At 37.0% G+C, this 115,343-nt stretch carries 112 protein-coding genes (2 of these 112 only partly in view); 75 read left to right on the top strand and 37 right to left on the bottom strand.

Going from position 1 to position 115,343, the window contains the following annotated elements; all coding sequences use genetic code 11:
* From rpoB to EsVE80_RS12820, 3 genes are all read left to right on the top strand, one after another.
* A protein-coding gene (gene rpoB / locus EsVE80_RS12830) for a DNA-directed RNA polymerase subunit beta (protein ID WP_173104029.1) crosses the window boundary here: on the top strand, window positions 1-2,221 show its 3' portion. 1,394 nt of this gene lie to the left of the window's left edge; only the last 2,221 of its 3,615 coding nucleotides appear in the window; its start codon lies beyond the left edge, outside the window; it ends in the stop codon at window positions 2,219-2,221.
* 124 nt (window positions 2,222-2,345) lie between these two features.
* Window positions 2,346-5,996, top strand: coding sequence for a DNA-directed RNA polymerase subunit beta' (gene rpoC / locus EsVE80_RS12825; protein ID WP_332107354.1), 3,651 nt, complete (start codon window positions 2,346-2,348; stop codon window positions 5,994-5,996).
* 153 nt (window positions 5,997-6,149) lie between these two features.
* The gene (locus EsVE80_RS12820) at window positions 6,150-7,064 is read left to right on the top strand and encodes a PTS sugar transporter subunit IIB (protein WP_173104027.1); all 915 of its coding nucleotides are present in this window, start codon (window positions 6,150-6,152) and stop codon (window positions 7,062-7,064) included.
* Here the strand turns inward: EsVE80_RS12820 and EsVE80_RS12815 are convergent.
* Complete coding sequence (locus EsVE80_RS12815) at window positions 7,035-7,448, bottom strand: helix-turn-helix domain-containing protein (protein ID WP_173104026.1); 414 nt, start codon at window positions 7,446-7,448, stop codon at window positions 7,035-7,037. The two genes, EsVE80_RS12820 and EsVE80_RS12815, sit on opposite strands and share 30 nt — an antisense overlap.
* 404 nt (window positions 7,449-7,852) lie before the next feature.
* Window positions 7,853-8,254 carry a prepilin peptidase gene (locus EsVE80_RS13935; protein ID WP_232061218.1) on the bottom strand — a complete coding sequence of 134 codons (402 nt, stop codon included), beginning with the start codon at window positions 8,252-8,254 and terminating at the stop codon, window positions 7,853-7,855.
* An 86-nt stretch (window positions 8,255-8,340) separates the two neighbouring features.
* On the opposite strand from EsVE80_RS13935, the gene EsVE80_RS12805 reads away from it, so the two are divergent.
* The 14 genes from EsVE80_RS12805 (at window position 8,341) to EsVE80_RS12740 (ending at window position 22,385) form a co-directional block, all read left to right on the top strand.
* A complete protein-coding gene (locus tag EsVE80_RS12805) occupies window positions 8,341-9,048 on the top strand; it encodes a DUF5105 domain-containing protein (protein ID WP_173104025.1) in 708 nt (235 codons plus the stop codon).
* Between the two features lie 191 nt (window positions 9,049-9,239).
* Window positions 9,240-9,707, top strand: a complete 468-nt coding sequence (locus EsVE80_RS12800; protein ID WP_173104024.1) for a Dps family protein — start codon at window positions 9,240-9,242, stop codon at window positions 9,705-9,707.
* Window positions 9,708-10,153: 446 nt separating this feature from the next.
* Complete coding sequence (locus EsVE80_RS12795; RefSeq protein WP_173104023.1) at window positions 10,154-12,808, top strand: pectate lyase-like adhesive domain-containing protein; 2,655 nt, start codon at window positions 10,154-10,156, stop codon at window positions 12,806-12,808.
* An 8-nt stretch (window positions 12,809-12,816) separates the two neighbouring features.
* A complete protein-coding gene (locus EsVE80_RS12790) occupies window positions 12,817-13,170 on the top strand; it encodes a hypothetical protein (RefSeq protein ID WP_173104022.1) in 354 nt (117 codons plus the stop codon).
* 25 nt (window positions 13,171-13,195) lie between these two features.
* Window positions 13,196-13,870 carry a WxL domain-containing protein gene (locus tag EsVE80_RS12785; protein WP_173104021.1) on the top strand — a complete coding sequence of 225 codons (675 nt, stop codon included), beginning with the start codon at window positions 13,196-13,198 and terminating at the stop codon, window positions 13,868-13,870.
* A 46-nt stretch (window positions 13,871-13,916) separates the two neighbouring features.
* On the top strand, window positions 13,917-14,699 hold the full coding sequence (locus EsVE80_RS12780; protein ID WP_095006379.1) for a WxL domain-containing protein: 783 nt from the start codon (window positions 13,917-13,919) through the stop codon (window positions 14,697-14,699).
* A gap of 19 nt (window positions 14,700-14,718) precedes the next feature.
* On the top strand, window positions 14,719-15,456 hold the full coding sequence (locus tag EsVE80_RS12775; RefSeq protein WP_173104214.1) for a WxL domain-containing protein: 738 nt from the start codon (window positions 14,719-14,721) through the stop codon (window positions 15,454-15,456).
* Window positions 15,457-15,621: 165 nt separating this feature from the next.
* Window positions 15,622-16,716 carry a DUF916 and DUF3324 domain-containing protein gene (locus EsVE80_RS12770; RefSeq protein ID WP_173104020.1) on the top strand — a complete coding sequence of 365 codons (1,095 nt, stop codon included), beginning with the start codon at window positions 15,622-15,624 and terminating at the stop codon, window positions 16,714-16,716.
* Window positions 16,691-17,455: a class A sortase gene (locus EsVE80_RS12765; RefSeq protein WP_173104019.1), complete on the top strand. Its 765-nt coding sequence runs from the start codon at window positions 16,691-16,693 to the stop codon at window positions 17,453-17,455. Before EsVE80_RS12770 ends, EsVE80_RS12765 begins: the two co-directional genes overlap by 26 nt.
* Window positions 17,456-17,466: 11 nt before the next feature.
* On the top strand, window positions 17,467-18,057 hold the full coding sequence (locus EsVE80_RS12760) for a hypothetical protein (protein ID WP_173104018.1): 591 nt from the start codon (window positions 17,467-17,469) through the stop codon (window positions 18,055-18,057).
* Window positions 18,047-19,510, top strand: coding sequence for a helix-turn-helix domain-containing protein (locus tag EsVE80_RS12755; protein ID WP_232061217.1), 1,464 nt, complete (start codon window positions 18,047-18,049; stop codon window positions 19,508-19,510). Before EsVE80_RS12760 ends, EsVE80_RS12755 begins: the two co-directional genes overlap by 11 nt.
* A 139-nt stretch (window positions 19,511-19,649) precedes the next feature.
* A complete protein-coding gene (locus tag EsVE80_RS12750) occupies window positions 19,650-20,177 on the top strand; it encodes a GNAT family N-acetyltransferase (RefSeq protein WP_173104017.1) in 528 nt (175 codons plus the stop codon).
* A gap of 94 nt (window positions 20,178-20,271) precedes the next feature.
* The gene (locus tag EsVE80_RS12745; RefSeq protein WP_173104016.1) at window positions 20,272-21,591 is read left to right on the top strand and encodes a putative DNA modification/repair radical SAM protein; all 1,320 of its coding nucleotides are present in this window, start codon (window positions 20,272-20,274) and stop codon (window positions 21,589-21,591) included.
* Window positions 21,592-21,632: 41 nt separating this feature from the next.
* On the top strand, window positions 21,633-22,385 hold the full coding sequence (locus EsVE80_RS12740; RefSeq protein WP_173104015.1) for a TIGR03915 family putative DNA repair protein: 753 nt from the start codon (window positions 21,633-21,635) through the stop codon (window positions 22,383-22,385).
* 138 nt (window positions 22,386-22,523) lie between these two features.
* Here the strand turns inward: EsVE80_RS12740 and EsVE80_RS12735 are convergent, their stop codons facing one another.
* From EsVE80_RS12735 to EsVE80_RS12720, 4 genes are all read right to left on the bottom strand, one after another.
* Entirely contained in the window at window positions 22,524-23,891 is a 1,368-nt protein-coding gene (locus tag EsVE80_RS12735) for a hypothetical protein (RefSeq protein WP_173104014.1), read from the bottom strand.
* Window positions 23,888-24,457, bottom strand: coding sequence for an RNA polymerase sigma factor (locus EsVE80_RS12730; protein WP_173104013.1), 570 nt, complete (start codon window positions 24,455-24,457; stop codon window positions 23,888-23,890). The genes EsVE80_RS12735 and EsVE80_RS12730 overlap by 4 nt, the downstream gene beginning before the upstream one ends.
* A 443-nt stretch (window positions 24,458-24,900) precedes the next feature.
* Window positions 24,901-26,292, bottom strand: coding sequence for an argininosuccinate lyase (argH, locus tag EsVE80_RS12725; RefSeq protein WP_173104012.1), 1,392 nt, complete (start codon window positions 26,290-26,292; stop codon window positions 24,901-24,903).
* Between the two features lie 222 nt (window positions 26,293-26,514).
* On the bottom strand, window positions 26,515-27,729 hold the full coding sequence (locus EsVE80_RS12720) for an argininosuccinate synthase (RefSeq protein ID WP_173104011.1): 1,215 nt from the start codon (window positions 27,727-27,729) through the stop codon (window positions 26,515-26,517).
* 456 nt (window positions 27,730-28,185) lie between these two features.
* Here EsVE80_RS12720 and rplM point away from each other — a divergent pair, with 456 nt between their 5' ends.
* Both rplM and rpsI read left to right on the top strand, forming a co-directional pair.
* Window positions 28,186-28,632 (top strand): 50S ribosomal protein L13, encoded by a 447-nt coding sequence (gene rplM / locus EsVE80_RS12715; protein ID WP_332107361.1) that lies wholly within the window; start codon window positions 28,186-28,188, stop codon window positions 28,630-28,632.
* Window positions 28,633-28,647: 15 nt separating this feature from the next.
* Window positions 28,648-29,040 (top strand): 30S ribosomal protein S9, encoded by a 393-nt coding sequence (gene rpsI / locus EsVE80_RS12710; protein ID WP_173104009.1) that lies wholly within the window; start codon window positions 28,648-28,650, stop codon window positions 29,038-29,040.
* A 174-nt stretch (window positions 29,041-29,214) separates the two neighbouring features.
* Here the strand turns inward: rpsI and EsVE80_RS12705 are convergent, their stop codons facing one another.
* The 5 genes from EsVE80_RS12705 to EsVE80_RS12685 form a co-directional block, all read right to left on the bottom strand.
* Window positions 29,215-30,450 carry a tyrosine-type recombinase/integrase gene (locus tag EsVE80_RS12705; RefSeq protein WP_137598940.1) on the bottom strand — a complete coding sequence of 412 codons (1,236 nt, stop codon included), beginning with the start codon at window positions 30,448-30,450 and terminating at the stop codon, window positions 29,215-29,217.
* Window positions 30,451-30,518: 68 nt separating this feature from the next.
* A complete protein-coding gene (locus EsVE80_RS12700) occupies window positions 30,519-30,794 on the bottom strand; it encodes a helix-turn-helix domain-containing protein (RefSeq protein ID WP_048603186.1) in 276 nt (91 codons plus the stop codon).
* Between the two features lie 16 nt (window positions 30,795-30,810).
* Window positions 30,811-31,842: a replication initiation factor domain-containing protein gene (locus tag EsVE80_RS12695; protein ID WP_173104008.1), complete on the bottom strand. Its 1,032-nt coding sequence runs from the start codon at window positions 31,840-31,842 to the stop codon at window positions 30,811-30,813.
* A complete protein-coding gene (locus EsVE80_RS12690; RefSeq protein ID WP_137598938.1) occupies window positions 31,817-32,329 on the bottom strand; it encodes a hypothetical protein in 513 nt (170 codons plus the stop codon). Before EsVE80_RS12690 ends, EsVE80_RS12695 begins: the two co-directional genes overlap by 26 nt.
* A gap of 539 nt (window positions 32,330-32,868) precedes the next feature.
* Window positions 32,869-33,147 (bottom strand): hypothetical protein, encoded by a 279-nt coding sequence (locus EsVE80_RS12685; RefSeq protein ID WP_137614634.1) that lies wholly within the window; start codon window positions 33,145-33,147, stop codon window positions 32,869-32,871.
* 164 nt (window positions 33,148-33,311) lie between these two features.
* On the opposite strand from EsVE80_RS12685, the gene EsVE80_RS12680 reads away from it, so the two are divergent.
* The 8 genes from EsVE80_RS12680 (at window position 33,312) to EsVE80_RS12645 (ending at window position 39,260) form a co-directional block, all read left to right on the top strand.
* On the top strand, window positions 33,312-33,602 hold the full coding sequence (locus EsVE80_RS12680; RefSeq protein ID WP_173104007.1) for a hypothetical protein: 291 nt from the start codon (window positions 33,312-33,314) through the stop codon (window positions 33,600-33,602).
* The gene (locus tag EsVE80_RS12675; protein ID WP_137614760.1) at window positions 33,599-34,057 is read left to right on the top strand and encodes a hypothetical protein; all 459 of its coding nucleotides are present in this window, start codon (window positions 33,599-33,601) and stop codon (window positions 34,055-34,057) included. The genes EsVE80_RS12680 and EsVE80_RS12675 overlap by 4 nt, the downstream gene beginning before the upstream one ends.
* A 202-nt stretch (window positions 34,058-34,259) precedes the next feature.
* A complete protein-coding gene (locus tag EsVE80_RS12670; protein WP_173104006.1) occupies window positions 34,260-34,667 on the top strand; it encodes a hypothetical protein in 408 nt (135 codons plus the stop codon).
* 263 nt (window positions 34,668-34,930) lie between these two features.
* Window positions 34,931-36,337 carry a cryptochrome/photolyase family protein gene (locus EsVE80_RS12665; protein ID WP_137614762.1) on the top strand — a complete coding sequence of 469 codons (1,407 nt, stop codon included), beginning with the start codon at window positions 34,931-34,933 and terminating at the stop codon, window positions 36,335-36,337.
* A gap of 125 nt (window positions 36,338-36,462) precedes the next feature.
* Complete coding sequence (locus tag EsVE80_RS12660) at window positions 36,463-37,059, top strand: TetR/AcrR family transcriptional regulator (protein ID WP_173104005.1); 597 nt, start codon at window positions 36,463-36,465, stop codon at window positions 37,057-37,059.
* 17 nt (window positions 37,060-37,076) lie between these two features.
* Window positions 37,077-38,141, top strand: a complete 1,065-nt coding sequence (locus EsVE80_RS12655; RefSeq protein ID WP_173104212.1) for an ABC transporter permease — start codon at window positions 37,077-37,079, stop codon at window positions 38,139-38,141.
* Between the two features lie 12 nt (window positions 38,142-38,153).
* Complete coding sequence (locus EsVE80_RS12650; RefSeq protein WP_173104004.1) at window positions 38,154-38,843, top strand: ABC transporter ATP-binding protein; 690 nt, start codon at window positions 38,154-38,156, stop codon at window positions 38,841-38,843.
* A 9-nt stretch (window positions 38,844-38,852) separates the two neighbouring features.
* Window positions 38,853-39,260, top strand: a complete 408-nt coding sequence (locus EsVE80_RS12645; protein WP_137614766.1) for a DUF2871 domain-containing protein — start codon at window positions 38,853-38,855, stop codon at window positions 39,258-39,260.
* A 99-nt stretch (window positions 39,261-39,359) separates the two neighbouring features.
* On the opposite strand, the gene EsVE80_RS12640 is transcribed toward EsVE80_RS12645, so the two are convergent.
* A complete protein-coding gene (locus EsVE80_RS12640) occupies window positions 39,360-40,676 on the bottom strand; it encodes an ISL3 family transposase (RefSeq protein WP_173104003.1) in 1,317 nt (438 codons plus the stop codon).
* 242 nt (window positions 40,677-40,918) lie between these two features.
* On the opposite strand from EsVE80_RS12640, the gene EsVE80_RS12635 reads away from it, so the two are divergent.
* Genes EsVE80_RS12635 through EsVE80_RS12615 form a run of 5 tightly spaced genes read left to right on the top strand, consistent with a single transcriptional unit; the run spans window position 40,919 to window position 45,657 of the window.
* On the top strand, window positions 40,919-41,326 hold the full coding sequence (locus EsVE80_RS12635; RefSeq protein ID WP_137614767.1) for a DUF2177 family protein: 408 nt from the start codon (window positions 40,919-40,921) through the stop codon (window positions 41,324-41,326).
* 5 nt (window positions 41,327-41,331) lie between these two features.
* Complete coding sequence (locus EsVE80_RS12630) at window positions 41,332-43,113, top strand: DAK2 domain-containing protein (RefSeq protein ID WP_137614768.1); 1,782 nt, start codon at window positions 41,332-41,334, stop codon at window positions 43,111-43,113.
* A complete protein-coding gene (locus EsVE80_RS12625; protein ID WP_197745903.1) occupies window positions 43,110-43,883 on the top strand; it encodes a DUF1295 domain-containing protein in 774 nt (257 codons plus the stop codon). Before EsVE80_RS12630 ends, EsVE80_RS12625 begins: the two co-directional genes overlap by 4 nt.
* Before the next feature lie 38 nt (window positions 43,884-43,921).
* Window positions 43,922-44,989, top strand: a complete 1,068-nt coding sequence (locus EsVE80_RS12620) for an ABC transporter permease (RefSeq protein WP_173104002.1) — start codon at window positions 43,922-43,924, stop codon at window positions 44,987-44,989.
* Window positions 44,990-45,000: 11 nt separating this feature from the next.
* Window positions 45,001-45,657, top strand: a complete 657-nt coding sequence (locus tag EsVE80_RS12615; protein WP_173104001.1) for an ABC transporter ATP-binding protein — start codon at window positions 45,001-45,003, stop codon at window positions 45,655-45,657.
* Here the strand turns inward: EsVE80_RS12615 and EsVE80_RS12610 are convergent.
* From EsVE80_RS12610 to EsVE80_RS12595, 4 genes are all read right to left on the bottom strand, one after another.
* Entirely contained in the window at window positions 45,654-45,947 is a 294-nt protein-coding gene (locus EsVE80_RS12610) for a hypothetical protein (RefSeq protein ID WP_137614771.1), read from the bottom strand. The genes EsVE80_RS12615 and EsVE80_RS12610 overlap by 4 nt on opposite strands.
* Before the next feature lie 305 nt (window positions 45,948-46,252).
* Window positions 46,253-46,429 carry a hypothetical protein gene (locus EsVE80_RS12605; RefSeq protein WP_170178040.1) on the bottom strand — a complete coding sequence of 59 codons (177 nt, stop codon included), beginning with the start codon at window positions 46,427-46,429 and terminating at the stop codon, window positions 46,253-46,255.
* Between the two features lie 115 nt (window positions 46,430-46,544).
* Entirely contained in the window at window positions 46,545-46,979 is a 435-nt protein-coding gene (locus tag EsVE80_RS12600) for a hypothetical protein (protein WP_173104000.1), read from the bottom strand.
* Window positions 46,980-47,130: 151 nt separating this feature from the next.
* Window positions 47,131-47,790, bottom strand: coding sequence for a helix-turn-helix domain-containing protein (locus tag EsVE80_RS12595; protein ID WP_137614773.1), 660 nt, complete (start codon window positions 47,788-47,790; stop codon window positions 47,131-47,133).
* 329 nt (window positions 47,791-48,119) lie between these two features.
* On the opposite strand from EsVE80_RS12595, the gene EsVE80_RS12590 reads away from it, so the two are divergent.
* The 3 genes from EsVE80_RS12590 to EsVE80_RS12580 all read left to right on the top strand — a co-directional run bounded on the left by EsVE80_RS12590 (window position 48,120) and on the right by EsVE80_RS12580 (window position 50,235).
* Window positions 48,120-49,115 (top strand): sigma-70 RNA polymerase sigma factor region 4 domain-containing protein, encoded by a 996-nt coding sequence (locus tag EsVE80_RS12590; protein ID WP_137613986.1) that lies wholly within the window; start codon window positions 48,120-48,122, stop codon window positions 49,113-49,115.
* A gap of 5 nt (window positions 49,116-49,120) precedes the next feature.
* On the top strand, window positions 49,121-49,870 hold the full coding sequence (locus EsVE80_RS12585; RefSeq protein WP_173103999.1) for a hypothetical protein: 750 nt from the start codon (window positions 49,121-49,123) through the stop codon (window positions 49,868-49,870).
* 149 nt (window positions 49,871-50,019) lie between these two features.
* Window positions 50,020-50,235: a hypothetical protein gene (locus EsVE80_RS12580; protein ID WP_173103998.1), complete on the top strand. Its 216-nt coding sequence runs from the start codon at window positions 50,020-50,022 to the stop codon at window positions 50,233-50,235.
* Window positions 50,236-50,595: 360 nt separating this feature from the next.
* Here the strand turns inward: EsVE80_RS12580 and EsVE80_RS12575 are convergent, their stop codons facing one another.
* From EsVE80_RS12575 to EsVE80_RS12565, 3 genes are all read right to left on the bottom strand, one after another.
* Window positions 50,596-51,645, bottom strand: a complete 1,050-nt coding sequence (locus tag EsVE80_RS12575) for a tyrosine-type recombinase/integrase (RefSeq protein ID WP_002406008.1) — start codon at window positions 51,643-51,645, stop codon at window positions 50,596-50,598.
* A gap of 105 nt (window positions 51,646-51,750) precedes the next feature.
* Entirely contained in the window at window positions 51,751-51,948 is a 198-nt protein-coding gene (locus EsVE80_RS12570; RefSeq protein WP_002372025.1) for a hypothetical protein, read from the bottom strand.
* An 89-nt stretch (window positions 51,949-52,037) separates the two neighbouring features.
* On the bottom strand, window positions 52,038-53,294 hold the full coding sequence (locus EsVE80_RS12565; protein ID WP_173103997.1) for a replication initiation factor domain-containing protein: 1,257 nt from the start codon (window positions 53,292-53,294) through the stop codon (window positions 52,038-52,040).
* A 161-nt stretch (window positions 53,295-53,455) separates the two neighbouring features.
* Here EsVE80_RS12565 and EsVE80_RS12560 point away from each other — a divergent pair, with 161 nt between their 5' ends.
* Window positions 53,456-54,268, top strand: a complete 813-nt coding sequence (locus tag EsVE80_RS12560) for a helix-turn-helix domain-containing protein (protein ID WP_173103996.1) — start codon at window positions 53,456-53,458, stop codon at window positions 54,266-54,268.
* A 221-nt stretch (window positions 54,269-54,489) separates the two neighbouring features.
* Here the strand turns inward: EsVE80_RS12560 and cadA are convergent, their stop codons facing one another.
* Entirely contained in the window at window positions 54,490-56,607 is a 2,118-nt protein-coding gene (cadA, locus tag EsVE80_RS12555) for a cadmium-translocating P-type ATPase CadA (protein ID WP_173103995.1), read from the bottom strand.
* Window positions 56,604-56,963, bottom strand: a complete 360-nt coding sequence (gene cadC / locus EsVE80_RS12550) for a Cd(II)-sensing metalloregulatory transcriptional repressor CadC (protein ID WP_002372035.1) — start codon at window positions 56,961-56,963, stop codon at window positions 56,604-56,606. Before cadC ends, cadA begins: the two co-directional genes overlap by 4 nt.
* Window positions 56,964-57,320: 357 nt before the next feature.
* Here cadC and arsC point away from each other — a divergent pair, with 357 nt between their 5' ends.
* Entirely contained in the window at window positions 57,321-57,728 is a 408-nt protein-coding gene (arsC, locus tag EsVE80_RS12545; RefSeq protein ID WP_002372037.1) for an arsenate reductase (thioredoxin), read from the top strand.
* 845 nt (window positions 57,729-58,573) lie between these two features.
* Here arsC and EsVE80_RS12540 read toward each other — a convergent pair.
* From EsVE80_RS12540 to EsVE80_RS12530, 3 genes are all read right to left on the bottom strand, one after another.
* On the bottom strand, window positions 58,574-59,005 hold the full coding sequence (locus tag EsVE80_RS12540; RefSeq protein WP_173103994.1) for a cyclophilin-like fold protein: 432 nt from the start codon (window positions 59,003-59,005) through the stop codon (window positions 58,574-58,576).
* Window positions 59,006-59,075: 70 nt separating this feature from the next.
* Entirely contained in the window at window positions 59,076-59,816 is a 741-nt protein-coding gene (locus EsVE80_RS12535; protein WP_173103993.1) for an SDR family oxidoreductase, read from the bottom strand.
* Window positions 59,809-60,384, bottom strand: coding sequence for a DapH/DapD/GlmU-related protein (locus EsVE80_RS12530; protein ID WP_173103992.1), 576 nt, complete (start codon window positions 60,382-60,384; stop codon window positions 59,809-59,811). The genes EsVE80_RS12535 and EsVE80_RS12530 overlap by 8 nt, the downstream gene beginning before the upstream one ends.
* 107 nt (window positions 60,385-60,491) lie before the next feature.
* On the opposite strand from EsVE80_RS12530, the gene EsVE80_RS12525 reads away from it, so the two are divergent.
* Window positions 60,492-61,370, top strand: a complete 879-nt coding sequence (locus EsVE80_RS12525; protein ID WP_173103991.1) for a LysR family transcriptional regulator — start codon at window positions 60,492-60,494, stop codon at window positions 61,368-61,370.
* Window positions 61,371-61,749: 379 nt separating this feature from the next.
* Here the strand turns inward: EsVE80_RS12525 and EsVE80_RS12520 are convergent, their stop codons facing one another.
* On the bottom strand, window positions 61,750-62,658 hold the full coding sequence (locus EsVE80_RS12520; RefSeq protein ID WP_173103990.1) for a LysR family transcriptional regulator: 909 nt from the start codon (window positions 62,656-62,658) through the stop codon (window positions 61,750-61,752).
* Between the two features lie 182 nt (window positions 62,659-62,840).
* On the opposite strand from EsVE80_RS12520, the gene EsVE80_RS12515 reads away from it, so the two are divergent.
* From EsVE80_RS12515 to EsVE80_RS13785, 11 genes are all read left to right on the top strand, one after another.
* A complete protein-coding gene (locus EsVE80_RS12515; protein ID WP_173103989.1) occupies window positions 62,841-64,193 on the top strand; it encodes an acyclic terpene utilization AtuA family protein in 1,353 nt (450 codons plus the stop codon).
* A 21-nt stretch (window positions 64,194-64,214) separates the two neighbouring features.
* Window positions 64,215-64,523, top strand: coding sequence for a DUF4387 family protein (locus tag EsVE80_RS12510; protein ID WP_173103988.1), 309 nt, complete (start codon window positions 64,215-64,217; stop codon window positions 64,521-64,523).
* A gap of 283 nt (window positions 64,524-64,806) precedes the next feature.
* Entirely contained in the window at window positions 64,807-65,559 is a 753-nt protein-coding gene (locus EsVE80_RS12505) for a class I SAM-dependent methyltransferase (RefSeq protein WP_173103987.1), read from the top strand.
* 242 nt (window positions 65,560-65,801) lie between these two features.
* Window positions 65,802-66,146 carry a PadR family transcriptional regulator gene (locus EsVE80_RS12500; RefSeq protein WP_173103986.1) on the top strand — a complete coding sequence of 115 codons (345 nt, stop codon included), beginning with the start codon at window positions 65,802-65,804 and terminating at the stop codon, window positions 66,144-66,146.
* Entirely contained in the window at window positions 66,136-66,960 is an 825-nt protein-coding gene (locus tag EsVE80_RS12495) for a DUF1129 domain-containing protein (RefSeq protein ID WP_173103985.1), read from the top strand. Before EsVE80_RS12500 ends, EsVE80_RS12495 begins: the two co-directional genes overlap by 11 nt.
* A gap of 521 nt (window positions 66,961-67,481) precedes the next feature.
* Window positions 67,482-71,339, top strand: coding sequence for a collagen binding domain-containing protein (locus tag EsVE80_RS13930; protein WP_232061216.1), 3,858 nt, complete (start codon window positions 67,482-67,484; stop codon window positions 71,337-71,339).
* A 39-nt stretch (window positions 71,340-71,378) separates the two neighbouring features.
* The gene (locus EsVE80_RS13925; protein WP_232061211.1) at window positions 71,379-73,568 is read left to right on the top strand and encodes a SpaA isopeptide-forming pilin-related protein; all 2,190 of its coding nucleotides are present in this window, start codon (window positions 71,379-71,381) and stop codon (window positions 73,566-73,568) included.
* Window positions 73,569-73,764: 196 nt separating this feature from the next.
* Window positions 73,765-74,733: a tRNA dihydrouridine synthase gene (locus tag EsVE80_RS12485; RefSeq protein ID WP_173103984.1), complete on the top strand. Its 969-nt coding sequence runs from the start codon at window positions 73,765-73,767 to the stop codon at window positions 74,731-74,733.
* 254 nt (window positions 74,734-74,987) lie between these two features.
* On the top strand, window positions 74,988-75,542 hold the full coding sequence (locus EsVE80_RS12480) for a TetR/AcrR family transcriptional regulator (RefSeq protein ID WP_173103983.1): 555 nt from the start codon (window positions 74,988-74,990) through the stop codon (window positions 75,540-75,542).
* Between the two features lie 152 nt (window positions 75,543-75,694).
* Window positions 75,695-76,102, top strand: coding sequence for a hypothetical protein (locus tag EsVE80_RS13790; RefSeq protein WP_197745902.1), 408 nt, complete (start codon window positions 75,695-75,697; stop codon window positions 76,100-76,102).
* Between the two features lie 22 nt (window positions 76,103-76,124).
* Window positions 76,125-76,541 (top strand): DUF2871 domain-containing protein, encoded by a 417-nt coding sequence (locus EsVE80_RS13785; protein ID WP_197745901.1) that lies wholly within the window; start codon window positions 76,125-76,127, stop codon window positions 76,539-76,541.
* Between the two features lie 220 nt (window positions 76,542-76,761).
* On the opposite strand, the gene EsVE80_RS12470 is transcribed toward EsVE80_RS13785, so the two are convergent.
* From EsVE80_RS12470 to EsVE80_RS12445, 6 genes are read right to left on the bottom strand one after another with little or no spacing between them, the layout of a single operon-like run.
* The gene (locus EsVE80_RS12470; RefSeq protein ID WP_173103982.1) at window positions 76,762-77,592 is read right to left on the bottom strand and encodes a substrate-binding domain-containing protein; all 831 of its coding nucleotides are present in this window, start codon (window positions 77,590-77,592) and stop codon (window positions 76,762-76,764) included.
* Window positions 77,592-78,542: a prenyltransferase gene (locus tag EsVE80_RS12465; RefSeq protein ID WP_173103981.1), complete on the bottom strand. Its 951-nt coding sequence runs from the start codon at window positions 78,540-78,542 to the stop codon at window positions 77,592-77,594. The genes EsVE80_RS12470 and EsVE80_RS12465 overlap by 1 nt, the downstream gene beginning before the upstream one ends.
* The gene (locus EsVE80_RS12460) at window positions 78,539-79,357 is read right to left on the bottom strand and encodes a carbohydrate ABC transporter permease (RefSeq protein ID WP_173103980.1); all 819 of its coding nucleotides are present in this window, start codon (window positions 79,355-79,357) and stop codon (window positions 78,539-78,541) included. Before EsVE80_RS12460 ends, EsVE80_RS12465 begins: the two co-directional genes overlap by 4 nt.
* Window positions 79,358-80,230, bottom strand: a complete 873-nt coding sequence (locus EsVE80_RS12455; protein WP_173103979.1) for a carbohydrate ABC transporter permease — start codon at window positions 80,228-80,230, stop codon at window positions 79,358-79,360.
* Entirely contained in the window at window positions 80,223-81,500 is a 1,278-nt protein-coding gene (locus EsVE80_RS12450) for an ABC transporter substrate-binding protein (protein ID WP_173103978.1), read from the bottom strand. Before EsVE80_RS12450 ends, EsVE80_RS12455 begins: the two co-directional genes overlap by 8 nt.
* A 50-nt stretch (window positions 81,501-81,550) precedes the next feature.
* Window positions 81,551-82,585 carry an ABC transporter ATP-binding protein gene (locus EsVE80_RS12445; RefSeq protein WP_173103977.1) on the bottom strand — a complete coding sequence of 345 codons (1,035 nt, stop codon included), beginning with the start codon at window positions 82,583-82,585 and terminating at the stop codon, window positions 81,551-81,553.
* 226 nt (window positions 82,586-82,811) lie between these two features.
* Between EsVE80_RS12445 and recQ the strand changes: the two genes are divergently transcribed.
* Window positions 82,812-84,557, top strand: a complete 1,746-nt coding sequence (gene recQ / locus EsVE80_RS12440) for a DNA helicase RecQ (protein ID WP_173103976.1) — start codon at window positions 82,812-82,814, stop codon at window positions 84,555-84,557.
* Between the two features lie 364 nt (window positions 84,558-84,921).
* Complete coding sequence (locus EsVE80_RS12435) at window positions 84,922-87,075, top strand: HelD family protein (RefSeq protein WP_173103975.1); 2,154 nt, start codon at window positions 84,922-84,924, stop codon at window positions 87,073-87,075.
* A gap of 140 nt (window positions 87,076-87,215) precedes the next feature.
* On the opposite strand, the gene EsVE80_RS12430 is transcribed toward EsVE80_RS12435, so the two are convergent.
* On the bottom strand, window positions 87,216-87,626 hold the full coding sequence (locus EsVE80_RS12430; protein ID WP_173103974.1) for an Ohr family peroxiredoxin: 411 nt from the start codon (window positions 87,624-87,626) through the stop codon (window positions 87,216-87,218).
* 184 nt (window positions 87,627-87,810) lie between these two features.
* On the opposite strand from EsVE80_RS12430, the gene EsVE80_RS12425 reads away from it, so the two are divergent.
* The 17 genes from EsVE80_RS12425 (at window position 87,811) to EsVE80_RS12345 (ending at window position 104,839) form a co-directional block, all read left to right on the top strand.
* On the top strand, window positions 87,811-88,290 hold the full coding sequence (locus EsVE80_RS12425; protein WP_173103973.1) for a MarR family winged helix-turn-helix transcriptional regulator: 480 nt from the start codon (window positions 87,811-87,813) through the stop codon (window positions 88,288-88,290).
* Window positions 88,259-88,468 carry a hypothetical protein gene (locus EsVE80_RS12420; protein WP_179957298.1) on the top strand — a complete coding sequence of 70 codons (210 nt, stop codon included), beginning with the start codon at window positions 88,259-88,261 and terminating at the stop codon, window positions 88,466-88,468. Before EsVE80_RS12425 ends, EsVE80_RS12420 begins: the two co-directional genes overlap by 32 nt.
* On the top strand, window positions 88,465-89,175 hold the full coding sequence (locus EsVE80_RS12415; protein WP_173103972.1) for a B3/B4 domain-containing protein: 711 nt from the start codon (window positions 88,465-88,467) through the stop codon (window positions 89,173-89,175). The genes EsVE80_RS12420 and EsVE80_RS12415 overlap by 4 nt, the downstream gene beginning before the upstream one ends.
* Before the next feature lie 434 nt (window positions 89,176-89,609).
* Complete coding sequence (locus tag EsVE80_RS12410) at window positions 89,610-90,683, top strand: ABC transporter ATP-binding protein (protein ID WP_173103971.1); 1,074 nt, start codon at window positions 89,610-89,612, stop codon at window positions 90,681-90,683.
* Entirely contained in the window at window positions 90,683-91,567 is an 885-nt protein-coding gene (locus tag EsVE80_RS12405; RefSeq protein WP_173103970.1) for a carbohydrate ABC transporter permease, read from the top strand. Before EsVE80_RS12410 ends, EsVE80_RS12405 begins: the two co-directional genes overlap by 1 nt.
* Before the next feature lies 1 nt (window position 91,568).
* Window positions 91,569-92,387 (top strand): carbohydrate ABC transporter permease, encoded by an 819-nt coding sequence (locus EsVE80_RS12400; protein ID WP_173103969.1) that lies wholly within the window; start codon window positions 91,569-91,571, stop codon window positions 92,385-92,387.
* Window positions 92,371-93,672, top strand: coding sequence for an MBL fold metallo-hydrolase (locus tag EsVE80_RS12395; protein WP_173103968.1), 1,302 nt, complete (start codon window positions 92,371-92,373; stop codon window positions 93,670-93,672). Before EsVE80_RS12400 ends, EsVE80_RS12395 begins: the two co-directional genes overlap by 17 nt.
* 3 nt (window positions 93,673-93,675) lie before the next feature.
* Complete coding sequence (locus EsVE80_RS12390) at window positions 93,676-94,962, top strand: ABC transporter substrate-binding protein (RefSeq protein WP_173103967.1); 1,287 nt, start codon at window positions 93,676-93,678, stop codon at window positions 94,960-94,962.
* 212 nt (window positions 94,963-95,174) lie between these two features.
* Window positions 95,175-96,722 carry a bifunctional metallophosphatase/5'-nucleotidase gene (locus EsVE80_RS12385; protein ID WP_173103966.1) on the top strand — a complete coding sequence of 516 codons (1,548 nt, stop codon included), beginning with the start codon at window positions 95,175-95,177 and terminating at the stop codon, window positions 96,720-96,722.
* A 228-nt stretch (window positions 96,723-96,950) separates the two neighbouring features.
* The gene (locus EsVE80_RS12380) at window positions 96,951-98,048 is read left to right on the top strand and encodes a lactate oxidase (RefSeq protein ID WP_173103965.1); all 1,098 of its coding nucleotides are present in this window, start codon (window positions 96,951-96,953) and stop codon (window positions 98,046-98,048) included.
* Between the two features lie 425 nt (window positions 98,049-98,473).
* A complete protein-coding gene (locus EsVE80_RS12375; RefSeq protein ID WP_173103964.1) occupies window positions 98,474-100,324 on the top strand; it encodes a C40 family peptidase in 1,851 nt (616 codons plus the stop codon).
* Window positions 100,325-100,673: 349 nt separating this feature from the next.
* Window positions 100,674-101,294, top strand: a complete 621-nt coding sequence (locus EsVE80_RS12370; RefSeq protein ID WP_173103963.1) for a PepSY domain-containing protein — start codon at window positions 100,674-100,676, stop codon at window positions 101,292-101,294.
* A gap of 287 nt (window positions 101,295-101,581) precedes the next feature.
* A complete protein-coding gene (locus EsVE80_RS12365) occupies window positions 101,582-101,806 on the top strand; it encodes a hypothetical protein (RefSeq protein ID WP_232061341.1) in 225 nt (74 codons plus the stop codon).
* On the top strand, window positions 101,793-102,308 hold the full coding sequence (locus EsVE80_RS12360) for a GNAT family N-acetyltransferase (protein ID WP_232061209.1): 516 nt from the start codon (window positions 101,793-101,795) through the stop codon (window positions 102,306-102,308). The genes EsVE80_RS12365 and EsVE80_RS12360 overlap by 14 nt, the downstream gene beginning before the upstream one ends.
* 6 nt (window positions 102,309-102,314) lie before the next feature.
* Entirely contained in the window at window positions 102,315-102,908 is a 594-nt protein-coding gene (locus EsVE80_RS12355) for a TMEM175 family protein (RefSeq protein ID WP_173103961.1), read from the top strand.
* A 1-nt stretch (window position 102,909) separates the two neighbouring features.
* Window positions 102,910-103,200, top strand: coding sequence for a hypothetical protein (locus EsVE80_RS12350; protein WP_173103960.1), 291 nt, complete (start codon window positions 102,910-102,912; stop codon window positions 103,198-103,200).
* Between the two features lie 280 nt (window positions 103,201-103,480).
* Window positions 103,481-104,839: an MFS transporter gene (locus EsVE80_RS12345; protein ID WP_173103959.1), complete on the top strand. Its 1,359-nt coding sequence runs from the start codon at window positions 103,481-103,483 to the stop codon at window positions 104,837-104,839.
* Window positions 104,840-104,871: 32 nt separating this feature from the next.
* Here the strand turns inward: EsVE80_RS12345 and EsVE80_RS12340 are convergent, their stop codons facing one another.
* Window positions 104,872-105,885: an acyltransferase family protein gene (locus tag EsVE80_RS12340; RefSeq protein ID WP_173103958.1), complete on the bottom strand. Its 1,014-nt coding sequence runs from the start codon at window positions 105,883-105,885 to the stop codon at window positions 104,872-104,874.
* A 63-nt stretch (window positions 105,886-105,948) separates the two neighbouring features.
* Here EsVE80_RS12340 and EsVE80_RS12335 point away from each other — a divergent pair, with 63 nt between their 5' ends.
* On the top strand, window positions 105,949-106,827 hold the full coding sequence (locus EsVE80_RS12335; RefSeq protein WP_173103957.1) for an alpha/beta hydrolase fold domain-containing protein: 879 nt from the start codon (window positions 105,949-105,951) through the stop codon (window positions 106,825-106,827).
* A gap of 165 nt (window positions 106,828-106,992) precedes the next feature.
* Here the strand turns inward: EsVE80_RS12335 and EsVE80_RS12330 are convergent, their stop codons facing one another.
* Window positions 106,993-107,613, bottom strand: a complete 621-nt coding sequence (locus tag EsVE80_RS12330; protein ID WP_173103956.1) for a TetR/AcrR family transcriptional regulator — start codon at window positions 107,611-107,613, stop codon at window positions 106,993-106,995.
* Window positions 107,614-107,710: 97 nt separating this feature from the next.
* Here EsVE80_RS12330 and EsVE80_RS12325 point away from each other — a divergent pair, with 97 nt between their 5' ends.
* Window positions 107,711-108,310, top strand: a complete 600-nt coding sequence (locus EsVE80_RS12325; protein WP_173103955.1) for an ECF transporter S component — start codon at window positions 107,711-107,713, stop codon at window positions 108,308-108,310.
* Window positions 108,311-108,442: 132 nt separating this feature from the next.
* Here the strand turns inward: EsVE80_RS12325 and EsVE80_RS12320 are convergent, their stop codons facing one another.
* The 3 genes from EsVE80_RS12320 to EsVE80_RS12310 form a co-directional block, all read right to left on the bottom strand.
* A complete protein-coding gene (locus EsVE80_RS12320) occupies window positions 108,443-110,059 on the bottom strand; it encodes an FAD-dependent oxidoreductase (protein ID WP_173103954.1) in 1,617 nt (538 codons plus the stop codon).
* Between the two features lie 200 nt (window positions 110,060-110,259).
* Entirely contained in the window at window positions 110,260-110,754 is a 495-nt protein-coding gene (locus EsVE80_RS12315) for a GNAT family N-acetyltransferase (RefSeq protein WP_173103953.1), read from the bottom strand.
* 182 nt (window positions 110,755-110,936) lie between these two features.
* Window positions 110,937-111,398: a YhcH/YjgK/YiaL family protein gene (locus EsVE80_RS12310; protein WP_173103952.1), complete on the bottom strand. Its 462-nt coding sequence runs from the start codon at window positions 111,396-111,398 to the stop codon at window positions 110,937-110,939.
* Window positions 111,399-111,649: 251 nt separating this feature from the next.
* Here EsVE80_RS12310 and EsVE80_RS12305 point away from each other — a divergent pair, with 251 nt between their 5' ends.
* The 5 genes from EsVE80_RS12305 to EsVE80_RS12285 all read left to right on the top strand — a co-directional run.
* Window positions 111,650-112,519, top strand: a complete 870-nt coding sequence (locus EsVE80_RS12305) for an N-acetylneuraminate lyase (RefSeq protein ID WP_173103951.1) — start codon at window positions 111,650-111,652, stop codon at window positions 112,517-112,519.
* Between the two features lie 21 nt (window positions 112,520-112,540).
* Window positions 112,541-113,233, top strand: a complete 693-nt coding sequence (locus EsVE80_RS12300; RefSeq protein ID WP_173103950.1) for an N-acetylmannosamine-6-phosphate 2-epimerase — start codon at window positions 112,541-112,543, stop codon at window positions 113,231-113,233.
* Window positions 113,234-113,348: 115 nt separating this feature from the next.
* A complete protein-coding gene (locus EsVE80_RS12295) occupies window positions 113,349-114,206 on the top strand; it encodes a carbohydrate ABC transporter permease (RefSeq protein ID WP_173104210.1) in 858 nt (285 codons plus the stop codon).
* Between the two features lie 33 nt (window positions 114,207-114,239).
* Entirely contained in the window at window positions 114,240-115,055 is an 816-nt protein-coding gene (locus EsVE80_RS12290) for a carbohydrate ABC transporter permease (protein ID WP_408639881.1), read from the top strand.
* Between the two features lie 29 nt (window positions 115,056-115,084).
* A protein-coding gene (locus EsVE80_RS12285; RefSeq protein ID WP_173103948.1) for an ABC transporter substrate-binding protein crosses the window boundary here: on the top strand, window positions 115,085-115,343 show its beginning. Its footprint extends 1,079 nt past the window's final position; only the first 259 of its 1,338 coding nucleotides appear in the window; the start codon lies at window positions 115,085-115,087; the stop codon falls past the right edge of the window.

Raw genomic sequence — 115,343 nt, 5'->3', positions numbered from 1 at the left:
CTTTGGTTCTTCTCAGTTGTCACAGTTCATGGACCAAACAAACCCATTAGGTGAGTTAACTCATAAACGTCGTCTATCAGCCTTAGGGCCTGGTGGTTTGACTCGAGATCGTGCGGGTTATGAAGTGCGAGATGTTCACTATTCTCACTATGGTCGTATGTGTCCAATTGAAACCCCTGAAGGTCCAAACATTGGGTTGATCAATAGCTTGGCATCTTACGCTAAAGTAAATAAATACGGCTTTATCGAAACTCCTTACCGTCGCGTGGACCGTGCGACAGGCCGCGTAACTGATCAAATCGACTATTTGACAGCCGATATTGAAGACCATTACGTTGTTGCCCAAGCAAACAGCCCATTAAATGAAGATGGTACGTTTAAAGAAGAATTGGTTATGGCCCGTGCAACTTCTGAAAACTTAGAAGTAACCATTGACAAAGTTGATTACATGGATGTATCACCAAAACAAGTAGTTGCCGTTGCGACTGCATGTATTCCTTTCTTAGAAAACGATGACTCCAACCGTGCTTTGATGGGTGCCAACATGCAGCGTCAAGCTGTGCCATTGATTAATCCTAAATCACCATGGGTTGGGACTGGGATGGAATATAAATCAGCCCATGACTCAGGTGCTGCTTTATTATGTAAAAACCCAGGTGTCGTTGAATTTTGTGATGCAGCCGAAATTCGCGTTCGTCGTGAAGATGGCGCATTAGATGTTTACTCGGTTACAAAATTCCGTCGTTCTAACTCAGGTACTAGCTACAACCAACGCCCATTAGTAAAACTAGGGGAGGAAGTTGAAAAAGGCGATATCTTAGCTGACGGACCTTCTATGGAAAACGGTGAAATGGCCTTAGGTCAAAACGTCTTGGTTGCCTTCATGACTTGGGAAGGTTACAACTATGAAGATGCCATCATCATGAGCCGCCGTTTGGTGAAAGATGATGTTTATACTTCAATTCACATTGAAGAATACGAATCCGAAGCGCGTGATACAAAATTAGGACCTGAAGAAATTACCCGCGAAATTCCAAACGTTGGGGAAGACGCATTGAAGAACTTGGACGAAATGGGGATTATCCGCATTGGTGCTGAAGTAAAAGACGGTGACTTATTAGTTGGTAAAGTTACGCCAAAAGGTGTGACGGAATTATCAGCTGAAGAACGTTTATTACATGCTATCTTTGGTGAAAAAGCCCGCGAAGTTCGCGACACGTCTCTTCGAGTGCCTCACGGCGGTGGCGGTATCGTCCACGACGTGAAAATCTTTACCCGTGAAGCCGGAGATGAATTATCACCAGGGGTTAATATGTTAGTGCGCGTTTATATTGTGCAAAAACGTAAAATCCATGAAGGAGATAAAATGGCCGGTCGTCACGGTAACAAAGGGGTTGTATCCCGCATTATGCCAGAAGAAGATATGCCATATCTTCCAGACGGCACACCGGTTGACATCATGTTGAATCCTTTAGGGGTGCCATCACGGATGAATATCGGACAAGTATTGGAATTACACTTAGGAATGGCTGCCCGTCAATTAGGTATTCACGTTGCAACACCAGTATTCGATGGTGCTAACGATGAAGATGTTTGGGCAACTGTTAAAGAAGCAGGTATGGCAAGTGATGCTAAAACTGTTCTTTACGATGGCCGTACTGGTGAACCATTTGATGGACGAATCTCCGTTGGGGTTATGTATATGATTAAACTAGCCCACATGGTTGATGATAAATTGCATGCCCGTTCAATTGGACCTTACTCACTTGTCACGCAACAACCATTGGGTGGTAAAGCACAGTTTGGTGGACAACGTTTCGGGGAAATGGAAGTTTGGGCGCTTGAAGCTTATGGTGCAGCTTATACCTTGCAAGAAATCTTGACTTACAAATCAGATGACGTTGTGGGTCGTGTGAAAACATACGAAGCAATCGTTAAAGGTGAACCAATTCCAAAACCTGGTGTACCAGAATCCTTCCGCGTATTAGTGAAAGAATTACAATCATTAGGTTTAGATATGCGCGTTCTTGATATCGAAGATGAAGAAATTGAACTTCGTGATATGGATGACGATGATGATGATTTAATTACAGTAGATGCTTTGACGAAATTCGCCGAACAACAATCTGCTAAAGAAGTTGAACAGGCAGCTGCTGCTGAAGAAAAAACTGCAGAAGAAGATTTAAATCAAGAAATTGAAACGGCAGAAGACGTAGAATAAGCTTTCATTTAACGGAGCATTTGACACTTTTCAGTCACAGACTGTTAAAGTGTCAATACTCCCTTAAAAGCTTACGTTTATATTCAGTTGCAACCCGCTAGAAATGAAATGGAGGGAACCCCTTTTGATCGATGTAAATAAATTCGAAAGCATGCAAATAGGTCTGGCATCTCCTGAGAAAATCAGAAGCTGGTCATACGGGGAAGTAAAAAAACCTGAGACCATCAACTACCGCACGCTAAAACCGGAACGGGAAGGTTTGTTTGACGAACGCATTTTCGGTCCTACTAAAGACTGGGAATGTGCTTGTGGTAAGTACAAACGCATCCGTTACAAAGGCATCGTCTGTGACCGTTGTGGCGTGGAAGTAACACGCTCAAAAGTACGTCGTGAACGTATGGGTCACATCGAATTAGCTGCTCCGGTTTCACATATTTGGTATTTCAAAGGTATCCCATCACGGATGGGCTTAGTTTTAGATATGAGCCCACGGGCATTAGAAGAAGTGATTTACTTCGCTTCTTATGTCGTAATCGATCCAGGCGATACTTCATTAGAGAAAAAACAATTATTGACTGAAAGAGAATACCGTGAAAAACGGGATCAATACGGTCAAACATTCACTGCTGCGATGGGTGCTGAAGCAATCAAACAATTGTTAGACAGCGTTGACTTAGATGGCGAAGCAGCTGAATTAAAAGAAGAATTAAAAACAGCTTCCGGCCAAAAACGGACACGGGCAATCCGTCGTTTGGATATTTTGGAAGCATTCCGCAAATCTGGCAACAAACCAAGCTGGATGGTGATGGATGTTATTCCTGTAATTCCGCCAGACTTACGTCCAATGGTTCAACTAGAAGGTGGCCGTTTTGCAACGAGTGACTTAAATGACTTGTACCGTCGTGTGATTAACCGGAACAACCGGTTAAAACGCTTGTTGGACTTAAATGCACCTTCAATTATTGTGCAAAATGAAAAACGGATGTTACAAGAAGCCGTTGATGCCTTGATTGATAATGGTCGTCGTGGTCGTCCTGTTACAGGACCTGGTAACCGTCCATTGAAATCACTTTCTCATATGTTGAAAGGGAAACAAGGTCGTTTCCGTCAAAACTTGCTAGGGAAACGTGTTGACTACTCTGGTCGTTCCGTTATTGTTGTTGGACCTTTCTTAAAAATGTATCAATGTGGGTTGCCAAAAGAAATGGCAATCGAATTGTTCAAACCATTTGTTATGAAAGAATTGGTTCAAAGAGAAATTGCCTCAAACATCAAAAATGCAAAACGTAAAATCGAACGTATGGAAGATGAAGTTTGGGACGTTTTAGAAGATGTCATCAAAGAACATCCTGTCCTATTGAACCGGGCACCTACTTTACACAGATTAGGTATCCAAGCTTTTGAACCAGTTTTAGTTGAAGGTCGCGCAATCCGCTTGCACCCATTAGTGTGTGAAGCTTACAATGCCGATTTCGATGGTGACCAAATGGCGGTTCACGTACCATTAAATGACGAAGCACAAGCAGAAGCGCGGATGTTAATGTTAGCGGCACAAAATATCTTAAATCCAAAAGATGGTAAACCAGTTGTAACCCCTTCTCAAGATATGGTCTTAGGGAACTACTACTTGACGATGGAAGAAGATGGTCGTGAAGGCGAAGGTATGATCTTCCGTGATATGGATGAAGCTGTCACGGCATGGCGCAATGGCTATGTGCATTTACACTCTCGGATTGCGGTTAATCCAAGAACTCTAGGCGACAAACCATTCACTGAAGAACAAAAAAATCGTTTAATGGTAACAACGGTTGGTAAAGTTATTTTTAACTCAATTATGCCACCAGAATTTCCTTACTTAAACGAACCAACTGATTTTAACTTGACAATCCAAACACCTGATAAATACTTTGTGGATGCAGGAACAGATATTCCAACTTTCATCAAAGAACAAGAACTAGTTGGACCATTCAAGAAGAAAAACCTAGGAAATATCATTGCGGAAGTCTTCAAACGTTTCAAAGTTACAGAAACTTCTAAAATGTTGGACCGCATGAAAGATTTAGGGTATAAACACTCTACTCATGCTGGTATCACAGTAGGGATAGCCGATATCATGGTTTTATCTGAAAAACATGACATTATCGAAGCAGCCCACAAACAAGTAGAAACTATTACCAAACAATTCCGTCGCGGTTTAATTACAGATGATGAACGTTATGAACGCGTTATTGGTGTTTGGAATGCAGCCAAAGATGAAATTCAACAAAAATTGATGGAATCTTTAGATGCGAAAAACCCAATCTTCATGATGAGTGACTCTGGTGCCCGTGGTAACATCTCAAACTTTACCCAGCTTGCTGGTATGCGTGGTTTGATGGCCGCTCCAAATGGTCGGATTATGGAATTGCCGATCATCTCTAACTTCCGTGAAGGGCTATCGGTCTTAGAAATGTTTATCTCTACTCACGGTGCCCGTAAAGGGATGACGGATACCGCCTTGAAAACTGCCGATTCCGGTTATCTTACTCGTCGTTTGGTTGACGTAGCCCAAGATGTTATCATTCGTGAAGAAGATTGTGGAACTGATCGTGGTTTAGATATCAGTGCAATTCGTGAAGGTAATGAAATTATTGAATCACTAGAAGAACGTCTAGTAGGACGTTACACACGCAAATCTGTTGTTCATCCTGAAACTGGTGAAATGATTATCGGTTCTGATGATCTCATCACTGAAGATATTGCCCGTCAAATCGTCGATGCAGGAATTGAAACTGTTTCAATTCGTTCTGTCTTCACATGTAATACAAAACATGGTGTATGTAAACATTGTTATGGCCGTAATTTGGCAACTGGTGCTGAAGTTGAAGTTGGTGAAGCAGTTGGTACAATCGCTGCTCAATCAATCGGTGAACCAGGTACTCAGTTAACTATGCGTACATTCCATACCGGTGGGGTTGCCGGGGACGATATTACCCAAGGTTTACCTCGTGTCCAAGAAATTTTTGAAGCCCGTAATCCAAAAGGGCAAGCTGTTATCACCGAAGTTACAGGTGAAGTCATTGAAATTACAGAAGATGCTGCAACGCGTAGCAAAGAAGTGACAATCAAGGGTACGACTGATACACGGACATATACCGTTCCTTATACAGCCCGTATGAAAGTAGCAGAAGGAGATTACATCCATCGTGGTGCACCTCTAACTGAAGGGTCAATCGATCCAAAACAATTACTACAAGTTCGTGATGTTTTATCTGTTGAAAACTACCTATTGCGAGAAGTACAACGTGTTTATCGTATGCAAGGGGTAGAAATTGGCGACAAACATATTGAAGTTATGGTCCGTCAAATGTTACGTAAAGTTCGTGTTATGGATCCAGGTGATACAGAGATTCTACCAGGTACATTACTAGATATTGCCGACTTTAAAGACCAAAACTACAACACATTGGTTGCCGGTGGCGTGCCTGCGACATCTCGTCCAGTGTTACTAGGGATTACAAAAGCATCACTAGAAACAAATAGTTTCTTATCTGCGGCGTCATTCCAAGAAACCACACGAGTATTAACAGATGCAGCTATCCGTGGCAAACGTGATCCATTACTAGGCTTGAAAGAAAATGTTATTATCGGGAAAATCATTCCTGCTGGTACTGGTATGGCTCGTTACCGCAATATGGAACCAAAAGAAGTTACAGTTGCTTCTGAAAATGTTTATAGTATTTCAGACATCGAAGCCCAAATGGCGGCAGAAGATGCATTAAACAATCAAGACTAATAGATTATTAAAAAACCTTCCGCAAATAGCGGAAGGTTTTTTGTAGTTTCCAAAAATTTTGTGGGTTTATAGGGATAAAAGCTTTTAGAGAATAAATATAAAAAATATGCTATACTCGTTGTAACGATTTCGTGACAAAGAGGAGGCGCTTCAATGTTTATTTATGTAGGGTGTTCAGGCGGTGGAACGTCTAGTATTTTTTGTCAGAAAATGGCAAATGAAATCAGTCAGCAACAGAATTTAACGGCAGTCTTTACCGATGTAGAGACAGTTTTTCAGCAACAACGAGAATATGGAAATGCGTATGATTTAATCTTTGTCTATGGGGGAATTGGCGCGATTGCTCATCACAATGCTTTTGACTTTGGCCAATTATTTGATGTGGTATTTGTTGCGCCGCAAGTTCGATTTTTGACTGCTAAAATTAAAACTTTACTTGCGGGCTTTCCTACAATTGTCAAAGATATTCCAATGAAAATTTTTGGGCGCATGAACACAAAAGAGGCTTGCGCTTTACTGTTAGACGAATTGATTGTCCTAGATGAAAAACGCGCTTATCATTCCGATATAGTAGCGACAACGAAAGCCCAGGATAAAGATATTGAGATTATGATAATTGGAGGGAGTAGCCAGGACAGTTATTTCCAGTACTTTTTTAAACAATGGGAAGCCCAAGAAATCTTTTATCATGTACAATCTTATAGTTTGGAGAGCCTCTATCATTTTGACATTCAAAAAGAAGTCGGATTGCGGGTTCTTTTTGCCAGTAGTGGCCAATTGAAAGAAGCCGACTTTGCCAAAGTAGCTCGCCGAATAGATGGTTTGTGGCTCATGCCTGCTGCTAAATTGGGCTTTGAAAAGAAATTGAAATGGTTTAATGATTATCAAATTCCAGTTTTTCAGCCTACTTTCAATGAAGTTAGTTTGAAAGATCAAGCAGGAGTAACTGAATTTTTATTGTCAGTTTCGTACTATACTGAAGCAACAAAAGAAAATAGCATTCCCTTGTATGAAGCACCCCAGATGAAGAAAAGGAAATCATTTTTGAACATCTTCGTGTGGGAATGAAGGTTCTGTTAGTTTTAACCACTGCAAAAAATCTTTTTCGTGTTGAAACAAATACAAAATCCTTTCTTTACCTAAAATATGTTCGGTAATTTGCAGTTGCTGTTTGTTTTTAAAAGATTCATGGATTTGTCTTAATTGTAAATTACGATCTTGTTGTAAGCCTTTGGTTAAATTAGGAATTGATAGTTGAAAACTTGGTTGTGATGGTACACCAAAAACACGTACCATAGCATCATAAGTTGTAAGCCATACGGTACCGCTTTTTCGCACTTCACTTTCATGAAATTTGCCCCGCAAAGCAGCTTGACGAATACTATTTCCACTGGCTAATCCCCATTTTTGAGCTGCCTCGGTGAAAGTTAGTACTTGATTTAAATCAATCATTGTCTCACGTCCTTTCCTGTCTATTTTAACGTAAAACAAAGCAAGAAAGAAGAATTACAAAGCACATAACTGTAGTGTAAAAACTGCAGTAAATACTGTATCATGTTAAAATAAAGGTACAACTGGTGGGGTGCAATGGGTAATAACAAGCAAACCACAACTCAAATAGGGAATAAAAGGAAGTGTGGTTAACTTTTTTTGTAGTAGTTTTGCTATCAAAAAGGAAACTAATCCCAAACTGCTACTAATCAGTAAGAGTAGACAAAACTGGGTTAAGCTTAACCAGGGACTCCAAGCAAGTAATAAATACAAATCGCCAGTTCCAAACTTATTTTTGTAGTAGTGATAAAAAAAGCAAATAAATACTAAGCAATATAACAGCGTTTCCCAATGAAAGGTAGTTTTTAAATGAAGTTGAAAACCCCATAAGAGTAGTGTTGTACTAAAAAAATACCGAGATCTAATAATTGGGAGTAAATATCGACAATACTCAAAATCCAGGCAGTATAAAGCCAAAATAAGGTGAGTAAACTTGTTGGTAAAATCGTATCTTTCAAACAAAGGACAAATAATAGACCACAAGTTAACTCTGCTACTAAGTAACCAAATGGTAATTTAACCTGGCAATGGCGACAGCGGCCTGCCTGTAGAGTAAAGCTGATAACAGGAATTAGTTCATACCAATGTAAATGGCTTTTGCAAGTTGTACAATGAGAAGCTGGAAATATTAAGGAAAGCCCGCTTAGTTGTCTCGTGGCAACTAAATAGCCAAAAGAGCCAAAACAGCAACCAATAATAAAAATCATAAGAATTCTCCTTTCAAAAGAAAGTACGCCAAAAATGAAGATCTTATTTTTTATATTTTATTTTAAGAAAGATGAGGTGCGCTAAAATGAGAAAATTGGGAATACCGCTTTTGTTGGTGCTGCTATTTTTTTTAGCTGGCTGTAGCAAGGCTATTCCAGCAGAAGATGCCGCAAAACTTTTTGTTGACCAAGTTGTTTATGATAAGGATGCAAAAAAATTTACAGCAAACTTTGCGAATGGAGACGAGTTGAACAAAGGTTTTAAAGAAAATGAAAAAAACTTTAAGGATAATTTCACTGCTGGCTTAATCAGTGTGGGAGATGCTGTTTCAGAAGATGAAGCTAATGAATTAACAGAATTACTAAATCACCAAATTAAAGAGGTAACCTCCTATAAAGTAGCGATAAAAGAAGCAGGTAAAATCTCTAATATCACCTATGAAGTGAAAGGGCTAGATTTTGCAGCAATTATGAAGGAAACATCAAAAGGCATTACGCAAAAAATAATGGCAGACAACAAACTAGCCAGTGATCAAAATAAAATTATTGAAGAGACGTTACAGTTATTACGAGAGAATATTAAAGTTGCCAAAGCAAAAGAAGAGGCAGTCCCGATTATGATTGAGATGAAGCCAGAAAAGGGCAAATGGACAATTGTCAGAGGACAAAGAGAACAGATTAATAATTTATATTTTGCTTTTGTAGCGGGTGTCAAAGATCAAGAAACATTAACCAATGACTGGAACAAAGCGATGGAAGAAGTCGCAAAAGAAGTTCAAGCGGAATTAAAATAAGAAAATGACCTCTTGTTAAAAAACAAGAGGTCATTTTCTTAAACGAGGGATTTTCAATAAAGAGTGTATAAATCTACTTATTTTTTTATTAGTTACAAAGAAATTGAAATAACGAAAAAGTGTATTTTATTGTACTTTTTATTGATTTCATACTATCATTTTAATGTAAACAATTTGAAGGAGGATGAAAAATGAAATTTGCAAAAACAAAAGAAGTATTAAACCAATTAGTGGCAGATTTAAGTCAAATGTCAATGGTTATTCACCAAACACACTGGTATATGCGAGGACCTGGATTCTTGACATTACACCCAATGATGGATGAATTCATGGACGATGTGAATGCGCAATTAGATGAAATTTCTGAACGTTTGATCACATTAGATGGTTCTCCTTTTTCTACATTGAAGGAAATGGCTGAAAATACTAAAATTCCAGATGAAATTGGCCGTTGGGATCGTTCTATGGAAGAACGTTTAACTACTTTGGTTGAAGGTTACCGCTACTTAGCTGACTTATATCAAAAAGGGATTGAAGTATCTGGCGAAGAAGGCGATGATCCAACCCAAGATATCTTCATCGAATTTAAAACGGCGACAGAAAAACGCATTTGGATGATTCAAGCACACTTAGGTAAAGCACCTGAAATTGATGCGTAAAATTGGATAAAAAAGGATTCAGCATTAATGCTGAATCCTTTTTTTGTTTGTAAAGAAATTTCATTTTTACATAAAACGCTGCTGTTTTTCAGTATAAATTGCATTTCTTTCATCTTTTTTACAAAAATTTAATCTTATTTTGGTATAGCTAGAATTTTCTGAATTTTAGTCTGAAATTTAGTTTTATCTATTGTTATTTTATTTTTATTACTCTTAAAATAATAGGAAAATATATAAGATATATTACCTATTTAGGTTTGAAACAGCAGTAATATAACTTTTGTAATCAAAATGATTTTATCAAAAGAAAACAAACTTTGGTTTTTATGTAGTTAAGTTGTTTCAACATTCGTTATAAGAAAAATGTCATTTTAAATAAAAAAAAATATAAATATAGAAGAATTGCTGTGATATTATTTAGAAAGTGAAGGAGGTGAATGAAAAAGATGCGGAAGAAAATGAAAATTTTATTATTGTTTTCTATTTTGATTTCTAATGTCTGCATTACTCCGCTTAGCTGGGCAGCAACGACCACCCAAAATTCAAAAACAAATACTACAGCTTCTACTAGTGAAAAAGAGGTATCGACATCTAGTAATCTTACCGATGAGACAACGACAAGTTCCAATGCGTTGGATGTGACAAACACCTCAGAAGGCAATTCCGCGTTAGATACTACGAGTCCAACTACTGAAAAAACGACTTCTTCTACTCAAAGTGAAACCAGTGAAAGTAAGGTAGTAAAACCTAAAACAGTAGCACGCTTAGCGGCAAATGAAGCAGAAGTGAATAATTGGGCAGATTTTGTCAGCGGGATTCGGAATGAGAACATTACAAAAATCATTTTAACAGCGAGTTTTGATAATCCTAGTTCATCGGATAGTTCTTTATCTGGCTATTCCCGTAAAAACGATTTAGAAATTGATGGTCAAGGTTATCGCGTCGATTTTAAAAATTCATCGATTCAATTAGGTGCACCACAAAATACGATTGGAAATTTTCATATGCACGATATTATCTTAAATCAACGATACGTAGGGGCATCTTCAGAAGATATTGTTGGAACTCGGTTGAATTATACCAATGGTGCTAAATGGAAATATCGCTTTGGTAATATCACGACTGAGCCCGGTGTGCAACGTTTAGCCCGAGCCTCTCATGCAGAAGTTCGTGTTTACGGCAAGATGGATATTGATACACGAGCGGAAAATTTTTATTTAGGTAGCTTCATTATGGAAGATGGAACGGAATATAAGGGAAACGTAAATTATTATAACTTTTCTGTTTTTTGGTACAACGTGACCGCTAGCAGCACATCAACAGGTGCCTCACGAGAATTTACGATTGGCAAAAATTGTCATGTTGAAGCAGGCCAAACGCAGACGTCAGGACGAACTTATCCCGCTGTTTATAGCCATTACTTAGCGCTAACGGTAGGAGAGAATAGTGTCTTTAACGTTGATATGCCAGGAAATGCGGTGCGCTTTGACGATAATGGCGCAGGGATGACCATTAAAAAAGGAGCGATAGTGAATTTAACGAGTAAACAAGCTTCTGGTTCTGTGGTGGCCTTTAGTAATGATAATACGTATTTAATGGCTGAACCGGGAAGTTATTTTTATGTTATTGGTACGAGTAGCCAGCCTTTAATTAATTTATCAGCAAATGGTTTAGGTACCGGTAATATAACACGTTCGGGGAATAGTTTTACTTTGAATAGTCCGGCGCAATACGATTTGCGTAATTTGAATAATAGTCAAAGTGCGGTAAACGTAGCCAATGGTAATCGCAGTGAAAATAGCTTTAATATTTTGGATTCTGATATTGATCTGTGGAAAGTTGGGGTACCGGTTTTAGGGCCTTCAAGTGAAACGTATGCCAAAGTCCAAAATCTAAATGTTGTGGGGAGTGGAACAAGGGAAGTTATCACCACCTCAGATACAGGGTTACAACAGTTCAAACAAGCCAACTATCGCCGCATTTCAGGGATGAATCAAAATCCTAAAATTGAGTGGACACCAGTCACAGATGCCGATCGTACGATTAAAGGACGGGTGGTCATAGGGGAAGTACCAGATAATAACGGTTTAGTAAATGGGGAGATTCATTATATACCAGTTTATGCTTCAGAAAATCAAGCGAATGTAACGTTAACTGATACTTACGGTAATGTACATGGAAATTTAATGACAGATTCCGAAGGGTATATTACGTATACAGACGTGAGCAATCCCGCCCAATTTCAAAAAGCTGGTGAAAAAATAACGGGCATTGCGAAAAGAGGTCCGTGGGTAACACCTGCGGCCATCGCGACGACAGTCTTAGATGTTACACCACCAGAACCCGCTAACGTCGATAATTCGGACGCCATCCAAAGTATTACGACAAAATTAACGGGTACTGGAGAGCCTAATAGTATTATAACACTAACAGTAAATGGTCAGCCACAAACAATTCCCGCTCAGGTAGTAAATGAAACGGGAAAATGGGAAATTGACATTTCCAGTCTCAACCTTACACGGGGAGATGTGATTCAAATTTTTTTACAAGATCAAAGTGGTCCCGTGACACAGCTTAGTGAATCCGAAAGACCAAGTACCAATAATGCGATTGGAAATATTAATCCTGTTGCAGATATGAATTATCGGGATGCAACTTTTAAAGCAGCTACAAAAGTTACCGTCGTTGGTTATCTATCTCTTGCGGAAGTACCTGATAAGTTGGAATTTGGTACCAACCAAGTTTCCAATCAAAATCAGCTTTATCAGCCGACTGTTGTAGGCAAACTGATTGTTTCAGATACAAGAGGCGGGGCCAAAAAACCTTGGCGCCTAACTTTACATCAAGCAGAAACGTTAAAAAACGGGACGGTATCATTAGAAGACGCATTATCTTACACTTCTTCACTGGGAAAAAAACAAATTACAACAGCTACCCAAGTAGTAGAATCCGGTGAATTCACAAGCGATGGCAGTAAAGAAATTTCTGCAACTTGGACCGGTGATAGAGGGTTTGAACTAACCGTTCCAGTTGAAAAACAACGCATTGGGGAATATAGCGGAAAATTATCGTGGCAGCTAGAAGATGTTCCAGGAAATTAGGTGAGTAGATGAAAAAAATACTAATTAGCAGCGTAATCGTAATTTGGTGGTTCTGTGCTGCCTTACCTGTTTTTGCCAGTGAGGTTAACTACGATAGTAATAGTGTCACTTCGTTTTATGGGCAATATGAATATCAAAATGAGGAGCCAAAAAAGCCAGACCAAGAGGAAAATCTGACACCTAGTAAGCCTGCTCCCAATTATGCCAGTGCTTTGCCAACTTATAAAGGACAAGATGTGATTATTCCGTTGACGGGGGATACTTCCTCTCACGTTACCTCAGGAATAGGAGTAGGGTTGTTGGTATTAATTTTTTTCAAATTAAAAGGAGGCGGGAACACTGAAAAATTTTCAAATCATTAGTTTTCTTTGTCTCATCACTTTTATTTTGATTAGTGGCAGTAAGGCTGAAGCGTCAGATACAGCTACCCACTTGAATTATGAAAGTAGTGGCGGCACGCTGATAAAACCACTAGATCCACTGTTACCCGATCCAACAAAACCAGTGGCACCCATTGATCCTACTGATCCAAGTGGTCCAGCACCAGGAACTGGTGGCAGTCTTTCGTTAGATTTTGCTTCAAGTTTTCAATTTGGTCAGCAGGCCATTTCCACAACAGATGAAATATATTACGCCAAGACCCAAGAATATATTACTTCTGATGGCACAAAGGCAGTTGGTCCCAATTACGTTCAAGTGAGTGATATCCGTGGTACTGGTAGTGGCTGGCGTTTAGCAGTTAAACAAACGACCCAGTTTCAGACGACAAATGGGCAATTACTAAAAGGTGCAGAACTTTCTTTTCAACAAGGGAAATTGGTTTCAAATTTGTCAGCTGATTTAGCACCAACTGCGCTTTTAAGTTTTACTTTACCGATTAACAGCGAGATAGATGTTATCACCGCTCAATCAGAAAAGGGAATGGGAACATGGCTTTATCGTTTTGGTAGCGATGCTACAACTGGCGCAAAAGCTATTTCATTACACGTTCCGGGTAAAACAGTTAAATACGCTAAACAATATCAAACGCAATTGACGTGGACGTTGAAAAATGTTCCATAACGAAGGGTTAAATTTGGCATTAAGGAATTAAAAAGGAGTAATGATGATGAAAAATATTCGTTTTATGACTGTTACAGCAATTACAGCAGTTTCACTTTCTTTAGTGGGAGGCATCGCTTCTCAGGCAGCAACGACAGCTGAATATAACTCAAATGGGGTTGTCGAATTTATCCCCAATCCAGATCCAACCAAACCCGTAGATCCAACTAATCCAGATCCAACTAATCCAGTTGAGCCCGTGGATCCCACCGATCCGAATGGCCCTAATCCCGGTACAGATGGTCCATTGTCGATTGACTATGCTTCAAGTTTAGATTTTGGTGTTAATAAAATCACTAACAGTGATCAAGTGTACTATGCTCGGGCACAACAATATAAAGACGGCCGTAGTGCAACGCCTAACTATGTTCAAATTTCAGATAATCGCGGGAATAATGCCGGCTGGACTTTAAAAGTAAAACAAAACGGTCAGTTCAAAGCTAGTAGTACATTAAATGACACTTTAACTGGTTCAGTTGTAAAATTTGTTGCACCAACTGTCGCTAGTAATTCAACAGCAATTCATCCAACGGCTGCTAATGAAATTACTTTAAATCCAGATGGAAGTGAAAGTTTAGTCATGGCAGCAAAAACAGGTGAAGGTGCTGGAACTTATGTTGATCGTTGGGGAACAGTTGAAACAGTGAAAGAAAAAGATAAAGATGGTAATGAAGTAGATAGTGAAGTGACAAAAGCTATTACGTTATCAGTTCCTGGTAGCACGCCAAAAGATGCTGTGAAATATAGTACGACATTGACGTGGAGTTTATCAGACGTACCTGCAAATTAATTAAAAGGAGTATACAATGATGAAAAAAATGGGTTATTTATTTTTAACAACAATTATTTTAGCTGGAATGGCAGTTAGCGGTGTCACTGCTTTTGCTGCAGATGGAGCAAATTATGATTCAAACGGTGTTATTACCTTTACACCTAATAATGATATTACCGATCCGGTTGATCCAATCGATCCAACTAATCCAGTTAAACCCGTCGATCCAACTGATCCAAACGGTCCTAATCCCGGCACAGCGGGACCTTTATCGATTGACTATGCTTCAAGTTTAGATTTTGGTTCTCAAAAAATTACTTCAAAAAATGAAGTCTATAAAGCAAAAGCTCAAAAATATTTGGATAAAGACGGTGTAGAAAAAACTGGCCCTAACTTCGTTCAAGTGACCGATAATCGCGGAACAGAAGCTGGCTGGACGCTACAAATGAAACAAAATCACCAATTTAAAACCGCCGATGATGAAGTGTTAACAGGAGCGGAAATTACGTTTAAAAACGGGAATGTCGTTACGGCTTCTGATTCGGCTAAACCCACAGGAAAAGCGACAATTGTTGCAGATCCGGATGGAGCATTACAAGATGTTATGGCTGCTAAAGCAGGTCAAGGGGCTGGAACGTATCTATTAGATTGGGGTACAGATGCCGCAACTGCCGCTGACAGTATTGAACTAAGCGTACCTGGTTCTACTACCAAATACGCTAAAGAATATACGACAACATTTACTTGGGTTTTAACGGATGCACCGGGTAATTAAAAGCATTAAAAAGTAATATCTAACACAATGGAATAATTATTCCCGAATAAGGGAGAATGAAATGAAGCCTACAAGAAGTTTACTTGTTTAAAGGGGTGTCTTTCTTCTACCTTGTTCGGGTCTTCTGTGTTAACTATCACTTTTTTACTGAAAGGATTAAAAGAAATGAAGTTTAAAAAGTTAATTTTACTGATTACCGTCGTTTTTTGTTGTGGCATCTTTCCTCAGACAAGTTTTGCTTCGGAATTTAATTTTGCCGTTACACCACAGGCTTCGGCTAATCAAATTGATAAAAATAAAACATACTTTGATTTGTTGTTAGCACCAAACCAAACAGACGAATTAACCGTGACCTTACGCAATGATACGGCTCAAAAAGTTGTCGTTGAAGCACAAATTAATAGTGCCACAACTAACAGTAATGGCGTAGTGGAATATAGTCAAAATGCCATTAAAGACGATCAAACGCTTCAATATAATATAAAAGACTTTACAAAAGCACCAAACGAAATAACACTAGCGCCTCATTCTGCTGCGGAATATAAAGTGAAAGTCCAAATGCCCAATGAAAAGTTTTCCGGTGTCATCGCTGGTGGGATTACTTTTAAAGAAAAAGTAGCAGATGAAAATAAGGATGAAACCAAAAAAGCAGATAAAGGTTTAGCCATAAAAAATGAGTACTCGTATGTTGTAGCACTTTTGATGCGCCAAACAACGAAAAATGGCGCCCCGGATTTAAAATTAACGCAAGTAGCAGCTAATCAGCGTAACGCTCGAAATGTGATTGAAGGAAATTTACAAAATCCAAAGCCTACTTATTTAAATCAATTGGCAACCAAAACGACCATTACAAAAAAGGGTAGTGACAAAGTACTTTTCGCCTCAGAACAAGTTGGAATGCAAATGGCCCCTAATTCTAATTTTGATTTAGGCGTCGCTTTAAATGGTGAGCCATTAAAAGCAGGTCAATATACGATGAAAATAGAAGCCTTCGGACAAGAAAATCCAAATGGCCAATACCAGTTGAAAGGTGACGAAGCCAAAACCAAATATGAATATCACTGGGTGCTAGCAAAAGACTTTGAAATTAAAGCAGAAGTAGCCAAAAAATTAAATGACACCGACGTTACGATTAAAAAGGACTACACTTGGTTGTATATTCTCATTGGTTTACTGCTATTACTACTGATCATTTTAATCGTTTTGATTTGGCGCAGAAAGAAAAATAAAGAAGATGATGAAGCCAAAGATCCGGATTAGTCTAATCTTATTGTATTGTGTGGCGGTTTTGTTGCTTTTTTTACCCTTTTTAAAGCAAGCGTTACTGATTTATCAAACAGAAAATACTACAGTTACCACAACTTCTGTTACGAAAGTGGCAAGTCCTGTTTCCATTGAAGCAGTGCAGCCACCGGATTTGGCTGATGTTTTGACTTTCAAAAAAGATACTGTTTTTTTGGCAACAGGAAATATCCTCATTCCGGCTTTAGAAATGAGTGTCCCCGTTTTTAATGGCATTACAAACCAAAATTTACTAATTGGTGCTGGTAGTCTATTTCCGGAACGCCAACCGCAAAACCATAATATGGTGTTGATTGGTCATCATTTAGGTCGCGATAATTTATTATTTGGTAAATTATTGCAAATTCAAGTGGGCGATATGATTTATTTACGTTATGAAGGGGAAATTTATCAATACGTGGTAAAAGAAACCCAATTGGTGCATCAAACCGAACTACAAGTTTTAGAAGATCACCAGCAAACAGAAATTACGCTAATCACTTGTGATAAACCTACACAAACGCAATGGCGTTTTGTCGTACGAGGACAACAAGTACAAAAAAGCACGTCAAATCTTGCGCAAATAAAGCAACAGGAAAAAGCGATTGTCCAAAAAAATCAGTGTTACAATCAAGGTTATGTACTTTTTGTAGTTCTGTCACTTTTGCTTTGTCTTTTACTGGGGATTATCACGATTAAAAGAATTAGTTCCAAATGAGGGGGGATAGAATGAAAAAAAGGACATACTCTGTATTTTTAGCATTGGGTGCGTCGGTTTTCTTGTTTTCTGAACACGCTTTGGCGCAAACAGTGATTTATGATCCCTTAGATCCTAAAAATGCGATTACGCCGATTGCAAATGAAGAAGCGCGACAAGAAGATAATCAAGATCAGCAAAATGACCAAAAAACTAGTGGACAACTGGAATTGGAGCATAAAAAAGACCAAACAGTTAAACCCCCGCCCAAAAAAATAGTGTCACAATCAGGAAAGAATAAAGAAGTATTAGCAGAAAATAGTAGGTATGCTACGTTAAAAAATCCGACACTAAAAAGTAAAAGAACCCCCAAATGGGCAGAAAACCCTGCGTATATACCACCTTATCATGCTCAAGGGAAAAATAATGTTTTAATTTTAGATGATGAGTTTTTTGCGCCCAAGGCAATTGCAACATTGCCACCAGAAGGCAATCCTCAAGCTGGGAGTGCCATAAATGAGTGGACTGAAATTGCGCAAAGCGCCTATTTATTATCGGGATTAGTATTATACGGCGATCAAAGCCTGCAATTGGTAACAAGGGGGAATGAATTTGCTGGCTGAATTTTTAGCAAAAGAAGAATGGCGTAAATATCAGCTCTTAAAAAAATTGGAACGTAGCCCTTATTTTGCCATCCCTAAAAAAGAGTTGATGGAGGACTTAGGAATATCAAATTATGTGTTAAAAAGTTTGATTGATCAACTTATCTTAGACTTGGAGCACTACCAATTAGCTGAAGAAATTCATATTTTTATTGAGGAACCCTTTTTACAGATGGAAATTACCGGTGCTGCTAGTTCAGAGAGCTTGTTGGAAAAGTATGTCGCGGCTTCTATCAGTTTTCAAATACTGGCTGGTTCTGCTTTAGGACAATTCAAATCCTTGAATGAACTTTCTGAAAAAAAGATGATTAGTTATCCGATTGCCCATAGTAATTATAAAAAATTAAATGGTTATTTAAGTAAATTTGGAATGACGATTGATAAGAAATTTCGGTTAAGTGGTAACAGTGAAAAGAATGTGCGGTTATTTTTAACTGAAATTTTTGCCCGTATTTTTAAAAATTTGCAAGATTGTTACACTTCAGCCGATAAAAGCATCATTGAAACCAAGTTAGCCACGTTAGAAAAAGCCAACATGACAATTCATCAAAAAATTAAGTTGATGCATTATCTTTATGTGACGAATCTGCGTATCCAACAAGAACGTTATGTAGAAGAACAGCAAATAGAACTACTACCGACTGAATTTATAAAAAAAGAAGAAGCGACACCCTTTTTTTACCGTTTACCACCAGCCGTGCGGACCGCGGAAGCTGCGGCTTATATTTGTTATTACGGCACATTTTTAAAAGAAGTAGGGATGTCATTTCATTTGGAAAAGAGTGCTAAAATTACGCAGTGGAGTCAAAATTTAAGGCAGCAATTGTTAGCCTCTTTTCCCAAGTTACAAGCAGAAAAAGCCAGTCAAGCTGAATTTATCGCCCGTTGTAATTTTTTGCATTTTCAATTATTGGAAACAAGCGCCGCTTATGAAAGTATTCAACCAGAGATTAATATTATTTACTTTCAGCAAAACTATCCTGGTGTATTGGCATTTTGTCGGGATTATCTGACGAGTATTCAAAACGTATTTCCTGAGTTATATCAAAAGAAGAAAAATTTGCTGCTTCAGTATTTGTTTTTGATTTTAGCTGTATTTCCCAAGCATTTGTTGTTAAAAGCTGTCAACGTATACGTTGATTTTTCTTATGGACATTTGTATAACCAATTTATTACCCAAAACCTCGATTTTTTTCAACAAGTCGGAGCGGAAATTACTACAGATATTGACACCGCGGATATTTTATTGACGGATTCCCGAGAATTAGGGGCAATTTGTCAGAAGGATTGTGTGGTCTGGCTTGCGCCCCCACGACCGTTAGATTGGGCGAACTTGGCTCAAAAAGTTATTCAAAAAAGAGAAGCAAAATACAATGGGGATTATTTTGCCGCCAATCAAGTTAAAAACAAATAATAGTAGCAAATTTCAGTGGGGAAAATTTGTTACTATTATTTATTTTCAGCTTTTTGAATAAAGCGCTATGTTATTAAAAGAAATGACATGGTATAGTTGATTTAAACTAGTGAGAAAATTTAAAAAAGAAGGTGAGTAGATGGAAGTCAAAACTCATTTGGCAACAGCAAAGGAAAAAGCAGCAATAGTAGCTTTTTTTAACAAAGTGATGCCTCAAATTGATTATCCTGTAGTTAGTTGGGTGCCGGCGGTTTATCCTGTGGTTGAGGATATAACGAAAGCTTTAGCAAACGAAGAACTTTATGTCGCCACAATTGCCGATGAAATTGTTGGTAGTGTAATTTTGAATCATACGCACGAAGAGGAGTATAGGGAAGTTGCTTGGAAGAATACAAACCTTCAAGATGAAGATTTTTTAGTCATTCACACTTTATTGGCTGATGCGGACTTTAAAGGCCAAGGAATTGGCAAAAGATTATTGGCTTGCGCCAAAGAAGTTGCGCTAAAAAAAGGCTGTCAGGCTATTCGTCTGGATGTTTTTGCAGATAATTTGCCGGCAAAAAGTCTATATGAAAAGTGCGGCTATCAGTGTAAAGAACGTAAGGAATTACGTTCTTTTGATGATGTGGACACGGATACGTGTGATTTGTATGAATTGGTACTCTAAATAATTTACAAACGGCGTCTTTTGACAGACGTCTTTTTTCTTGTTAAAATACAAACATACGTTCGGTATTTCATTTGGGAAAGAAGGGGACAAAATGGATTTGACGAAAAAAATCGGTATTTTAGCCGATGCAGCCAAATACGATGTATCTTGTTCTAGTAGTGGCATCAGCGATACCAATCGTAGCGGCACCCTTGGGAGTACGGAAGCATCTGGAATTTGTCATTCTTTTACTGCCGATGGTCGCTGTGTTTCATTGCTAAAGGTTCTCTTTAGTAATGCTTGTATTTTTGATTGTCATTATTGCGTCAATCGTCGGTCTAATTTACGCCCGCGAGCTACTTTTACGCCCGCAGAACTTGCCAATTTGGTTATTGATTTTTATTTGCGGAATTACATCGAAGGCTTATTTTTAAGTTCGGCGATTGTAAAATCCCCTGATTATACCTGTGAGTTGATGATTAAAACATTGGAAATTTTGCGCTTTGAAAAGGGGTTTCGGGGCTACATTCACGTTAAAGCCATCCCAGGTGCAGATAGTTTGTTGATTGAACGCCTGGGGTATTTGGCCGATCGTATGAGTGTCAATGTTGAATTGCCTTCTAAAGATAGTTTACAACTTTTGGCGCCAGATAAAGATCCCTACGAACTTTATAAGCCAATGAAACAAATTGCCGTAAAAAAAGAGCAAGAAAGCTTATTACCAGCGATTAGACAAAAAACGACACCTTTTGTTCCGGCTGGACAATCTACCCAGATGATTATTGGTGCTAGTCCAGAGACAGATCGTACAATTGTCAAAATTTCCGGCAACTTATATCAAAAATATCAGCTTAAACGCGTTTACTACTCTGCTTATATTCCCATGAACCAGGATTCTTTACTACCTGCCATCACGCAAAAACCGCCATTACTGCGGGAACATCGGTTGTATCAAGCTGATTGGCTAATGCGATTTTATAACTTTACGCCAGATGAAATTTTAAAAAAAGAACAGCCTAACTTTAATTTATACTTAGACCCCAAAGCTAATTGGGCTATTCAAAACTTGGATTATTTCCCTGTTGATGTACAAACAGCTAATTTGGATACGCTCTTACGCATTCCTGGTGTTGGTCCAAAAAGTGCTCGTAATATTTTACGGGCTCGTAAATATTATCAACTGCATTTAAGTGATTTAAAAAAATTAGGCGTTGTCGTGAAACGGGCACAATATTTTGTGACGTGTAATCAAGAAAAGTTTCCCGGCTTAGTCCAAGATCCCCAGTGGATTATTGAAGCCTTAATTTCAAAACGCCAATATAAACAACTACAAGCCCTTAATACCCAAAGTTTTGGTGAACAGATGAGCTTATTTGATGTGGAACGATTTGAAAGGCAAAAAGGGGAGCAGAGACAATTTGCCCTGCAATAGCTGTCCATTACTAAGAAAGAATAAGAAAGAAGGGAACTGCGATGGTGTGGATGAAAGAAACCATCGACATTTTGGAATACGACGGGACACTGGCGGGCTTTTATACCATCATTGACCTGTCATTTCGCCGCCATCAATTTCCGGCCGTCGTATTAAATCCTGTTACAACAGAAAATAATTTATTTCCACCAGAATGGATTAAAACCGATAAGAAAAAAGCGGAAAAGATTGACCAGCGTTTGCGAGAAGTTTTGACACCGAATAATTACGTTTTTTTTCATGATGGCTTTAATACATGCCTAGAAAATAAAGAGACTTATTTACTTCATGCGTTACATATTGCTCTTGATACCAAAGACAATTTGCAGAATTTTATTGGAAAACCAGAAATTTTAGCGTTGGATACGGCGATTCGCGCTTTATATGGCGAGGCACATCAGTACAAAGGCTTTGTCCGATTTGAATATGTAGAAGATGTGTTGTTTGCCAAAATTGTCCCCAAACATTATTCACTGCCGTATATTTGTCCGCATTTTGCTAAACGTTATCCTAGAGAAAAAGTTATGATTTATGATGAAACTCATCAACTGTTAGCCTGGATAGAAAATGGGAGTTATCAACTATTGGAGAATATTACCTTGCCAAAAGATAAATTCTTACCAGGCAATGATATAGTAGGTACACAGTGGCGGGCTTTTTTAGAAGGGGTAACGATCAAAGAACGAATGAATCCAGTCGCCCAACAAAATCATTTACCGTTGCGTTTTCGCTCAGAGATGACAGAATTTCAGTAAAATTCTTATCGTTAACTTTCACAAAAAAAGGCTGTGGCATAAACCTTGCCACAGCCTTGGGCATACTTTTTAAGAGACAGTTAAAAGAAATATTGTTGCTTTAATTTTAAATTATAAAAGGAGAAAGCATCCATTTATTTAGTGTGTCAATTTTAATTCTTGCTGGTTAAAGGTGATACTTTTAATTTCTTTGTTATCTTTTAGACCGAATTCATAGCGATAATTTTCAGATTTATGGTTATCTCGTTGGTCGGCATATTCAATAGTTGTCGTAAATTTGGTGCCATCTTGATAATTTAACGTAATTTTAGTGCCATTTAACTTCCCGCTGTAACTAAAATCAAGTGCAATAGGAGAAAGTTTGATATTATCCAATTTCACCTTCTCTTGTTGATTTTTGATAATTTGAGGCGGTAATTTTGTTAAAGGCAGTTCTTTGGTTTTTTTCAATTGGATAGTCCAATCTCCTTCTTGGTAAGTTTTCCATTGCCAGCCGTCTAAAACCAGTTTTGCCTGCATTAAATCAGCTTTTTTGACAGGAAAAATGTACTCTTGATAATCTGGGCGCCCCGTTTTATTGTTATGGGTACCGTAATCGACACTAAAATCTGCGAAGGAAGCAATTTTTTTATTGTTTATTACAAGATAAGGAAAAATTGCTGCCATTTTTGGTGTATTTGGTATTTTTAGTTGCAAGTGTAATAAATCGTCGCGATAGGCAATATTTGAAATTGTAAAAGAATGATCTAATTTGGCATTTGCTTGTAACGGCTTAAGGCCGGTTTTTATTAGTTCATTCCAATTTATACCGTAATTTTTAGCTACTTCTTCGTTTAGTCCGCCCCCTTGTGCTTTTTGGTTGGTTAAATCAATCCAGTTTTTTTTAGATTGAAGTAACTTTTGCCAATCTGGATGATAAGTTGTCGTAAAGTCTTTTTTACCACTGACAAAGGCTGTCAATTGAAAACCTGAACGAGGGGTATCAGTAGCGCCAATTGCACTAGTTAACAAAGTCGCCGTTTTTGTGCTGGCATCATAATGGGTCATTTGGGTGTTCCCGCCACCGAACATTTCCCACCGATCAATTATAGTATCTTTATCCAAACGTTCACCGGTTAAATCCGTTAATTGGCTGACAAGGTATTGATTACTCCCATCTTTAAAAGATGCAACTGCCTTTAATTCTAATCCTTGATCGGTAACTGTTTGACTTAATTTATCTGAATTTAGTAAGAGTAATTCGGTCTCGTTGCCAAAGCGTTTTTTATACGCTAAAGATAGGTCGTCACGAAAAGTAAAGCCGACTAATAATAAAGCAAAAGAAGCAGTAGCAACGCTGACTAACCAGCGTTTGCGGCGCTTGTTTCTTTTTTGTACGCCTATTTTTTTTGCAGCAAATTTTTGGTGAATATTATTTTTATTTTCGTTATCAAAAGGTTGTGCATTGTAGTTTAACAATTCGTCTAGCTGCGTTTCATTTAAGTATTCTAAAGGATGTTTTTTCATGTGTTTTCCACCTCTCTAAAAAAGGAATTGCGTTCTACCAAACTACGTAATTTCTTTCGCCCTCGATACAGCCGATTGTCAATTTCTTTTGTCGGCAATCCAGAGCGTTTGGCAATTTCTTGTGGTGTCAGTTCGTAAAAAATCCGCCAAAGTAAAATTTGACGCGTTGGCTCATCAAAAGTCATAATTAAGGTATAAATTTCTTGCCAAGCAGCTTTTTCTTCCAGTTCATTGCTAACTAAATTTGCTGAGCTTTCTTCCGTATCTACTAGCGTTTCATGTTGACGTCGCCGAACTTGCTGCATTTTATTTTTTGCCATGCTTTCTGTCATGATACACAAATACGTTTTTAGACTCCCTTTTTTTTCATCAAATTTTTCCGGCTGTTCCCACAGACGTAAGAAGACATCGCTAATCACTTCTTCTAAATCCATACTATTTGTGGCGCCACTGCGGCTCGCCACGGCCCACAATAATTTACTATAAGCGTCAATCAACCTATTAAAAGCTGCTTCATCCCGTTTTTTTATTCTGCGATAAAAGAGGGGATTTTCAATTTCTTCCATTTCTTCACCACCTTGTTAAGATAAGTTGCGGATTAAAACGAGTTTGTTCGTTTTTTGTATTTCGTAATTTCACTTATACTACAAATGCAAGACAGGAAATTCCTCACTTAAAAAATATGTATTTGCTTATTTCAATGAAATTCTAAAAATTACGACTTACCACAGCGAAAAAAATTGATTTGTTGCGCCAATGTGGCGTTAGGTTCAGGTACTTTCCTTACTTTGACCTCTTTAAGGAAGTGATATAAATTTAGATATTTTCCCATAAAAAAATACCTGTATTAAGAAGTTCAGCCGTAAATCTTGCAATTCTAAGAATGCGACGGCGACTTTTAGTCATAAAGGAAAAGACGAAAAGTTTTCTTCTATAATAATACAGGTATTTTTGATTATCTTTTTAAAACTCAAATTTTGAGGCTATGTTATACAGTTTGTACTGTCATCTAATTGGCAGCTTTTTCTTTTTGTAATTGACTTTGGGCAGCTTTGATTTGAAATTCCACTTGATCAAAACCAGTTCCGCCATAGGAATGCCGATTTTTAACAGCATTGTAAGAAGACAGTTTTTCATAAATGTCTGATCCAATAACGGATTTAATTTTTTGATACTCTGCTAGTGGCACATCTTGCAGGTAAATGCCCCGTTGAATACAAGACAAGACTAACTTGCCGACAATTTCATGAGCTTCACGGAAGGTTACACCATGGCTGGCTAAGTAGTCAGCCAGCTCCGTTGCATTGGAAAAATCAGATTCAGTGGATTGAGCCATAGTTTCTTTGTTGACTTTCATCGTATCAATCATGCCCGCCATAATATCCAGGCTTGTCAGAATTGTTTCTGCGGTATCAAACATACCTTCTTTATCCTCTTGAAAATCCTTATTGTAAGCAAGGGGCAAGCCTTTCATCACAGTCAAAAGGCCAAATAAATTTCCATAAACGCGACCTGTTTTACCACGAATCAACTCCGCCATATCAGGATTTTTCTTTTGCGGCATAATCGAGCTGCCGGTAGAAAAGCTGTCGGTTAATTCTACAAAAGAAAATTCATGAGAACACCACAAAATTAGCTCTTCGCAAAAGCGGGAGAGATGCATCATCATAATGGCGCTGTTGCTTAAAAATTCCAAAATAAAATCACGATCACTAACGGCATCCAAACTATTGGCATAAATAGTGCCAAAATCCAGTTCATTAGCAACAAAGAAGCGATCAATTGGAAATGTCGTACCCGCAAGCGCTGCACTTCCTAAAGGCAGGACATCAATTCGCTGCAAATTTTCAGTAAAACGTGTTTGATCCCGGGTCAGCATCTCATAATAAGCTAGCAGGTGATGGGCAAAAGAAATGGGTTGTGCATGTTGCAAATGCGTATAGCCGGGCATTATCGTATGCACATTTTCAGCAGCTTTTTCTACTAAAACATTACGAAAATGTTGGATTTTTAAAATTAATTGGTTGACAACCTCTTTTAAATACAAATGCATATCTGTTGCCACTTGGTCGTTACGACTGCGAGCAGTGTGAAGCTTACCGGCAACTGTTCCGATTTCGGCGGTTAAATAAGATTCTATGTTCATGTGGACATCTTCGTTTTCAACGGTGAATTCTAATTCACCTGCGGTTAATTTAGTCTGCAATTTTTCTAAGCCCGCACTAATTTGCTCTGCTTCTTCACGGGGAATAATCCCAGTGTGAGCTAACATTTTAACGTGGGCCAAACTTCCCTTAATATCTTGTGCTGCCATTTTTTGATCAAATAAAATTGATGCGCCAAACGCGTCAATCCATGCTTCATTTTGACCGTCAAAACGGCCGCCCCATAATTTTGCCATTTTTCTTCCCCTCATTTGTTAGTTAAATAAGCTGTGACATAAGTTGTGAGTGAACTCTGTGATAAAACCAGTCACGTTTCAAAATGAAACTAACTGGTTTTAAATCAATCTGCTCTTCTTTTTTAAGAAGAGCAGATTTTAGAGTTTGTCGCATGACTTAACTTATGGCACAGCCAATTGTTTTAAAGTTGATTATCAGTAAAATAAATATCCTGTTTGTCTTTATTTTACCAAATTTTCTACTTGTATTTGTGTTTGAACTTCAGCGTGTACTTTGCTCGGTAAGCCCCATAATTTAATGAAGCCAACTGCTGCATCTTGATCAAAGGTGTCAGCAGAGGTGTACGTTGCCAAATCTTCTGAGTATAAACTATTTTCAGATTTACGTCCTTCCACAATAACATTGCCTTTGAATAGCTTCACACGAACAACGCCAGTAACGTATTTTTGCGTTTCTTTTAGAAAAGCAATTAAAGCGTCAGTTAGTGGATTGAACCACAATGCATTATAAATAATATTGCTTAACTGTTGCTCAATCAAAGGTTTAAAATGAGCTACTTCACGAACAAAGGTTAAGTCTTCTAATTCCTTATGGGCCTTCATTAACGTCACGGCGCCAGGACATTCGTATACTTCACGAGATTTAATTCCAACCAGACGATTTTCCACATGATCAATACGCCCTACACCGTGTTTGCCGGCAATTAAATTTAATACCATAATAATGTCGGCAAAATTATACGTTTCGCCATTTAAAGCAACAGGCACGCCTTGCTCAAAGGTAATTTCTAAAATATCTGGTGTATCCGGGGTGTCTTCAATGGCAGCGGTGATTTCGTAAGCTCCTTCTGGCGGAGTCGCCCAAGGATCTTCGAGAATGCCACACTCACAGGCACGACCCCAAATGTTTTGATCAATCGAATATGGATTATCTAAATTTGCTGGAATCGGTACGCCATTTTGGGCAGCATAAGCAATTTCTTCTTCACGAGACCATTTCCACTCACGGACAGGTGCAATCACTTTTAATTCTGGCGCTAAAGAATTGATCGCAACTTCAAAACGCACTTGGTCATTTCCTTTACCAGTACAACCATGTGCAACCGTTGTAGCGCCAGTTGATCGGGCGAGTTCAACTAATTTTTTCGCAATTAACGGTCGGGATAGTGCTGATACTAAAGGATAAGACTGTTCGTAAAACGTGTGACCTTGTAATGCAATCAAGGCATACTCTTGGGCGAACTCGTCTTTGGCGTCGATAGCATAAGAGGCAATAGCACCTACTTGTAATGCTTTTTCTTTAATAAACGCCGTATCTTTTCCTTCTCCAATATCTAAACAACACGCAATAACATCATATCCTTCATCGGTTAGCCACTTAATGGATACCGAGGTATCAAGTCCTCCTGAATATGCCAATACAACCTTTTCTTTCATAGTAAATACGCCCTTTCTGTTGTGCTTTTTTAATGTGAGTAAAAATGTGTTGACGCTATCGTATCAAATTGAAAATTAAAAAGCAAGCAGAAATATAAATATTTATACACAAAAACATATATTAAGTATAATATATGCATTTTAAAGTGATTTATAAGTTTTTTTTGTATAAATGGTTTGTGTTCAAAATAAAAATGAAATTCGTTTTCTGAAAAAATGATGAATGGAAGAAAATAGAATCTATTGTTAAAAAAGGGTGGAATCGGAAAAAAATTATTAATAGTAGAAAAAAGCTGTAGAAGAAAAATAAAGTTTAAAAATACTTTGAAAAGCCGCGACTTTTGATTGACTTTGCGCGATTTTACCGTTATTATGTTAAATGGTATTGTTTACCCCACAAAGAGCCCCGGAAACTCAAGTGATTGTAAACATTCGAAATTGAAATTGGAGGAAAAAATCTTGCGTACAACATATATGGCCAAACCAGGCGAAGTAGAACGTAAATGGTATGTAGTGGATGCTACTGATGTTCCTATGGGACGCCTTTCAGCAGTCGTTGCTTCAATCTTACGCGGTAAAAACAAACCAACTTTCACCCCCCACGTGGATACAGGTGATTTTGTAATCGTCATTAACGCTGACAAAGTGAAATTAACAGGTAATAAAGCATCTGATAAAATTTACTACCGTCATTCAAATCATCCTGGCGGCTTGAAACAAATTTCAGCAGGTGAATTGCGTGCTAAAAATTCTCGTCGTTTGATCGAAACTTCTGTAAAAGGTATGCTTCCTAAAAACACTTTAGGTCGCGCACAAGGCATGAAGCTACACGTTTACGGTGGCGCTGAACATCCACATGCAGCTCAAAAACCAGAAGTATTAGACATCACAAACTTAATTTAATAGGAGGGAATTTCATTGGCACAAGCTCAATATAGCGGCACAGGCCGTCGTAAAAATGCAGTAGCTCGCGTACGTTTGGTACCAGGTACTGGTAAAATTACTATCAATAAAAAAGACGTTGAAGAATATATCCCACATGCTGACCTACGTTTAGTTATCAACCAACCATTTGGCGTAACTGAAACAACTGGCGCTTACGATGTAATCGTAAACGTAAACGGTGGGGGCTATGCTGGACAAGCTGGCGCAATCCGCCACGGTATTTCTCGTGCATTATTAGAAGTTGACCCTGACTTCCGTCTTGCATTAAAACGTGCTGGTTTATTAACACGTGACGCTCGTATGGTTGAACGTAAAAAACCAGGTCTTAAGAAAGCACGTAAAGCTTCACAGTTCTCTAAGCGTTAATATCCTTTATATATCAACGTTTCTGGCACTTTCCGATTTTGGGGAAGTGTCTTTTTTTGTACGCTTAGGTACGAAAAAATGTACGAGATTTTGAATTGGCTGTTTTTAAGACCTAGGTCGGACACTATATAATCGTTCTTTTTAGTTTGTTTGATTGTTATTTTAAATAGTTATTTATTTTGCTTTTCGAGCTTCATCTAGGCGTTTCTCGAATTTTTCATAAGTGGAAAGATCGACAACATTTGGGGTATTAACGTATATTTCTGTCGTTTTGATATCCGAATGGGTTAAGGCTTGAGAAATTTGCGCCATTGTTGCACCGCCTTCACGAGCTAACGTACTAAAGGTATGGCGTAGTTTGTGAGGGTTTGTCTGAACCAGTTCCTCATGTCTTCGGCGAATGGATTTTAGCCGATAATTTAAGTAATCCACATGAACCGGAATATTTACTTCGCCACTTCGATTGGCATAAGTGAAAAGAAATTGTTCTTTCGTCTGTTTAATGCCCAACTGTAGCAGTTCTTCCTTTTGTTTTTGCTTCCATTCTTTCAATAGTTTAATAAGGAATGTCGGAATCTTGAACTTCGTGGCTTTGCGCCCTTTTGTGGATTTTAAATTGCCAAACTTATCCTTACTTTGAATCAAACTGACATAACCATTTTCAAAATCAATATGCTTCCACTGAAGGGCATAGGATTCGCTCTTGCGGTCCCCTAGGTTCAACGTTAGCATCAAGAGAACATAGTCTTGCATGATTAGAGAACCATTGCTGTAATCCTCATTCGCTGCGTCTAGCCAATCAATCAATTCTTCGGCTGTCAGTGCTTCACCGTTTAGCTGACGTTCCGCCTTTAGTTGCTGTTTCTTAGGATCACCCACATACCGAATCACTTTTTCAATCCGATTGTATTCGATATACTCTAATAGCTCCGCAATATCAAAAATCTGGTTGACGTAACTTTTGATGATTTTGATATTGGCATAAATTTGGGACTTTTTCATCAAAGCACGAAGCACAAAGTCTTTATTGTCGTTTAAGAACTTGATGGAATATTCACCAAACATCGGTAGAATATGAAGACGGAAGACATCTTTCGTATTGCTAATGGTTGTGGCAGTTGGTATTTGCCTAGATCGTCCAGTAGAACCAGCGATATACATATCCAACCAAACTGTTTCATAAAACTCTTTGAATTTGATATGCCCGTTTAATTCAAATGAACGAGCACTCTTTTCATTAAGCACACGTTGAATTTTTTGAGACAGGTCTTTTTCAGCTTGTTCCGCTTCTTTTTTCGTCCTAAATGTTTTGCGGTAGCGTTCGGTAGTGACACCTAGAATTTGTCGCACCTCCTTGGGGTAAAACACCTCCAATTTGTAGTGGTTGTTTTTCAGTTTAGTAATTGCCATGTTCCTTCCTACTTTCTTATACGCAAACCAGAACGTAGGAATGACTACGTTCTGATTATAAACCGCTTCTAGCGAGTATAGCAATGGAGCCATTCGTCTATAGCTTGCCGATCAAAACGCACAACACCTTGAATCGTGATTTTTGGCAGTCCTTGTTCGACCCATTTATCCAAAGTGTTGTTCGCAATATGGAGATATTGGCAGGTTTCTTTCTTGGTTAAATAGCGTTTGTCGATCGCAGTATCTTGTCGTACTTGATTCACATTGTTTAGAAGAAGTGTGTAAACACTATTTCCTAGCTGTTTCATCTGCTCATCGTTCAGTAAAAATTGAACTTCGTGCATAGGTAACCTCCTTTCTCTAGTAAGAATCTTCATTTTCCAATTCCAGTATTTTTTGTTCGATAAAGGTCTGATCTGTTTCCGTGAATTTTTCTTTTCCTTTGGCTAGTAATTCTCTCAAATAAACTTCTGCTTGTTCTGGGCCATAGGCTTGTAGAAAAGCTTCATAAATCATGGCGAGCGATTTCGAAGTGGCATTTTCTAACCATGCTTTCTTCTTGGAAAAGGTTGGCTTTTCACGAACTACACGTAAGGGGATTTTGGGAATACCCCCCACAAATTTATCCCACCATTTCATGTTCGGCCAACGAGCTTTGTTGTGATAGTTGACGGGGCCTTTGGGTTTGGTCTTGAAGCTGTAGTGGGAAGCTAAAATGCCACGAATTACCGTATTGAGTGGTATTCCTTTCGCAAGCTTTTCTACGGCTTGCCGAGCTTTTTGATCGGTTAACTCCAATTCCCAGCGAACCCACTCGTTGACTTGGGCAATTTCTCCCGTTTTATCGCGTATTTCTTGCTTTTTGTCATAAATCCGCAGTAGTTGTGGCTGAGCGCCAATGTAAAGCGTATGACCAGTCAGAATGCCTTCCTGTAGTTGCCCACTGTTTACTTCCCGAAAGTGGCGGCTTTGAGAGCTGAGTTGGCCGTTCCTCACGTATTTTTGCAAAGTAGATACAGGAGGAGAGGAGCCGTCAAATAAATCCATTGCCAAGTCGGCACGAGTAATGGTTCCTTTGGCTTTTAAAATGGTGGCTAAGAATTTCTGCCAATGCCAACCCTCCACACTAGACATATATTCTTCGTATTGGCGACACCCTTGACCCGATAAGTTTACTAAGAGATTGTTGTGGTGGTCACTTTGGTGAATGATAATATCTGCAAAGGAATAGTGAGAATCGTAAGTGGGAAAAGGACTCCCTTTCTTTTCTGAAGTAAAGTCAGAAAGGGCAATTCCCAGTAAGTCCGCAACTTTTTCCATCGAAGCATCCGGTAATGAAAAACGCAGAAAATCGATCAGACATTCGTTACTTTGCCGGTGTGTTTGGTTCATTCACTTCTCCTAGTTGATAGGAGGTGGCACTGATTTTCAATGCTGCAAATTGCCAGGTGTCAATCATTGGTTGACCTTCTCCCACAAATGACTTTTTCTGAATTTTTCGGGGATAGACATTTAAACCATTAAAACGAATGGGAATCAACTCGCCGTCTTCATAGTTATCTAAAATGGGTAATTCTTCTTGATGCTCGACCACAATGGTAATCGGGGAGCCGAGTTCTGTTCCGCCGTTATTCAGAACCAGTTCGACAAAAGCCCGATCATAGACTTTGAAGGTGAGGGTCATTAGCCCGGTTTCTACACGTTCGCCCACATGGTTCTGTTCACGTTCCATCCGCATTTGAATATCACTTTTGGCTACAACAAAACGTTGCGGGAGTTTGAATTGTTTGAGATCGAAACGTAGACTGGCTAGATTGACAGTTTCTGAATCGTTGAGTGAGATACTGGTTCCTTTTTGGATCATTAATTTTTTTGACATGTGTATTTCTCCTTTGATTTTGAATTTAGTCTTTGTTTTAATTGGTTGAAACAAAGTAGAGTGGGTGCACGAATCAGTTGCATAAAATTTCCTCCCTTCACTAACAAGAACAATTTGGAACCCCCTATTTTCCAAAAAATGTGGAATTTCTCATAATTTTCTTTATGGATGATTTCTCTTCCATTACTACTACAATCTGAGTAGGGCAATTTTTCGAAACAACAGGCAATTGAATTAACTTGTAAGAGATTCTTAAACTATTTGCTCCTTAATCGCCTCATTTCGAAAAAGTTTCTTTTTTGATAAAACACAAAAAAGACGTGTAAACGAACTCGGCTCTGCCGCTGGCAGCCGGTCCGTTCACACGTCTTTTGGTTTTTTATTTAGCTAATTTTGACAAAAATCGAATCTTTGAAGAATGCTCGTGAAGCCTTTTGTAGCAACCATCAGAGGGATTTCCAATGAGTTTGGTACCCCCGTGTTACTAGCGGGGGGAGAAACGTTGCGAGATTGATTGGATTTAGTTAGAAAAAATCTTTTTACTTCTTACTATATTTTTTGTCTTTTTGAATTATTTCTTCAATGTTTTTCTTCGTAACAACTGTTTTTCGAACTTCGCTATCGTACTTAGAGTCAGGATGTGAAATTGAATATCTTACTATATCTAAGTAGCTGTTAACTTGAATTTTTTCACCCTCAAGAGTGTTAATTTCTACACCATCTCCTGAAAGATAGGAAATATCTGCAACATTATTTAGATTAATTTCTTTATTCTCATCACTATAAAACTGAAAGTAGAACTTAAAACCAAAAAACATAATAATCATCGATAAGATTATTAGAACCGATAGACAATGAATATTATGACGCTCTTTTTAGACGTAATAATATTTATTCTAATGATCCATCCAAATTGAAAAAAGGATAAGCGAACTCTCAGCAAGTTATTCAAGATGCTATTGATGATGTACTGAGAGATAAAATGATTACCTCTTTTGAAAAATTTTCAGATACTTTAGCGAAAAATCATGACATAGAAGTTTACAAGTTTTCTAAAAACAGCAACAAATTAGGTTATGTTTTGTATAAAAAAGAAGCAAACTTTTATGAGAATAGAGAAAGATTTATTTTTCTAGGTAAAGACAAAGCGTCACGAAAAATACGTGAACCGTATGTTGAAAAAACATTTAGTGCTAAAAAATTAGGTAAGAGTTATGAGTTAGAGTCGATAGAAAAAGAGCTTGATTATAAGAAGAACAGTTTATTATTTTGAATCAAAGAATTAATAAAACAGGGGAACTAGAAGAACCCTTTGTAGAATTAGATGAAATCGCACAACGTCAATTTAATCGAAAAGGTGCGCATCATTTTATGAAGTATGACGATTTTTTAAAGTCAGTTGATAAACATTTTGCCACATCACTTGGTTCACTTGATGATCAAGAGTACGAAATAAAAGTACATTTGAAAGTGAACAAACAGACTTTAAAAAGTACTGAACATAAAAAAGTTGCAGTCAAAAAGACAGAAAAAAAACAGTACACGTCCCTATATTTTGGTGCAGGGAGTTATACTCATACGCCAAATGCACGAGCCTTGCACCATCAAATTAGTAAAGCTATTAATGATGATGTGAAGATGTATCGTGCTAAAAAAGACTATGAATTTATGCAACATAAAATCGAAATGGAGCAACAAAGAAGACAAGGATTTGAAATGGATTTTTAAAGTATCTTGCCAGGAATTAAATTAGAAAGTTTAATATGGTGAGATTATTTTTTTAGACATACGCGAGCTACCCACTGTCTTTCCAGATAGAGTAGCCATGCTGTCGCAGGCTACTCTATCTGGAAAGGTCAATGGTGGCTCTCAATTCCTGAGGGAGCACGCTCCCTACAGACTCCCTGAATAAAATGAAGAGGTGGACAATATGAAAAAATCAAAAAATACCGAAACAAAAAAGATAAAACGAGAATTAAAAATAAAAAAAGAAGCAAAAATTTATGAGGATATTGAGCAACGTGTTGCATGGCTATATGAAAATAAATTTACAAAGATTGATTCAGAAGTTGTATTTGAAATTAATTTTTACGAGGATGTTTATCAAGAAGATATTGACGAATTAATGTTGTTTCATGCAAAAAAAGTTTTTATGGTGGAAAAAGATGATGAGTATTATTGTGGAATAAGAGCTAATCATTTTGTGATTGAAGTTGGTTATTCTGAAATGAGAGCCGGACTAATTTATTTAGTAACAGCTAATCATAAGGGAAATAGATGTGTAACAATGATAGCAGAAGAGAATGAAAAATATTTAGAAATATGTTCAATGGAATAGATAATAAAAAATGAAGCTAGTACTTATGCTACCTTAAAGGAATCGAATACTGACAACCGTTATTCAAAAAAATATCTTCTTTTGCTTTTTAATCTAATAAAAATAAGTATCTTTTGATACCTCCCCAAAAACCTATGAAAACAAGCAGAGCAATGGATGTTTCGTTAAAACCATCCGTTGCTCTGCCTGTTTGTTATGTATAATAATGCCATAATTTTTTTAAATCACGTATACTAGATAAAAACAAGTGGGAGGAAATGACGATGACTTCAGTAATGTGGTTTCGTAAAGATTTACGACTTTCAGATAATAAAGCACTAGCAAAAGCTTGTGAGGAATCAGAGGAATTGATTTTATTTTTTCAATTAAATCCAGAACAATTTATCGAAGGCAGTCCTAACCATCAGGCCTTTTTTTCAAGTGTAGCGTATCTAAAAAAACAAATCGATCAACATCGCCACTTGCATGTTCATTTTGGAAATCCTAAAGATTCATTTAAAGAACTATTGAAGGCTGTGCCAGAAATTACAGATATTTATTTTAATACTGATGAAACGGGATATGGTGCTACTCGTGATCAAGAAATGCGTACTTTTTTTAAAGAACAAAAGATCCAAGTCCACGAATTTATGGATGGGTATCTGCATGGAGCAAGAGAAATTACACGAAATGGTAACTATTACAAAGTCTATACACCGTACTATAAAAAATGGATCGAGCAAGTGAAGGAAAGTCCAATCGAAGTGAATTTAAGCAAAACGACAGTAAAAAGTCAGCTGATTTTTGAAAAAGAAGAAGCGCGATTCAAGACGTTTTGTGAGCAATTACCTGTGCTTGACGATCAGCCTTTAGGTGAAGCCTATGCAATAGAACGACTGAAGAAATTTGTCAAAGAAGATCTTAAAGTATATGATCAAAAGCGCGATATTCCTGAAGCAGATCAAACCAGTCGCTTGTCTCGTCACTTGCGTACCGGTGAAATTTCGATTCGTACAGTTTGGCAAGCAGTTCAAAAGGCACCGAATTCGACCGGTAAAACGACATTCGAAAAAGAATTGTGCTGGCGTGATTTTTACCACATGATCTACGTAGCTTTTCCAAAACAAAAAGAAGAAAGTATCCAAGAAAATTATCGATATGTCGAATGGGAAAATAAACGAGCTGACTTTAAAAAATGGCAAGCTGGTCAAACGGGGTTTCCAATCGTGGATGCGGCGATGCATCAGTTGAATGAAACCGGCTGGATGCACAATCGTTTGCGGATGATCACAGCTTCTTTTTTAACTAAGGATCTTTTAATCGATTGGCGCTGGGGTGAAAAGTATTTTCAGCAGATGCTAGTTGACTATGATCCGGCAAGCAATATTGGCGGCTGGCAATGGGCGGCTTCGACAGGTACCGATGCAGTTCCTTATTTTCGAATTTTCAATCCGACTACGCAATCCGAAAAATTTGATCCAAAAGGAGACTTTATTCGAACGTTTGTACCAGAGTTAAAAGCAATACCAAATAAATTTATCCATCAACCTGAAAAAATGACCGAAGCACAACAAAAAGAATATGGGATTCAGTTAGGTGAAACGTATCCGTTGCCGATAGTGGACCATAAAGAACAACGTAAAAGAGCACTTGCAAAGTATGAATTTAGTAAAGAAAGAGCACAAGAATAGTATTGCGAAAGGACTTACAGTACTGTAAGTCTTTTCTTTTTGTTTAATTCTTGACTTCAAAAAATAGTTCGATTAGAATAATAAATAAGAAGTGACGAAATGTCACTTTTGAAGGAGCGAGTAAAATGCCAACACAAACTTTTTATAATTTAGCCGATGAAAAACGTATGTTGATTGAAGGAAGCTTAATCGATTTGTTCAATGAATTCCATATTAGTCAAGTCAAAGTAGCGCAAGTCGTAGAAACGACTGGAATCTCACGAGCAGCGTTTTATAAATACTTTGTCAATCTAGAAGATGCTCATCGGTATATTGTCCAAAAATTTGCCAATCAGATCCATCATGATATTTTAGATGCAGTCATGGCGACACCAGAAGACATATTCTTTGGTTTGAAAGAATATTTGATAACCAGTCTGACGCTCGATCGTTTGAGCCAAGAATTCAAAGGATTACACTTATTGCTTAAAGGAGAGACGACGACTTTATATAAGCGCACAACAGTCGACGAGAGTAAACACTTCATCGGTCAGTGGATGCGTTTATTAAAACAAAACCAATTTAACATCGAGACGAAAGAAGAAGCACATGCGTTTTTATTCTTTTTAATGGATCTGGTGACAGATTCCATCACTTCAGCGCTCGTCAATGAATGGACTGAAGATGAACTAGTAGCTGATTTTGATTTTCGAACACAATGGTTAATTAAAGGCTTAAGATAAAATTGGAGCGATAAATGATGTTTTTAGCTTTAAACGAAATTCGACATTCAAAACTACGATATAGTTTAGTGATCGGTGTGATGTTTCTGATTGCTTACTTGGTCTTCTTTTTAACAGGCCTATCTTATGGGTTAGCGCAAGAATTTCAAATGTCGATTGATAAATGGCAAGCCGATAATGTTATTTTAACAAGTGTTTCAAATGATAATTTAAATATGTCGATGATTACGCAAAAAGAATTCGATGCTATTAAAGCAAGTGATAAAGCAGGCTTAGTTCAAAAACCAGGTATTTTGGTCAAAGGTAATGATCAAGATGATAAGGTAAACGTTACGTTTTTTGGAATCGACAAAGAGCAGTTTATTGCGCCAAATATTATTGAAGGGAAAATGTTTAGCGAAAAGAATGAAGCAGTGGCCGATGAAAGTGTGAAAAAACAATATAACATCAAACTGGGGGATACAGTCAGTGTAGCTGGGACAGATGAAAAAGTAAAAATCGTTGGATTTACAGATAAAGCAAGTTACTCTGCCTCACCTGTTCTTTATGTATCGTATGCCACAACGACCGATTTAGGTGGTGCACCCACTAAAAATAACGAACAAATATATAATGCAGTTGTGACCAGAGGGACTGTCAAAGATCTACCAAAAGGTTTAGAAAAATTAACGATCGCAACATTTATTAATAAACTGCCAGGATACAACGCACAAGTATTAACATTTAGCTTTATGATTGGCTTTTTAGTCGTGATTGCTGCTGTCGTGATTGGGATTTTCGTGTATGTACTTACGATGCAAAAAATCAATATCTTTGGTGTGATGAAAGCTCAAGGGATTTCAAGTGCCTATATCGCACGCTCCGTAATTGCCCAAACGTTCTTTTTAGCTGTCGTAGGAGTCGTTGTCGGGTTGCTTGCAACACTAGGTTCTGCATTGTTATTGCCTCAAGCCGTACCATTCCAAGTGAATACGATGTTCTTTGTAGGTATTAGTGTCTTGATGGTGGTCATTGCGATCTTAGGTGCCGTGTTCTCAGTACGCACGATCGTGAAAATCGACCCGTTGAAAGCCATTGGATAAGGAGGAGATTAGATGAAAGCTATTGAATTAAAAAATGTAACCAAATATTTTAAAGACGGCGACGAAACGATCGAAGCCTTGAAACCCACTGATTTTTCGGTTGAAAAAGGCGAGTTTGTTGCAATCATCGGTCCTTCTGGTTCGGGAAAAAGTACCTTTTTAACGATCACTGGAGGCTTGCAATCACCTTCTGAAGGAGAAGTATTGATCAACGGACAACCATTTAGTGATAAAAAAGAAAAGGAACGTGCTAAATTACGATTTGATGAAATTGGTTTTATCTTACAAGCATCAAATCTCGTTCCATTTTTGACGGTCAAACAACAAATGAAGCTTGTGGATAAAGTGACACGGGCAAAATCTAAAATCGATGTTGAACAGTTATTCGAACAATTAGGCGTAGCAAAATTAAAAAATAAATATCCAGAAGAATTATCTGGAGGAGAGCGTCAACGAATCGCGATTATCCGAGCGCTTTACAATGATCCAACGATTATTTTAGCCGATGAACCAACTGCGAGTTTAGATACAGAGAAATCGTATGAAGTGGTTAAAATTTTAGCAAAAGAAACAAAAGAAAAAAATAAAGCAACGATTATGGTTACACATGATATTCGTTTAGTTGATTTTTGTGATAAAGTATACGTGATGAAAGATGGCGTATTGACACAAAAAGATCATGTAAAAGCCGAGGAAGTTTAGGGGGAAATGATGAAAAAACTAGTCAGAGTAAGTATGTCGTATATGATCATTGGATTATTATTTGGGGTTTATTATAGAGAATTGACTAAATGGTTTGATTTTAGTGGGAAAACACAACTAAGTACCCTACACACACATACGTTAGTCTTGGGGATGTTTTTCTTCTTGATTGTGTTATTATTAGAAAAAAATTTCCATATTACAGCACATAAATGGTACAAGCGATTTTATATCACGTACAATATCGGTTTGGGAATCACCTTATTACTTATGTTGATCCACGGAACAATGACCGTGATGGGGATTGAAAGTTCAGCAGCGATCTCAGGTATTGCCGGTCTAGGACATATTATCATGACGATCGGGTTAGGTTTTTTCTTTGCTATATTATTTGGTTCAGTAGAAGAGCATGCGTAGAGCATGTTCTTTTTTTGTCATAAAGGTTCTTTGTCAAATGGTGTTGTTTTAATCAAATCGCACTTTAGGAAATGCTTCGGCATTTCCTTTTTTGCGTTATTAAATGATTTCACAGATATTTTGTTGGATGAGAATACGCATCCGAAGGTGACGGAAAGTCCGAAATCCAAAAGCTATTCTTTTGATTACTTTGATAAGATTGTTCTTTCCTTCTAGTTTTCCGTTTGAATAAGGATATTTTAAGGAGTTTGTGATGGCTTCTTCGTGCTTTCTCAGGTAACGAATCGCTTTTTTAAACCCATCGTTCAAGGAATGTGGTAATGATTCAATCAAGTCAAAGAACTCGGTGAAATCTTTTGCATCAAAAGCAGCCAACAGTTCTTGATAGACCTCATAGCTTTGCCGTAGTTGGTCGTCTATAGAAAGCAGGTAATCTAACACCTCAGATTCTGTTAAGTATCTTCTTTGAAAAAGAGGAAACTGCTTGAAGGAGGTGTAGTTTATCTTTGAATTTTTCTTCAAAATTGTTCGCCAATACTTTTTCAATTTTCGGTAGTCTTTTTGAGCTTGTGGATCGCTTTTCTTCAGCTGATTCATTGTCTGAATCCGTTGTTTATTAAAGGCGCGTGTCATTTGTTGGATGATATGAAATCGATCAATGGAGATTCGGGCGTTTGGAAAGACTTCTTTGGTCATCGCATCGTAAGAGGCGTTCATATCCATTACAATATGTGTGACCTGTTTTCTTGCTTTTAAGGTAAACCGCTGAAAGTATGCTCGTAATTTAAAGTTTCGTCGATCATCTAGGATATCAAAGATTTTACCAGTATCTGCATCACTGACAATAAAGCACATCGCTCCTTCACAATCGCTAGTTCCTTTAAATTCATCAATCAGAAGATGCTTAGGAAGGTAAGTTAGCTTTTTACGAGGCTCTTCAAAGAAACTATCTAAGACCCGCTCAACGGTTTTTGTGGAAACGAAGTATCGTTTGGCGATATCTTGCATTGAAATCTTTTTCTTCAAATCCACAGCTATTGCAAATTTTAAAGCTTGTGAGATGTAACAATTCTCCGCTACATAATAGGTTTTGGCAGAAAACGTATGGTGACACTGGGTACAACGAAAACGCTGTTTATATAGATGAAGGTAAGTAGGTACTTCTTGATAAGGAATCAATTGGATCCAACTATCTTGGTAGGCATGACGAATAATTGAATCAAAGCCACAATATTCACAACGATTCACTTCTCCAGTTAATAAGCCGGTAAATACATTGGCCATCCGGCCATGAACAATCTCTTTACTAATCGCGTCTTTAGAGAAAGTAATGTGAGAATCCTTGATATTCAGGATTTGTTTGATTGATTTACTTGTATTTTCATCAGTACATTTGATATTCTTAGCTATGGACATTTGGTTATCCTCCTATGATTGGGTTTGGCGATTTAATTATAGGTCAACCAAATGTCTTTTTGTTATAAAAAAATATTTGGTGTCCTTACTCGGTTGAGAGTAACAACACAAAATATCATAGAACCTAAAAGTAACGTGTTATTTAATTAGTAGAAAAAAGCGCTTGAATTTGAGCGAAAATCTAGGCATGAAAATGGAGATATGCTACACTTTGCTTATCAAGTGATAAGGGGGAGAAAGGCATGTCACAATTTTTCAAATTATTTTTAACAAGTGCGATTGTCTTTTTGATTTTTGACTTATTTTGGTTGTTGGTGGTATCGAAAAAAATGTATCAACATTTTATTGGACAACTAATGGGAGAAGTAAAATTGGCTCCAGCAGTGATTTTTTATGTGCTTTATGTGATAGGTGTTGTCTTTTTCGTATTATTACCAGGAGTCGAAAAACAGAGTATTCTTTATACAATCGGTGCGGGAGCATTATTTGGGTTGATTTGTTACGCAACGTACGATTTGACAAATTTAGCCACGCTTAAAGATTGGCCAGTGAAGATGACGATTATCGACCTTGCTTGGGGGACTGGTGTAACCGCTGTGACGTCGGCAATTGTTTATATGATCCAAGCGAATTTTTTTAAGGGAATGTGAATGAAATGAAAGAATCAGAAGGAACCAAGTTACTCGAAGGTTTTTTGAATGGGGCTAAAGAAGTTGTCAATCAAAAACAAGAATTGAATCGAATCAATGTATTTCCTGTAGCTGATGGAGATACTGGGAGTAACTTGGCTGCTTTGATGCAAACGATCTTAGACCAAGTTTCCATACAAACAAACAGCATCAAAGATGGATTGAACCAATTATCAGAAGCGGCAATGATGGGTGCTAGAGGAAATTCGGGTATGATCTTTGCTCAATATTTTTATGGGTTAAGTACTAGCTATGATGATGCACTCGTAGCAGAAAAAGCACTTGTTTATGCAGCACAAGAAGCGTCAAAAAAAGCATATCAAGCTGTCTTGGAACCAAAAGAAGGTACGATTTTATCAGTTATGCATGTGTGGTCAGAACATCTCGTTGAGCAGATCGAACACGGAAATACCCTGATTGAGGCGTTGACGGTTGCAAAAAGACAGACTAAAGCAGCGTTGGAACAGACACAGTTCCAAATGGCTGTACTGAAAAAGAATAAATTAGTCGATGCAGGTGCAAAAGGATTTTATTATTTTATTGCCGGTCTAACCGAATATTTTTGTAATGGGGATGTCTCTCACTATGAAAAGATGCAAGTAGATCAACAGGAAGCAATCGAAGAACATTTTCTAAGCGAGGCACCTAGATATCGTTATTGTTCAGAATTTTTAGTCAAACAGTTGACGATAGAATTTGACACATTTAAAGCACAACTGGCACACTATGGTGATTCTTTGGTTTTGATTGGTGATCAAACACAAGTAAAGATACATATCCACACTAGTGAACCTGCACGATTGATGTCTTATTTAGTATCTAATGGTCAAGTGACGTATCAAAAAGTCGACGATATGCAATTGCAATATCAAATTGGACAAAACGCAAAAGCAAAAATTGCGATTGTAACCGATTCGATCGCAGACTTACCAAAAGATTTTAGCTTGGAACATCAAGTACATGTGTTACCGATGAATCTTTTACTAGATGAAGAAACATTTTTAGACAAATTGACTATCGAACCAGATTATTTACAGCAACGACTAAAAATAGCTAAAAGTATGAGTACTGCGCAACCGAATATAAAAACGGTCGATACCTTGCTTTCGTTTTTAGAAGGGAAATATGATCATGTGTTGGTTATCAGTGTAGCGGCTAAATTAAGTGGAACGTATCAATTGATCACCCAACGCATAAAAGAAAAACAGCTCTCTTCTAACTGGATTCAAGTAATCGATTCGAAGCTCAATTCGATTGCCCAAGGATTACTTGTCAAACGAGCCGTAGAGTTAGTTGAGGCAGATAAATCATTTGAAACAGTCGTGAATGAATTGCAGTCCTTGCGTGAACGTATTTTTATATATGTAGCAGTAGCGGATTTAGATCCGATGATTCAATCTGGCAGAATTCCCCAATTCTTAGGAAAAATCGCTCAAAAAGCCTCTGTTCATCCAATCGTCAGTCTAAATGAAGAAGGCGATGGCAAGTTGATTGGCGCTTCTTTGAGTCAAAAACAAAGTTTGAAAAAAATCACAAAAAAGGTCAGCGGATTTGCTAACAAACAGCGTTTAGAAGCAGTTTATGTCACACATGTGTTTAATGAACAAGCAGCACTTGATTGGAAAACGAGCTTAAACGCACGAGCGATACCAGTCGATGCGATCGTAGAAAGCTCAGCAGCGATTGCGATCAGTGCGGGACAATCAAGTTTAGCGATTGCCGGGGTATTAAAGGAGGAAGAAAAATGATGTATGGGATTGTTGCATTTGCATTACTCATCTATTTTATTTGTTGGTTTATTATTTCAAAAGGTAAACGCAAGTATTCGTTAGTCGATATTGCTTGGGGTGGGGGGTTCGTTGTAGTAGCCTGGGTCGGTTTGATTGCTACAGATTTGATTACATTACAACAATTAGCCATTTTAGTACTCGTGACATTATGGGGTGGAAGATTATTTACCCATCTTGCTCGTCGCAATTGGAACAAGCCAGAAGACTATCGCTATGTGAACATGCGTAAACGCTGGGGGACAAAATATGTCGATATCAAAGCGTTCTTAAATGTATTCGTCTTGCAAGGCGTATTATTATTTATTATTGCGCTACCGATCACGTATACATTTGCTAACCCAAATGAATCCATGATGTGGTGGCAATGGCTTGGCGTTTTGATTTGGTTGATTGGCTTTATTTTTGAAGTTGGCGGCGATCGTCAATTAGAACAGTTCAAAAAAAATCCACAGAATAAAGGCAAATTACTAACAAGTGGTTTTTGGTCGGTAACACGTCATCCAAATTACTTTGGTGAAGCCGTTTGTTGGTGGGGTGTATTTTTAGTTGCGCTGACCAGTTGGTCGACATTATGGCTGATTTTAAGTCCAATCTGTATTACATTGTTGTTATTATTTGTTTCAGGAGTTCCATTATTAGAAAAGAAATACCATTATCGTCAAGACTTTAAAGAATATGCAGCACATACTGCAAAATTCTTTCCAATTATTGGGAAAAAAGGGCTATAAGTTTAGCCTTTTTTTTCTACCAAAAAGGGGGAAAATCGATGTTTTTAGCATTAAATGAAATCAAACATTCTAAATTACGTTACACATTAGTCATTGGTGTGATGTTTTTAATTGCCTATCTGGTCTTTTTTTTGACAGGATTAGCTTACGGATTAGCCCAAGAAAATCGAATGGGAATCGATAAATGGCAAGCAGATAATATTTTATTATCCAGTGAAGCCAATGATAATTTGAATATGTCGATGATCGATCCTAAAGATTTTGATAAGGTTGATGTCAAAGACAAGGCTGAATTGTCACAACTTTCTGGTATCGTCTATCGTGAAGGGGATAAATCAGAAAAAGAAAATGTCAGTTTCTTTGGAATCAATCCAGATCAGTTTATTACTCCAGAAGTTACAGAAGGAAAATTATTTACAAAAGATAATGAGGTCGTTGCCGATGAAAGTTTAAAAATCAATGCAGGGTATAAAATCGGCGATACGATCATCTTAGCAACAAATGAAGAAGAATTAACTATCACAGGATTTACAAAAAATGCAAAATTTAATGTGGCACCAATCCTGTACACAACGCTAGATACGGTCCACAAACTAAAATACGGTGAACGTGCGCAAATGCAACCGATGAAATTAAATGCCATTGTGACAAAAGGGAAACTAACGGATGTACCAAGTAGTTTACAACGTTTAACGATTTCAACATTTATCAATAAACTTCCGGGATATAATGCCCAAGTGTTGACTTTTGGTTTTATGATCGGCTTTTTAGTCGTCATCGCTGCAGTAGTTATTGGGATCTTCATCTATGTTTTAACGATGCAAAAAACGGCGATTTTTGGTGTGATGAAAGCCCAAGGAATCTCTAGTAGTTACATTGCCCGCTCTGTTATTGCCCAAACGTTCTTTTTAGCGGTTGTGGGTGTTGGGATCGGGTTGCTTGCTACGATCGGCTCAGGACTTGTATTGCCAGAAGCGGTACCGTTTCAAAGTAATGCGTTATTTTTTGCCGCAGTCAGTATTATGATGGTTGTCGTTGCAATCATTGGAGCCTTTTTCTCAGTTCGTACTATTGTCAAAATCGATCCATTAAAAGCCATTAGTTAGGAGGAAAATAGATGAGCGCGATAGAAATGAAACACGTGACCAAGCAATTTCAGGATGGTGATGAGACGATTCATGCGTTAAAAGAAACGAATTTTTCAGTAGATAAAGGAGAATTTGTAGCTATTATTGGACCATCGGGATCTGGAAAAAGTACATTTTTAACCATTATCGGAGGCTTACAGAGTCCAACTTCAGGTGAAGTTTTGATCAACGGCCAACCATTTAGTCAGAAAAAAGAAAAACAACGAGCGGCTTTACGTTTTAAAGAAATCGGCTTTATTTTACAAGCATCAAATTTTGTTCCATTTTTGACCGTCAAAGATCAATTGAAATTAGTCGATAAAGTCACGAAACAAAAAGCACGGTCAGTTGGAACAGAATTATTTACTCAACTAGGCGTCGAAAAATTAGTTTCAAAATATCCAGAAGAGCTTTCAGGAGGAGAACGTCAACGAATGGCTATCATCCGTGCTTTATATCATGATCCTACGATTATTTTAGCTGATGAGCCCACTGCAAGTTTAGATACGGAAAAAGCCTATGAAGTGGTCAAAATTTTAGCAAAAGAAACGAAAGAAAAACAAAAAGCGACGATCATGGTCACGCATGACCTCCGTTTAGTCGACTATTGTGATAAAGTATATATAATGAAAGAAATAGCTTTTTAGTTATTAATAATAAATTTATTATCGTTAGAAGTTTCATCTTTAGAAAAGTTTGGATCAATTTTTCGTCTAATAATCTTTGCTTTTCCGGTACCAACAACCTTTCCGTCTTTAACAGTCTTCATTGTTAACTCATCTTGAAAAAATGAACTATTAGGAGAATTATTCGAGGACCGCTTCGGATCATCCATGGAAAGATTCTTCTTTAAAGTAGTTTGATTGTAGATTATGCTTAAAGACAAAATTAGGGAGACGGTAAGAATAGAAAAAACAGTTGCTTTCTTTTTTTTCATAGTAGGTACCCCCTATTTCATTGGCGTGGATAATAGAGCTGAAGATTGCTTGTACATTGTGCCTGAGTAGTATCCAGTGTTTCGATATTGTTTGTAAATTTTCAATCTTCCTGCATAATGATCGTAAATCCATTTTCCTTTAAGTCCGTCGTAGTAGTTTTTTACGTCAGCTGTTACATTGATATAGGTAGGCATTGGTTTTAGTGGATCTGCTCCCCAGTCAATATAAGTATACGAACTTACATAGTATGATGAGGGATTAGATCGTAATCTAGAATCTGGTTCTGGTAGTAAAGTATTATCAATCAAAGTGTCACTGTTACTCTGATTTTATCTGGTGAATCCGTTGATCCGTTAGAATCAACAGTAAAATTACCAGTTAGACCTGAAATATCTGAATTTTCAGCAGCAGAGGCTACAATTTGTCCAGTCCCGCAGAGAAGACAAGTCATAGCTAAAATACCAATAATTACTTTTTTCATGACAAAATACTTTCAGAATGTTTTTACTATTTGAAATTTTGCTATAATTTTTTGTGGTCAATTTCACTAGATAGTACTAGAAACTTCATGTTAAACTTTTAAAATCTTGTATATTTTATCGTATTCTTGGAATCTTACCAGCATAATGGCAATTATATCCGCCGTGAGTCCCTCCGCTTTGAACAGATTTTAATGGAATATTTCCTGCATATAACCATATCTTACCAGACATATTTTTTGAAACCTCACGATATACTTGGGATGGGTAATTCGAAGTGTAGTACGTGATAGTAGTAGAGGTTGATAAATAATATCCTCCAACTGCTCTCGTAAGATTTCCGTCAGGTTGTTCGATAATTTGATTGACTACAAAGTCGACACCTTCAGTACCAACATAATCTTTCAATACTAGGAAGCTTCCATCAGATAATTCAATTCTTGTATCTGTAGAACTAACTGAATCACTTTCTTCTGTCGCAGCAGAAACAATTAGCGGGGTGTAAATCCCACTACCAACGAATAAGCTCAAAGCAAGTACTGAACCAAACATAATTTTTTTCATAGCAATTCTCCATTCATTTAAGAGGACTCAATGCTAATACTGAGTGAGTAACTTAGCAACTTTTTGCTTGATATGTTTTGTAACTAAGGCTGATTTTATTCTGCTACATACTGTAGCAACCTTGATATAGCAAGGTTGCTTAGTCGATACTCCAAATCTTATTTTGTTCAAAATCATCGAATGTTTTGTTTGGCGAACCAAACTCTCCATTAACAACCACTATATTTTTCAATCTGTTTAGCTCATTATTGCTGTGTTCTGAAAGATTAATTTCTATGTTTTCTGATTGCTTTTTATTGCCCTTTTCGAAATTAGCTAATAATGAAATATATAAAGTATCATTTTCAATTGCTTCAGTATAACCCTGATATTTGAGACCTTGAGGAACATCAAAGGATAGCTCAATTTGCTCTGTATTGGTTAATTCGTCTGGGATACTAGCTGCGGTTACTATGTTGGGAGACATGTAGGTTATCTTTTGCTCTTTGTATCTTTGACCTGCTAGAAAAGAGATAGGAATGCAAATGATTAATACTAGTGCGATTATCCATTTTAAATTTCTACCCTTCCTAATATTTTTGCTTAAATCTTTTGTCATGGTGTTGTCCTCCCTTAATAAAGTATCAAGAGAAATTTCGAAAAGATCGCTTAGTCGAACAAGAGATTCTAAGTCTGGGTAAGTTCGCCCTACTTCCCAACTTGAAATTGTAGACCTAGAAACTTGTAGTTGAGAAGCAACATAGTCTTGTGTCCATTTCCGTTGTATTCTTGCTTCTTTTAGCTTAACTCCAATCTTCATGTAAAATCCCTCCTGAACTTTATTATCACTGGATGAACATTATAATCCTAGCGCTGAAATTAAGAATTCATCATATAATGTGCGACAAATCTACACAAATGATTTTTTCTTTATTATTATGACATTTTGTTCCGATTAGATAGTTCTTCTGCTTACTATAACTCTATCCTAGATGATTTAAATTGAACAGAATAATTCTAATTTTCCAGTAATCTGTTTTTACTTTTAGTTATTATAAAATTAACAGACACGAATTATCAAAACGGTTGTAAATTATCAAATTCGGTGATAAAATTTGCTTATCATGATAAAACGGTAGGTGAGTTAGATTGAACGAAAAAAAAATCTATAAAGTATTTGAAAAGATTGCATTGCCAGTTCAACTAAAAAATGTAGTTGTTAATTTGCCTATAGCTTTTGAGTATCGATATGATTATCTAGAAATGACGATTTTAAATGAAAACAAACGATTTGTATTAGTTAAAGAAAAAAGGACAGGGTCGATTGAATCATTTATAAACCAGGCGGATAAAATAGGTGAAATTATCGGACAAAAGATTATTTTAGTATTTACGGAGATACCTGAAAAAACTAGAACATTATTGTTAAAAGCTCGAATTCCTTTTGTGGATTATAAGGGGAATTTGTTTATCCCGGATCTTGGAATGTCCCTTAAGAGAATTCAAAATATAGAGCTAGGCTTAAAAGATAAATTATCTCCTAGTGAACAAGCAGTACTTATAAGTATTTTACTTAGAACAGGAAAAGGATTTACACCAAATGAAATAAGTGAAATAACCGGCGTGTCTATTCCGACCGTCTATCGAGGTTTAAAAAAATTTAGTTCGTTTAAATGGATTGAATCAGAATATGGAAGTTATTCGTTCTTACTTTCCAAAAATGACGTTTTTGAAAAAGCTGCTTCTTTTTTTACAAACCCTAAAAAGCAAAGTGTATATTTGAAGCACAAAGATATTAATCAATTAAGTGAAATAGAGACAACCAATACTAGGTTAAAAGTTGCTGGACTACCGGCATTGAGTAGAATATCAAATTTAGCAAATACCGAGGAAGTATATGCCACTTCACTAAAAGTGTTTAAGGAGTCAATTGAAGATTCAATAATGAGTAACAAGGAAGTATTTGAAGTGAATATTGGTAATAGGGTTGAACTAGAATTATGGAGTTATTCCCCATTTTCCCTTAGTAATGATCGATTCGTTGATCCAATATCGTTGTATTTTAGCCTTAAAGATAGCGATGATCCAAGGATTGAGATGGAACTGGATGAACTACTTTACAAAATAAAACAAAGTTTGGAGTAATTGAGATGCCGTTAAATAGTAATGAAAACTTTCTAGAAGCCTTTAAAGATTATTCGGATCGTTATGTGATAATTGGTGGTACCGCTACATCACTTGTTTTACATCAAAATGGATTGAATAGTCGTTCAACAAAAGATTATGACTTAGTGGTTATCGAAGAAAAGAAGGATCGGTTGTTTTATCAGGCATTTGTTGACTTTATTTATGCGGGTGGGTACACACCAAATAAAATGGATGAGAAGGGAAAACTATATCGCTTTAAAACAGATAATCCAGATTATCCAGCAATTATAGAGCTATTTTGTGTAACGCCAAATTGGTTCAGTAGTACATTAAGAACTGCTCCGGTACATTTTGATGAGGATATGAGTTTATCTGCACTATTACTTGATAAAGATTATTATGATCTTCTCGTAAAAGGAAAAATTATTGTAGATGGTTATTCAGTGCTGGATAGTAAATATCTTATTGTGTTTAAAGCAAAAGCCTGGTTGGACTTAACTAAAAAACGTGAACAGGGAACCATGCGAGTGGATAGTAGAAACATCAAAAAGCATTTAAACGATATAGCAAGACTATTAGGTTCTTTGAAAAATCTCGATTCGTTGCCCCTTAATGAACGTGTGCAAGAAGACATGCTGGAGTTCTTAGATGAATTACAGACACGAATAAATGAAATTCCTCAAAATGAGGATATTCCTTTTGATAAAACGCAGACATACGAGATGTTAACTGTATTGTTGCAATCTAAATAATAATCCCACCCTCAAAGGATTTATTATAGCTTTAATTACTTTAAACTACTATGTAATCAAAAAGGAGTAATTTTATACAGAAAAAATTGATATGAAGTCGCTTTGTATCAGCATTTTATTAGTAAGCAACCTCTAAGTAGTCATAGGGTATGAATGATGACAAACATTATATAAAATACACCACAAAAATTGAGCGAGAAAAACTTCGAGATACTGCTTTGGCATACTCAGCATTAGATGCAGCAATGCCTTCCAAAGATACGATGAAATTAGTAGAAGAATATGTAGATGGAAATATTGAAATTATTGAGATATTAAAAATAGTCATTGAGAAATATCGCTCGTCTGAATTTGAACGCGAATGAGATATGATGTTGTTCACGGTGACAGTAGATATTCCTAGGTACGATATGTCAAATATAAATAATTGTTGATTTGTTATTTATATTGAGTAGTCTTGTTCTGGTTTGCGTATTTTTTTGATGTACGTTTTGATGTACGTTTTGATGTACGAGTTGCTTGAAATCAGTTGAAATTGATTGATATAAAGATTTTTAAAAAATCTATAAACCCCTTTAGATTAAACGATAAACAATCGATTTGAGTTATTTATAAGCAAAACCAGGTCTTAAGAAAGCTCGTAAAGCATCTCAATTCTCAAAACGTTAATCAATTCCTTATTGTATCAACGTTTACAAGAATTTTTTGGTTCAAGTTGGTTCAAATTATAAATTTGACAAAGAATTTAAGAGGTTTAAAGCATCAGCATCTTGCTGGTGCTTTTTTTCTGGCATCAATTCAAGATAATAGTTCTGCGTTGTTTGAATATTGATATGACCTAAGCGTTTTGATACATAGGCAATATCAATATCTTGTGAAAATAGAAAAGAAGCATGAGTATCTCTTAGGCCGTGGAAGGTAGTTTTTGGAATATCTAGTTTTTTCAGTAATCTGGCGAGCTTAGCAGATTGTTGAAAGCCGTCAGGATCAAAAAAATATCCATTATCTTTAATCGGGACAGATTTTAGAATATCGTAGACTTCTTGATTAATGGAAATATCTCGTCTTGAATTTTTTGTTTTTAACGAGGTATCTTCAGAAGTTGGACTAAGGGAACGTCTGACATGGATACCATATTCAAAGAGGTCTTCGGGACGTATACCTAAAAGCTCTCCGCGTCTCATGCCAGTTTCTAAGGCAAGGAGTACAAGAATGTTAAACTCATTTTCTCGATGATTAATGACATAAGTACGCAGTTTCTTTAATTCGGTAATAGAAAGTGCACGGTTTCTCTTATCTAAAACTTTCCCTCGTGTTTTGACTAAATTTGCAAAATCGGTAGCAAGATAGCCACGAGCATAAGCATCACGTAATGCCGTTTTGATTTTCAATAGTACTTCATGAGTGGTTTTACGAGAATGAGTTTCTGCATACTTATCTATTTTTCGTTGTACTACAATATCGTTCAAATCCTTTAACTGTATATCGCCAAATAATTTCTTCACCACTTGAGAAGTCCTTTGATAATTTTGAAAAGTCGTTTCTTTTACATCGTTTTTCTTTATGATATGAATCCAGTTTTCAAAGAAGTCAGCAAATGTTGTTGTACGCTCTGCTAATTGTTTTCCATTTCCTTTCTCCAATTCATTTTCCAAAGCCCAACGAGTTGCTTCCTTTTTAGAGCTAAATGATTTTGTCAATTTCTTATGTTGACCATGATTGTAAAGTGAGATCTGAGCTCTATATGAGTTACCACGTTTAATTATACTAGGCATTTATAACAAATCCTTTCACTGAAAGATGGTTGATAAATGCTAGTTGAATACACCGTCATTCTACATGGCGAAAAGCATCTAATCAACCATCCTACGATATTTTAGCTAGATAGAGTGCGTCTTAATAAAATTAATGAGGGAAGTGACAGTGTATCGTTCTTGTCTTCCTATCATAAAACGCTCTAACTCATCGTTTGCGCGAACGAATTTATCAAAAGATTTTGGATCGATCCCTAAAAAATGAGAAGCTTGTTCTCTAGTAAGTAGATAGGGCAATTCATAAGTAGTTATTGTATTTTTCATAGTTTATTTCCTTTCCAAAAATGTTTTTTGGCTGACACAAGGAAATGTGCTATACTCAACTTGTCTAGGGCGGAGTACGTTTATACATTTTAATGTGTAAGCTGTGCTTTGCTTTTTTTGTGTATTTTTTCTGCCTTCATATTTTGAAGACACTGGATATAAAATTCTACTTCTTCCTGATAATAATCAGGCTCAGCAATCAAATTTTCTAATATTTTTTGCTGCCTTGAACTAAGTTCCCCACAGCTAATAATCTCGTTAATCAAATTTGAATCAAAATGATTATCTACCTCTTGAATAAATGCGAGGGTGGGAGAAACGCTGTGAATTAACCAATTCATACTTTTCTCAAAGCTTTGAGGAATTGTTTCTAAAGAAATGGTGGTTGCGCCATGATTGCCAATAAAGGCTGCCCATTTGGCATCGACTTTTGCACCTGGATCATTTGGAGCACGGTCATAAAAACAAATTGCCCCATTAAGTAACTCAAAGAATAGTTTGGTTAAATCATGGGTTTTTGAAATAATCTTTGCCAAGCTTTGCGCTTTCTCTTTTCGATACCGTAGTTCAAAGCGATTTTTTACTTCTGCTTCTTCTAAAGAAATTCCTCGTCGCTTTCGTTGTTCATAATCCTTCTGATAAAAGCAAAAGCGACACTGACTCTTCTTTGAGCCTAAATACAAGGTCTCACCATTTGATTCATTGTTTATGATATCCGTACCGCCATGAGATTCACTCACTTGAAAAGTGGTCCACACATGGCCTAGTGTTACCTTACGCTTCAGTTCTGGAATGCTGAGACTTCCCACAAAATCATCTAAAGTAAAATCAATCCGTGTAAAATTTCCCTGATAAGCTAATACCTTACGGAAGAACTCTTGCCAGTTGGATTTTGCGGTCTTCAAACGCATGGCAAGATGTTTACAGCCTTGACCTGAAAACTCCATTACGGTTCCTTTTACCGTATCGTCAATGGAATACCGAATCGTGATTACTTGATTCCACACATATTGCCCAATATAGCCCTTTGGTGCATAATCCAGTTCCTCAAAGCGTTCAATGGGCATGCCAATGATTGCCTCAATCAGTTTTAAATGTTGATTCGAGAAAAAGTGAATGGTTAGATAATCAATCAGAACACGATTAACCGGAACAAGCTCTTCTTGCAAACTATCCAATACAAGATTCAATTTTTCTGCACTTAATTGTCTCGTTCCTTTTTCTACTTTCGATAATAACGATCTCGAAATCCCCACTTTTTCTGCTAAATATCGCTGGGTCCACCCCCTTTCTTCTCGAGAAACTCGAATCGATTCCCCGAGATCATGTTGATTCACTTGATTCATAGAAAAACCTCCTTCTGCTATTTACTTGTCAAAGAACTACCGGACTTATTTTAAGTACATATTAATTGTACGCTTGTATTTATTTTAAGTCAATATGTTTTGACTTTTTTTAAGTACGCACGTATACTAAATTTAAGAATTCATCCTGAGGAGGAGTTTTCATGGAGATAGACAAGCAAGCAGTGGGCAATCGAATTCGGCAGATTCGCCAAGAGTTAAAGTTGAGTATGGAGAAATTTGGCAAACTAATTGGTGATTTACCGCGAAGCACTGTCAATAACTGGGAACGTGGAATTAACCTTCCAAAAACCGAAACCCTTCACCAAATTGCAGAGGTGGGGCATGTCACAAACGAATATCTTTTGTATGGTGATCAAGAAAATCAATACATTTTAGAAATGCTTCAAAAAAAGGCTGGTAAGCTTGATCCTAAGATTGAAGGACTGATAGTAGACGAAATGAAACAAGCCGGTCTTGTTAGTGAAAAAGAAATGGATCGGATGATTGAATTTTTTATTACAAACCTCATTCTACCAACCGAACAAGACCAGTTTACTTTCCAATGTATCGATGAGAAAAAGCAACTTTACCTTGGTTCAACTAATTTTGGTAAAGAAGCGCAACTCTATTTACAACATGATAATCAAAATCATATTCTGCACATAATGCCCTTTACCTTCTCCAACTTTAGTGTGGATCGCTTACTCGTCTATTTAGCAAATCAAGAATCCTATTCCTATTTTGGGAAACATTTGCCCAAGAAACTTGTTGAAAAAGCCATCCTTCTATACTCGATCAATCAATCAACCGGGGATGTGCGAATTGCCCCGTTGGTCTATTCAAAAGAAACCGCTTCTTATCAGTACACAGAGGACAATCAATATCTACTAGAACAACGATATCTTTATCTACCATTCGTGATGGAAGTCGAGAAAGAACGTCTGTTAAACGCAGCGTATCCATCATCAAAATGAGGTGACAAGATTGATAAACATGTGACAAAGAAAATACTGCTAGGACACTCCCCAATGGGTAGTTGTCACAGTTTCCTGTTCTTTGTTAGCCCCCTGTTAGAACCGGGGGCTTTATTCATGCAGTCCGGCTACGCCGTCCTGCAACAGCATTAAAAAGAGGAAAGACTAGCTTATACGGCGCTGCCGTCGCTAGTCTTTCCTCTTTTTATGCTACTACTTGTCTATTTAGATTTAACTTTCATCAGTCGTAAGCCGTTCAAGGTAACTAATATAGTTGCTCCCATATCAGCTAAGATAGCAATCCATAACGTTAACCAGCCTGGAACTACAAGTAATAATGCTAATAGTTTGATTCCCAATGAGAAGGTAATATTTTGCTTAATGATTCTCAATGTTTGTCGACTTAATTTAACTATAAAGGGAAGTTTCTGTAAGTCATCACCCATTAAAGCTACATCAGCTGTTTCTAAAGCTGTATCTGTTCCAGCGCCACCCATTGCGATACCGACTGTTGAGGCAGCTAATGCTGGTGCGTCATTAATACCATCACCAACCATGGCGACTTTTCCATAGGTTTCCTTAAGTGATTTAATATAATCTAATTTATCTTGAGGCATCAAATCGCCTTTTATTTCAGTTACACCTGTTTGTTTTCCGATTGACTGAGCAGTTGTAGCATTATCACCAGTCAGCATTATCGTATGCTCGATTCCTAAATCATGTAATTTTTCAATGACTGCTTTACTTGATTCTCTTAACTCATCAGCTACTGCAATGACTGCTAAAATTTGTTTATCTGTTCCTAAGAGCATTGCTGTTTTTCCTTGTTGCTGAAGTCTTTGGTAATTTTCAATAATCTTTGAGTTATCTGTTAAGATAGATTCAAAAAGCTTTGGACTCCCTACAAGATAGGTAATCCCCTCAATGTTTCCTTGTATTCCTTTTCCAGTAATTGAAGTAAACTCGTCAACAACTACTGATTTATAAGAAATCGCTCTATTATCAGCTTCTTTTAAGATTGCTGACGCGAGAGGGTGTTGAGAATATGATTCTAATGCTGTAATAAGTGAGAAATATTTCTCTTCGTCTTTTGAATCAACTGTAGTGAAATCTGTTACCGTTGGTGTTCCTTTAGTCAATGTTCCTGTTTTGTCAAAGGCAATCGCCTTGAGGCCACCAATTTCTTCAAGATAAATACCGCCTTTTACCAAAACACCATTTTTAGCAGAGTTTCCAATTGCTGAAACGATAGACACAGGTGTTGAGATTACTAAAGAACAAGGACAGCCAACAACTAATAAAGAGAGCCCTTGATACAACCAAGTATTCCAATCTCCGTTAAAAAATAATGGGGGAACGATGACGATTAATGCGGCAATCACCATAATGGTGGGTGTATAATATTTCGCAAATTTATCGACAAATGCTTGAGCAGGTGCTCGTTCACCTTGTGCTTCTTCAACTAGGTGAATAATTTTGGCAATTGTCGTGTCGTTCACATGCTTTGTAACTTTGACTTCAAGTGCACCTTCTTCATTAATCGTTCCTGCAAAGATATCATCATTAATATTTTTTTCAATAGGGACAGATTCACCGGTAATCGCAGCCTGATTTACTGAGGAATGGCCTTTAATGACTTGACCATCCATAGCAATTTTTTGTCCAGGCTTAATGATCATAATATCGCCTACTTCGATTTTTGAAACATTAATCATTTGTTCAACATTATTTCTTCTAATTAATGCTTCTTTCGGAGCAATATCCATTAGGGAACGTATTGATTGTCTTGCTTTATCCATTGAAAACCGTTCTAAAGCTTCGCTAATTGCAAATAAGATAACAACGATTGAGCCCTCAGTCCACTCGCCAATAATTGCAGCACCAATGATTGCAATTGTCATAAGAGATTCCATTGAGAAATTCAATTTTAATAGGTCTGAAAATCCTTCTTTAAACAAACTAAATCCGCCGATAATAATCGCTAGTATAAATAATCCTTCTGTTAATAGCGCATCTTCACCGTTAACTACTTGAGATCCTAATGCCAAAATAATTAAAAACAGTGAAACCAATAGGTTCCAGTTTCTTTTCACAAAAGGCTCTTTTGTTTCAATGCGAGGTTCTGTATCATGTTCGGACTGAACTTTAAGATTCTCAAAAGCTCCTGCAGCTTCAATTTCCGCAATAGTCGCTTCGCCTTCGATAGAGATTTTTCCGGCACCGAAATTTACTTTTGCATCGGTAACCTTTGGTATTTGAGAAACATTTTTTTCGAATTTTGCCGCACAATTCGTACAGCTCAATCCTTCAACCCGATAGACTTGTTTTTTTTCACTCATACTAGCACCTCATCTTCTAAATACAGTTTGGAATTTAGTAGTTGGACAAATTTATCATTCTTGATAGAGTAATAAACCAATTTCCCTACTTTCCGACTCACAACAATTCCATTTTTTTTCAATGATAATAAATGGTGTGAGGTTGTTGCCACGGTTGCCTCGATAGTTGCTGCGATATCACATACACATAATTCATCCTCATAACTTAGGGCGTAGATAATTTTTAAGCGATTCTCATCAGCTAAAATTTTGAAGACACTTTTTAAGCTCGAAATATCCTCAGTTTGTAACTTTTCTTTTCCTAGTAAAACTTTATCTTCATGAACACATGAGATTTCACAAATTTCGTTTTTCATACAGCTCCTCCTTTATTCTAATGGATATTTGAATGTAGTGTATCATAGATTAATAGAATAATCAAATTTTAATTTGAATATGTGAGGAGTTATATAGATTGTATGGATGCATCTATATAAGTAGTGATTTTCAAATTAGATTGAATCGAATGCAAATAATAAACTAATTAATTTGAACTGAAAGACAGAAGCATTTGACAAAACATAGATGATTATCTATATTTTTACATAAGCGCCGGCAGTTGGCATCTTAGTTGAAGTGCCAGTCATGTTACTGTTAGTTAAAATATCTAATCGCACAAAAAAATTGGTTCATTCAAAATCCATCAGAATTGTCTGATATCGGAGGAAATAATAATGAGAAAAATTTACTTTTTATGTACAGGCAATTCTTGTCGTAGTCAAATTGCAGAAGGCTATGGGAAAGCGATTTTGCCAACAGATGAATTTGAAATTAAAAGCGCCGGCATTGAACAACATGGGTTAAATCCTAGAGCCGTTCAAGTAATGGCTGAGGAAGGGATAGATATCTCTACGCAAACATCTGATTTGATCGATATGGATTATTTTAATCAAGCAGACCTAATTATTACGCTATGTGGCGATGCCAAAGATAAATGTCCAGTAATTCCAAAAGGGATTAAGCATGTTCATTGGGATTTGGAAGATCCAGCCAAAGCAACTGGAACAGAGGAAGAAATCATTAATAAATTCAGAGAAATTAGAGATGATATAAAAAGTCGTGTAGCGAATTTGCTAGATTAAGTAGCAACTGTCATCTATCTCGGTAAAAGATAAAAAGACGTAAAATGTCCTTTTGATAAATTGGAAAATTAAAGTAAAAGCCGTGCGAAGTGAAACATAAATCTTCGATGGCTCTTACTATTTTAAGAGAAAAGGATCTGCTTTTGGCGTAAAATTGGATTTATCTATCTGACATACTGACGAGTATTTTTTGACCCTATATTTGACCTTCTCAATCACATTTAAGTAGGTGTGACCGGCTTATACAATTATTCGAGAATCTAGTAGCTTAGCTAATTCTGGCCTTGAAACCCCTATTAGACAGCTATCCAGCCATCAATACGGTCTCAAATAAATAAGAGGGGAGGAATAACTCTAAAAAAGATTGATAAACTAGTAAGAAAATTGTATTCAACTACCATTCATCTTTGGTTCAAATTGGTTCAAGTAATATCAATATTAATCCTATTTTATCCATATCAAACTGTTTTTTAGATGTTTGTAATGTTGATATAATTGGATTTCTATTGATAGAAGTACTTGTAATAAGTACGAGTCACATCTCAAAACGTTAAGAACAGTTTCATATCAGTACTTTCAGGCGTTTCGCAATTCACTTTGCGAAGCGTCTTTTTTTGCGTTAGCAAAATGTTCAATTCTTTATCCTGTCGTTGGTTACTACGCTTGAAAAAAGTTTTTGCAACAAATAAGTTTTTCATTATAGCAATATCTTTTTTACAAAATGAAAGCTAAACTAAAAATATTTTTCCATCAAAAAAACTCAATCACCAATTAGAGATGATGGAGTTTCGTATAATTCACGTTTATCTAAATTTAAAAATAATGAAGTGCTTCCTGCACGGCACCTACCGCTGAACATGTACCTGAAGAACACCTTTCATAAGCGACATCTTTTTTATAGCTTCTATGTGACCGATTTTTGTATAAGCATACGGTGTAGAAAAATCTTTGTAGAAAATAACCAAAGTATCATTTCCGTAAAGCATGACATCACCAGCTTTTATCTGATGGACGAATACTTCATTTGAAGGGATTGGTCGGCTTAATCGTAGATATTTTTCATTTCCATAAAGGTCTTCCATTTGGAAATCAGCGGGTAACACCTCTAATAACGCAGGCACTGTTTCATTTTTTTCCCAATGTACGATTGCTTTTTTCTGATTCATATAAATGATCAATTCAGAAGCCTCGTTTGTATATTTTTTTGTGCTGTTTTTGGTGATGGTAGCTTTATTGGCAATTTTATCATCGTAGTCAATCCTCTGTTCATCTTTCATACATCCACTTATTAAAAATAGGAGAAGGGTTGTTAAACCGACTCTAAAAAAGAATTTCATGGTCTCAGTTTTAAATCACTTGCTTGGATGGACGTAATAAAATTTCGCTGATTGTGACCGAGTCTGGTTGCTCGATTGCATACAGAACTGCTCGGGCAACATCTTCTGGTGATAGACTGTTGCCGGGTTTTTCAGAAATCGTTCGTAATGAAGTTTCAATCGCTGGATCTCCTACAGTATGAAATAGTTCCGTAGAGACCATGCCGGGAGAAACGATAGTGGAACGAATGCCATTGTCTCTTTCTTCTTGACGTAATCCTTCCATAATTGCTCGAACAGCATATTTAGTACCGTTGTAAACGGCTGAACCGGGGTACACAACGTGACCCGCAACGGAATCGGTTGTAATAATTAGTCCGCTTTTTTGTTTTTGCATAAGGGGCAATACAGCGCCTATTCCATTTAAGACACCCATGATATTGATGTCTAGCATTTCGTACCATTTGTCAAATTCTAGTTGTGATAAATTGCCTTGTGGCATAATTCCTGCATTATTGAACAATACATCGACTCTGCCAAATTTTTCTATGGCAAAACGGATTACATTTCTTACTTGTTCACGCTTTCTTACATCTGCTTGGCAAGAATATACGTTGTCCCCCAAACTTTTTGCTAGAGCTTCAATTCGCTCTTTTCTTCTTGCAGCAATGACGAGCTTTGCACCTTTTGCAGCAAGAAGTTTTGCAGTTGCTTCTCCGATTCCAGAAGAAGCTCCCATGATGACAATTACTTTTTCATTCCATTTACGCATATTTTTCCTCTCCAATCACTTTTTTTATGGTTGCAGGCGAACCAGCTACGATGACATTATCCGCGACATCTTTCGTAACGGTAGAGTCCGCGGCTACAATTGAATTTTCGCCAATCGTTACGCCAGGTAAAATAGTGACGTTTGCTCCTATCCAAGCATTCTTTTTTATTTTTATAGGACTTACGAATAATCCGCGTCTTTCAACCGGGTCAATCAAATGATTTACTGTTATTAGCCGACTCATCGGACCAATCAGTACCTGGTCTTCGACTGTGATTCCACCCAAGTCGACAAAACTCACATTTTGATTGATAAATATGTTCTTTCCAAATTTGATATGGCGACCAAAATCACTAAAAAATGGTAATGAAATCGAAACAGTGGGATCAATTTTTTGTGCAGTTGTCATTTCCAGATATTTTAAGATCTCGCTATTGGAATGATACGTTGCATTCAGTTGAAAAAGTGTTTCTTCATTTTTGCTCTTTATTTCATGAATCTTTTCGAAAATATCAGAGTTTTGAAAAATTTTTTTATTTTGAATACTTGTTAAAAGGTCATTCCTCATAAATTCTCCTCCTGTCATTGTTAAGATAAGTGTAGTTGACTATACTTAGGATGAAAAATACTTATATATTATATCTACCAATAACTTTTAACTATGGGAGGGATAAGATGGATTTAAGAGTAATAAAATATTTTTTGAAAGTAGTAGAGGAAAAAAATATAACGAAAGCCGCCGACGCGTTGTTTTTGTCACAACCGACGTTATCCAAACAGTTAAAAGAACTTGAAGAAGAACTTGGAGTGCAATTATTTACTAGAGGCAACCGCGAAATCACGTTAACAGAAGCGGGGATTTACTTATATAATCGAAGCAAAGAAATTCTTTCGTTAGTGGAAAGTACTGAAAAAAATTTAAAAAAAGAAAAAGTGATTGGTGGAACGCTCTCCATTGGTAGCGGAGAAACAGAAACATTTCAATGGATTGCGGAAATCCTAAACCAATTATTGCAACGCTACGCTGAGGTCAATGTCAATTTGTATAGTGGGAATGCAGATGACATTAAAGAAAAAGTTGACGCTGGATTATTGGATTTTGGGTTGGTGATTGATCCTGTTGATAAGAAAAAATACGATTATCTTCCACTTTCTCAGTTTGATCAATGGGGTGTATTAGTAAACGAGTATCATCCACTAGCAAAAAAAAGTAAAGTTTCTCCTTCAGACCTCAAAGCACAAAGATTATTAATTTCCAGCCAATCTCAAGTAGACAATCAATTGTCTGAGTGGCTAGGCGGCAATCTGGATAAATTCAAAATTGTCGGTTCATATAATCTCCTTTACAACGCGTCATTACTTGTTAAAGAAAGTGATATCGTTGCTTTGTGTATCGATGGAATCATAAATACGAGAAATAGTGGGTTGAATTTCATTCCATTTTCACCACCTCTTGAAGCGCGAACCAATATAATCTGGAAAAAAAATCAAGTTTTTTCAAATGTATCCAATAAGTTTCTGGAGCTATTAGTTCAAAATAGAGGAAAGGGGTGAAATTTTTTCTAATCCCTTTTTTCTCGCTTTCATTACTAAAAACAATCGGAGAGAACCGTATGAATTGGTTTCTTATTTGATTAGCCAGCGCATGTGACAACGATTCTCCATCATGTTAAGCTGTCTGACGCGAAAAATGCTCATCTCGTGAAGCGTGTCAGCTAAAAGCGTCCAACGTAACGATGCGTATTATCCGGTATTTGCAAAGCTACTTTGGTAAAGAAACGTTTGGCTGAATACACATTATTAGGTTGCAAACTGCAGTAGCGTAAGTAATCCAGAGACCAAAAAGCGACGTGTAAAGTACGGGGAAAACGACTACACACGTTGAATAGGCAATGTGTGTAGCGGTGAATTGCAATCCGTCCCGCAATTTACCTTAAGCCAATATTTTAGGAAGTTCACGGATTAAAAATTGCTCTGCTTCAGTTAAATAGGCATTTTTTCTGTGACAGCAGAATAGTTCGCGTTTTAGGGGATAATCGTCTAGCTGCACATAAAAGTTAGAATCGGTGGGTTGGCGTTTTCGGCAAAATATCGCGGGAACAAAGGTAAATCCTTTATCTAAGCTGACAAGATTACTGGCCAAGTGAATATTTTCAGTTTCTAAAATTTTGGCAGGCACAATTTGAAAGTTTTCAAAAAAGCTTGTTGCAATTTCCCGCATTTCCCGCCCCTTTTTTAATAAAATCATCGCTTGATTGGCTAATTGTGTGGGAGATATTGCTGTAAAGGGTTCTTTTTTTGATCTTATTTCATTTTTAACTGCAAAAGAAGGCGGTACTTGGATATAAATTGGGTTTTCATAAATATAATGGAAGGTCAATTCAGGGTCGTGATTTTGGTAAACGAGGGCGATATCGACCGCGCCTTTTTTTACCCGCTCATACAATACACTCATCCGCTCTTCTTGCAATGTTAATTCAACGTGGGGAAATGCTTGGGAAAATGTATCTAAAATTGCAGGAAAGACAAATTCACCGGTTAATGGCGTGACGCCAAGTGTAATTTTTCCCGTGTGACCATGGGTTAATTCTGTGATTTCTTTTGTGGTAGATTGTGCGAGGTGCCAGACATCTTGGCAACCTTTTAGATAAATCTCCCCTGCTTTAGTGAGATGGAGATTGCCACGGTCGCGAATGAAAAGAGGGGTGCCGATGGTGCGTTCTACCTCGCGAATAAAGCGACTAAGAGCAGGTTGTGAAATAAAAAGTTTCTTGGCAGCGGCTGTAATACTGTGTTCATTTGCCACTGTTAATAAGTAGTGAATGTGTTTTTCATTAATCATAAAATTTCTCCTAAATAAAAGCAGTAAGAAAATTGTGGGTGATTTTATCTATAACTTTTATGTTATAGATAAATATAAAAAATGGCATTTTACATTATTGTATGCGCTATCTATAATAAAGTAAAGTAGGACAGCTGTTATACAAAACCAAAAATTTTCAGTGGATTGCGGAGGGATTAATAATGGAAAGTGTAAAAGTCTTTGTTCCCTATGGGGCAGTAGGATTGAATTGTACGCAAGAAGCCTTTGAAGCAGGTCTTTTGATGAAACCAGATATTATTTCAAGTGATGCTGGTTCAACAGATTCGGGGCCGTACTATTTGGGCTCTGGTCATGGAAAATATGCTATTGAAGATGTGAAGCGAGATTTAAAACGGATGGTACTAGGGGCAGACAAGTTAAAAATCCCGATGACTGTCGGGACAGCGGGAACGTGCGGCTCAGATGAAGGCGTCGATACTGTTTACCAATTAATTGTTGAAATCTGTCAAGAAGCAGGTATCCATAAAAAAATTGCCAAGATATATTCACAACAAGATCGAAAAACTATCAAACAAAAGTATCATGAGGATAAAGTGCAAGGGCTACACGGCGCACCTGTGATTACTGAAGCGACTTTTGACGAATGTGAGACAATTGTTGCTTTACTAGGAGCAGAACCTTATCAAGAAGCCTTCAAAAATGGTGCGGATATTATTATTGGCGGACGTTCAACTGACACGGCAGTAATTGCCGCCTATCCACTTTTAAAAGGCTGTGATCCGGCATCTTGTTGGCACGCAGCAAAAACTGTCGAATGTGGTGGCGTCTGTACCAGTGCCGGTCTACAAGGCGGTGTTTTTATGGAAGTGGATGATAAAGGGTTTACTATTCGAGCTGTCCAGCCACAAAGTACTGTTTCACCCTATTCCGTATCGGCACATTTACTTTATGAAAATGCAAATCCCGTTCAACTGACGGAACCAGGTATTCGCATTGATACAAAAAACGCCAAATATTCTGCTCTTTCAGATACGGCTGTGCGTGTTGAAGGGACGACAATTGAATATTTGCCGTATACGATGAAGTTAGAAGGTGCAGGCATAGCTGGTTTTCAAACAGTTAGTATGGCGGGTATTCGGGATCGCAAAATTATGAATGAACCTTTGCAATGGATCGATGAAGTATCTGAAGCAGGAATAGAAAAACTAGAAAAAGCTGGGATTTCAAAAGAAAGTTATGATTTTTGGTTGCGTCCTTATGGCTATAATGGTGTATCAGGAATGGCTGTTCCAGAAGACTATGTGCCAAATGAAATATTGATGATGTTGACAGTTACAGCCAAGACACAAGAATTAGCCACACAAATTGCTAAAGCTTTTAATCCCTTGTTACTTCATTACAATATGTTCGCTGGCAAACAGATGCCTTCTTTTGCCTTTATTTTTTCACCGGCAGAAATGGAGCGGGGCGCAATTTATGAATTTAAGTTGTATCACACCGTATTACTAGATGATCCCATGGAATTATGCCGTATCGTTTATGAGACGATTTAACTGAGAAAGGTGGAGTAAAAAATGAGCACAGTTGAAGATGTTGTCAGCTATATTCGAAGTAAAAATGCAGGTCCTTTTTGGCTGACCATTGATGCTTTTTGTCAGAATATAGCCGATACAAAAAAAGTGGTAGCTGCATTTGAAAGAGAACGAATTTTTATTGCAAAATCTTTTCAAGTAAAACCAGAAGACTTGGAAATCTATTGCCTAGAGGCTATTCAAGTTGCCAAAATCAGCTTGCCACGAAATCCAATTGAAGGTAGCCGCAATGAACGGGACATGCATGGTGGACAACAATATGTTTCGTTATTAGATATTGTGTGTGAATAACATCGCCAAATTACAGGTTAGCCTTAGATGTGCAGGTACTATAGTGATTGTTTAGCGAAAATGCATTAAAAAAAGGTATTTTTTTACACAAACTATTTGTATGATTGCGACAAGAATAGGTCGGTCCAAAATTTAGGTTTGAAATGAAAGACGTTCTGCATCTTTTTGCAAGCGTCTTTTTTGTTGTGCTCATGCTTTAAAATGATGTCTGTCATATCTGAAAAAACAATGGCGTTATAGTATAGTAGGAATAAATAAAATTGGATAGCTGGAGGAAAAATAAATGAAATCTTATCAAGAGATAAACAAAGAAACAATCGACAGGTGGGTTGAAGGCGGCTGGGAATGGGGGAAACCTACGACCCATGAAGATTATGTAAATGCCAAAAATGGACATTGGCAGGTTTTCTTGACGCCAACTGTTGCTGTACCACAGAACTGGTTGCAAGAGTTACAAGGAAAGAAAATTTTAGGCTTGGCATCTGGTGGTGGGCAGCAAATGCCAATTTTTACTGCTGTAGGCGGTGAGTGTACCGTTCTGGATTATTCCGCCAAACAAATTGAATCAGAATATTTGGTAGCCAAAAGAGAAGGGTATGAAATTAACGCAATTGAAGGAGATATGACGAAAAAATTACCTTTTGCAGATGAGACTTTTGATTTAATTTTTCATCCTGTTTCAAACTGCTATGTAGAAGATGTACAGCATGTTTTTGATGAAGCGTATCGCGTTTTAAAAAAAGGTGGGACACTTTTATCTGGTCTAAATAATGAAATTAACTACATTGTAGATAACGACGAGAAAGAAATTATTTGGAAAATGCCGTTTAATCCTTTGAAAGATGAAGAAGCTAGAGCATTTATGCAAAAAGAGGATGCCGGAATGCAATTTTCTCATAATATGACGGAACAACTGGGCGGGCAGTTAAAGGCAGGTTTTGCTTTGATTGATTTATATGAAGATACGAATGGCTTTGGTAGACTTCATGATATGAATATTAAAACGTATATTGCAACAAGAGCAATTAAATTCTAAGCTGTATTCCCACAATGGCTGGTTAAAAAGCAGAGGCTAACATTATAAGTTGAAGGCTTCCCAGTTTATTAAAACGAAAAAGCACGAGGTAGGATAAAATTTCCAGAAGCTTACAATGAAGTTTGTAAGCTTTTTTATAGTGAGAATATTTCTTTATTAAAAATCAGCTAACTTGCTTTACAAACTAGTTAGTTGGTCTTATACTATGACTATATTGTAAAACAAGTTAGTTAGGAGACAACATGACACAAAAAAACTCTTCCCAAATGCTAAAAGGAATTCTGTCGGGCAGTATTTTGATTCTTTTGGCTGAAGAATCTTTGTACGGTTATACATTAAGTGAAAAATTAGTTGACTTTGGTTTTGCAGAAATCCCCAAAGGAACAATTTATCCCCTCTTGCTTACATTGGAAAAAAAAGGATTGATTGAAGGACGGATGGAAGCTTCTCCTGATGGTCCTCAGCGAAAATATTATTTTCTAACTGAAGCAGGAGAAAAAGAGAAAGCAAGCTTTATTCAACAATGGAGGCAGCTTAAAAATAACGTAGATGCTTTAATAGAAAGAGATGAAAAAAATGAAGACTAAAGAAATTATTCAATTAAATGCAAATTTGCAAACGCAATTAACAAGTGTAAATGAAGAATACTATGGCGATCTTTTGGTCTATGTTCGTACGCTGGCTTTTTTACGAGATGAACAGCAGACGGAGGAATTGTTGTTAAGCATTCTACAAGACATCTTAGATGCACAAAAAAATGGTAGGACAGCTGAAGCATATTTTGGCAAAAAACCAAAAGAATTTGCTGATGAAATAATACAACAACTTCCTTTTAACGTGGTGGATACGGCTAAACTAGTGGCTTATGGCATAGGGGCGTATTTCTTATTTTCAATTTTGCCAACTTTAATCAATCCAACGAGGCCCTTTGATGTGGGAACTTTCAGTCTTACTAGTATTTATGTAGGAGCTTTTTCAATTTTTGCTTTGTGGGTATTCGGAAAAAGCACGTATCACGTGCGACGATCCTTTAAGTTGTTGGCAGCGGTCTTTATAGGTTTTTTATTTGCCGGCGGTATAGCAGTCAATATTTTTGTTTCCACTCCGTTAAAAATTTATTTTGGAGGCTTTTTAGGAAGTGCTACTATTTTGATTGTCGCCTTGATTAGTGGCTATTTGTTAGCAAAACAAGATAACAAAAAAATCTGGCTTCCATTGATTCCTGTTTTGACTACAAGTGCATTCTTGGGTATCTTTTCTCGACTACCCATTTCTTCTCACTATTTTGATTTCTCCACGCAACAAGGGAAGACTATTTTGGCAGTTACATTGTGTATAGCCTTGTTTTTGCAATTTGTTCTCTTGTTTTGGTTAGGATATAGCTCTAAGCAAAAGAAGTAGTGGCTAATAAGAAAAAAGTTGAGGGAATTTACGTGAATTTTTGAAGTGAAAAAACAATATAAGGATTAACGAGCGACTGGAGAGATCGAGTCGCTATTTTTTTAGTATAATACATTCTATTTTGTCATTTTTCGGTACTTTTTATTTGTGAAAAGAAAATTAAGTAACATGTGATTTTCCTAACAATTCTCATCTAAACAAAATTTTCAAATTTTACCAGATTACAAAAATATTTAAAGGAATTATATTACGTTTTCAAAAAAATCTAAGACCGATTAAATTGATAAGCATCGCCTTTTTTGTGAATTAAAATATCCTGTCTTGACAGTAAAATGATACGTTTTTAGATGTATATTGAAAAATAGTTCAAAACTTTTATCAAAAACTTCGGAAACTTATCTAATAAGTGATAAAAAAATGGTGATAAGTGGTATAAACCATTTGTTTTGGTTGTTTGTGCTCCCTATAATAGATTAGGATTATTCAAAAATAATAATAATTATTATCTAAAAGGGGAAAAAATGATGGGAAAACAAAAATATAACTATCGGATCGTGTATCTTTTTATGGCGTTGCTTTTGTTCATGCAAGGAATGACACCCTTAGTAGCAGTTGCACAGACAGTGACAAATGATTGGACGCTGGAAGCAATTCAACAAGATGGGGATCAGTTGTTGCTAACAGTCAAAGGTAAAAACGAAAAAGAAGCGACCATTAAATATTCAGATAATGTTGATTTAACCAATGCAAAGTGGCAATCTGGCAGTGTGGTCCCAGCGGTACACATTGATAATCAAAATAAGAAAATTACGCTTGCAAAAAGCCAGACACAAAAAGAAGATGTATTGATCTTACAGACGAAGGCCAACACGTTACAGCAATTACGTTCTGATATCACGTTTACATATGGCAGTCAACAACTTGCGTTTGCTGCTGAGCAAACGTCTAGCACAACGACTTCACCAACAACAGAAAGTACAGAAAAGTCGAGTGACACCGCAACGCAGATAACAAGTACAAGTGAAAGTGTTACAACGGAAAATCCTAAATCATCAGAAGGAACAAAAGAAAGTGATACCTCTGATTCTGCTTTAGCACCTGCAGCTACTGATAATAAGAAGCCAGCAGATAATCCCAACGATATTCGGACTTATTTTCCAAATGGAGAAGGGACCATTATTACGGACAGTCAGATTTTCTTTACAGATAAAGATGGCAAACCGATTGAACCACCAATTCCTGCTGATGCAACGATTCGAATGACTTATGATTGGGCTATTCCGGAATCAGTGCGGCAAAAGATAAAAGCTGGTGATTATTTTGAATTTCACTTACCAGCTGAACTAGTTCCAAGCCGGGAAATGTCAGGGGCGTTAAAAGATGCACAAGGTAACACGTATGCAAATTATGTTGTAGGAAAAGACGGTACGGTACGCTTTACTTTTACAGAAGATGTTGTTAACTCGAGTGATATTACTGGCGATTTTTATTTTGAAACACATTTTGAGACCAATCATATTGATGGACCAGGAGACATTACGATTCATTATCCAACAGAAGACAATTTACCACCTGTCGATGTCACGATACGACCAGCAACAGAAACGCAAATTGACAAACAAGGACACTTTGATAAAACACCTAATCCTAGCAAAGTAGCGTGGACAGTGGATATTAACCAAGCGATGAAAGAACATACCAACTTGACTATAACCGAAACTTGGCCACAAGGTATTGCCTATGATTCAGTTAAAGTTTATGAATTGGTGATGAATTTAGATGGCACCGTAAAAGAAGTTAGCCGCCAATTAGCACCAAGTGAGTATACGGTTGATCAAAATGGGAATGTGAAGATTAAAGGAAAAACCAACAATGCCTATCGTCTGATCTATCAAAGTACAATTAAAGAAAGTGCAATCCCGGATAAAGGTGGTAAAGTATCTTTTACAAATGAAGCTGCTTTGACAAGCGAGGAAGTGACAGATGACTTGACTGCAAAAGCCACAGTCACCAATAGCTATGGTAAATTACTAGAAAAAAAACAGACAGGCTACAATTCAGACAAGCAAGAATTTTCATGGCAAATCAAATACAATTACGGCGAAAAAAATATTAGCAAAGAACAAGCTGTTTTAACTGATACAATGAGTGAAAACTTAACCTTTGAACCTGATTCACTGGTTTTACATCGAATTACTTTTGACAAAAACGGCAAAGAAATTATTGGCGCAGAACTTACCAGCCCTGCTGATTATCAAGTTGTGTATGATACCAGTAAAAATCAATTTGTTTTAAAATTTGCCCATGATGTTAATTATGCCGTTAAGATTGATTATAAAACGAAGGTAAATACACTCGTGACAGGGAACACCGATGTAGATAACCAAGTCGTAGTGGATACCGGTGGTGACGGTCAAGAAGGTGGCGATGATGGCACTGCGCAACAACAAAACATCATCAAAAATTTAGGCAATGTCGACTATGCAAACAAAACAGCTATCTGGAAGTTAGAAGTTAATAAAAATAATTACTACATGGAAAATGCGGTAATTACAGATACATTCCAGCCAATCCCTGGGCTATCCCTTGCTCAATCGCATTTAACGGAATCAAAATATGATCTAACGATTGAAACAAAAAGTGGTAAAAAATTGTTCGCCAAGCAGGATTACGACTTAACCGTACAAAAAAATCAAGCAGGTCAACAAACTGGCTTCACCATTAAATTTATAGGGGAGTATGCTAAAACAACGGAAAGTTTTATTATCTATTATAAAACTAATTTTGATGTGACCGGCTTAGACCCTGATGGAAAAACGGGACCAGACTCATTTATAAATCATGCAACAATCACTTGGACTGATAAAGAAGGCGGCAAACATCATTCCGATGATGAAAAACCATTTAAACCCCATGATCCGTTTACTTTAAATGCCCAAAAAAGTGGGGTCTATAACGCAGTTACCAAAGAAATCACCTGGACGATTGTTGTCAATTTAAGCCATAACCAGTTACACAATGCAACTTTAACCGACCAGATTATTGACAATCAGAGTTATGTTGACGGCAGTTTAAAAGTTTTCAATGCCCAGACCCAACCTGATGGTAACGTTTATATTAATGAAAAAGATGAAGTAACCAATCAAATGCAAGCAATCAAAGAGCCCACTGGGGATAATGATCAAACGTTAAGTCTTCATTTTCCAGAAGGTATCGCTAACACCTATGCTATTGTCTTTAAAACTTCATTGGCAGATAAAGTAATTGAAGGTTCAAAAGAATATGACAATGTAGCAGATTATGAGAATAATAATGATGACCGCAAAGTGACGGGTGAAGTATCTGTTTATCATGGTGGGGAAACGCTAGCTAAAGAAGGACTCCAAGATCCAGATGATCCAGATTATGTGCTATGGCACGTCACAATCAATGGTGCACAGTCTACTCTGGACGATGTAGTCATTACGGATCATCCTTCTATTAATCAAGTATTAGATGAAGATTCTGTAGTTTTATATCAAACGCAAGTAGCAGAAGATGGAACGATTACGCCGGATAAAACAAAACCGCTAGTTGCCGGAAAAGACTATACTCTTGAAGTCAAGACTGATAATGAAACAGGCCAGCAAACCTTAGAAGTAAAAATGGCCCATATTGAAACAGCCTATTATATGGAATATCGAAGTTTAATTTTATCAAGTACAACAGGAAGCCAAGATAAAGTCTCCAATAATGTAACAATTAAAGGAACAGGTACCAAAGTTATTGAAGGCAGTGATGGTCAAGATGTTACCGTTCAAGTCGACAATAGTGGTGGAAATGCTTCTGGTAAACGGGGAAAAATCGTCATTCAAAAAACAAAAGAAGATGGACAAACACCATTAAGTGGTGCCCACTTCCAACTCTTGGATATGAAAAAAGAGCATGTTTTACGCGAAGGCACCGTGACAGAAGATGGGAAAATTACTTTTGGTGGCTTACCACTAGGTTCTTATAAATTAGTTGAAACACAAGCACCAACTGGCTTTACCATTTCAGATGAATTAGCCGCAGGAAAGACAATCGAAATCACTGAAGCGACAACGGAAGAGGATGCACCATCATTAATTATTAAAAACGAACCTAATAAGGTCATTTTGAAAAAAGTGGGCGAACAAGGTACAGTTTTACCAAATGCGCAATTTAGATTAGAAAAATTAACTTCTAAAATTGTAGGATCATCATTTTGGCAAGAGATTCCCTTACTTCAACAAAGTCGCACGGATGAAAATGGGATTTTAGAAGTTGATGGGTTAGAAACAGGGATTTACCGCTTTGTCGAAGTATTTGCCCCAAGTGGCTTTGTCCGTGATGAAACGTCTCATATCTTTGTCGTATAAAAACAAAGAAATGGGCAAATTCCTGAAGTACATCTGACTTTGAAAAACTATCAAGGCAGTGCCACACTTACCAAAAAAGATGCTAAAGGAAATCCTTTAGCCAAAGCAGAATTTAAAGTTGTAACTTCAGACGGTCAAAAAGTTCAAGAAGGTTTAACTTCAAATGACCAAGGTGTTGTCACAGTCGAAAACTTAGCTCCAGGCAAATATCAGTTTATTGAAACCAAAGCACCAACTGGTTATGTCTTAAATGCAACACCAGTAGACTTCACCATTTTACCAAGTGTAAAAGGAAAACCTAAAACAGTAGTGGCAGCAGATAATTTTATCAATTATCAGGGTGCCGCCAAATTGATTAAAAAAGATGCCCAACAGCAGGTGTTGTCACAAGCACAATTTAAAGTCATTGATAGTAGGGGGAAAACGGTAGCTGAAAATCTGCTATCAAATGATAAAGGTGAAGTACTCGTCCAAAACCTAGCACCCGGACAGTATCGTTTTGTGGAAACAAAAGCCCCCAATGGTTACTTATTAAATGATCAAACAGTACCTTTTGAAATTAAAGAAACAGCGAAAGGACAGCCAGAAACAGTTATTGCCAGTGATAATTTTGTGAACTATAAAGGAGCTTTCAAAATTCATAAAGTCAACAGCCAAAAACAAGGGTTACAAGGAGCTGAATTTACTTTATACAATAGCGACAAGCAAAAATTAACCACGGCAACCAGTGATGAAAAAGGCGATGTCACTTTTAATGAATTGGCACCTGGTACTTATTATTTCCAAGAGACCAAAGCGCCCGTTCACGAAGACGACACACCGTATATTATTAATCCAGCATTGATTAAAGTCGTTATTCCAACGCATGCAAAAGGAGATCCCCACGTATTTAATTTTGGTGATTTCCAAAACTTTAAGGCAAAAGCAGTGATAAAAAAAGTCGGTGATGCAGGATCAGTGGCTGGGGCAACATTTGAATTGTACCGGATCGAAGATGGAATACAACAATTGGAAAGAACGATTGTTGTACCAGAAAGTGGTCAAATTGATTTAGATGATTTGGGCGTTGGCAGTTATAAATTAATTGAAATAAAAGCAGCGCCAGGCTATGTTGTGAACAGTCAAGCGATTTATTTTGTCGTCAATGAAGAAGGACAAGCAGATCAAAGCGACCAAATGGATTTCAATAATTATCAATCAGAAATTATTGGCCACAAAGTAGACGAAGATAAAAAACCGCTAGCAGGTGCAAAATTTGCAATTTATGCCAGTCAAGACGGTCAAAAAGTCGGCGAAGCATTGACTGTTCTAAACAACAAAGGAGAAGCTACACAGGAGATTACAACCGATGATAGTGGTGAAATTTATGCCAAAGGGTTGGCAGTTGGTGAATACGTATTGGTTGAAACAAAAGCACCAGCAGGATTTATTCAAGATACCACTCCCCATACTTTTGCTATTACAGCACAACAAGGCAAACCAGTGCCAGTTGAATTAGGAGACTTTATTAATTATCAAGGACAAGCAAGTTTGAAAAAGACAGATGATAAAGATAATCCACTTGCACAAGCAGTCTTTCAAGTAATTGATGACGCTGGCAAAATTGTTGCAAAAGATTTGGTAACCAATGAAAAAGGTCTTGTTCAGGTGGATCAATTGGCGCCTGGTAATTATCAGTTTGTGGAAGTAAAATCGGCGCCAGGTTATATTCTAAATACTGAAAAAATTCCATTTACAATTGCGGAGAAAAATGAAGGTCAACCAGATCCGATTACAGTAGCCATGATTAATTACAAAGGAAGTGTGACATGGCAAAAAACTGATGAAAAAGGGCAAGGGTTAGCTGGCGCGGTATTCCATGTAAAAGATGATACTACCCATAAAAGTGTAACTGTGACAGTTGATAAAACGGGACATGCTACTTTGACAGATTTAGCACCAGGAACATATACGATTAAAGAAGCAAAAGCCCCAACAGGCTATCAATTAAGTGAAAAAACGTATCAGTTTGTCATTCCAGCCAGTGAAAAAGGGAAACCTGAAACACTTGTACTGGCGGACATTGTTAATCATAAGTTACCGCCAGAAGATAAACCAAAACAACCAACCCCTACGGATAAGAAAAAGCATTATCCTAAAACAAATGATCAAAATAATTATCTGCTTGTTTTTGTCGGTTTTGTTTTGATTGCTTTTTCTACCGGTCTTATTTTGCGAAAACGAAAATAATTCACTACCGTTTAAAATCGGATTCTTCCCCAAAGTAAGTTGAATAAATAAAAAAGTTAGATAAAAAGAGGTTGTGACATGTCACAGCCTCTTTTGTAGTTAATTTACATTTTTGCTTCTTTGCAAGTTCCTTAGTATAATGACAATACTTTAAAAATCGTAGGGATTTTGTAGGAGTAACAGGAGGAATAAAAAAATGACGCATAATTTTTGGGCCGATTTACCAAAGCCCTTTTTTGTTTTGGCACCGATGGAAGATGTGACGGACGTGACATTTCGCCATGTGATTAAAGCTGCCGGAGCACCAGATGTTTTTTTTACTGAATTTACTAATTCAGATAGCTTTTGTCATCCGGAGGGGATAAAAAGTGTACGCGGGCGTTTAGTTTTTACTGAAGATGAACAACCAATGGTCGCTCATATTTGGGGGGATAAACCCGAATATTTTCGTGAAATGAGTATAGCGTTAGCAAAGATGGGCTTTAAAGGGATTGATCTAAATATGGGCTGTCCGGTCCCAAATGTGGCAGAGCGGGGCAAAGGCAGCGGTCTGATTTTACGTCCAGAAGTGGCAGCAGAATTAATTGCGGCCGCTAAAGCTGGCGGTTTACCGGTGAGTGTGAAAACCCGGATTGGCTTTAACGATTCGCTTGAGTTGGAAGATTGGATCAGTCATTTGCTGAAACAAGATATTGCTAATCTATCAGTACACATGCGAACTAGAAAAGAAATGAGTAAAGTAGCCGCACATTGGGATTTAATTCCCCAAATCTTGCAACTGCGTAATCAATTAGCACCTCAAACGTTAATTACAATCAATGGTGATATTTTAGACCGGCAAATGGGTTTAGCACTGGCAGAAAAATATGGAGTTGATGGGCTTATGATAGGTCGTGGTGTTTTTAAAAACCCGTATGCTTTTGAAAGGATGCCAAAGGCACATACGCCTAAAGAATTAATAGATTTACTTTATTTACAATTGGATTTACAAGAGCGATATGCAAATGCTGTCCCTCGTTCGATTGTAGACTTACATCGCTTTTTCAAAATTTACCTGAAAGGATTTCCTGGGGCAAATGATTTACGAATTCGCTTAATGGAAACAAAATCAATCCCAGAGGTCCGCGAAATCTTAACAGATTTTGAACAAAAATATTTTGTTTAAGCCAAAGGAAATCGTAAAACTACCTTCAGCTATGTTTAAAAAGTCGCTTATAAAACAGGGAAATTAGCGCAGTGTGCAAATTTAAAACTGTTTTATAAGCGACTTTTGCTGAACTTTGATTGGATTTTTATGGATAGCACTTTAATGAAAGGATAGGTCGGCGCATTTGTGTTGACGAAAATAATATTCGTGGGTAAAATCTAAAGTGAACGTTGTTCATATTGATGAACACATTTTGAAGAGGGGGAAAAAAGGTGAACAATACGGTGAGCTCTCGGGCAGAACTAATTGCTTGTTGTAAGAAAATTGTGGCTGAAAAAGGAATTGAAGCTATTAGTATCCGTGAAGTTGCAACACGTAGCGGTATTTCAGTTGGTGCTGTCTACAATTATTTTCCCAATAAAGGACAGCTTTTAACTGCTACAATTGGGAGTATCTGGTCCGATATTTTTCATCTTTCAGATAATTCCTATGAATTTGACAGCTTTTCAAAATGTCTGGAAGCCCTATTTAAAAGTGTAGAAATAGCAAAGCAGCAGTATCCTAATTTTTTTACCAGTCATGCTTTAGTATTGGCTTTTGATGAAAAGCAGCGGGGTCAAAAAATGATGGAAAATTACTGGCAACACATAAAAGCAGGCTTAGTTAAGACACTTTTAAAAGATCAACAGGTACGTCAAGGTTTATTTGATGATAATTTGACAGCTTCGCAATATGTTGACTATATTTTTGAGCTGTTTTTATATGAGATTACCCATGAAGAAAAATCAGTTGCTATTTTACAACTTGTAAAAAATTCACTTTATTAATTTGTCTTAAAAACCGATGGACAGATGACTTTGTAAGCTAGCAAATACACTAGCTAAGGTATTTTCCATTCTAAATTTGGGACAAATCGAAGTGATTTTTTTATCAAATAAAATGAACGAGGTTCACTTTCAGAAAAAGGCAGGTTTTGAATATGATCAAAAAAAATAATTTATTACTTTTGGCAAGTCTTGTATGGCTGGTGGCAGGCTTTAATATTTTAAAAATTGGGATTGAAACGTATACAGGATACGTCACGTTTTTTAATTTATTTTTATCAGTCCTCGTTTTTGTAACATTTTGGTTTATGATTTTTTCTAAATTAGTCACCAAACATACTTTACGAATTGACCACTATGATGAAGAAAAACAATTTTTCTTAAAATTTTTTGATGTAAAATCATTTCTTATCATGGCGGTAATGATAATTGGTGGAGTCACAATCCGCACTTTTCATTTATTACCCAATCGTTTTATTGCCGTTTTTTATACAGGCTTAGGCACAGCTTTATTTTTAGCCGGCGTTTTATTTGGCATCAATTTTTTTAAAGCAAAAAAATGAATCGGAAAGGAATGTGAAGAAGATGAAAAAAGTAATGAATACCGCCATCGCTTATTTTATTTTGGCAATGGTAGCAGGCGTGTTTTATCGAGAATTCACAAAATTCAATGATTTTACCAGTGCGACGGTGTTGCGTGTTTTACATACGCACCTTTTAGCTTTAGGGGTAGCCGTATTTTTATTTGTCGCTATTCTTTTTAAAATCAGCAATTTGGCAGAAAGCAAACTTTACCAACGTTTTTACCTCCTGTATAACATCGGCTTGCCGCTAATGATAATTATGATGACAGTGAGAGGTGTATTGCAAGTTTACGGAACAGAAGTTAGTCACAGTATGAATAGCATGATTGCAGGTATTGCAGGTTTAACTCATATTTTAGTAGCAACAGCCTTGTTGATGCTGTTGTTGGCGGTGAAAAGAGCTTTGGTAAGAGAATAGATTGTGAAATAAATATCCTGCACAAAAAATACCCCCAAATAAAATTCGTCAGCAGATACAATCACTAAATCGGCTTTCTAGCGCATTTTATTTAGGGTTTTTTTATTTAAACAAGATTATTTTGAATTATTTTACGTAACACTAACTACGCAAGATTCCGCACTAAAATTTTTCGGCAAAACAGCGCAACAAGAATACACTTCATCAGGAAGAAATGCACCTAAAACACCTTTCGCAAGCAATCTTTTGTGTGATACTTCTGGCTTACTTCACCTGTTTGCCATAAGAAATCTGCTAATAATTCAAAATCTTTAGTCGCGTAATTATGCTGTTTTTCAAAGGTAAAGTGGCGTAAATTTTCAGCGGCTTCAGGTGTATATTGCGCTATTTTTATTGCCTGCAGTACTTTATCATCGGCTGAAAGCGCGTTGAAGTTTTTTGCAGCGGCTTCTAAGGCGTGGTGGAAATTGGTAACTGTTTCGACATTGTTATCATAAAATTTGCGATCAAAGCACCACATTACCATATTTTTATCTGAATTTTTAGAGTGCCATAAAATTTCGGTATCGCTTTGTGTTTTTAAGATATCGGTGATAAAAGGTTCGATAGCAACTAAGGCGTCAATCTCCCCATTTTGCAACATTTGAATGCGTTCATAAGTGTTATTTATCCAGACGATTTCAGGTTGCTTAAGAACAGTTTTTAAATCATGCGCCATAAAAAAGGGAAACAGTCCTTTGCGGGCAACCCCGACGCGCAGCCCTTCTTTAGGGGCGCCTTTTTTTGCTAAGAGTTGGATGGTACGGGTTAAATCGGTGGTAACGAAAGCATCTTTTCCATGTTGACGGTAATCAAAGTAAAAAGTCAAGTCGCCCATCATGGCATCGACATCACCGGCGACAAAACTGCTTTTTTGTGCGAATTGAAATGTTTCGGTGACGGTTAAGTCGACAGGAACATGAAATTTTTCAAAGTAGCCGAGTTTATCGGCGAAAATTACAGGTAATACAAGGGGATTGATTTTATTTTGAACCAAACGGATTTTTTCCATTATAAGTACTTCCTTCCCATGATTTGGATGAAAAATAAAAAGGCCATCCACGTATTAAAGTGATAAATCAACAGTAAAGGACGAGGACCATATTCCCGTCCCATTTCTGGGTAAACACTAGGGATTTTGACGTAATCTTTGTACCAGCGTTGCCAGCCTTGACGGTAAAAAATTAGACAGCCGATTAAAAATTGCCACCACGGAATAGTCTGCGTAACCCAAAGTATTACCCAACAGGTAAAAAGAATTAAAAATTCTGGAATAACGATTAATATCGCATTGCGAAATCCAATGACGTGCGGTAGCGTTACTCGGATACCACGATCTTTTTCGTAGTCGCCGACATTGTTGGTAGACATTAAAAAAACAGTTAAAATCATGGGGACCACACTGTATAGAAGCAACTGCCAATTGCCACTGCCCATTTGTGTACGTCCTGCTAAGTAGCAAGCAAGTCCACCGACAAAAAAACCTGAAACAACTTCTCCTACTGGATAAAGTAAATAAGGTTTTGGTCCAAGAGAGTAAGTAATTGCCGCCAGTAAGCCAATTAATCCCCAGGCCAGCAACAATAAATCTTTGGTAAGAAAAACCAGTAAAAGCCCGCAAATGCCGCCTAGCGCAATCATGAGGAGTAAAACGAAAACAGCATCAAAAAATTTTGCGTCACCGCGGACAAGCCCTTCACTGCCCTTATGGTAGGTGAAAGTTGTTTCGTTTTCTTCTTTGGCTAAATAAGCCCGCATTTCGTTAGCCGTGTTTGCAACAATATTAAAGCAAAAACCGGCGATAAAAAATAAAATCATGTATAACCAATGAATTTCTCCAGTTAAATACGCCCCAAAAAAACTCCCACTTAAAACCGGCAGTCCAGTGGCAAAGCCGGTACGCACTTCCATGACGGTATAAGCTCGTTTCGGGAACCCTTTAAAAAAAGTAAGGATATTCAACTTTTAACACCTCCTGCCAAGCTTTCATAAATATATTTTTGTAAGGCTAAAAAGACAATTAACATCGGGAGAATACTTAAAATTACTAAGGCACAAATTACTTGCCAATTGGTTTGATTAGGTCCCATAAAGCGGTAAAGGGCGGTGGCCACTGTCCCGTGTGTTGAGCCCGGCAAATATAAAAAGGGAATATAAAAATCGTTGTAAATGCTAATCATTTTTAAAACGATGACAGTTCCGGTAGCCGGACGCAATAAAGGAAACAAAATCTGACGGTAGATTTGAAAAAAGCTGGCCCCTTCTAGGAGTGCGGCTTTATCCAATTCAATAGGGATTTTTTCATACATTTGTAAATAAACGTAAATCATCACGACATCTGCACCTAAATAAATCACGATAGGGGCAATTAAGCGATCGTAAAATCCTAATGCGGTGATTATTTTAAAGGTAGAAATTTGCGAGACGACCATTGGAACCATTGAGATAAAAAAATAAGCACCAATAACCAGTTTTTTGAAAGGAAAATCAAAACGATTCAAAACATAAGCCACCATAGAGCCAATTACAACACTGCCACAAACGCCACAAAAAACTAAAATAAAGGTATTGATAAAAGCTTGCGGCAGATTACCGGAGGTAAAAGCAAGACGATAGTTTTCAAAGTGCCACTGTGTGGGTGGGGTAATCCCGCGGGTGGCGTTGAATTCTTGGTAGGTTTTAAAAGAGCCAAAAAATACAGTTAAAAGAGGATAACAGCAAATAAACAGCCATACGCATAAAAAGAAATATTTGCTAATTTTGGCTAGAATTTTCATTTAATTATCCTCCTTTTGAAAACGTTGTTGTATGAGACTTAGTGCAATAATAATCAAAGACATTAAAACTGCTAGACTAGAGCCTAGGCCAACTAGTTTTTGATCAAAGGCGACTTTCATGGTTTGCACTAAAAAAGTTGCTGTTCCATTGGCACCATTTGTCATAATTAGCGGGATTTCAAAGGCGGAAACGGCTCCAATAGTGAGTAAAATAAAGTTCAGCTTTAAAACGGTACGAATATTTGGCAAAATAATGTAGCGGGTTTGTTGCCATAAGTTAGCACCTTCTAAACTAGCCGCTTGTTGATAGACCTGGGGAAGACCTTGGATCGCTGCAAAATACAATAAAAAACTCGTGCCCAAGTGACGCCATAAGGAAATAAAGGCCAGAGTATAATTGGCCACAGCGGGATCTCCCAACCAGAAGCGAATAAATTTACTTAAATGCAAAAAATGCAAAAGCTGATCAAATGAGCCATCGGGTTCAAAAAACAATCGGAAAATCAAAGAAGTTGCAACTCCGCTGATCATAATCGGAAAAACAATCACCGCCTTAAAAATATTTTTGCCATAGGTTTTTGTGGACAATAAAATGGCTAAAACTAGGGCAATGACGATTTGTAACAGACCAGAACCTAAGTAAAAGAGATTGGTGGTAAAAGCCTGAAAATAAACTGGATCTTGCCAAATAGTGAGATAGTTTTTAAATCCGATAACGTTTTTTTCAACAGATAAACCATCCCAATCGGTAAAGCTATTGTAAATTAAGGTTGCAATGGGTAAGAGTCCAAAAATTAGTAACAATAAAAGCGGTAAAGAGAGAAAAAGCAGAATAGTCTGCTTTTCCTCTCTTTTTAGGCTGCGCTTATTCATGGGCTTTTGCTGCAGCCTCCCATTTTTTCTCTAGGCTTGCGACATACTCTTGATAACTTTCATTTTGATCAGGGTATAAGGCGATATTCACTGTTTTTTGTAAGACGTCAGTTAAGCGTCCAACGCCAACTTCGTTTGCGATGGCGCTGTATTTTGCCTCAATAGCAGGATCAGTTGCTGGGGCAGTCAAGATGACGTTGTTTTCTTTGATCGCTTTTTGTTCACTGGCATCAAGCTTAGCTTTAACAGGAGTCATGCCGCCCATATCTTTGGCATGTCCAGAAGCAGGATCAATAAAAAAGTCTAAGAATGCTTTGGCAGCAACTTTATTGTTAGAATTTTTGTTAATACCAATTACAGAAGGGGCACCCAGAGCTAAACTGGTTTTACCAGCTAATAAATGTGGGAATGGCATGATATTAATCGTGTCTTTACTTAACTTTTGAATTGGGGCGACATCTTGTGAGCCACTCATTAGCATGGCAATCTTGCCATCGGCTAATTGTTGTTGGGCTTGTTGCGTCTCTAACGTAACGGGATCTTTTTCAATTAAGCCAGCTTTCGCTAATTCGTAAATCATATCCATGACTGCACGCATTGGTTGCCCTTTTTTAAAGGCAGATTTGTTTGTCACCATTTCTTTTTTGAAGTTTTCACCGCCATAAGAAGATAAAGCGCCTGCCCACACAGCTAGACGTTGGTAATTGGTGTAAAAAGCGATTGCACCAGTTTTTTCTTTAATTATTTTAGCGTCAGCGATTAATTCTTCAGTTGATTGGGGTAATTTATCGATACCAGCTTTTTTGAAAACTGCTTCATTGTAAACCAATCCCAATGAGTTTAAAACTGTTGGTAAACCGTATACTTTACCATCGTAATCGGCTTCAGTGACGTCTAGATAATCTTTTTCCATGGCTTTTGTTGTGCCCAATGCTTCAAAGTATTTGCTGTAATCTTGTGGTTTTCCTGCCATTGAAAAAGGTACAAAAACCACATCGCCATAGTCTTTTGTGTTCATGCGATTGGCAATATATTGGTCGTAATCTGTACCAGCAGATTCCCATTTAATAGCTGTAATTTCAGGATATTTTTTCTTGAAATCTTTTTCCATTTGGGCATAGAGCTTGTCTGCATCGGTCCGGTTGGTGACAACAGTTAATTCGCCACTGACTTTATCGTTTTGTTTGGCTGCCTCTTTGTTTGTACTACCACAAGCTGCTAAAAAGAATGTTGCTGCGGTTACGGCTAACCCTAAATAAATTTTTTTCATGTTTCTTTCCTCCAATAAAATAAAAATGATTAGCTGTTTGATAGCTAAATTTACAATTCAAAAAAAAGTAGTTGCGTGGTATCAAAAGTAAAATGAACACATTGCCCCATTAAATTCCGGGTATCTTGAGTAGTTTTGACTGCAAGTGTTACGCCTTGCCATGCAAGTTGTAAAATACTACTGCCACCATAATAACGAATTTCTGTGACAACGCCCGTTTCAAAATCAACACTCGCTTGACTTTCTTTGTGTGAAAATTCACGAATAAGAATATACTCACTCCGAATAGCAGCTAATTTTTCTGACTCCCGTGAAAATCGCTGTTGCAGATAGGAAGGTAACTTATCAAACGAAAATAAATTAATCGTAGGACGGCCAATAAATTCGGCTACGAAACGATTCTTGGGTTTTTCGTAAATTTCGTGAGGGGTACCGATTTGTTGAATCACACCGTCTTTTAACACGATAATGCGATCAGCTAAAGACATGGCTTCTTCTTGGGAGTGAGTCACAAAAAGCGTAGTAGCCTGCAACTTTTTGTGGGTAGTTAAGATTAGATCTCCCACTTGATCTCGTAATTTTGCGTCTAAATTAGATAACGGTTCGTCCATTAAAAATAATTTTGGATTGCGAACAATGGCTCGCGCCAAGGAGACTCGTTGCCGTTGACCACCAGATAAATTTTTGGGCAGAACGTTTACTACCTCTGTTAAACCTAACTCGCTTGTTACCCAGTCCAACTTTTCTTGCCGTTTCTTTTTTGCTGTTTTTCGAATTTTCATGCCAAATGTAATATTTTCTGCTACGGTCATATGAGGAAACAAGGCATATTCTTGAAAGACCAGTGCCATGTCGCGATCTTTTGGTGCTGATTTTGTAATATCCTGCTCGGCTAAAATAATACTCCCAGTTGTCGGTTCTTCAAAACCGGTCAAAATGTTCAACAGGGTGGACTTGCCACTTCCACTAGGGCCGACAATGGTAATAAATTCACCTTTTTCGACCGTTAAAGAAAAATCTTGTAGTGCTTTTGTCTTTTTACGGGGATAGATTTTGCTGACATTTTGGATTGATAAATAACTCACAGCATAACCTCCTCATTGCTGAAATTTGCCTTACTTAGCTTACACTTTTTTTACTTTTACGTCAAAATCATCTGTGATAAAAATCATTTAAATAAAGTGTAAAAAAACGTGCATTAGATTAAAAATTAGCCTAAAAATTGGCTACTTTTTTCTAGCTGTTTTCCATGTTAAGATGAATAGGCAAAAAAGGCCTGAAAAGAACTTAGTAGTGAGAAGAGGATAGTACGTGGATGTTTTAACCCAATTATTAAAAGAGAAGTTTGGTTACGAAAGTTTTCGACCGGGTCAATTAGAGTTGATTCAAAAAGTGTTACGTAATGAAAATGTTTTAGGCATTATGCCTACAGGTGGTGGCAAATCGATTTGTTATCAATTACCGGCATTATTATTAGATGGTTTAACCTTAGTGGTCTCACCGCTAATTTCTTTAATGAAAGATCAAGTGGATGCCTTAAATGAAATGGGTATTTCAGCTACTTTTGTTAATAGTAGTTTATCTCAAGAAGAAGTAAGTATGCGCTTAAAAGATGCTGCCTTTGGTAAGTATAAATTAGTTTATGTCGCGCCAGAACGGTTTGAAATGTTTTCGTTTAAGCAACTTTTACAGCAAGAAAAAATCAGTTTAATTGCAGTAGATGAAGCCCATTGTATCTCGCAATGGGGACATGATTTTCGCCCTAGTTATTTGCAATTGGCCCAAGAAATCAAAGTATTGCCACAGCGGCCAGCAGTGATCGCGTTAACCGCGACTGCTACACCACAAGTTGCATCAGATATTGAGAAAAGTTTGGAAATTCCAGCAACGAATAAAATACAAACTGGTTTTGCGCGGGATAATTTGGCTTTTCAAGTAGTAAAAGATGCTAAAGATAGCTACTTATTGGAATATTTGCGGGTCAATCAGCAACAAGCCGGTATTATTTATGCCAGTACGAGAAAAGAAGTGGAACGCCTGTATCATTTATTAAAAAGTAAAAAAATTGAGGCGGGGTATTATCATGGTGGCTTAACCGAAGAAAAGCGTTCAGCAGCGCAAGAAGCCTTTTTGTTTGATGAAATTAAAGTGATGGTCGCGACCAACGCGTTTGGAATGGGAATTAATAAAAGTAACGTTCGCTTTGTCATCCACGCCCAAACGCCAGGAAACATTGAATCGTACTATCAAGAAGCCGGCCGGGCAGGACGTGATGGACTACCCAGTGAAGCCATTTTGATGTATGCACCGCAAGATTTACAAGTACAGCAATTTTTTATTGATAATTCTGAGATGGAGTTAGACTACAAGCAAAAAGAGTATTTAAAACTACGGGAAATGAGTCAGTATGCTCATACAGAAATGTGTTTACAACGCTACATTTTACGCTATTTTGGCGAAGATGGCCCTGATTGTGGGCGTTGCAGTAATTGCTTAGATCAACGTGAAGTCCAAGATATTACTTTAGACGCGCAAAAAGTGTTGTCTTGTACAAAGCGCATGGGAGAACGTTTTGGCAAAGCGTTGATTAGTAAAGTTTTAACAGGTTCAAAAGATCAAAAAATTAGCCAATGGCATTTTGAAAAGCTATCAACTTATGGCTTAATGAAAGATTGGAGTCAAAAAGATGTTAGCCAGTTAATTGATTTTTTGACAGCAGCAGGTTATTTAATTCCTACCGAAGGACAATTTCCGTTATTGAAAATTTCAAACAGTGGTAAAAAGGTCTTGCTGGGACAACAAAAAGTGATGCGTAAAGCTCAAGTGGTGAAAAAATTGGCACCTGATAATGAATTGTTTGAAAAGTTGCGCCAGTTGCGCTTGGAATTAGCGACGAAGCAAAATTTGCCGCCTTATGTCATTTTTTCTGATAAAACCTTGTATGAACTAGCTGAGATTCGACCGCAAACGACCTTAGAAATGTTGCAAATTAAAGGGGTAGGGGAAAATAAATTAAAAAAATACGGCGCGGCATTTTTAGAACTCTTACAAAAATAGCTGCGTACGTCTGCCGATAAAATTTCATAAAAGCGTTATACTCCTGCAAAACTTTTGAAAATAAGGTTTTTGCAGGTTTTTTTTGTTGGGAAGGGAATAGATAATAGATAATTTCCACAGGAAGTGAATCCGGTTCTTTCACGTTTTTTTGTGGTTAGCGTAACGAGTAAATTCTCTCTGTCATGCAGTCAAAAGCTTATAAAATTTGCGGGTCAATTTAGCAAGTTTTCATCTGATTAATTGAGCGTTAAATCCGTTTGTTTAACTTTTGTAATAGCATAGAGATTGCAGTAGCCTGAATCAGGGTGTAAAATGGCTTTCCGCTAATAAAAAGCGGCGGAATTGCGAATTTAGGAGTGGTGTTATGGTCAACACACAAGCAGAAGAACAATATTTGCAAAAGGTTTATCGTGCGTTAAAAAAAGCAGAAGGACAATTATCTGAAACTTTAGCTAAAGGACAGAGTAGCGGAATTTTAGCTCTTCAAGAAATGGCAGGGGATGTCCGGCTAAATTTTGATAACTTCGCTGATAATTTAGACACATTTGCCCAGTTAGAAATGAAAAATCGTGAAATTGATCAACTGAATTTGAAACAAAAAACAGCTGCTAGCAAATTGGCGCAGGTTCGGCGCTTATTGCCGCAAGCTTATTTTGGAAAAGTGGTGGTAGATTATTTTGACGAAGAGGAAAAGCAGTCTTTTTATATCGGCGTTAATAGTTTCAATGACGAAAATGAAAATCTAGTTTATGATTGGCGTTCACCGGTAGCAGAGTTATTTTATAATAACGTTTTGGGACCATCTGCTTACTGGGCAAATGGCAAAAAAATTCCTGTAGCCATCGATTTACGGCGACAATTTGTAATTTCTTATGATCGGTTAAAGCATTATTTTGATACGCACATTGCCATTGAAGATGATGTATTGTTAGCGGCGTTGGGAAATAGCGCCAGTCAACAGATGCAGGCAATTACTGCGACTATCCAAAAAGAACAAAATGTGATTATTCGTGATCTGGATCATGAGATTATTTTGGTCAACGGGGTAGCCGGCAGTGGTAAAACTTCGACAATTATGCAGCGGATTGCATATTTATTGTATTCATTACGCCAAGAAATTAGTGTTGATGACGTGTTAATTTTAGCGCCTAATGATAAATTTATTCAATATCTTGCGCATGTTTTACCTTCATTAGGTGAAAAAAATCCCCGCAATTTAACGTGGCGTAAACTATTGGCATGGCAATTAGATCAACCGCTAGAAAGTGAAATAGATTATTTTACCCGCATTACAAAAAGTGAAGTCGATAAGCAGACGACTGTTTTACGCAGTCAAAAATTTGCTGAATTCGTCGACAATGCTAGTGACATCTTACAAAATAAAAATTATTTTCAAAAGATTACAGTAAAGCAAAAAGTAATTATTAAAGCTGAGACGATTGCTGAAATGTTTGCTACCACTCCCAAAGATGCTACTTTCGGTCAAAGAATTCAAAGTGTAGCGGTAAAACTTCGGAGTTATTGGCAGCGTCGTTTATTAAAACAAGCCCAAGGTAAAGCTTGGCAAGATCGCGTTTTGGCTTTATCCGAAACCCAACAGCAAAAATATTTTGGACATTTATTACAAGATGAGTCCCCTAAAGCATTGAAAAAATATGCTTTACGCTTATTGCAGCAAAAATATCACGAGATTGAAGTTGCGATTACGAACTTTAGTTGGCTACAACCAGCGCAAATGTTAGCAGATTTATATTTGGCTTACACTGGTGAACGATATCAAGCTGCCGAAGTGTTAACAGTTGATGAAGCGACGATTGCATTATTAATCCAACACCGTTTTATTAAAACAAGCCCCTTAGCTACGATGAAATACATTTTAGTTGATGAAGTTCAAGACTACACGCCGGCACAAATCTTTTTATTAAATCAATTGTTTACGAACGCTCGCTTTACTTTGGTTGGAGATTACAATCAAGCGATTTTTAATTCTCAGACGGATTTTACAACCATTGGCGCTATTTTTAAGGCAACTAAAAGAGAGGTTATAGTTTATGATTTATTAAATAGCTACCGTTCGAGTGGAGCGATTACGGCAACATTTCAGCAACTTACGGCGCAAGTTGATTTTACAATTGTACCTGTTCGCCCTAAAGGTAAAAAAGTAGCTGTAAAAAAACTAGTTAAATTGACTGATTTGGCTCGTTTTCTGGCAATTGAAAAATCAGTAACAGTGATTACTAAAACGCAAGCAGAAGCCGATTATTTAACCCAGTGGTGGTACGATCAGCCAATCATGTTCGCCAATGAAAATACTACTAAAGAAAATGTAACGATTTTGCCGATTAGTTTAGCCAAAGGTTTAGAATTTGATCATGTGCTTTTATATAATGCTTCAACAGAAAATTATACCACTGAACAGGATCGTAAAATGCTGTATACCGCTACTTCTCGTGGAATGCAGGAACTTACGATTACTTATTTTGAAGAATTAACGCCGTTATTGCAATTTTTAGCTTAGGAAAAGGACAACAAACGCTATTTCTTGTGAACAGCAGATAAGCATTTTACTGACAAAAAAATCCACTGACAATGATACATTCTTGTATTTTGTCAGTGGATTTTTTATTTTTTATATAGAATTGTAAAAAAGGTATACGTTTAATCTTTAGCGTCAAATTTTACTGTGACGTTACCTTGAATGGCTTTGGTATAAGGACAGATATTTTCCGTTTCTTCCATATATTTCAACGTGTCTTCTTTACTTAAACCTTCAATTTTACCAATTAAAACGACTTCTAAATGTAAAGTTGTAAAATCAGGTAAGTCCCCAAGTAAGCTGACTTCCGCACGGATTTCGCGTTTTTTATCTCCTAAGCCATCCCGTTCTAAGGGAAATTGCATGGCGCCATTAAAACATGCAGAAAGCCCTGCGGCAAATAATTCTTCTGGATTGGTATATCCTTCTTTTTTTGTGCCCGTTGTTAAAACATCTAAAGAACCTGTGACAGACTTACTTTCTCCTTCGCGTCCACCTGTGTTAATCACTGTTGAAGTTGATATTTTTTTCATCTGTTTTCCATCCTTTCAAAGAACAATGCTTCAGTGCCTACAACATAAAAATTGGTAATAACTTCAAATAAACCGTATCATGATTGCCCGCAAAAACAAAGTGAAGTGCTTGTATAAAAAACATTGCAAATGCAACAAAAATATTTTAAGATCAGTCTATGAATAAAATGAAATGAGGAAGAGTATGACAGATATTTTACGGGATTTAGGTAAAATTGCGCGGGCACTAGATTCGATTGCCAATATTGAATTTAAAGAGTTTAATTTAACTCGAGGGCAGTATCTTTACTTGGTCCGCATTTATGAAAATCCAGGAATTATTCAAGAGAAACTAGCAGAGATGATTAAAGTTGATCGAACTACGGCCGCTCGGGCGATTGCAAAATTGGAAAAAAATGGATTAATTGAAAAACAGGCGCAAGCTGACAATAAAAAAAACAAGTCGCTTTTTGTTACCAACAAAGGAGCAAAATTAGCGCCAATTATTCAAAGAGAAAATCACTATTCCAATGAAGTTGCCTTAAGCGGATTTAGTGCGCCAGAAAGTCAACAATTAGCTGCTTATTTAATGCGGGTAGAAGCAAATATTGCAGCCGATTGGGAGGCAGTCAAAAAAGGAGGGACACGTCATTATGACAGCGGTGATTTGCGCGGTGACAAGTAAGGAAATTGAAAAGTTAAAAACGATTAGTGAAACAACTTTTACAGAAACTTTTGCTAAAGATAATACTTTAGCAGATCTCGCTTATTTTTTTGCTAAAAACTATAATATCTTGCAGCTAAAAAAGGAATTGGCGAATGAAAAAAGTGCTAAATTAAAAATAGTGGAGGTAGTAGAATGAAAAAAATTAGTGTGGACAAAAATTTTTGGGACCTTTTCCCTGAAGCAGAAATAATAGTGGTCACGGCAAAAGGAATTAACAATCAAGTAGATGAAAAAGATGAGGCGTATTTTGCTGATCTATTGGCTAAAGGTAAAAAAGAAGCGCATAAATTTTTAACAGCAGATTCTTTTAGCCAAAACGAAGTGATTCAAGAGTGGCGTCAGGTCTTTAGTCAATTTAAAACAAAAAAAGGAGCCCGCAGCTCAATTGAAGCACTACTCAAAAGAGTGAGCCAAGATCGAAATTTTACTCCAATCAATCCTCTTGTAGATATTTACAACAGTGTTTCATTGAAATATGCTGTTCCATGCGGAGGCGAAGATATTCAAGCCCTTGTAGGCGATTTACATTTGGGTAAAGCACAAGGAGGAGAAAGTTTCAAGCCTTTGGGAGCAGATGAAGATGCACCGGCGCTTCCAGAAGAGATTATCTATTACGATGAAAAAGGGGCTGTTTGTCGTTGCTTTAACTGGCGGGAGGCCCAACGGACGATGCTACAAGAAAGTACAAAAGAAGCTATCCTAATCATTGAAGCTATTAATTCTAACCAAGCAGTACGAGCTAAAATGGCAGCTAAAGAATTAAGTCAGTTGATAGCAGAAGTTTTTGACGTTACCCCCGTTACGACAACTTTGACAAAGACGGTGCAAGAACAGATTATTTGATAAATAAATTAGCAGCTTAGTTTTCATTAGCATTAAGCTAGATTCAAAGGACAACAAGAATTTTCCATTTACGGCCCTGCTAAGGATAGTACAGCTTTAGCAAGTAAAAAAAAATCCATCAAAAAATTGATGGATTTTTTTGTTTGGCTAGTTTTATTTTATGGCTAAATTATCAACACTGCGCGTTTGGTTTTTTGTTTTTTGAAGAGTATGAAATAATAACTAAAATTTTCTGGGTTTTTCCAAGTTAGCAAAAACAAAATAAGCTGACAATCCCTTGTGAAAAAAGTTCTTAGCTCGAGTTAACCCCTTTTTGACAAAAAAGAAAAATGAGAAAAAAATAAAGAAATCTCTCATTGAACTCTATAAACTTACTGTTATGAAAAATGCTAGAATTAGTGTTGCAGGTAAAAATAAAAAAGGGAGGATTTCCCATGATTGAAGTTATCGATCTTAAAAAAGTATTCGATAATGGTTTTGAAGCGTTAAAGTCGGTAAATTTTACTATTGAAAAAGGTGATTTAGTTTGTCTTTTAGGTCCAAGTGGCTGTGGTAAATCAACAATTTTAAATTTGATCGCAGGTTTGTTAAGTCCGACTGACGGAGATATTCGTTTTGCTGGCAGTTCAGTAGTAAAAACAGAACCAAAAGATCGCAATATTGGTTTTGTTTTCCAAAACTATGCACTCTATCCCCATATGACTGTCTTTGAAAACGTAATGTTTCCATTAACAGTTGGGGATAAAAAAATGCCTAAAAACGAAGCAATGAAAATTGCAGAAAAATACATGGCGCTCACGAATATTGAAGAATTGAAGCATAAAAAACCAGGTACACTTTCTGGTGGACAACAACAACGGGTGGCCATTACCCGAGCGTTGGTACAAAACCCAGAAGTTTTATTACTCGATGAACCGTTGTCCAACTTAGACGCACGACTGCGGTTAAAGATTCGTGAAGAAATTAGGCGCTTGGTCAAAGAAGTCGGAATTACGACAATTTTTGTTACTCACGATCAAGAAGAAGCATTATCAATTTCAGACAAAATTATTTTATTAAATGAAGGTGTCATTCAGCAAAATGATGATCCGCAAAATCTTTACTTAGAACCCAATAATTTGTTTGTCGCAAAATTTATTGGAAATCCGATTATTAATATCTTGCCAGTCGAAGTAAAAGCAGGCATGATGCATCACGATGCTTTTAGTGTTCCTATTGATCGCTTTATGGTCGCCCGGTTTAAAGAAAATATGCCAGATGGGAACTATTTTATCGGGATTCGTCCAGAAGATGTGTTACCAGTAACAGGAGCTGGCGCTTTTCAAACGATTGTTTCAGGGGTCGAATTAATTGGACGTGAACGTATTTTAAACTTTGATATTGATTCCCATCATTTAAAATCGATTGTCAGCATCGAAGAAGATATTCAAGAAGGTGCAGAGCTGACGTTTGATTTTGCGTATCAAAAAGCCTTTATCTTTAAAGAAGACGGGACGCGAATTTACTAATGTTCAAGAAAAATCATTATAATCCTGAAAATCAGCCAAAAGCGTGGCTCTTCCTTCTGCCGTCTCTTGTCGTCATTATGATTTTCAGCATTTACCCTTTGTTCCGCTCTCTTTTGATGAGTTTTCAAAAAGGGACACTAATCAATCAAGAATATGCTGGTGTTGAGAATTATCAAAAAGTTTTATCTGATCCAGTATTTTTTAAAGCATTAAAAAATACTGCGCTATATGCCTTTACTGTGGTGCCGATTGCATTAATTATCGGCCTTGCGATTGCATGGATAATTTTTGAAAAAGTAAAGCACAAAAGTTTCTTTGAAACGTTATTTTTCATGCCGTATGTTACTAGTACAATTGCAATTGGGATTGTTTTTCGTTACTTTTTCAACGGTTCTTACGGGATTATCAACTTTCTTTTAAGTAAAGTAGGAATTCCAGCTATTAACTGGTTAGACGATGTAGATATGAGTATGACAACTTTGATTATTTTTGGTATTTGGACGAGCTTGGCTTTTAATATCATTATTTTATTAGCGGGTTTACGGAATATTGATCCAGAACATTATAAAATTGCAAAGATGTTCGGTGCCAAAGACGGAGAAATTTTCCGACGCATTACACTGCCGCAGTTAGTTCCAACCATTGCTTTTTTACTAACAGTTAATATTATTGGGGCATTTAAAGTTTATACCCAAGTTTATGCGCTATTTGCAGGCCAGCCCGGGATTGCCAAAAGTGCTACGACAGCCGTTTATTATATTTACGACAAGTTCCACATCGCAGGACGTCCGGGGATTGCCATGGCTGCGACTGTCATTTTATTTTTAGTTATCTTATTCTGTACGTTTATTCAACGTCAAATCATGAAGAAAGTGGGGGAATAACGTGAAAAAAGTCGTAACCATCATTGCCTTGGTTTTCCTAGTGGTATTAGGCATTATCACTTTATTCCCATTTATTTACATGGTTTTAGCTGGACTTATGACCTATAGTGAGGCCACAAGTATTCCACCAACGATTGTTCCAGAGAAATTCCAATGGGCAAATTATGCGGCAGTCTTTGCAAAAGCACCGTTTTTACAATATTTTATCAATACAGTTTTTGTATCACTTGTCACAACAGTAGCCACGTTGATTACGTCTGTTTTAGCATCTTTTGCTTTAACAAGTTTGGAATTTAAGTTCAAAAGTTTAGTAGTAGGGATTATGGTATCGTTGTTGATGGTACCTTATGAATCAATTATCTTTACCAATTACAACACGATTGCTCAAATGGGGTTGTTAAACAGCTATGCCGCTTTAATCATTCCTTTTTTAACAAGTATTTTTTATATTTACTATCTAAACAGTTACTTAAAAGGTATTTCCAGTACCTTTTATAAAGCAGCAAAAATTGATGGAGCTTCTGATTTGGAATACATTTGGCGTATCTTAGTTCCTATGTCCCGTCCGGCGTTAGTTACAGTCGGAATTTTAACCTTTATTTCCAGTTGGAATTCTTTTTTATGGCCGTTATTGGTTACCAACGAAAAAAAATATCGTCTGTTAAATAATGGTCTAGCTGCATTCACCACTGAAAGTGGAAGTGATGTGCATTTGCAAATGGCTGCAGCAACGTTGACGGTAATTCCTATCTTAATTATTTATTTGATCTTTAGAAAAGAAATTATTCGAGGAGTGGCAAAAAATGGTATCAAAGGGTAAAACCACCATCACTTTTCATAGTGGCATCTTGACCATTGGCGGTACTATTATTGAAGTCAGCTATGAAGATGCTCACATTTTCTTTGATTTTGGTACGGAATACCGACCAGAATTGGGCTTAAAAGATGATAATCTCGCAACGCTTTTGAAAAATCGTTTAATACCAGAATTAAAAGGTATTTACGATCCGCGCTTAAACTATACGTACCACGGGGAAGATGAGCAAGAATACAAGGAGACGGCAGTCTTTTTATCTCATGCACATTTGGATCATTCTAAAATGATTAATTATTTGGATCCTAAAATTCCGTTGTACACATTAAATGAAACGGTAAAAATTTTGCGAAGTTTAAATCGCAATGGGGATTTTCTAATTCCGTCCCCTTTTGAAGCAAAAAACTTTACGCGAGAAATGATTGGATTAAATGCTTATGATGTTATAACCGTTGGAAAGATCAAAGTAGAATTGGTGCCAGTAGACCACGATGCCTATGGCGCGTGTGCATTATTAATTCATACGCCGGACAGTTTTATTACTTATACAGGTGACTTGCGGTTACATGGCTACGATCGTCAGTTTACGCTGGACTTTTGCCAAAAAGCACGCCATACCGACTTGTTAATGATGGAAGGCGTCAGCATTAGTTTTGACGAGAAAGAAACAGAAGAAATCAAAGTTTTCAGTGAAGAAGATTTAATAGCGCAATTGGTGAAGCAAATTGCAGCAAACCAAAAACGACAATTGACTTTTAATGGTTATCCTGCCAATGTGAAACGCTTTGAACAAATTATTGAAAAATCTCCTCGGACGGTTGTTTTAGAAGCAAATATGGCAGCTTTGATGCAAGATGTCTTTGGTATGAATGTTCCTTATTATTATCCCTTAAATGCGGATACGACTATTTCTAGTTTAGATACCAAATTGGAAGTATCTTATGAAGAACTATTAGCAGATGACCACAACTATTTGTGGCAAGCAGTCGCAAACTTCGAAAAATTACAAAGCGGCGGCATGTATTTCCATATGGACGCCCAGCCTTTGGGATATTTTGATCCCAAATATCAAGTCTTCTTGGATTTACTAGACTTGAAGAAAGTGGAATTCGTTCGTCTGGCTTGTTCCGGACACGCTTTTCCACAAGACCTCGATACCATTATTTCAATGATCGAGCCTAAAATTTTGGTTCCAATCCATACGCTAAAACCAGAAAAACTGGAAAATCCGTATGGTAAAAGAATACTTCCCACCCGTGGGGAAAAAATCACTGAGTTCAAAGGAGAGTAAGAAATGAAGTTCAAAAAATTGGGTACAGCAGTATTGGCAACTGCCGCAGTTTTTGCGTTAGCAGCCTGTGGTAACGGTTCAAAAGAAAGTTCAAAAGGCGACAGCGACAAAATCGTAACTTCTATCGATAAAGATACTACCGTTACATTTTGGCATGCAATGAATGGCGCACAAGAAGAAGCTTTAACCAAAATTACCAAAGATTTCATGAAAGAAAATCCAAAAATCAAAATTGAATTACAAAACCAATCACAATACTCAGACTTACAAGCAAAAATCAATTCAACACTACCTTCTCCAAATGATTTACCAACAATCAGCCAAGCTTATCCAGGGTGGTTATGGAATGCTGCACAAGATGACATGTTAGTAGATTTAAAACCTTACATGGATGACAAAACAATCGGTTGGGGCGAACAAGAAGAAATTCGCAAACCATTATTAGAAGGCGCACAAATTGAAGGCAAACAATATGGAATTCCATTTAACAAATCAACAGAAGCATTGGTTTACAATGCAGACTTGTTGAAAAAATATGGTGTTGCGGTACCAAAAACGTTAGATGAATTAAAAGAAGCCTCTAAAACAATTTACGAAAAATCAAATCATGAAGTGATTGGTGCTGGTTTTGACTCACTAAACAACTATTATGTTATTGGTATGGAAAATAAAGGGGAAGACTTCACTAAAGACTTAAAATTTGATTCTAAAAAATCAAAAGAAGTTATTGATTACTATTTAGATGGTGTAAAAGATGGTTACTTCCGAATTGCAGGTTCAGACAAATATTTATCTGGCCCATTTGCAAACGGTAAGGTTGCAATGTTCATTGGTTCCATCGCTGGTGAAGGTTACGTGAAAAAAGATACTGAAGGCAAATTTGAATATGGCGTTGCTCCACGCCCTGAAAAAACCAACTTGCAACAAGGTACAGACGTTTACATGTTCAACAGCGCAACTGCCAAACAAAAATCAGCTGCTTTCATGTATTTGAAATACTTGTCTTCACCAGATGTTCAATTATACTGGGCTGAACAAACCGGTTATATGCCAATTTTACAATCTGTCTTGGAAAGCGACGAATACAAAAAATCACCAAATACAAAAGTTCCTGCAATTTTAGAAGATGCAACAAAAGAGTTATTCTCTATTCCAGTAAAAGAAAATGCTGACCCTGCTTATAATGAAGTTCGGGCAATTATGGAAAATATCTTGTCTAATCCAGATAAAGATACGAATAAATTAATCAAAGATTCTGTACCACAATTACAAGATGCGTGGAATCAATAAGATTTGAAAAATTTCCTCTCGCCTAAAAGGTGAGAGGAAATTTTTTTTAGGCAGCTTTCGTCTATTTATTGTAAAAAATTCTTCGCAAAAAATAAATCACCAAATAAATTGCAATGGGCTTTGTGTTATGATGGCAGAGGAAAATAGTTTAAAATATATTCGCTGAGAACCAACTGAAATAAGGTTTAAACAATGAGAAAGGAACGAAAAAAATGCAATTAACCATTTTAGCTACTAGCGATATGCACGGCTACATTCAACCAACCAACTATGCGGAAAAAGGTGCTGATCTGCCTTTTGGTACAGCCAAAGTTGCAACTAAAATGCAAGAATTATCAGCCCGAGCACAAGGGCCTGTTATTAAAATTGAAAATGGTGATTTTATTCAAGGATCACCTTTAAGTTATTACGCTGCAAAACAAAAGCAGGATCCAGCAGAAATTACCAAAGTGATTAATCATATAGGGTATGATGTGGGCTTATTAGGGAATCATGAGTTTAACTATGGATTGCCTTATTTAGAAAAAGCAATTAAAAGTTACAACCATCCGATTTTAGCGGCTAATGTTTTAGGCAAAGATGGTAAGCCATATTTTGGCGAGCCTTACGTTATTTTAGAAAAAGCAGGAATCAAAATTGCCATCTTAGGCGTTGTTACCCAATATATCCCGCATTGGGAACAACCGGCTACTGTTAAAGACTTAACGTTTAGAAGCTTAGTGGCAACGGCGAAAGAATACGTACCGAAATTGCGCGAAATGGCTGATGTTGTCATTGTTGCCTATCATGGCGGCTTTGAAAAAGACTTAACTACTGGAGAAGCAACTGAAATGTTGACTGGCGAAAACGAAGGCTATGAATTACTCCACACTGTCAGTGGCATTGATGCTTTTGTAACAGGTCACCAACATCGAGAGATTGCGACGGTGGTCAATGGTGTTCCAGTCATTCAGCCAGGATTTCGTGGTAATTATATTGGTAAAATTACGTTAGATTTAAAACAAGTCGATAACAGTTGGCAGGTAAATAATCCAACAGCAGAAATCGTGGCTACAAAGGATGTAAAAGCTAATGCCACAGTTGTTAATTTGATTCAAGAACTGGATAGTGAATTGGAAAGCTGGTTGGATCAACCCGTTGGTAAAGTTCAAGGGAATATGCATATCACCGATCCAATGGGGGCTCGAATTAGCGAGCATCCTTATATTGAATTTATTAATCGTGTGCAAATGTGGGCTAGTGGTGCAAAAATTTCTGGTACTGCTTTATTCAACAATGAGGGTAAAGGTTTTGGTGAAATTATCACCATGCGAGATGTTATCACCAATTATATTTACCCGAATACGTTAGCCGTATTAAACATTACAGGAGCAGATTTAAAAGCAGCGTTGGAACAAACAGCCAATTATTTGGTGCGAGTCGATGGCAAAATTGTCTTTAACCCGAAATTTATTGATCCCAAACCACAATACTATAATTATGATATGTATGAAGGAATTGATTATGCGATTGATTTGAATAAACCCTATGGTGAAAAAATCACGCAATTGCAATTAGGCGGAGCAGATATATTACCTGATGACAAATTGGAAGTCGTCATGAACCAATACCGTGCAGTTGGCGGTGGGAATTACGCGATGTTTAGTGCCGATAAAATTGTCAAAGAAATTCCGCGGGATATGACAGAAGTGATTGCGGAGTACTTGCAAGCCCACCCAATCTTAACCGCAGAAGTAAATCATAACTTTAGTGTAAAATAATCTAATAAATCCCCATCTTTTGTTTTTCGTACCAGATAAAGGTATGAAGTACAAAAGATGGGGATTTCTTTTATTACTATAAGCGCGATAGGTACTGCTAAAATTCAGTCATATTACGGAAAAGGGAAGTGGATTTTTTCAGTTTTTCTTTTCAAGTATAAATAGTTGCTTACTTTTAATAAGAGAGTTAAGATAAACACGTAATTTACAAGAGAGAAGGAAAGTCTTATGTATCATACAAGTAATGAAGAACATCCAATTGATATCGTGAATATTGCATCATTAGAAGGCCGTGTGAAAGAACGCATGGAAGCTGGCGCTTTTGGCTATATTCGTGGCGGTTCTGAAGATGAATGGACAATGAAAGAAAATACTACTTCTTTTATGAATAAAAAAATTATGCCCCGCATTTTACAAGGTATTGATCATGCCGATTTATCTACAAAATTATGGGATATTGATTTGAAGACACCAATTATTCAAGCACCTTCTGCAGCTCAAGGTTTAGCTCATGAAAATGGTGAAGCTGATACCGCAAAAGGTGTTGCTGCTGCTGGCTCTATCTTTTCAATTAGCACGTATGCCAATACAACGATTGAAGATGCTGCTGCCGCTGCGCCAGATGCGCCACAATTTTTCCAATTGTATATGAGTAAAGATGACGGTTTTAATGAATTTATTTTAGACAAAGCGGTTAAAGCAGGTGCTAAAGCCATCATTTTGACTGCGGATTCAACATTAGGTGGATACCGCGAAGAAGATATTATCAATCAATTCCAATTTCCACTACCAATGCCTAACTTAGCTGCTTACTCTGAACAAAGTGCAAGTGGTAATGGTGAAGGAAAAGGGATTGCAGAAATTTATGCAGCTGCAAAACAAGGATTAGTTCCAGAAGATATCAAAAAAATTAAAGATTTAACGCACTTACCTGTTTTTGTTAAAGGAATTCAATCACCAGAAGATGCTGATCTTGCTATTAAAGCCGGCGCAGATGGGATTTGGGTTTCAAATCACGGCGGTCGTCAATTAGATGGTGGTCCTGCTTCTTTTGAAGTTTTACCTGCAATAGCAGAAGTTGTCGATAAGCGTGTACCAATTGTCTTTGACTCTGGTGTGCGTCGTGGAGAACATGTCTTTAAAGCTTTAGCTAGCGGAGCTGATTTAGTCGCTATCGGTCGTCCTGTTATTTATGGTTTAAACTTAGGTGGCGCTGAAGGGGTAAAATCTGTCTTTGATCATTTAAATAAAGAATTATCCATTACAATGCAACTGGCTGGTACGAAAACAATTTCAGATGTAAAGAAAGCAAAATTAATTGATTAAGTTTTGATACTTGGCTGTAACGAAAATATTTGACTTAAAAAAATAAGTTGCGTTCTCAAAAAAAGTTTCTTATATTTTGCTCTGATACCAGTTACTTTCATCAGATTACATGAAAGCCAAATTTCAGCTTTTAAAAAGCTAGGACAAGTTATTTGTTCTAGCTTTTTTTGTTGCAGTGATTGGCAGAGAAATGAAAAAATAGAAAGCTAGAAAAATGGGCAAGAAAGTAAGGATCTGTTTTAAAATAACTATCGCTATCTAACGTGGGTGTTGTATTAAATTAATTTATGTAGATACGGGTAGGAGTTGTTTTCGCTAATTTTTTTTACGATTGTCATTTTTCGAACAAAAAAATCGCATTGTTTGAAGTCTCTTGAAAGAACATGCTAAAATAAAAGGGAGTAAAATGAGAGAGGGATGAGAAAATGAAGTGGAGTATGGGATTGCTTTTAACTTTACTAGGGTTTCAAATGGCAATTGTATCACCAGAAACTGTCGATTCAACCCAGGTTGAGACAAAGAAAGAGACGATTACAACGAATGTTTTAGCCAGGACTACTGAAAGTTCAGCCTCAAAAGAAAGTGAAGAGGTAAGTGATGCAACTGCAAGTAGTAAGGTAAATGAATCAGAAATGACAGAAACAATAAATGCTAATAATTTGCCCCGCGCCCAACGGAAATTACCAGAAATTAAAAGCACCGCTCCCATGCAATCACCGCTGACTGATGCACAAAAAGCACAAATTAACGCGTTACCAGCAGTAAATGAAGCACAGCTCAACCGTAGTCTTTATGCGCGTAGCAGCACGACAATGACGACAGAGCAGCAAAAAATTGTGACCGAAGTGAAGCGTCACTTAAATAAACCCTATCGTTGGGGAGCAGCCGGACCTAATGATTTTGATTGCTCTGGGTTAGTTCAATACACTTATTTGAAAAGTTTAAATATTCCCTTACAGCGAGTGACTTACCTACAAGAAAAGCAAGGTACAGAAGTTGCGCGGAGTAGTGCAAAAGGGCAAAATTTAAATTTGAAAGCAGGAGATTTACTATTTTATGGTCCCCGTAATGCCACGACCCACGTGGCGTTATACATTGGAGACGGACTTGCGATTCACGCCCCTTATCCTGGTCAGCGAATCGCAGCTTTTGCTATTCAATATTTTTATCCAGATTTTGCTCGTCGAATAATCAAAGATGAACTACCCATTATTAAAAACGGAACGAGTATTACGATAAAAAGTAGTGCGTTGAGTTATTCAGACGGCACTTGGATTCAACGTGCTGATCGTAATAAGGCCTATACAATTACCGGATATAAAAAAATTACTGAAAAATGGGGTAGCCGCAAAATATATGCTGTTAAAGAATCTAAAAAATGGCTGTATGAGTTAGATGTTCAACCGCAAACGAGTAGTTATGGATTATTAGGCAACGGCACCATTTTTAGTTTAAAAAGTACGGCTGGCTCGTATCAAAGTGGCGGGAAAATTACGGCAAATGACAAAAAGAGTGCTTTTGTGATCGACAGCGTTCGTTATATACCCAAGAAATTTGGTAGTATTCGCGCCTATCGTGCCAAAGGGACCAATCGCTGGTATTACGAATGTGACGTGATACGTCAGACCAGCAGTTATTCACAACTTGGAATAGGCACAGTATTTAGTTTGAAAAAGACGGCTGGTTCGTATCAAAGTGGTGGAAAAATTACGGCAAATGACAAAAAGAGTGCTTTTGTGATCGACAGCGTTCGTTATATACCCAAGAAATTTGGTAGCATTCGCGCCTATCGTGCCAAAGGAACCAATCGTTGGTATTACGAATGTGACGTGACACGTCAGACCAGCAGTTTTAAAGAGTTAAAAGTCGGGACTAAAGTTGTGACGACTAGCCGCGCGACGCACTATCAGACAGGTGGCAAAATTACGAGTGGGGATAAAAATAAAGTCCATCAAATTGAAAGAATGCGTTTGATTCCCAAAAAAGGGATTCATATGCGTATTTATAAGATGAAAGGCTCAAACCGCTGGTATTACGAAGGGGATGTGGCTTTACAAACAAGTAGTTTTAAAGCGCTAAAAAAAGGACAACGGTTAAATGTTAAAACTTCAGCACGCTCTTATCAAAGCGGCGGTTGCATCTTGAAAAGTGACTATAAAAAAACTTTTACCATCAAAAATGTACGTGATATTCGGAAAAAATATGGCAGCATTCGCGCCTACCAAGTTAATGGTAGTAACAAATGGTTTTACGAAGCAGATGTTAAAGGAAAATAAATAAAGTATATACCCGATTAAAAAAGAGATGAAAACAAAAAGCAGATTAACTTTTGCTTCCGTCTTTTTTATTGGTATTGATTTTGTAGTTGGTTTGTTTACTGCAAAAATAAAGTATAACAATTTATTTAACTAAAAAGGGTCTTTGCTAAGGTCAACGGTAGTTTTTACTGTCTATTTTCACTTGACAGAGTTCGTTTTTTAAGAATTCACGGGAATTCGTTTTTTTCATCACTATGTATCTCAATATATTAAAAATAACGCATGATGATTTCTGTTAGTAGCATTCTTGCTCAAAAACAGGTAACATGAAGTTAATGAGAGTATACTTTGGCAAGGAGGAAGGGATATGAAAAAACTTATTTTAACCACAGTTGTATTGAGTGGGCTGATTTTAGCTGGCTGTCAAAACAATAATGACAAAAATAATAACAACGTAAGTAGTGAAAGTACAACAGTAAGTTCAAGTGTAGCAACAAGTGAAAATCAAACTTCAAGTAGCAAAGTAGAATCAACGGTTACCGATAAAAATGGAATTATCATGCCGGAAAATGAATTGTTTGAAGAAACGACAACTAAATTTGAATCTGCTCATACAGAAGCGATTATTACGAACTTCAAATGGGAAACACAAGGGCCAACGGGACAAGTTGAAATTGAGGGTGAAGACAGTAGCCAAGAGTACAAAATGACGTTTGATCATACTGGTAAATTAATTGCTGATACTAGTGAGGTCAATGATGATAAAAACTGGCAAGAAGATGAAGTGAAAACAGGTGCGGTAATTACTTTAACAGATGCAATCAAAAAAGCACAAGCACAAGCAGACGGTTCTGTTACTTCTGCTGAATTAGAAAAAGATGATGGCGTAACCAAGTGGGAATTGAAAGTGTTACACACCAACCAAGAAATTGAAATTACATTGGACGCACAAGGTGGTAAGGTGTTAAATAAAGAAACTGATGATTAACCTATAGGACTGTGACTACTTGTTGCAGTCTTTTTTTAATTTTGAGAAAAGTAAAAAATTTCCCATAAAAAATTTTTTGCAATACGAATAGTTAAGACTATTCAAAAACACTAAAAATTTGTGTGATTTTTCCAAAGACTAAGTTATGGCATGTTTTTTTTGTGCCAGATACGTTTTGTTAATTTTTTTGTGTAAAATCGTTGGAGAACAGCATTTAGACTAAATTGTCATGATTTTTGCAAATATTTGTTATAATACGTAAAAAAGGAGGGAGTCCGTTGGCAGAAATGCGAAAAAAACGACTGATGCAAATAGAAAATCAGGTTGTATTGCCTTTGAGTCAGGAATTTTTGACAAAGAATAAATTACAAGCAGATAGTATTGTAAACGTCGATGAAACGCTCTTAGCACAAGCTTTGACGGAACTTTCCAAAGAAGATATATTGGAAGATGTCTTAGCCAAAGTGATGAACCAATATGCAGATGAAGAGGAAAAAAATGATGGAAATTAGACAAGCGGTACCCAATGATTATCCAGCTATTTATCAGCTTGTAAAAGGTGCTTTCAAAACAGCGCAAGTGTCTGACGGGACAGAGCAAGATTTTGTCACAACTTTGCGGAAAAAAGAAACGTTTATACCTGAATTGGAATTTGTAGCTGTTAAGGAAGGTAAAATCATTGGTCATGTTATGTTAAGTGAACAAGAAATAAAGACAAAAGAAAATCGCAATACTTTTTTATTATTGGCTCCTTTGTGTGTAGATTTTAATTATCGTAATCAAGGAATCGGGGGAGCTTTAATGGATGCGGCTTTTGAAAAGGCAGTAGAAATGGCGCATCACGCAGTATTCTTGGTGGGAAACCCAGAATATTATACGCGTTATGGTTTTCGTCAAATCAATGAATTTGGCTTGAAAAATAAAAGTGCTATTCCAGATCAATTTATTTTAGGACACGAATTAGTACAAGGTGTTTTAAGTGATATTGAAGGGGAATTAGAAATTAAGGAGTAGATTGAGATGCCAAAAACACGAATTGAGGCATTTACTGATGCTGTTATTGCGATTGTGATGACAATTTTGGTCTTGGAATTGCATGAGCCCGATGGTAGTACCTGGCGTGCTTTTGCTGGTGTGGAACATCAATTTATTATTTATTTAATCAGTTTTGTTTCGTTGGCTATTTATTGGAATAACCATCATCACCTATTTAATATCGTAAAAAAAGTGGACGGATGGGTTTTATGGGCCAATAACCTGTTTATTTTAATGATGACGTTATTTCCTTTTGCAACGGCATGGATTGGAGATTATCCGGTAGAGTTAGCACCACAATTACTCTATGGGTTGGTTATTTTTGGTACGGATTTGGCATATTACCTGTTAGGTTACGCTTTGGTACGAGTAAATGGAAAAAATTCGGAGGTAGGAAAATTATTTGCTCATTATCCGAAGATGAAAATAACATTGGTAATGAACATTGCGGCATTGTTGGCGGGTTGGCTGATTCATCCGGTTAGTGTTTTGGTAGTAAATGCGTTAATGCTTGTGATGTGGTTTATTCCGGAAAAGAAAATAGAAGAACTGAGTCATTTTAACGAAAGAAAGGGATAAGATGTTTGAAATCTTTGAGGAACTAAATCTTCATGTAACTGAAATGCCAGTAGAAGTAATCGAGGATGTTTTAATTTATCGTGGTTTTTTACGAGAATTACCTCAGATTGCAGCAGAAGGGCACTCTCGACAGGCGCTGTATCGCCAATTAGCAGAAAAATATGCTGCCTATCGAGAAAGTTTGCTAGAAGAAAGTTCAGAGGAAGTCCAAACCACTTCTTTATTAAGTGCTACCCAACTATTAAAATATTATGATGGCGAAACATTTGATGGATTTTCTTTAGAAGAGTAGTTTTTAATGAAACAAACTTTTAAAAGTTAAGCAGACAGCTTGACCCAGTCTATAAAAGTAGGTAAAATGAACTTTGTGAATATTTTCAAATCGTACAGATAACACGTCTTTTGGCGTGTCGAGAGAGAGGCGGTTTCTATTTCGATAGAAACTGCTTCTCTTTTTTTGGGCTTAAAGGTTAAAAAAATCAGGGTGTTCTTTTTGACGAATACTGGCAACTGGTACGAATCAGCCTCAACAGCCTAAGTTTTGTACGGTGAAGAGAAATAGGAGGAATTTGATGGAGAAAAAAATTCACTTGTTACTAGCTGTGTTGGCAACAGGAATGATGTCGTTTGCTGGTGTATTAATTGAAACAGCGATGAATGTTACCTTTCCCACTTTAATTAGTGAGTTTGGTATTACGACAGGTCAAGTGCAGTGGGTCACGACTATTTATCTTTTAGTTATTGCCATTATCGTGCCGTTTTCAACGTATTTGTTGAAAAATTTTCAAATTCGGACGTTGTTTTTGGCCTCTAATCTTTTATTTATTGCAGGACTGCTAATTGACTTTTGGTCACCTAGCTTTTTGATGCTGCTGGTAGGGCGTTTACTTCAAGGTATCAGTACCGGGATTGCATTGCCATTAATGTTTCATATCATTTTAACGTATACGCCAATTGAAAAACGCGGTGCAATGATTGGAATTGGGAACTTGACGACGTCCATTGCACCAGCTATTGGTCCAACATACGGCGGTGTATTAACTTCGGCAATGACGTGGCATTATATATTCTTGTTTTTAGTTCCTGTATTGTTACTCTCGTTGGGTTTGGGATTATATGCAATTCCGGCAATGGCTATTCAAAAAGGTGGCAAACTGGACGTACCCAGTATGGCAGGCATTGTCTTGATGTTTACAGGATTCTTATTATTCTTAAATCAAATCGGTACGCTAATGAGTTTGGTACCACTTGTGGTGGGATTAGTAGGCTTAGGTTTATTTTATCACCGTGCGACAACAGTTAGAGAACCATTGATTCGTTTAACTGTTTTAAAGAATAAGGGCTTTCGTTTATTCTTATTGGGATTTTTAGTTTGTCAGTTTTTATTATTAGGTATTTCCTTTGTCTTACCGAATTTTATCCAGATTGTAATGGGAAAAGATGCTTTTATAGCGGGACTGGTGATGCTACCAGGAGCTGCTGTTGGTGCAATTTTAGCGCCGATTTCAGGACGCGTGTTGGATAATCACGGTGCCAAAAAACCTATTTTAATTGGTTTAGCACTTGTTACTATTGGTTGGCTAGCCTTGACACTTTTGTTGCAAACGCCTGTTTTACTTGGCTTTGTTGCAGCTCACGTATTTTATATGATTGGGATTGGTTTTTCATATAGTAATATGATGACCACGGGTATGAGCCAAATCAAAACCGAAATGTTTGCAGATGGCAACGCCATTTTTAACACACTTCAGCAATTTTCCGGTGCTGTGGCTACAGCCATCGTGGCAACAATTATTAATTTGGCCCAAAAAAGTCAAACTGACTATAAAATGGGAACGGTCTTGGGCTCTCAGTTGGCGTTAATTTTCTTATTTGTATTCGTTTTACTCGTATTTATCAGTTGCTTCCGCTATTTTAAAGAAAAAAAATAAAAAAATGAACCAAAGAAGGCTGTTTTCTCAACCTATTCTTTGGTTCTTTTTTTATTTTTTTCAGGCATAATCCACTGATTCACCTTTTTTATAACAATTCCTAAACGGTGGGTCACAAGAGGACGCGATAGAATGTAAACTGTTAAAAGTGCCCCGCCAACTAAAATTAAACCATGGCGTAAAGGATTTTGGATAAATTCGCCAAGTTGAACAATAGGGGCAATCAGATAGATGTGCAAGAGGTAAATTGCTAACGTATTTTGTCCCCATACTGTGTAAAAATGACGTTTTTCTGTCGCCATTACCAAAAAGGCAAAAACAAAAGCAAATCCTAATGCATAAAGGAACATATCAGCTAAGATATTTTGCCAAAGGGGAATTTCAAAGAGATCGTAGGCGCGATCTCCCCATAAAATTTCAGGAGGGAGTTGAGCCTTTAACCAAATAAAAGCAGTCAACAAACCTATAAGCACGACACTAAACCCTAATAATCGGGCAAAAGGAAAGTGTCGTAGTTTTTCAATCAGTTTACGATCGGTGTAATAACCAGCCAAAAAGAAAGGCAGAAAACCTAGTGTACGCGCCATCGCCATGTACGTACCAAATTCTGTTAATAAACCAGAAAAAATACCAACAATAAAACTAAAAAGTAAAACGTGCCGTACTTTAATTAAATCAGGGAGCAACAAGCGCCAAATGAACATACAGTAGAGGTACCATAGTGTCCACCCAGGATTTAAAATGGTGATAGTCTCGATTTTTCCCATTAATAATAAGATGATACTTAAAATAAAGTTTAAAATAAGATAAGGGATCAAAAAAGTTTTGACTGCGCTTTTGCGTCCTTTTTGTACCCGCTTGGAAAAATAACCAGAGATAAAAATGAAGACTGGCATATGAAACAGGTAAATAAAAACGTAAAAGAATTCTGCTATTTCGTTATTTAAACGAAAATATTCTAAGGCGTGCCCAAGAATTACCAAAAAGATTAAAACACCTCTTAAATTATCAAAAAGCAGTTCTCGTTGTTTTGAAATAATGGACACCTCCTAGTCCGTCAGTTATGCTAGAGATAACATTATTGTACCACTTTTTCAAGGAGGGATGAGATGCGTTATTCTGCAAAATTTGTTAAACAAGTTTTTAAAGTTATTCAAATGAAAAAATTAGTGGGAATGTCCATGGTGGCTCCACCAAAACGTCGTAACATCAACATCCGTCAATTGGAAAACAGTGATTTACCGCAAAAACGGAGTGAAGTCAGTGGGAGAGAGCTGATTACATTATTTCCCCCGCACGTTACAAATAAGCACGTCCTTTATCTACATGGCGGTGGTTATACATTGGAAGCATCACCTTTTCATAAACAAATTCAAGAACGTTTTGTTACGCGTTTTAATTTAAAAGTTAGTTATTTTGACTATCCACTGGCACCTGAAGCGACAGCTGTTCAAACTTTGGCAGCAACTAAAGCCGCCTTTTATCATTTGCGTTATCTCTACCCGGATGACACATTTTATATTTTTGGTGATTCCGCTGGGGGAGGGTTATCTATGAGTTTAGCGCAGCATTTAAGAGATGAAAATGCAAGACAACGACCGCAAAAATTAGCCCTAGCTTCTCCTTGGTTGGATGTTTCAGTGAGTGATCCGCGATCTGTTGTCTTAGAAGCAAAAGATGTTTTATTGGAAAAGGAATTGTTAACTAAAGCTGGTGTGGTGTATGCGGGAGATTTAGCAGTGAATGATCCTTTGGTCTCACCCATTTATGGTACATTTGAAGACTTGGGCGAGCTTTTGGTTATTAGTGGGACGGATGAAATTTTGTATCCGGATGTTTTACGCTTGAAAGAAAAAGTTGCTGCTGTTTCGGGTACGATGCTAAATTTAGTGATTGTGCCAGATATGATGCATGATTTTGTCGTCTATCCTTTGAAGGAATCTTTGCAATATGTCGATGAAATGGGTGAATTTTTTGCGAGAGATTAAAAAATGCGTTAAGGTAACGAAAATTTTCTGTTACCTTGCCGCATTTTTTTGTGATTTTAAAGGTAACTTGCCACTAAAAGAAGGCAAGACGAGTTTTTTAATTACTAAAAATAGCGTTTTAGAAACGATAGGGAGTAAATAATATTTGATAGCGACTATAAGTTTTCAGGTACGACGCTTTTGTTCCGCTTTTTTTGGTAGCATTTTTCTCATTAAATCAAATTGAGCCGTTAATTGTGGGGCAGTAATACCCCCAGTCAGAGCCATAACACTCATTCCTTCAATGACGAACATAAAATTTTCGGCAATCGCTGGAATTTGTTCGTCTTTTAAAACACCTTGTGCAACGCCCAATTCTAAAATTGCCAAAATAGTATTTTTAGTTGCTGCAAGTTGTTCTTGCTGAAATTTATGGTCAGCGCTAGTTTTGTGAGTGAAATAATACTCGTACATCGAGCGCAACAAACTATTTTCCATTTGATTTAAAAGGCGATCTTCGTGGCTTTCAAAATAGTCGTTTAGTAACTCTTCAAAAGGTGGATTTTTGGTAATTGCGTGACGAATAGCATCAAATTTGCGATTAGAACGTTGTTTAATAACTTCCATAAAAATTTGATCGACTGAATCAAAATACAAATAAATGCCACCCCGGCTAATACCGGTTGCTTCAATAATATCTTTCATTGTTACATCAATTAGCCCTTTTTGGCGAAAAACTTCACGGGCACTAGTTAAAATGGCTTCTCGCTTTTGCCGTTTACGTTCAGCGTTAGATAAATTTTTCATTTGCTCACCTCAAAATTAGTGACACTCGTGTCATTTTCTTGTATAATCATTTCAATGACACTAGTGTCATTATAAGTGAATTAAAAGGAGAACTCAAATGAATACGAAAAGTAAAAGTTATCGCATCGCCATTCGTGCCATTTTGACTGCTATTATTATTTTACAAGCAATGGTACCCTTTTTAGGTTTCATTCCATTAGGGATTACCAGTTTAACAATTATTCATATTACAGTCATTGTTGCGGCAATTGTTTTAGGAACAAAAGACGGGATGTTTATTGGATTGGTTTGGGGAATTTGCACAATTATTCGTGCTTTTACTTCACCGACAACACCAATTGATACTTTGGTGTTTACTAACCCTATTGTTTCAGTATTACCCCGTATTCTTGTTGGGCTAGTAGCTGGAATGTTATTCCATTGGTGGTATAAGAAAAAAGGTAATTTGTATGTAGCCTCTATTTTAGCAGCAATCGGTGGCACATTGACCAATACTATCTTGGTTTTAACTTTCATGGGAACTCTTTACACAGGTCCGGTAGCATCTGCATATGGTGTTGATCCTTCTGGGTTGTTAAAAGTTTTAGCGACGATTGTAGCGACAAATGGTATTAGCGAAGTGATTGGTGCAATTATTTTAACGCCCATTTTAGTCAAAGCAATTTTTACTGCAACCCATTTAAAACCGCTCTACTAAAAAGAGTCATGCTAAAGAATTGATACACTAAAATAAAAAAGCACGAAAACTGCTGACAAACAGTTTTCGTGCTTTTTTTATTTCGTTTGAAGAGTAAAAATAGCAGGTAAGAAAATGGTTTTGTTAGATAAATTAATTTTCTTCAATCATGGTCGCTTTGATACCAAAACCAGCTAAAATCCGGGCAGCAGTATACGTATTTAAACCTTTACGGAAAGTTAAGTAAACTTTTTTATCGCGAGGAATCTCATTAATACGTTCCCGCAATTGGCTTAATGGAATAGTTGCAGTGGCTTCAATACTACCACTTTTGGCTTTGCCCGCTTCTCGAACATCTAAGAAATAAGCATTTGCTAAATCTTCCTTAGAAATAGCTTCTACTGAAATAGTTTCGGCCACTTTTGTTACCTGATTAATCCCAACGTAACCTGCAATATTCACTACGTCACGAGAAGAAGAGTATGGTGGTGAATAAGGAATTTCAAGGTCTGGCAAATCAAAGACAGACAAGTTTCCAGTAATGGCTACTGCCAATTGCCCAATTCGCTTGTCCACCCCTTGTTTGCCAACAGCTTGAGCTCCTAAAATTTTACCTGTTTGATCATCAAAAATTAATTTTAAGTTTAAGCGTTCTGCCCCAGGATAGAAGTAAGCGTGGTCAAAAGGCGTGATAAAAATCGTTTTATAATTAGTAATACCGGCTGCTTTTAACATGTGTTCAGTTAAACCGGTATAACTTGTTGTGTAATCAAAAATTTTCGCTACACCACTACCAAGATAACCACGATAATGAAGATCGGCGCCATTGATAATATCAGCTAATAAATGACCTTGGCGATTTGCGGCACTAGAAAGCATACTTGGTGTTGGTAAACCAGTTACGATGCTAGTAGTTTCAATAATATCGCCAATAGCATAAATATCTTCAACATTTGTTTGTAAACGATTATCGACTTGAACTTGGCCAGTTTTAGATAAAGCAATACCTGCTGAAGCCGCCAATTCATTGTTAGGAGCTACACCTGTTGCAAAAATAATCATGTCTGTTTGTAAAACATCACCATTTGATAAATGAACCGTGTGACCATGATTACTAATTTCTGTTACTGTCGTATTTAAAATGACATGTAAACCATGCTCAACTAGATGATCATAAACTAAATCTGCAATCTCTGTATCATAAGGGAAAGCAACTTGTGGTAATTGATCAATTAATGTCACATCTAAACCGCGCTCTTTGAAATTTTCAGCTAATTCTAAGCCCATTACGCCAGCCCCTAAAACTGTAACGGATTGGGGATCTTCTTGATTTAAAAATTCCATGATTTTATCTGCATGCGTCACATTTCGTAAAATAAAACCATTTTTGGCTTCTTGGGCACCTTTAATCGGCGGTAACGTAGGACGGGCACCAGATGCTAAAATCAAACGATCATAATTGTCAATTTTTTCCGTATTGTCTACTAAATTCTTTACAACAACTGTTTTGTTAATTGGATCGATACTTGTTACTTCATGTTGAACGAAAACATCAATATTGTTCTTTTCTTTTAATTGCGCAGGTGTCCGTTCAATCAAGCTATCACGATCTTTAATAACACCACCTAAGTAGTAAGGTAGTGCACAACTTGCAAACGAAATATTTTCGCCACGCTCGTATAAAACGATTTCATGTGTTTCATTTAAACGACGTAACCGTGTAGCAAAAGAAGGACCGCCAGCTACGCCGCCGACAACGATAATTTTCACAAAAAAACAGCTCCTTTTTTCTAACTTACTTGTATAGTAACCGTTTTTGAAAAGAGTAGCAAAGAAAAACACTTACCAAAAATAAGCTTGAAAATGCCAATGTAGCGCGGTTTTAACTAGTAAAAAAACCGCCAGATTTCAAAAGAAAAATAGCGGTTTTTGCATAATCTAAACTAGTAGTTAGTGAAAAATATTACGAATTACAATTTTCGTTTAAAAGCATAGACAGGCATTAAAACACCAGCAACGGTACCAATTTTTTCTTCTTGAAAAGTATAGCCTTGGCGTTCCCAAAATTCCTGTGCGCGCGGGTTGTTTTTCAAAATCCCTAAACGAATTTCTGTACCATTTTCAGCTTTAATTTGGGCCATAATTTGATTGTGGATGTGTTCGCCGATTTTTTGTGCCCGCATTTTTGGTGTCAGCAACAATAATCCAATCATCCAAGATTTTGCTGTAGGATAATCACGAATCAAGTCCAGCACACCGATTAAGTGATTGTGGTGATCAAAAATACCATAAAGCAATTTATCTTCTGATTTTTTTTGCGGAGGCAAAGCCGTAAGGAGATCTAGTGCTTCTTTGGTTGGATTAGATGTTCCAGTAGCTAAAATCATATAATCACTGGCTTCTTGACAAAGTGTGGTAATTGCCGGCAGATCCTTTTCTGTTAAAATTTTTAAATTATAATTCATGTATTATTAGACTCCTTTGTAATAGAAAAAATAAATAATTTACTTTCACATATCAAATGAACATAAACTTTATTCTAACATGGAATCCAAAAATTATAAATAACGAAGAATTTGGAAAGAGAAAAAACGCGAAAAATGTGATGAAGAAAATCATCAGCAAGAAAACAGCTGCTGTTTGTTGCTTAGTATTTAATTTTGAAAACCATTTTTTTTACCATTACAGCTTCATCCGTGACGTTTACTCCTGTTTTGTGGGCTTCAGTTGGCCAAAGAAATAAGCTGTTTTCTTGGTCTATTGCACTACTCAAGGTAATGAAATGGTTACTTGGCCCCTCTAACAAGTAGTAATCTTCTTTTTCGTGATAGATACCTTCAGTTAATTTTGTTGCATCTTCTAAGTATATTCGTTCACTTCCTTGCAAAATTATATGAAGATCAATTTCTTTACGATGGGCTTCCCACTCTCTGTTGGCAAAACTTTCGGTCTCATATTTTAAGAAGCGAACCAATACTTTTTCGCTTAAGTATTCTTCTTTAAATCCCCATGGATTGGTTTGCCATTTGTTAAAAAATTCATGGATTGTCTGAAGTTGATGTTGGATTTCAGCCAGTTGGATGAGTGTATTACGAGTAGTTGCTAACAAAAAAATTCCTCCTAAAAATTAAAATATTTTAATGTTGCTACAAAATAGAAATCGTTTACAATATAGCGCAAGAAAATGATTTTAGCAATGTTTTTAATATGTAAAATTATTTTCATAGAAAATAATGCGTTAAAAATGAATAGAAAAAAGCAAAATAATGACTATGTTAGAAAAATATTTTCACCAAAAAATAATACAAGAAAATAATTATCGTGATATAGTAAATTCATCAAATAAATGGAGGCGCTACCATGGCACAATTAATAACAGCATTATTGGTACCTTTTGATGAACAAGGTAAATTAATGGAAGAAAGTTTAAGACAAGTAGTAGAGTATAACATCACTGAAAACAAAGTAGATGGATTGTATGTTGGTGGGAGTACGGGAGAAAATTTTATGCTGGATACAACCACTAAAAAAAACATCTTTAAAATTGTAAAGGAAGTTGCTGAAGATAGAATTGAATTGATTGCACAAGTGGGTTCTTTAAATATTTATGAAGCAAAAGAATTGGCTGCGTACGTTGTGAACGAACTAGGCTATCAAAAAATTTCTTCTGTAACGCCATTTTATTACAAATTTGATTTCGAAGAGATTAAAAATTATTACTTTGAAATTGTAAAAGATGTTGAAGCAGAGCTGATTGTTTACTCCATTCCAGCTTTAACGGGTGTGAATTTTAGTGAAGATCAGTTCGGTGAGCTATTTGAAAATCCTAAGATCACAGGAGTGAAATATACAGCTGGTGATTTTTACTTGATGGAACGTTTGCGTAGCCGTTTTCCCGATAAATTAATGTATTCTGGTTTTGATGAAATGCTTTTACCTGCTGCTGCAGTAGGAATTGACGGCGCGATTGGCTCAACGTTTAACGTAAATGCAAAACGCGCGCGTCAAATATTAACAGCTGTAGAAGGAAATGATCTGGCGACAGCACGTAAAGTTCAAGCAGAAACCAATGATCTCATTCAAAAAATATTGGCTAACGGGTTATACAATACGTTGAAATTGATGTTAACTGAAAAAGGCATTGATATGGGATATTGCCACTTGCCAATGAAACATTATACAAACGAGCAAGTTGAAGTAGCGCAAGAACTTGTAAAGGAATATATGTAAACAGTTTTGGGGGAATAGGGAATGAAAAATGATTTTTTGTCTGTTGTAAAAGGAAATTTAATAGTCTCTTGTCAAGCACTTGCAGATGAACCGCTTCATAGTCCGTTTATTATGAGTCGAATGGCAAAAGCGGCCTTAGAGTCAGGAGCAAAAGCGATTCGAGCGAATACAATTGCAGACATTCAATGTATCAAAGATGCAAATGATACACCTGTAATTGGTATCATAAAAAAAGAGTATGGGAATAATCCAGTTTTTATCACACCAACTTTAAAAGAAGTTCGTGCACTTTGTAGTATTGGCTGTGAAGTAGTCGCGATGGATGGTACTTTGCGAGTACGACCAAATGGTGAAAAACTAGCAGATATCGTAGCGACAGTAAAAAAAGAATACCCAGAAGTTTTGTTGATGGCAGACTGTTCAACGTTAGAAGATGCGAAATACTGTCAGGAGTTGGATTTTGATATTATTGCGACTACGCTTCATGGCTATACAGAAGAAACAAAAGGACAAGATATTGCAGATGACGATTTTGTCTTAGTAAATGAATTATTACGTACAATCCATAAACCGATTATTGTCGAAGGAAATATTGATACACCAGAAAAATTGGCGACAGTTATGAAAAAAGGAGTTTTCTCAGTAGTGGTGGGTAGTGCGATTACTCGGCCACAGGTAATTACGAAAAAATTTGTTGCTGCACTTGAAAGTTAAGTCTAAAATTCGGCGTTTTTTCGCCGAATTTCAACTGAAAGGGGATAAGAAATTGGAGAAAGCACAGCGCTTAGATGTCGAAAAAAATACGAAGACAAAGAAAAAGTTTCGTGGGATTGATAATCCCTATTCCGGCTATGCCTTTATCGCACCGCAAGTTTTGTTGCTGTTGATTTTTATTGTTTATCCAGTTTTAAAAGGTTTTAAAATGAGTCTTTATGAAGTTTATGGAATGGATAAATATTTTGTTGGGTTGCAAAATTTCATTGATCTGTTTCAAGATCCAATTTTTGTAAAGTCGATTTTTAATACGATTTTCTTTGTTGTTGCGATTGTTGTAGCTACAATTGTTTTTGCACTGTTTGTTGCAACGACGGTTTACGATAAGAATCCGAAGTATGTTTCCTTTATTCGAGGTAGTTATTATTTACCTGTAATTGTGTCAATGGTGGTTATGAGTATTATTTGGAATTTTTTACTTAATCCATCTAACGGACTGATTAGCTATGTTTTAAATACGCTAGGCATTGAAAATGTTAACTTACTTGGGGATACAAGAACCGTAATGCCGGTCATTATTTTTGTTACGTTCGTAGGGAATGTAGGTCAAGCTATTATTTTATATATTGCAGCTATGATTGGTTTGCCAGCAGACTTATTTGAAGCTGCACAGTTGGATGGTGCCACAAGATGGCAAAGAATTCGCCATATTTTAGTGCCTTTAATGCGTCCCACTACAATTTATTTAACAATTATCAATATTATTGCCGTATTGAAAATCTTCGTTGTCATCCAATTATTAACAGGTGGCGGACCGAATAACGCTTCTGTGACAATGATGTATTACTTGTATCAAAATGCTTTTATTTACAACAATACCGGTGCTGCTTCGGCAATTGGTGTCTTGATGTTTGTCATTGCAATGCTGTTTAGTTTGCCACAATTAAAGACATTTCTAAAATCAGATAAATAAGGAGGTCATCTCGTGTTCGCCAAATTAAAACGAATGGAAAAATTTGATTTAGTGACAAATATTATCGTTTTTTTCCTAGCGCTGTGCTTCTTACTACCCCTTTTTTGGTTGTTAACCAATACGTTTAAAACTTCACCGGAAATTTATAAAATGCCGCCAGATATTCTACCTAAAAAATGGTTTACGGGGAACTTAACAGAATTATTTCAAGGACAACCCGCTTTTCAATGGATTTGGAATAGCTTTGTCGTCTCATTTTTGACGAGTTTATTTAGTGTATTGATTTCTGCATTAGCAGCTTATGGTTTTGCCAAATTGCATTTTAGAGGCCGGACTGTTTTATTTGTTTTAGTAATTGCATCGATTATGGTCCCAAAAGAAACGTTTATTGTACCATTATTTGACGTGATTATCGGCTTAAATTGGATTGATACGTATCAAGCAATGATCGTTCCCAATTTGGCAACGGGTTTTGGTACTTTTATGTTGTATTCATTTTTTAAAGATATTCCGGAATCACTGCGAGAATCTGCAAAATTAGATGGGGCCAATGAATGGACGATTTTTAGTAAATTAATGCTCCCTATTGTAAAACCCGGGATTGGAGCCTTGTTTATTTTAAACTTTGTTACCGCATGGAATGATTATTTATGGCAATTGTTAATGGCGCGCAGCAAAGAAATGAAAACGCTAACGATAGGTGTAGCTAGCTTGCAACAAGATATTAACCCTAATATTGGTTTGCGGGTCGCTGGTGCTGCGGTAGCGGCTTTACCAATGCTCATTATTTTCATTTTATTCCAGCGATACTTTACAAAAGGAGCCACTGCAGGCGCAGTCAAAGAGTGACAGTATCTGTAGAAGAGAGGACTATATTTATGAAAAAAATATTCTTAGGTTTATTAGCAAGTGTAGCACTTTTCGCCCTAACTGGTTGTGGCTCTGCTAATGCGAAGGCTCAAAATGAAATTGATGTCTGGCTGACACCACAATGGAAAGGGACTTATCGTGCAGATGAAGAAGGTGCAGATTATGATAGTTTCTTAAAAACAGCGGCTAGCATGTATGAAAAACAACATCCTAATGTCAAAATCAACGTTCAGGTAATCCCTGGCGACGAACGCGATAGTAAAATGA

This window comes from Enterococcus saigonensis, from assembly GCF_011397115.1.
Taxonomy (GTDB): domain Bacteria; phylum Bacillota; class Bacilli; order Lactobacillales; family Enterococcaceae; genus Enterococcus_C; species Enterococcus_C saigonensis.
Note: the sequence above shows the minus strand (reverse complement) of the source record. Positions and strands in the feature narration are given on the sequence as shown.

Bases quoted from the DNA above. Each gene is read 5' to 3' on its own strand.
- EsVE80_RS12350 (WP_173103960.1), top strand. From the start codon at position 102,910: ATGTTTGAAATCTTTGAGGAACTAAATCTTCATGTAACTGAAATGCCA.
- EsVE80_RS12520 (WP_173103990.1), bottom strand. From the start codon at position 62,658: ATGATTAATGAAAAACACATTCACTACTTATTAACAGTGGCAAATGAA.
- EsVE80_RS12815 (WP_173104026.1), bottom strand. From the start codon at position 7,448: ATGATTGATTTAAATCAAGTACTAACTTTCACCGAGGCAGCTCAAAAA.
- EsVE80_RS12655 (WP_173104212.1), top strand. From the start codon at position 37,077: ATGTTTTTAGCTTTAAACGAAATTCGACATTCAAAACTACGATATAGT.
- EsVE80_RS12615 (WP_173104001.1), top strand. From the start codon at position 45,001: ATGAGCGCGATAGAAATGAAACACGTGACCAAGCAATTTCAGGATGGT.
- EsVE80_RS12455 (WP_173103979.1), bottom strand. From the start codon at position 80,230: ATGAATAAGCGCAGCCTAAAAAGAGAGGAAAAGCAGACTATTCTGCTT.
- EsVE80_RS12415 (WP_173103972.1), top strand. From the start codon at position 88,465: ATGAAAAAAATTAGTGTGGACAAAAATTTTTGGGACCTTTTCCCTGAA.
- EsVE80_RS13935 (WP_232061218.1), bottom strand. From the start codon at position 8,254: ATGATTTTTATTATTGGTTGCTGTTTTGGCTCTTTTGGCTATTTAGTT.
- EsVE80_RS12325 (WP_173103955.1), top strand. From the start codon at position 107,711: ATGAATACGAAAAGTAAAAGTTATCGCATCGCCATTCGTGCCATTTTG.
- EsVE80_RS12690 (WP_137598938.1), bottom strand. From the start codon at position 32,329: ATGTCAAAAAAATTAATGATCCAAAAAGGAACCAGTATCTCACTCAAC.
- EsVE80_RS12780 (WP_095006379.1), top strand. From the start codon at position 13,917: ATGAAAAATATTCGTTTTATGACTGTTACAGCAATTACAGCAGTTTCA.
- EsVE80_RS12485 (WP_173103984.1), top strand. From the start codon at position 73,765: ATGACGCATAATTTTTGGGCCGATTTACCAAAGCCCTTTTTTGTTTTG.
- EsVE80_RS12670 (WP_173104006.1), top strand. From the start codon at position 34,260: ATGAAAAAATCAAAAAATACCGAAACAAAAAAGATAAAACGAGAATTA.
- EsVE80_RS12805 (WP_173104025.1), top strand. From the start codon at position 8,341: ATGAGAAAATTGGGAATACCGCTTTTGTTGGTGCTGCTATTTTTTTTA.
- EsVE80_RS12535 (WP_173103993.1), bottom strand. From the start codon at position 59,816: ATGCGTAAATGGAATGAAAAAGTAATTGTCATCATGGGAGCTTCTTCT.
- EsVE80_RS12685 (WP_137614634.1), bottom strand. From the start codon at position 33,147: ATGTTTTTTGGTTTTAAGTTCTACTTTCAGTTTTATAGTGATGAGAAT.
- EsVE80_RS12390 (WP_173103967.1), top strand. From the start codon at position 93,676: ATGAAGTTCAAAAAATTGGGTACAGCAGTATTGGCAACTGCCGCAGTT.
- EsVE80_RS12290 (WP_408639881.1), top strand. From the start codon at position 114,240: ATGGAAAAATTTGATTTAGTGACAAATATTATCGTTTTTTTCCTAGCG.
- EsVE80_RS12460 (WP_173103980.1), bottom strand. From the start codon at position 79,357: ATGAAAATTCTAGCCAAAATTAGCAAATATTTCTTTTTATGCGTATGG.
- EsVE80_RS12820 (WP_173104027.1), top strand. From the start codon at position 6,150: ATGTTTATTTATGTAGGGTGTTCAGGCGGTGGAACGTCTAGTATTTTT.
- EsVE80_RS12375 (WP_173103964.1), top strand. From the start codon at position 98,474: ATGAAGTGGAGTATGGGATTGCTTTTAACTTTACTAGGGTTTCAAATG.
- EsVE80_RS12625 (WP_197745903.1), top strand. From the start codon at position 43,110: ATGATGTATGGGATTGTTGCATTTGCATTACTCATCTATTTTATTTGT.
- EsVE80_RS12760 (WP_173104018.1), top strand. From the start codon at position 17,467: ATGAAAAAAAGGACATACTCTGTATTTTTAGCATTGGGTGCGTCGGTT.
- EsVE80_RS13930 (WP_232061216.1), top strand. From the start codon at position 67,482: ATGATGGGAAAACAAAAATATAACTATCGGATCGTGTATCTTTTTATG.
- EsVE80_RS12765 (WP_173104019.1), top strand. From the start codon at position 16,691: ATGATGAAGCCAAAGATCCGGATTAGTCTAATCTTATTGTATTGTGTG.
- EsVE80_RS12620 (WP_173104002.1), top strand. From the start codon at position 43,922: ATGTTTTTAGCATTAAATGAAATCAAACATTCTAAATTACGTTACACA.
- EsVE80_RS12635 (WP_137614767.1), top strand. From the start codon at position 40,919: ATGTCACAATTTTTCAAATTATTTTTAACAAGTGCGATTGTCTTTTTG.
- EsVE80_RS12560 (WP_173103996.1), top strand. From the start codon at position 53,456: ATGGAGATAGACAAGCAAGCAGTGGGCAATCGAATTCGGCAGATTCGC.
- EsVE80_RS12330 (WP_173103956.1), bottom strand. From the start codon at position 107,613: ATGAAAAATTTATCTAACGCTGAACGTAAACGGCAAAAGCGAGAAGCC.
- EsVE80_RS12630 (WP_137614768.1), top strand. From the start codon at position 41,332: ATGAAAGAATCAGAAGGAACCAAGTTACTCGAAGGTTTTTTGAATGGG.
- EsVE80_RS12740 (WP_173104015.1), top strand. From the start codon at position 21,633: ATGGTGTGGATGAAAGAAACCATCGACATTTTGGAATACGACGGGACA.
- EsVE80_RS12540 (WP_173103994.1), bottom strand. From the start codon at position 59,005: ATGAAAGATGAACAGAGGATTGACTACGATGATAAAATTGCCAATAAA.
- EsVE80_RS12680 (WP_173104007.1), top strand. From the start codon at position 33,312: ATGATTACCTCTTTTGAAAAATTTTCAGATACTTTAGCGAAAAATCAT.
- EsVE80_RS12405 (WP_173103970.1), top strand. From the start codon at position 90,683: ATGTTCAAGAAAAATCATTATAATCCTGAAAATCAGCCAAAAGCGTGG.
- EsVE80_RS12470 (WP_173103982.1), bottom strand. From the start codon at position 77,592: ATGGAAAAAATCCGTTTGGTTCAAAATAAAATCAATCCCCTTGTATTA.
- EsVE80_RS12585 (WP_173103999.1), top strand. From the start codon at position 49,121: ATGCCGTTAAATAGTAATGAAAACTTTCTAGAAGCCTTTAAAGATTAT.
- EsVE80_RS13790 (WP_197745902.1), top strand. From the start codon at position 75,695: ATGATCAAAAAAAATAATTTATTACTTTTGGCAAGTCTTGTATGGCTG.
- EsVE80_RS12500 (WP_173103986.1), top strand. From the start codon at position 65,802: ATGACACAAAAAAACTCTTCCCAAATGCTAAAAGGAATTCTGTCGGGC.
- EsVE80_RS12420 (WP_179957298.1), top strand. From the start codon at position 88,259: ATGACAGCGGTGATTTGCGCGGTGACAAGTAAGGAAATTGAAAAGTTA.
- EsVE80_RS12790 (WP_173104022.1), top strand. From the start codon at position 12,817: ATGAAAAAAATACTAATTAGCAGCGTAATCGTAATTTGGTGGTTCTGT.
- EsVE80_RS12425 (WP_173103973.1), top strand. From the start codon at position 87,811: ATGACAGATATTTTACGGGATTTAGGTAAAATTGCGCGGGCACTAGAT.
- EsVE80_RS12495 (WP_173103985.1), top strand. From the start codon at position 66,136: ATGAAGACTAAAGAAATTATTCAATTAAATGCAAATTTGCAAACGCAA.
- EsVE80_RS12575 (WP_002406008.1), bottom strand. From the start codon at position 51,645: ATGCCTAGTATAATTAAACGTGGTAACTCATATAGAGCTCAGATCTCA.
- EsVE80_RS12570 (WP_002372025.1), bottom strand. From the start codon at position 51,948: ATGAAAAATACAATAACTACTTATGAATTGCCCTATCTACTTACTAGA.
- EsVE80_RS12525 (WP_173103991.1), top strand. From the start codon at position 60,492: ATGGATTTAAGAGTAATAAAATATTTTTTGAAAGTAGTAGAGGAAAAA.
- EsVE80_RS12380 (WP_173103965.1), top strand. From the start codon at position 96,951: ATGTATCATACAAGTAATGAAGAACATCCAATTGATATCGTGAATATT.
- arsC (WP_002372037.1), top strand. From the start codon at position 57,321: ATGAGAAAAATTTACTTTTTATGTACAGGCAATTCTTGTCGTAGTCAA.
- EsVE80_RS12650 (WP_173104004.1), top strand. From the start codon at position 38,154: ATGAAAGCTATTGAATTAAAAAATGTAACCAAATATTTTAAAGACGGC.
- EsVE80_RS12610 (WP_137614771.1), bottom strand. From the start codon at position 45,947: ATGAAAAAAAAGAAAGCAACTGTTTTTTCTATTCTTACCGTCTCCCTA.
- EsVE80_RS12430 (WP_173103974.1), bottom strand. From the start codon at position 87,626: ATGAAAAAAATATCAACTTCAACAGTGATTAACACAGGTGGACGCGAA.
- EsVE80_RS12580 (WP_173103998.1), top strand. From the start codon at position 50,020: ATGAATGATGACAAACATTATATAAAATACACCACAAAAATTGAGCGA.
- EsVE80_RS13785 (WP_197745901.1), top strand. From the start codon at position 76,125: ATGAAAAAAGTAATGAATACCGCCATCGCTTATTTTATTTTGGCAATG.
- EsVE80_RS12660 (WP_173104005.1), top strand. From the start codon at position 36,463: ATGCCAACACAAACTTTTTATAATTTAGCCGATGAAAAACGTATGTTG.
- EsVE80_RS12360 (WP_232061209.1), top strand. From the start codon at position 101,793: ATGATGGAAATTAGACAAGCGGTACCCAATGATTATCCAGCTATTTAT.
- EsVE80_RS12775 (WP_173104214.1), top strand. From the start codon at position 14,719: ATGAAAAAAATGGGTTATTTATTTTTAACAACAATTATTTTAGCTGGA.
- EsVE80_RS12395 (WP_173103968.1), top strand. From the start codon at position 92,371: ATGGTATCAAAGGGTAAAACCACCATCACTTTTCATAGTGGCATCTTG.
- EsVE80_RS12695 (WP_173104008.1), bottom strand. From the start codon at position 31,842: ATGAACCAAACACACCGGCAAAGTAACGAATGTCTGATCGATTTTCTG.
- EsVE80_RS12605 (WP_170178040.1), bottom strand. From the start codon at position 46,429: ATGAAAAAAGTAATTATTGGTATTTTAGCTATGACTTGTCTTCTCTGC.
- EsVE80_RS12720 (WP_173104011.1), bottom strand. From the start codon at position 27,729: ATGAAAGAAAAGGTTGTATTGGCATATTCAGGAGGACTTGATACCTCG.
- EsVE80_RS12370 (WP_173103963.1), top strand. From the start codon at position 100,674: ATGAAAAAACTTATTTTAACCACAGTTGTATTGAGTGGGCTGATTTTA.
- EsVE80_RS12640 (WP_173104003.1), bottom strand. From the start codon at position 40,676: ATGTCCATAGCTAAGAATATCAAATGTACTGATGAAAATACAAGTAAA.
- cadA (WP_173103995.1), bottom strand. From the start codon at position 56,607: ATGAGTGAAAAAAAACAAGTCTATCGGGTTGAAGGATTGAGCTGTACG.
- EsVE80_RS12735 (WP_173104014.1), bottom strand. From the start codon at position 23,891: ATGAAAAAACATCCTTTAGAATACTTAAATGAAACGCAGCTAGACGAA.
- EsVE80_RS12410 (WP_173103971.1), top strand. From the start codon at position 89,610: ATGATTGAAGTTATCGATCTTAAAAAAGTATTCGATAATGGTTTTGAA.
- EsVE80_RS12705 (WP_137598940.1), bottom strand. From the start codon at position 30,450: ATGGCAATTACTAAACTGAAAAACAACCACTACAAATTGGAGGTGTTT.
- EsVE80_RS12565 (WP_173103997.1), bottom strand. From the start codon at position 53,294: ATGAATCAAGTGAATCAACATGATCTCGGGGAATCGATTCGAGTTTCT.
- EsVE80_RS12305 (WP_173103951.1), top strand. From the start codon at position 111,650: ATGGCACAATTAATAACAGCATTATTGGTACCTTTTGATGAACAAGGT.
- EsVE80_RS12345 (WP_173103959.1), top strand. From the start codon at position 103,481: ATGGAGAAAAAAATTCACTTGTTACTAGCTGTGTTGGCAACAGGAATG.
- EsVE80_RS12300 (WP_173103950.1), top strand. From the start codon at position 112,541: ATGAAAAATGATTTTTTGTCTGTTGTAAAAGGAAATTTAATAGTCTCT.
- EsVE80_RS12750 (WP_173104017.1), top strand. From the start codon at position 19,650: ATGGAAGTCAAAACTCATTTGGCAACAGCAAAGGAAAAAGCAGCAATA.
- argH (WP_173104012.1), bottom strand. From the start codon at position 26,292: ATGGCAAAATTATGGGGCGGCCGTTTTGACGGTCAAAATGAAGCATGG.
- EsVE80_RS12510 (WP_173103988.1), top strand. From the start codon at position 64,215: ATGAGCACAGTTGAAGATGTTGTCAGCTATATTCGAAGTAAAAATGCA.
- EsVE80_RS12385 (WP_173103966.1), top strand. From the start codon at position 95,175: ATGCAATTAACCATTTTAGCTACTAGCGATATGCACGGCTACATTCAA.
- EsVE80_RS12515 (WP_173103989.1), top strand. From the start codon at position 62,841: ATGGAAAGTGTAAAAGTCTTTGTTCCCTATGGGGCAGTAGGATTGAAT.
- EsVE80_RS12795 (WP_173104023.1), top strand. From the start codon at position 10,154: ATGCGGAAGAAAATGAAAATTTTATTATTGTTTTCTATTTTGATTTCT.
- EsVE80_RS12530 (WP_173103992.1), bottom strand. From the start codon at position 60,384: ATGAGGAATGACCTTTTAACAAGTATTCAAAATAAAAAAATTTTTCAA.
- EsVE80_RS12365 (WP_232061341.1), top strand. From the start codon at position 101,582: ATGCGAAAAAAACGACTGATGCAAATAGAAAATCAGGTTGTATTGCCT.
- EsVE80_RS12450 (WP_173103978.1), bottom strand. From the start codon at position 81,500: ATGAAAAAAATTTATTTAGGGTTAGCCGTAACCGCAGCAACATTCTTT.
- EsVE80_RS12435 (WP_173103975.1), top strand. From the start codon at position 84,922: ATGGTCAACACACAAGCAGAAGAACAATATTTGCAAAAGGTTTATCGT.
- EsVE80_RS12800 (WP_173104024.1), top strand. From the start codon at position 9,240: ATGAAATTTGCAAAAACAAAAGAAGTATTAAACCAATTAGTGGCAGAT.
- EsVE80_RS12335 (WP_173103957.1), top strand. From the start codon at position 105,949: ATGCGTTATTCTGCAAAATTTGTTAAACAAGTTTTTAAAGTTATTCAA.
- EsVE80_RS12745 (WP_173104016.1), top strand. From the start codon at position 20,272: ATGGATTTGACGAAAAAAATCGGTATTTTAGCCGATGCAGCCAAATAC.
- EsVE80_RS12505 (WP_173103987.1), top strand. From the start codon at position 64,807: ATGAAATCTTATCAAGAGATAAACAAAGAAACAATCGACAGGTGGGTT.
- EsVE80_RS12730 (WP_173104013.1), bottom strand. From the start codon at position 24,457: ATGGAAGAAATTGAAAATCCCCTCTTTTATCGCAGAATAAAAAAACGG.
- EsVE80_RS12315 (WP_173103953.1), bottom strand. From the start codon at position 110,754: ATGAATTATAATTTAAAAATTTTAACAGAAAAGGATCTGCCGGCAATT.
- EsVE80_RS12770 (WP_173104020.1), top strand. From the start codon at position 15,622: ATGAAGTTTAAAAAGTTAATTTTACTGATTACCGTCGTTTTTTGTTGT.
- EsVE80_RS12645 (WP_137614766.1), top strand. From the start codon at position 38,853: ATGAAAAAACTAGTCAGAGTAAGTATGTCGTATATGATCATTGGATTA.
- cadC (WP_002372035.1), bottom strand. From the start codon at position 56,963: ATGAAAAACGAAATTTGTGAAATCTCATGTGTTCATGAAGATAAAGTT.
- EsVE80_RS12665 (WP_137614762.1), top strand. From the start codon at position 34,931: ATGACTTCAGTAATGTGGTTTCGTAAAGATTTACGACTTTCAGATAAT.
- EsVE80_RS12595 (WP_137614773.1), bottom strand. From the start codon at position 47,790: ATGAAGATTGGAGTTAAGCTAAAAGAAGCAAGAATACAACGGAAATGG.
- EsVE80_RS12600 (WP_173104000.1), bottom strand. From the start codon at position 46,979: ATGTTTGGTTCAGTACTTGCTTTGAGCTTATTCGTTGGTAGTGGGATT.
- EsVE80_RS12700 (WP_048603186.1), bottom strand. From the start codon at position 30,794: ATGCACGAAGTTCAATTTTTACTGAACGATGAGCAGATGAAACAGCTA.
- EsVE80_RS12355 (WP_173103961.1), top strand. From the start codon at position 102,315: ATGCCAAAAACACGAATTGAGGCATTTACTGATGCTGTTATTGCGATT.